Annotated in this window: 99 protein-coding genes (1 of these 99 running past the window's edge); 50 read left to right on the plus strand and 49 right to left on the minus strand. The window is 67.4% G+C overall.

All coding sequences use genetic code 11. The features are described 5' to 3' along the window. The first annotated feature begins 26 nt into the window (after positions 1-26). The 4 genes from ACWGRX_RS01060 to ACWGRX_RS01075 all read left to right on the plus strand — a co-directional run bounded on the left by ACWGRX_RS01060 (position 27) and on the right by ACWGRX_RS01075 (position 5,112). Entirely contained in the window at positions 27-2,477 is a 2,451-nt protein-coding gene (locus ACWGRX_RS01060; protein WP_452116070.1) for a penicillin-binding protein 1A, read from the plus strand. A gap of 25 nt (positions 2,478-2,502) precedes the next feature. Beyond that, positions 2,503-2,751, plus strand: coding sequence for a hypothetical protein (locus ACWGRX_RS01065; protein ID WP_291639659.1), 249 nt, complete (start codon positions 2,503-2,505; stop codon positions 2,749-2,751). Positions 2,752-2,856: 105 nt separating this feature from the next. Further along, a protein-coding gene (gene prfB, locus ACWGRX_RS01070) for a peptide chain release factor 2 (RefSeq protein ID WP_452116071.1) occupies positions 2,857-3,985 on the plus strand; the annotation gives its coding sequence in 2 pieces (ribosomal slippage) (positions 2,857-2,925 and positions 2,927-3,985; 1,128 coding nt in all). Next, a complete protein-coding gene (locus tag ACWGRX_RS01075) occupies positions 3,982-5,112 on the plus strand; it encodes an SGNH/GDSL hydrolase family protein (RefSeq protein WP_291639662.1) in 1,131 nt (376 codons plus the stop codon). The genes prfB and ACWGRX_RS01075 overlap by 4 nt, the downstream gene beginning before the upstream one ends. 255 nt (positions 5,113-5,367) lie before the next feature. Here the strand turns inward: ACWGRX_RS01075 and ACWGRX_RS01080 are convergent, their stop codons facing one another. Together ACWGRX_RS01080 and ACWGRX_RS01085 are read right to left on the minus strand one after the other, a co-directional pair. Next, positions 5,368-6,696, minus strand: coding sequence for a M23 family metallopeptidase (locus ACWGRX_RS01080; RefSeq protein ID WP_452116072.1), 1,329 nt, complete (start codon positions 6,694-6,696; stop codon positions 5,368-5,370). A gap of 98 nt (positions 6,697-6,794) precedes the next feature. Continuing rightward, the gene (locus tag ACWGRX_RS01085; RefSeq protein WP_452116073.1) at positions 6,795-7,259 is read right to left on the minus strand and encodes a peroxiredoxin; all 465 of its coding nucleotides are present in this window, start codon (positions 7,257-7,259) and stop codon (positions 6,795-6,797) included. Positions 7,260-7,552: 293 nt separating this feature from the next. Between ACWGRX_RS01085 and ACWGRX_RS01090 the strand changes: the two genes are divergently transcribed. Continuing rightward, the gene (locus ACWGRX_RS01090; RefSeq protein ID WP_452116074.1) at positions 7,553-10,936 is read left to right on the plus strand and encodes a hypothetical protein; all 3,384 of its coding nucleotides are present in this window, start codon (positions 7,553-7,555) and stop codon (positions 10,934-10,936) included. A 298-nt stretch (positions 10,937-11,234) separates the two neighbouring features. Here ACWGRX_RS01090 and tyrS read toward each other — a convergent pair whose 3' ends face one another. Together tyrS and ACWGRX_RS01100 are read right to left on the minus strand one after the other, a co-directional pair. Continuing rightward, on the minus strand, positions 11,235-12,476 hold the full coding sequence (gene tyrS, locus ACWGRX_RS01095; RefSeq protein WP_452116075.1) for a tyrosine--tRNA ligase: 1,242 nt from the start codon (positions 12,474-12,476) through the stop codon (positions 11,235-11,237). Positions 12,477-12,626: 150 nt separating this feature from the next. Next, complete coding sequence (locus tag ACWGRX_RS01100; protein WP_291639672.1) at positions 12,627-13,298, minus strand: alpha/beta hydrolase; 672 nt, start codon at positions 13,296-13,298, stop codon at positions 12,627-12,629. A gap of 290 nt (positions 13,299-13,588) precedes the next feature. On the opposite strand from ACWGRX_RS01100, the gene ACWGRX_RS01105 reads away from it, so the two are divergent. From ACWGRX_RS01105 to ACWGRX_RS01135, 7 genes are all read left to right on the plus strand, one after another. Beyond that, the gene (locus tag ACWGRX_RS01105; protein ID WP_452116076.1) at positions 13,589-14,794 is read left to right on the plus strand and encodes a cysteine desulfurase family protein; all 1,206 of its coding nucleotides are present in this window, start codon (positions 13,589-13,591) and stop codon (positions 14,792-14,794) included. Positions 14,795-14,872: 78 nt separating this feature from the next. Continuing rightward, entirely contained in the window at positions 14,873-16,345 is a 1,473-nt protein-coding gene (gene sufB / locus ACWGRX_RS01110; RefSeq protein WP_452116077.1) for a Fe-S cluster assembly protein SufB, read from the plus strand. A 109-nt stretch (positions 16,346-16,454) separates the two neighbouring features. Next, entirely contained in the window at positions 16,455-17,207 is a 753-nt protein-coding gene (sufC, locus tag ACWGRX_RS01115; RefSeq protein WP_452116078.1) for a Fe-S cluster assembly ATPase SufC, read from the plus strand. Further along, a complete protein-coding gene (gene sufD / locus ACWGRX_RS01120) occupies positions 17,207-18,556 on the plus strand; it encodes a Fe-S cluster assembly protein SufD (protein WP_452116079.1) in 1,350 nt (449 codons plus the stop codon). Before sufC ends, sufD begins: the two co-directional genes overlap by 1 nt. Continuing rightward, positions 18,556-18,762, plus strand: a complete 207-nt coding sequence (locus tag ACWGRX_RS01125; protein ID WP_291645567.1) for a tautomerase family protein — start codon at positions 18,556-18,558, stop codon at positions 18,760-18,762. Before sufD ends, ACWGRX_RS01125 begins: the two co-directional genes overlap by 1 nt. A gap of 3 nt (positions 18,763-18,765) precedes the next feature. Beyond that, positions 18,766-20,004 (plus strand): cysteine desulfurase, encoded by a 1,239-nt coding sequence (locus ACWGRX_RS01130; protein ID WP_452116080.1) that lies wholly within the window; start codon positions 18,766-18,768, stop codon positions 20,002-20,004. A 70-nt stretch (positions 20,005-20,074) separates the two neighbouring features. Beyond that, complete coding sequence (locus tag ACWGRX_RS01135; RefSeq protein ID WP_291633100.1) at positions 20,075-20,413, plus strand: SUF system Fe-S cluster assembly protein; 339 nt, start codon at positions 20,075-20,077, stop codon at positions 20,411-20,413. Between the two features lie 81 nt (positions 20,414-20,494). On the opposite strand, the gene ACWGRX_RS01140 is transcribed toward ACWGRX_RS01135, so the two are convergent. Genes ACWGRX_RS01140 through ACWGRX_RS01150 form a run of 3 tightly spaced genes read right to left on the minus strand, consistent with a single transcriptional unit; the run spans position 20,495 to position 24,064 of the window. Continuing rightward, positions 20,495-22,282 carry an SUMF1/EgtB/PvdO family nonheme iron enzyme gene (locus ACWGRX_RS01140; RefSeq protein ID WP_452116081.1) on the minus strand — a complete coding sequence of 596 codons (1,788 nt, stop codon included), beginning with the start codon at positions 22,280-22,282 and terminating at the stop codon, positions 20,495-20,497. A 49-nt stretch (positions 22,283-22,331) separates the two neighbouring features. After that, complete coding sequence (locus ACWGRX_RS01145) at positions 22,332-22,769, minus strand: DUF4399 domain-containing protein (RefSeq protein ID WP_452116082.1); 438 nt, start codon at positions 22,767-22,769, stop codon at positions 22,332-22,334. Between the two features lie 41 nt (positions 22,770-22,810). Continuing rightward, a complete protein-coding gene (locus tag ACWGRX_RS01150) occupies positions 22,811-24,064 on the minus strand; it encodes a DUF4399 domain-containing protein (RefSeq protein WP_452116083.1) in 1,254 nt (417 codons plus the stop codon). A gap of 142 nt (positions 24,065-24,206) precedes the next feature. Here ACWGRX_RS01150 and ACWGRX_RS01155 point away from each other — a divergent pair, with 142 nt between their 5' ends. The 4 genes from ACWGRX_RS01155 (at position 24,207) to ACWGRX_RS01170 (ending at position 30,381) form a co-directional block, all read left to right on the plus strand. Next, positions 24,207-25,745, plus strand: a complete 1,539-nt coding sequence (locus ACWGRX_RS01155; RefSeq protein ID WP_452116084.1) for a caspase family protein — start codon at positions 24,207-24,209, stop codon at positions 25,743-25,745. 143 nt (positions 25,746-25,888) lie between these two features. Then, positions 25,889-27,031 carry an OmpA family protein gene (locus ACWGRX_RS01160; RefSeq protein WP_452116085.1) on the plus strand — a complete coding sequence of 381 codons (1,143 nt, stop codon included), beginning with the start codon at positions 25,889-25,891 and terminating at the stop codon, positions 27,029-27,031. Between the two features lie 43 nt (positions 27,032-27,074). Beyond that, complete coding sequence (locus ACWGRX_RS01165) at positions 27,075-28,622, plus strand: methyltransferase domain-containing protein (RefSeq protein ID WP_452116086.1); 1,548 nt, start codon at positions 27,075-27,077, stop codon at positions 28,620-28,622. 109 nt (positions 28,623-28,731) lie between these two features. Continuing rightward, complete coding sequence (locus tag ACWGRX_RS01170) at positions 28,732-30,381, plus strand: transglycosylase SLT domain-containing protein (RefSeq protein WP_452116087.1); 1,650 nt, start codon at positions 28,732-28,734, stop codon at positions 30,379-30,381. 85 nt (positions 30,382-30,466) lie between these two features. Here the strand turns inward: ACWGRX_RS01170 and ACWGRX_RS01175 are convergent, their stop codons facing one another. Genes ACWGRX_RS01175 through tssK form a run of 6 tightly spaced genes read right to left on the minus strand, consistent with a single transcriptional unit; the run spans position 30,467 to position 40,504 of the window. Then, a complete protein-coding gene (locus tag ACWGRX_RS01175; RefSeq protein WP_452116088.1) occupies positions 30,467-32,500 on the minus strand; it encodes a serine/threonine-protein kinase in 2,034 nt (677 codons plus the stop codon). After that, complete coding sequence (locus ACWGRX_RS01180; protein ID WP_452116089.1) at positions 32,497-33,291, minus strand: PP2C family protein-serine/threonine phosphatase; 795 nt, start codon at positions 33,289-33,291, stop codon at positions 32,497-32,499. The genes ACWGRX_RS01175 and ACWGRX_RS01180 overlap by 4 nt, the downstream gene beginning before the upstream one ends. Next, entirely contained in the window at positions 33,288-33,992 is a 705-nt protein-coding gene (tagF, locus tag ACWGRX_RS01185; RefSeq protein ID WP_452116090.1) for a type VI secretion system-associated protein TagF, read from the minus strand. Before tagF ends, ACWGRX_RS01180 begins: the two co-directional genes overlap by 4 nt. A gap of 3 nt (positions 33,993-33,995) precedes the next feature. After that, the gene (tssM, locus tag ACWGRX_RS01190; RefSeq protein WP_452116091.1) at positions 33,996-37,643 is read right to left on the minus strand and encodes a type VI secretion system membrane subunit TssM; all 3,648 of its coding nucleotides are present in this window, start codon (positions 37,641-37,643) and stop codon (positions 33,996-33,998) included. 48 nt (positions 37,644-37,691) lie between these two features. Then, positions 37,692-39,170, minus strand: a complete 1,479-nt coding sequence (gene tssL, locus ACWGRX_RS01195) for a type VI secretion system protein TssL, long form (protein WP_452116092.1) — start codon at positions 39,168-39,170, stop codon at positions 37,692-37,694. After that, positions 39,167-40,504 (minus strand): type VI secretion system baseplate subunit TssK, encoded by a 1,338-nt coding sequence (gene tssK, locus ACWGRX_RS01200; protein ID WP_291642065.1) that lies wholly within the window; start codon positions 40,502-40,504, stop codon positions 39,167-39,169. The genes tssL and tssK overlap by 4 nt, the downstream gene beginning before the upstream one ends. A gap of 203 nt (positions 40,505-40,707) precedes the next feature. Here tssK and ACWGRX_RS01205 point away from each other — a divergent pair, with 203 nt between their 5' ends. Both ACWGRX_RS01205 and ACWGRX_RS01210 read left to right on the plus strand, forming a co-directional pair. Further along, positions 40,708-41,208, plus strand: coding sequence for a PAAR domain-containing protein (locus tag ACWGRX_RS01205; RefSeq protein ID WP_291645554.1), 501 nt, complete (start codon positions 40,708-40,710; stop codon positions 41,206-41,208). Between the two features lies 1 nt (position 41,209). After that, entirely contained in the window at positions 41,210-41,983 is a 774-nt protein-coding gene (locus ACWGRX_RS01210; protein ID WP_452116093.1) for a hypothetical protein, read from the plus strand. Positions 41,984-42,009: 26 nt separating this feature from the next. On the opposite strand, the gene tagH is transcribed toward ACWGRX_RS01210, so the two are convergent. The 3 genes from tagH to ACWGRX_RS01225 form a co-directional block, all read right to left on the minus strand. Further along, positions 42,010-43,389, minus strand: coding sequence for a type VI secretion system-associated FHA domain protein TagH (gene tagH, locus ACWGRX_RS01215; protein ID WP_452116094.1), 1,380 nt, complete (start codon positions 43,387-43,389; stop codon positions 42,010-42,012). A gap of 63 nt (positions 43,390-43,452) precedes the next feature. Then, positions 43,453-44,010, minus strand: a complete 558-nt coding sequence (locus ACWGRX_RS01220) for a DUF6931 family protein (protein WP_291645551.1) — start codon at positions 44,008-44,010, stop codon at positions 43,453-43,455. A 7-nt stretch (positions 44,011-44,017) separates the two neighbouring features. After that, on the minus strand, positions 44,018-45,916 hold the full coding sequence (locus ACWGRX_RS01225; RefSeq protein ID WP_452116095.1) for a type VI secretion system Vgr family protein: 1,899 nt from the start codon (positions 45,914-45,916) through the stop codon (positions 44,018-44,020). A gap of 79 nt (positions 45,917-45,995) precedes the next feature. On the opposite strand from ACWGRX_RS01225, the gene ACWGRX_RS01230 reads away from it, so the two are divergent. The 9 genes from ACWGRX_RS01230 to tssH all read left to right on the plus strand — a co-directional run bounded on the left by ACWGRX_RS01230 (position 45,996) and on the right by tssH (position 57,458). Next, positions 45,996-46,541, plus strand: coding sequence for an OmpA family protein (locus ACWGRX_RS01230; protein ID WP_291634817.1), 546 nt, complete (start codon positions 45,996-45,998; stop codon positions 46,539-46,541). Between the two features lie 53 nt (positions 46,542-46,594). Then, the gene (locus tag ACWGRX_RS01235) at positions 46,595-48,028 is read left to right on the plus strand and encodes a type VI secretion system protein TssA (RefSeq protein WP_452116096.1); all 1,434 of its coding nucleotides are present in this window, start codon (positions 46,595-46,597) and stop codon (positions 48,026-48,028) included. Positions 48,029-48,256: 228 nt separating this feature from the next. Beyond that, positions 48,257-48,793, plus strand: coding sequence for a type VI secretion system contractile sheath small subunit (gene tssB / locus ACWGRX_RS01240; protein ID WP_452116097.1), 537 nt, complete (start codon positions 48,257-48,259; stop codon positions 48,791-48,793). 17 nt (positions 48,794-48,810) lie between these two features. Then, positions 48,811-50,313, plus strand: coding sequence for a type VI secretion system contractile sheath large subunit (gene tssC, locus ACWGRX_RS01245; protein WP_291634812.1), 1,503 nt, complete (start codon positions 48,811-48,813; stop codon positions 50,311-50,313). A 156-nt stretch (positions 50,314-50,469) separates the two neighbouring features. Further along, positions 50,470-50,952, plus strand: a complete 483-nt coding sequence (locus ACWGRX_RS01250; RefSeq protein WP_291634810.1) for an Hcp family type VI secretion system effector — start codon at positions 50,470-50,472, stop codon at positions 50,950-50,952. Between the two features lie 183 nt (positions 50,953-51,135). Next, positions 51,136-51,681 carry a type VI secretion system baseplate subunit TssE gene (gene tssE, locus ACWGRX_RS01255; RefSeq protein ID WP_291634807.1) on the plus strand — a complete coding sequence of 182 codons (546 nt, stop codon included), beginning with the start codon at positions 51,136-51,138 and terminating at the stop codon, positions 51,679-51,681. Between the two features lie 6 nt (positions 51,682-51,687). Then, positions 51,688-53,649 carry a type VI secretion system baseplate subunit TssF gene (tssF, locus tag ACWGRX_RS01260; protein ID WP_452116098.1) on the plus strand — a complete coding sequence of 654 codons (1,962 nt, stop codon included), beginning with the start codon at positions 51,688-51,690 and terminating at the stop codon, positions 53,647-53,649. Continuing rightward, positions 53,646-54,758 carry a type VI secretion system baseplate subunit TssG gene (gene tssG / locus ACWGRX_RS01265; protein ID WP_452116099.1) on the plus strand — a complete coding sequence of 371 codons (1,113 nt, stop codon included), beginning with the start codon at positions 53,646-53,648 and terminating at the stop codon, positions 54,756-54,758. Before tssF ends, tssG begins: the two co-directional genes overlap by 4 nt. 12 nt (positions 54,759-54,770) lie before the next feature. Continuing rightward, on the plus strand, positions 54,771-57,458 hold the full coding sequence (gene tssH, locus ACWGRX_RS01270; RefSeq protein ID WP_452116100.1) for a type VI secretion system ATPase TssH: 2,688 nt from the start codon (positions 54,771-54,773) through the stop codon (positions 57,456-57,458). A 36-nt stretch (positions 57,459-57,494) separates the two neighbouring features. Here the strand turns inward: tssH and ACWGRX_RS01275 are convergent, their stop codons facing one another. Beyond that, complete coding sequence (locus ACWGRX_RS01275) at positions 57,495-58,298, minus strand: tetratricopeptide repeat protein (RefSeq protein ID WP_452116101.1); 804 nt, start codon at positions 58,296-58,298, stop codon at positions 57,495-57,497. Between the two features lie 271 nt (positions 58,299-58,569). Between ACWGRX_RS01275 and ACWGRX_RS01280 the strand changes: the two genes are divergently transcribed. Beyond that, positions 58,570-59,907 carry a M23 family metallopeptidase gene (locus ACWGRX_RS01280; protein WP_452116102.1) on the plus strand — a complete coding sequence of 446 codons (1,338 nt, stop codon included), beginning with the start codon at positions 58,570-58,572 and terminating at the stop codon, positions 59,905-59,907. A gap of 166 nt (positions 59,908-60,073) precedes the next feature. On the opposite strand, the gene ACWGRX_RS01285 is transcribed toward ACWGRX_RS01280, so the two are convergent. Continuing rightward, positions 60,074-60,259 carry a hypothetical protein gene (locus tag ACWGRX_RS01285; protein WP_452116103.1) on the minus strand — a complete coding sequence of 62 codons (186 nt, stop codon included), beginning with the start codon at positions 60,257-60,259 and terminating at the stop codon, positions 60,074-60,076. A gap of 239 nt (positions 60,260-60,498) precedes the next feature. On the opposite strand from ACWGRX_RS01285, the gene ACWGRX_RS01290 reads away from it, so the two are divergent. The 3 genes from ACWGRX_RS01290 to ACWGRX_RS01300 are packed head-to-tail and all read left to right on the plus strand — an operon-like array spanning position 60,499 to position 63,862. Next, positions 60,499-61,332, plus strand: a complete 834-nt coding sequence (locus ACWGRX_RS01290; RefSeq protein WP_452116104.1) for a phosphoadenylyl-sulfate reductase — start codon at positions 60,499-60,501, stop codon at positions 61,330-61,332. Next, complete coding sequence (gene cysD, locus ACWGRX_RS01295) at positions 61,329-62,231, plus strand: sulfate adenylyltransferase subunit CysD (protein WP_452116105.1); 903 nt, start codon at positions 61,329-61,331, stop codon at positions 62,229-62,231. The genes ACWGRX_RS01290 and cysD overlap by 4 nt, the downstream gene beginning before the upstream one ends. After that, entirely contained in the window at positions 62,231-63,862 is a 1,632-nt protein-coding gene (locus tag ACWGRX_RS01300; protein ID WP_452116106.1) for a GTP-binding protein, read from the plus strand. The genes cysD and ACWGRX_RS01300 overlap by 1 nt, the downstream gene beginning before the upstream one ends. A 95-nt stretch (positions 63,863-63,957) precedes the next feature. Here ACWGRX_RS01300 and ACWGRX_RS01305 read toward each other — a convergent pair whose 3' ends face one another. Continuing rightward, the gene (locus tag ACWGRX_RS01305) at positions 63,958-64,599 is read right to left on the minus strand and encodes a UbiX family flavin prenyltransferase (RefSeq protein ID WP_452116107.1); all 642 of its coding nucleotides are present in this window, start codon (positions 64,597-64,599) and stop codon (positions 63,958-63,960) included. Next, positions 64,596-66,116: a UbiD family decarboxylase gene (locus tag ACWGRX_RS01310; protein WP_452116108.1), complete on the minus strand. Its 1,521-nt coding sequence runs from the start codon at positions 66,114-66,116 to the stop codon at positions 64,596-64,598. The genes ACWGRX_RS01305 and ACWGRX_RS01310 overlap by 4 nt, the downstream gene beginning before the upstream one ends. A 111-nt stretch (positions 66,117-66,227) precedes the next feature. Here ACWGRX_RS01310 and ubiT point away from each other — a divergent pair, with 111 nt between their 5' ends. The 6 genes from ubiT to ACWGRX_RS01340 all read left to right on the plus strand — a co-directional run bounded on the left by ubiT (position 66,228) and on the right by ACWGRX_RS01340 (position 71,024). Next, a complete protein-coding gene (gene ubiT / locus ACWGRX_RS01315) occupies positions 66,228-66,791 on the plus strand; it encodes a ubiquinone anaerobic biosynthesis accessory factor UbiT (RefSeq protein ID WP_452116109.1) in 564 nt (187 codons plus the stop codon). Next, a complete protein-coding gene (ubiU, locus tag ACWGRX_RS01320; RefSeq protein WP_452116110.1) occupies positions 66,782-67,759 on the plus strand; it encodes a ubiquinone anaerobic biosynthesis protein UbiU in 978 nt (325 codons plus the stop codon). The genes ubiT and ubiU overlap by 10 nt, the downstream gene beginning before the upstream one ends. A 30-nt stretch (positions 67,760-67,789) precedes the next feature. Then, positions 67,790-68,686, plus strand: a complete 897-nt coding sequence (gene ubiV, locus ACWGRX_RS01325; protein WP_452116111.1) for a ubiquinone anaerobic biosynthesis protein UbiV — start codon at positions 67,790-67,792, stop codon at positions 68,684-68,686. 30 nt (positions 68,687-68,716) lie between these two features. Continuing rightward, positions 68,717-69,088: a hypothetical protein gene (locus ACWGRX_RS01330; protein WP_452116112.1), complete on the plus strand. Its 372-nt coding sequence runs from the start codon at positions 68,717-68,719 to the stop codon at positions 69,086-69,088. A gap of 208 nt (positions 69,089-69,296) precedes the next feature. Further along, complete coding sequence (locus tag ACWGRX_RS01335; protein WP_452116113.1) at positions 69,297-69,725, plus strand: pseudoazurin; 429 nt, start codon at positions 69,297-69,299, stop codon at positions 69,723-69,725. 93 nt (positions 69,726-69,818) lie between these two features. After that, a complete protein-coding gene (locus tag ACWGRX_RS01340) occupies positions 69,819-71,024 on the plus strand; it encodes an NnrS family protein (RefSeq protein ID WP_452116114.1) in 1,206 nt (401 codons plus the stop codon). A 42-nt stretch (positions 71,025-71,066) separates the two neighbouring features. Here ACWGRX_RS01340 and ACWGRX_RS01345 read toward each other — a convergent pair whose 3' ends face one another. The 14 genes from ACWGRX_RS01345 to ACWGRX_RS01410 all read right to left on the minus strand — a co-directional run bounded on the left by ACWGRX_RS01345 (position 71,067) and on the right by ACWGRX_RS01410 (position 82,410). Next, on the minus strand, positions 71,067-71,759 hold the full coding sequence (locus ACWGRX_RS01345; RefSeq protein ID WP_291634773.1) for a Crp/Fnr family transcriptional regulator: 693 nt from the start codon (positions 71,757-71,759) through the stop codon (positions 71,067-71,069). Between the two features lie 112 nt (positions 71,760-71,871). Then, positions 71,872-72,135, minus strand: coding sequence for a cytochrome C oxidase subunit IV family protein (locus ACWGRX_RS01350; protein WP_452116115.1), 264 nt, complete (start codon positions 72,133-72,135; stop codon positions 71,872-71,874). Position 72,136: 1 nt separating this feature from the next. Further along, positions 72,137-72,688 carry a cytochrome c oxidase subunit 3 family protein gene (locus tag ACWGRX_RS01355; protein ID WP_452116116.1) on the minus strand — a complete coding sequence of 184 codons (552 nt, stop codon included), beginning with the start codon at positions 72,686-72,688 and terminating at the stop codon, positions 72,137-72,139. After that, positions 72,685-73,572 (minus strand): SUMF1/EgtB/PvdO family nonheme iron enzyme, encoded by an 888-nt coding sequence (locus ACWGRX_RS01360; protein ID WP_291645533.1) that lies wholly within the window; start codon positions 73,570-73,572, stop codon positions 72,685-72,687. The genes ACWGRX_RS01355 and ACWGRX_RS01360 overlap by 4 nt, the downstream gene beginning before the upstream one ends. A 62-nt stretch (positions 73,573-73,634) precedes the next feature. Further along, a complete protein-coding gene (gene nirK, locus ACWGRX_RS01365) occupies positions 73,635-74,765 on the minus strand; it encodes a copper-containing nitrite reductase (protein WP_452116117.1) in 1,131 nt (376 codons plus the stop codon). A gap of 125 nt (positions 74,766-74,890) precedes the next feature. Continuing rightward, positions 74,891-75,175, minus strand: a complete 285-nt coding sequence (locus tag ACWGRX_RS01370; protein ID WP_452116118.1) for a metal-sulfur cluster assembly factor — start codon at positions 75,173-75,175, stop codon at positions 74,891-74,893. Beyond that, the gene (locus ACWGRX_RS01375) at positions 75,175-75,717 is read right to left on the minus strand and encodes a DUF2249 domain-containing protein (RefSeq protein WP_452116119.1); all 543 of its coding nucleotides are present in this window, start codon (positions 75,715-75,717) and stop codon (positions 75,175-75,177) included. Before ACWGRX_RS01375 ends, ACWGRX_RS01370 begins: the two co-directional genes overlap by 1 nt. Beyond that, complete coding sequence (locus tag ACWGRX_RS01380) at positions 75,680-77,077, minus strand: hypothetical protein (protein ID WP_452116120.1); 1,398 nt, start codon at positions 77,075-77,077, stop codon at positions 75,680-75,682. The genes ACWGRX_RS01375 and ACWGRX_RS01380 overlap by 38 nt, the downstream gene beginning before the upstream one ends. A 131-nt stretch (positions 77,078-77,208) precedes the next feature. After that, on the minus strand, positions 77,209-77,505 hold the full coding sequence (locus ACWGRX_RS01385) for a DUF2249 domain-containing protein (RefSeq protein WP_291634757.1): 297 nt from the start codon (positions 77,503-77,505) through the stop codon (positions 77,209-77,211). A 105-nt stretch (positions 77,506-77,610) separates the two neighbouring features. Continuing rightward, entirely contained in the window at positions 77,611-77,766 is a 156-nt protein-coding gene (locus tag ACWGRX_RS01390; protein ID WP_184231634.1) for a hypothetical protein, read from the minus strand. A gap of 11 nt (positions 77,767-77,777) precedes the next feature. Then, positions 77,778-79,673 (minus strand): nitric oxide reductase activation protein NorD, encoded by a 1,896-nt coding sequence (locus tag ACWGRX_RS01395; RefSeq protein WP_452116121.1) that lies wholly within the window; start codon positions 79,671-79,673, stop codon positions 77,778-77,780. 9 nt (positions 79,674-79,682) lie between these two features. Then, positions 79,683-80,501: a CbbQ/NirQ/NorQ/GpvN family protein gene (locus ACWGRX_RS01400; protein ID WP_452116500.1), complete on the minus strand. Its 819-nt coding sequence runs from the start codon at positions 80,499-80,501 to the stop codon at positions 79,683-79,685. Between the two features lie 69 nt (positions 80,502-80,570). Further along, the gene (locus ACWGRX_RS01405) at positions 80,571-81,935 is read right to left on the minus strand and encodes a cbb3-type cytochrome c oxidase subunit I (RefSeq protein ID WP_291634748.1); all 1,365 of its coding nucleotides are present in this window, start codon (positions 81,933-81,935) and stop codon (positions 80,571-80,573) included. Between the two features lie 22 nt (positions 81,936-81,957). Further along, positions 81,958-82,410, minus strand: a complete 453-nt coding sequence (locus ACWGRX_RS01410; RefSeq protein ID WP_291634747.1) for a c-type cytochrome — start codon at positions 82,408-82,410, stop codon at positions 81,958-81,960. Between the two features lie 250 nt (positions 82,411-82,660). Between ACWGRX_RS01410 and ACWGRX_RS01415 the strand changes: the two genes are divergently transcribed. Continuing rightward, positions 82,661-82,891, plus strand: coding sequence for a DUF2934 domain-containing protein (locus ACWGRX_RS01415; protein WP_452116122.1), 231 nt, complete (start codon positions 82,661-82,663; stop codon positions 82,889-82,891). A 116-nt stretch (positions 82,892-83,007) separates the two neighbouring features. Here ACWGRX_RS01415 and ACWGRX_RS01420 read toward each other — a convergent pair whose 3' ends face one another. From ACWGRX_RS01420 to ACWGRX_RS01455, 8 genes are all read right to left on the minus strand, one after another. Then, on the minus strand, positions 83,008-84,213 hold the full coding sequence (locus ACWGRX_RS01420) for an MFS transporter (RefSeq protein WP_452116123.1): 1,206 nt from the start codon (positions 84,211-84,213) through the stop codon (positions 83,008-83,010). A 104-nt stretch (positions 84,214-84,317) separates the two neighbouring features. Next, positions 84,318-86,033 carry a Na/Pi cotransporter family protein gene (locus ACWGRX_RS01425; RefSeq protein WP_291634741.1) on the minus strand — a complete coding sequence of 572 codons (1,716 nt, stop codon included), beginning with the start codon at positions 86,031-86,033 and terminating at the stop codon, positions 84,318-84,320. A gap of 158 nt (positions 86,034-86,191) precedes the next feature. Continuing rightward, positions 86,192-87,259 (minus strand): ABC transporter ATP-binding protein, encoded by a 1,068-nt coding sequence (locus ACWGRX_RS01430; protein ID WP_291634738.1) that lies wholly within the window; start codon positions 87,257-87,259, stop codon positions 86,192-86,194. A 15-nt stretch (positions 87,260-87,274) separates the two neighbouring features. Beyond that, on the minus strand, positions 87,275-89,476 hold the full coding sequence (locus tag ACWGRX_RS01435) for an ABC transporter permease (protein WP_452116124.1): 2,202 nt from the start codon (positions 89,474-89,476) through the stop codon (positions 87,275-87,277). 33 nt (positions 89,477-89,509) lie between these two features. Then, positions 89,510-90,550 (minus strand): ABC transporter substrate-binding protein, encoded by a 1,041-nt coding sequence (locus ACWGRX_RS01440; protein ID WP_291634734.1) that lies wholly within the window; start codon positions 90,548-90,550, stop codon positions 89,510-89,512. A gap of 70 nt (positions 90,551-90,620) precedes the next feature. Next, positions 90,621-91,421: an inositol monophosphatase family protein gene (locus ACWGRX_RS01445; protein WP_452116501.1), complete on the minus strand. Its 801-nt coding sequence runs from the start codon at positions 91,419-91,421 to the stop codon at positions 90,621-90,623. A gap of 2 nt (positions 91,422-91,423) precedes the next feature. Next, the gene (iolG, locus tag ACWGRX_RS01450; protein WP_291645520.1) at positions 91,424-92,422 is read right to left on the minus strand and encodes an inositol 2-dehydrogenase; all 999 of its coding nucleotides are present in this window, start codon (positions 92,420-92,422) and stop codon (positions 91,424-91,426) included. Positions 92,423-92,457: 35 nt separating this feature from the next. After that, complete coding sequence (locus ACWGRX_RS01455) at positions 92,458-93,258, minus strand: SDR family oxidoreductase (RefSeq protein ID WP_452116125.1); 801 nt, start codon at positions 93,256-93,258, stop codon at positions 92,458-92,460. A 131-nt stretch (positions 93,259-93,389) separates the two neighbouring features. Here ACWGRX_RS01455 and ACWGRX_RS01460 point away from each other — a divergent pair, with 131 nt between their 5' ends. From ACWGRX_RS01460 to iolB, 5 genes are read left to right on the plus strand one after another with little or no spacing between them, the layout of a single operon-like run. Continuing rightward, a complete protein-coding gene (locus tag ACWGRX_RS01460) occupies positions 93,390-94,238 on the plus strand; it encodes a MurR/RpiR family transcriptional regulator (RefSeq protein WP_452116126.1) in 849 nt (282 codons plus the stop codon). After that, positions 94,231-96,132 (plus strand): bifunctional 5-dehydro-2-deoxygluconokinase/5-dehydro-2-deoxyphosphogluconate aldolase, encoded by a 1,902-nt coding sequence (locus ACWGRX_RS01465; protein WP_452116127.1) that lies wholly within the window; start codon positions 94,231-94,233, stop codon positions 96,130-96,132. The genes ACWGRX_RS01460 and ACWGRX_RS01465 overlap by 8 nt, the downstream gene beginning before the upstream one ends. 11 nt (positions 96,133-96,143) lie before the next feature. Continuing rightward, complete coding sequence (gene iolD, locus ACWGRX_RS01470; protein ID WP_452116128.1) at positions 96,144-97,982, plus strand: 3D-(3,5/4)-trihydroxycyclohexane-1,2-dione acylhydrolase (decyclizing); 1,839 nt, start codon at positions 96,144-96,146, stop codon at positions 97,980-97,982. Between the two features lie 52 nt (positions 97,983-98,034). Further along, positions 98,035-98,934, plus strand: a complete 900-nt coding sequence (gene iolE, locus ACWGRX_RS01475) for a myo-inosose-2 dehydratase (RefSeq protein ID WP_452116129.1) — start codon at positions 98,035-98,037, stop codon at positions 98,932-98,934. A gap of 13 nt (positions 98,935-98,947) precedes the next feature. After that, a complete protein-coding gene (gene iolB, locus ACWGRX_RS01480) occupies positions 98,948-99,751 on the plus strand; it encodes a 5-deoxy-glucuronate isomerase (RefSeq protein WP_452116130.1) in 804 nt (267 codons plus the stop codon). Between the two features lie 96 nt (positions 99,752-99,847). On the opposite strand, the gene ACWGRX_RS01485 is transcribed toward iolB, so the two are convergent. The 6 genes from ACWGRX_RS01485 to ACWGRX_RS01510 form a co-directional block, all read right to left on the minus strand. Beyond that, positions 99,848-100,300, minus strand: coding sequence for a RidA family protein (locus ACWGRX_RS01485; protein ID WP_452116131.1), 453 nt, complete (start codon positions 100,298-100,300; stop codon positions 99,848-99,850). Positions 100,301-100,375: 75 nt separating this feature from the next. Then, on the minus strand, positions 100,376-102,022 hold the full coding sequence (locus tag ACWGRX_RS01490; protein ID WP_452116132.1) for a benzoate-CoA ligase family protein: 1,647 nt from the start codon (positions 102,020-102,022) through the stop codon (positions 100,376-100,378). Positions 102,023-102,178: 156 nt separating this feature from the next. After that, entirely contained in the window at positions 102,179-103,369 is a 1,191-nt protein-coding gene (locus tag ACWGRX_RS01495; RefSeq protein ID WP_452116133.1) for an acyl-CoA dehydrogenase family protein, read from the minus strand. Position 103,370: 1 nt separating this feature from the next. Further along, positions 103,371-104,204, minus strand: coding sequence for an enoyl-CoA hydratase family protein (locus ACWGRX_RS01500; protein WP_452116134.1), 834 nt, complete (start codon positions 104,202-104,204; stop codon positions 103,371-103,373). Beyond that, positions 104,201-104,746, minus strand: coding sequence for a MarR family winged helix-turn-helix transcriptional regulator (locus ACWGRX_RS01505; protein ID WP_452116135.1), 546 nt, complete (start codon positions 104,744-104,746; stop codon positions 104,201-104,203). Before ACWGRX_RS01505 ends, ACWGRX_RS01500 begins: the two co-directional genes overlap by 4 nt. 2 nt (positions 104,747-104,748) lie before the next feature. After that, positions 104,749-105,510 (minus strand): SDR family NAD(P)-dependent oxidoreductase, encoded by a 762-nt coding sequence (locus ACWGRX_RS01510; protein WP_452116136.1) that lies wholly within the window; start codon positions 105,508-105,510, stop codon positions 104,749-104,751. A 234-nt stretch (positions 105,511-105,744) separates the two neighbouring features. Here ACWGRX_RS01510 and ACWGRX_RS01515 point away from each other — a divergent pair, with 234 nt between their 5' ends. From ACWGRX_RS01515 to ACWGRX_RS01545, 7 genes are all read left to right on the plus strand, one after another. Beyond that, complete coding sequence (locus ACWGRX_RS01515; RefSeq protein WP_452116137.1) at positions 105,745-108,099, plus strand: bifunctional salicylyl-CoA 5-hydroxylase/oxidoreductase; 2,355 nt, start codon at positions 105,745-105,747, stop codon at positions 108,097-108,099. A gap of 70 nt (positions 108,100-108,169) precedes the next feature. Further along, positions 108,170-108,520, plus strand: a complete 351-nt coding sequence (locus ACWGRX_RS01520; protein ID WP_452116138.1) for a hypothetical protein — start codon at positions 108,170-108,172, stop codon at positions 108,518-108,520. Between the two features lie 136 nt (positions 108,521-108,656). Then, positions 108,657-109,604, plus strand: coding sequence for a ring-cleaving dioxygenase (locus ACWGRX_RS01525; protein ID WP_452116139.1), 948 nt, complete (start codon positions 108,657-108,659; stop codon positions 109,602-109,604). A 247-nt stretch (positions 109,605-109,851) separates the two neighbouring features. Next, a complete protein-coding gene (locus ACWGRX_RS01530) occupies positions 109,852-110,982 on the plus strand; it encodes a DUF2778 domain-containing protein (protein WP_452116140.1) in 1,131 nt (376 codons plus the stop codon). A gap of 108 nt (positions 110,983-111,090) precedes the next feature. Continuing rightward, a complete protein-coding gene (locus ACWGRX_RS01535) occupies positions 111,091-111,498 on the plus strand; it encodes a DUF6152 family protein (protein WP_291634699.1) in 408 nt (135 codons plus the stop codon). An 8-nt stretch (positions 111,499-111,506) separates the two neighbouring features. Continuing rightward, a complete protein-coding gene (locus ACWGRX_RS01540) occupies positions 111,507-111,974 on the plus strand; it encodes a DUF2214 domain-containing protein (protein WP_452116141.1) in 468 nt (155 codons plus the stop codon). Between the two features lie 53 nt (positions 111,975-112,027). Next, positions 112,028-112,258 carry a hypothetical protein gene (locus ACWGRX_RS01545; protein ID WP_452116142.1) on the plus strand — a complete coding sequence of 77 codons (231 nt, stop codon included), beginning with the start codon at positions 112,028-112,030 and terminating at the stop codon, positions 112,256-112,258. A gap of 92 nt (positions 112,259-112,350) precedes the next feature. Here ACWGRX_RS01545 and ACWGRX_RS01550 read toward each other — a convergent pair whose 3' ends face one another. Beyond that, positions 112,351-113,132 carry the 3' end of a methyl-accepting chemotaxis protein gene (locus ACWGRX_RS01550; RefSeq protein ID WP_452116143.1) on the minus strand. Its footprint extends 1,312 nt past the window's final position, so only the last 782 of its 2,094 coding nucleotides appear in the window; its start codon lies beyond the right edge, outside the window — the gene reads right to left on this strand; the stop codon is at positions 112,351-112,353.

Here is a 113,132-nt window from a genome sequence, read left to right on the forward strand (position 1 = left end):
GCCTTCAGACGAGGTCAAAGTTCTCGATGCGGTTCATTCTGCGCCTTTTCGGGTGGGCGTTCGCCGCCGGCACGATCCTTTTCGTCATCGGCGTGGCGGGGGCGGCCGCGCTGGTCTGGCACTACTCCAAGGACCTGCCCGATTCTGCTCAGCTGCGGAATTACGAGCCGCCGGTGATGAGCCGCGTCCATGCCGGTGACGGCAGCCTGATCGCAGAATTCGCCCGCGAGCGCCGGCTCTATCTGCCGATCCAGGCGGTGCCGAAGCTGATCATCGATGCTTTCCTCGCGGCCGAGGACAAGAATTTCTACAAGCATTTCGGCGTCGATCCCGAAGGTCTGGCGCGCGCTGCGATCTCGAACTTCCGCAATCGCGGCTCGGGGCGGCGTCCGCAGGGCGCCTCGACGATCACCCAGCAGGTCGCGAAAAACTTCCTCGTCGGTTCCGAGCAGAGCCTCGAGCGCAAGATTCGCGAGGCGCTGATCGCGCTGCGAATCGAATCGACCTATTCGAAGGACAAGATCCTCGAGCTCTATCTCAACGAGATCTATCTCGGGGCTCCCGCGCCAGGCCAGGGCAGCTATGGCGTCGCCGCCGCGGCGCTGAACTATTTCGGCAAGTCCGTGCACGAGCTGAACGTGCAGGAGGCGGCCTATCTGGCGGCGCTGCCGAAGGCGCCGACCGACCTGCACCCCTTCCGGAACCGCGAGCGGGCGATCGAGCGCCGCAACTATGTGCTCGACCGCATGGCCGAGAACGGCGTGATCAAGCGGGCCGAAGCCGACGCTGCCAAGAACCAGCCGCTCGGCGTCAATCCGCGCACGGTTTCGCCGAACAATATCGCTGCCGGCTTCTTCGCGGAGGAGATTCGCCGCGAGCTCCAGGACCGCTATGGCGAGAAGAAGCTGCTCGAGGGCGGGCTTTCGGTGCGCGCCACCGTCGATCCGAAGATGCAGCTGATGGCGCGCAAGGCCCTGGTCGACGGTCTCGTGCGCTTCGACGAGGCGCGCGGCTGGCGCGGCGCGATGCAGAAGCTCGATCTGGCGGGCCGCGAATGGGGTGTCGCGATCGGCGAATTGCCGGTGCTGGGTGACGTCAAGCCATGGCGCCTGGCCGTCGTGCTCGATGTCGCCGGCGACAGCGCTCGCGTCGGCCTGCAGCCGATCCGCGAGGCTTCCGGCCATCTCCGGCCGGAGCGCGAGACCGCGACCCTGGGTTCCGAAGGCATCCGCTGGACGAGGCGCACGCGCGTTTCGCAGGCGGTCTCGGTCGGCGATGTCGTCTATGTCGAGCCGATTGATGGCAAGCCCGGCCAGGTGCGCCTGCGCCAGATGCCGGAGGTGAACGGCGCGATCACCGTGATGGACCCGTTCTCCGGTCGTGTCCTCGCCATGGTCGGCGGATTCTCGCACGACCAGTCGGAGTTCAACCGCGCCACCCAGGCGCTGCGCCAGCCCGGTTCGTCCTTCAAGCCCTTCGTCTATGCGACCGCGCTCGACAATGGCTACACCCCGTCTAGCATCGTGCTCGACGCGCCGATCGAGGTCGATCAAGGCGGCGGGCTCGGCGTCTGGGCGCCGAGCAACTACGACGGCAAGTTCACCGGTCCGCGCACGCTGCGCTACGGCATCCAGTTCTCTAAGAACCTGATGACGGTGCGCCTCGCCAAGGATGTCGGCATGCCGTTGATCGCCGAATATGCGCGGCGCTTCGGCATCTATGACGACATGCTGCCGGTGCTCTCGATGTCGCTCGGCGCCGGCGAGACCACGGTGATGCGGATGACCGCGGCCTATTCGATGCTCGCCAATGGCGGCAAGCGCATCCGGCCGACCCTGATCGACCGCATCCAGGACCGTTTCGGCGCTACGATCTACCGGCACGACCAGCGTGTCTGCGAGGGCTGCAACGCCGAGAAATGGAGCAATCAGCGCGAGCCGCGGCTGGTCGACAATCGCGACCAGGTGCTCGATCCGCTGACCGCCTATCAGATGGTCTCTATGCTGGAAGGCGTCGTCAACGCCGGTACCGCGACGGTGGTCAAGGCCGTCGGCAAGCCGCTCGCCGGCAAGACCGGCACCACCAACGACGCCAAGGACGTCTGGTTCGTCGGCTTCTCGCCGGATCTAGCGGTCGGGGTCTATATGGGCTTCGACAAGCCGAAGTCGCTGGGTAACTCGGCGACGGCCGGCCAGTACGCCGCGCCGATCTTCCGCGACTTCATGATGCAGGCGCTGAAGGACAAGCCGGCGACGCCGTTCCGCGTTCCCGCCGGCATCAAGCTGATCCGCGTCGATCCGCGCACCGGCATGCGCGCCGGCGGCGAGGGCGGCATCCTCGAGGCCTTCAAGCCGGGAACGGCTCCGCCGGACAGCTATTCGGTAATCGGCGCGGCGGGCGACGGTTCGGGCGGGGCGCTGAGCGTCGCGCCGGCCGGCGGCCGCTCGGTCGGCTCCGGCACCGGCGGGCTGTACTAGCGGCTTGCGGGAGACGCTGGGCAGGTTGACGGCGCCGACCATGGCGCCGCCATTGCAGGCGATCCTGAAATCGGAGCTTGCCCGGGGCAACCGGATCGCCGAAATTGGCGACTGGCAACCGGGTTGTGATCTGCTGGTGATCCTGTCGCGCCCCTTCGCCCGGCACTATGTGCTCGCACCGGGCGTGAGCTATCGCGCTCTCGACGATCCCCACTACTGGAAGGCGGAATATCGTTGCGGACGCGAGTGCCTCGCCTGCCAGTTCGGCAAGTGAGGCGAGCTAGAGAGCCGGCCAGTCGCGGCTCGCCATTTACAGCGCCGCCCTTCGCCCCTATGCCAACGCCAAAGACTGAAGCCCAACGGAAGCCGACCATCGATCATGCGCCCAGAAATCCAGACGCAACTTGATAACGCCAAGCAGTCGATCGGACTGCTGAGGAGGCATCTTTGACTGGGATGTCGCGCAAAGACGTCTCGCAGAGCTGAACGCCCTCTCCGAAGGCCCCGATTTCTGGAACGATGCCGAAACCGCGCAGAAGCTGATGCGCGAACGGACTTCGCTCGAGGACCAGATCACCGGCATCACCAAGCTCGAGCGTGATCTCGACGACGCGTTGACGCTGATCGAACTCGGCGAAATGGAAGAGGACGAGGCCACCGTCTCCGAGGGCGAGGCGGCGATCAAGGCCGTCGAGGTCGAGGCGGCGCGCCGGCAGGTCGAAACCCTGCTGTCGGGCGAGGCCGACATGCTCGACACCTATGTCGAAATCCATCCCGGCGCCGGCGGCACCGAGAGCCAGGACTGGGCCGAGATGCTGCTGCGCATGTATCGGCGCTGGGGCGAGCGGCGGAAGTTCAAGGTCGATGTTCTCGACTATCAGGACGGCGAGCAGGCGGGCATCAAGTCGGCGACGCTCCAGTTCAAGGGGCACAACGCCTATGGCTGGCTGAAGACCGAGTCCGGAGTGCACCGGCTGGTACGCATTTCGCCGTTTGACTCCAACGCCCGCAGGCAGACCTCGTTCGCTTCGGTCTGGGTCTATCCGGTGGTCGACGACCGCATCCAGATCGACATCAAGGAGTCCGACTGCCGGATCGACACCTATCGCTCCTCCGGCGCCGGTGGCCAGCACGTCAACACGACCGACTCGGCGGTGCGCATCACCCATATCCCGACCGGGATCGCGGTGGCCTGCCAGCAGGAGCGTTCGCAGCACAAGAACCGGGCCAAGGCCTGGGACATGCTGCGCGCCCGTCTCTACGAGCTGGAGCTGAAGAAGCGCGAGGAGAAAGCGAATTCCGAGCAGGCCTCCAAGACCGATATCGGCTGGGGCCACCAGATCCGCTCCTATGTGCTGCAGCCCTACCAGCTGGTGAAGGACCTGCGCACCGGCGTCTCGTCGACGGCGCCGTCCGACGTGCTCGACGGTGAACTCGACCCGTTCATGGAGGCCTCGCTGGCGCAGCGCGTCTACGGCACCGAGGTCGAAGTCGAGGACATCGATTGAGCGCGAAGAAGCGTTCCCGAGGCCGCGAGATCCTGATCAATCTCGCGGTTTCGGCCGGCAGCATCCTGGTCTTCGCGCTGTTCTGCGAGCTGGTGCTGTTCCGCTTCGTGCTGCCCGGCAGCGACGTACCGCGCAACGCCTTCGTCAATAGCGTGGTGCGCTATCAGCCGGGCCAGACCGGCACCTGGCGCGTGCGCGACGAGATCGCCGCGCCATTCTCGATCAATGCGCAGGGCTGGAATTCGCCGCTGGCGGATTATCCGGTCGCGCGCCGGCCCGGCACATCCCGCATCGCCTTCGTCGGGGACAGCTTCGTCGAGGCCTTGCAGGTACCCTTCGACGCCAGCTTCGCTGAAAAGACGGTGGCGGCGCTCGGGCCTGCGGGCACGGTCGAAGCCTATCGCTTCGGCGTCGCGGGGGCGCCGCTCAGCCAGTATCTGCAGATGATCGAGCGCGAGGTCGAACAGCGTCGGCCGGACCAGATCGTGGTGATGCTGGTCCATAATGATTTCGACGAAAGCTTCGTCTTCAAGCCGGGGCGCTACACCTCGAGCTTCCTGAAACTGCGTATCGAGAATGGCCGCGTCACCGGCGAAGTGCCGCCCGAGCCCTGGCGGCCCGGGGCCTTCGAGCAGCTGCGGCAGACGGCGACGGCCGGTTTCCTTCTCTATCGCTGGCAGGTGCGCCCGCAGACCCTGGTCGACGCGATCCTCGGGCCGGCCCGGGCTCAGAGCGCGCCGCAAGGTACGGCGGCAGGCGAGGGCGGCTATGCCGCCAATATCGATCTTGCCGGGGTGCTGGCGCGGGAGAACGATATCCGCGTCGCCACCGATTACCTGTTCGGGCGGATCAAGGCTCGGGCCGAGGCGATCGGTGCCCGGCTGCAGCTCGTCATGGATGGCGAGCGCCAAGCAATCTATGCCGGGCGCGACAGTCAGGCGCTGCGGCTGAACCGCATTGCCGCCGAGATGGCTGGCCGGCACGGCATCCCCTTCCTCGACCTGCATCCGGTCTTCGCGGCGGACTGGGCGAAGAACCAGAGGCGCTTCGAGTACATTTCGGATGCCCACTGGAACCCGTACGGCCACGCCGTCGCCGCGGCCGCCATCGCCGAAGCGCTGCGCTAGATCGCCGCGCGTCCGTTCGGACGCGGTCACGGTGATCTATCTTATTGTTATCGCATTGGAACTTTCCAAGAAGTGGGTTCCATTTTTCGGTCCGAGGCTTATAGCGCGGCCTGCATCATCCGCCGGGGTGGCTGCGGCTTTCTCGAATTAAATCAGCCTCCTGAAAGGGGTTCCTTCAGGAGGCTGGGAAGATCTTGGCTTCTGATTGCTGCCGGCCTGTAGCAGCGGACGGCTGCGCGCTTGAGCGCGCGGTTCTCAGAGCTGCCCGGCGAGTTTGTCGCCGGCCTTGAGGAAGCGGATGGGATCGATTGCGTCGCCTTCGATGCGGGTCTCGTAATGCAGATGCGGTCCGGTCGAGCGGCCGGTCGAGCCGACGCGGCCGACCACGGTGCCCGGTACGACGCTCTGGCCGACGGAGACGAGTATGGCCGACATATGAGCATAGCGCGTGCTGATGCCGCCGGCATGCTCGACCTCGACCATATTGCCATAGCCGCCGGAATATTCGGCGGTGACGACCTTGCCGGGCGCCGTGGCCCGGATCGGCGAACCGGTTTCGGCGCGGAAATCGATCCCGGTATGCATGGCCGGGCCGCGGGTGAACGGATCGACGCGGTAACCGAAATTTGAGCTCATGTCGAAATCGCCCTGGATCGGGCGGCGCAGCGGCAACTGGCCCGCCAGTTCGCGCAGGCGTGAGACGGCGGCGATGCGCGGTTGCAGGCTGTGCAGCGTCGCTTCGAACGGGCCGGCGGCGGGGTCGATCTTGATCGGGACGAAGGGGCCGCCGACGCCCTTGGCGATGCTCGAGCCGGTGGCCAGGCGGTCGGTGTCGAGGCCGGTTTCGGACAGGGCCGAGCGCAGCGTCTTCTGGGCCTCGCCGAGGCTGCGGTCGATATGGCGAAGCAGGCCGAGCTGGGCCGATCCGCTCTTGTCCATGGCCTGGTCGAGCTGCACCAGAGCCTCGGCGACGCGCTGTGCCGGCGAGACCGGTTCGGCGAGCTCGCCGGATTGCCAGCCGTCGCCATTGCGCTCTTCCGCGCCGCGCAGCGCCGGCATGTCGGGGGCCGGTGTCGGCTTGGCCGGCCCGAGGGGCGCATAGCTGCTGACGCCGGAGGCCCGAACCGATGCCTCCGGCCGGATCAGACGCGGGCCAGAGGCTGATTTGACGGCCTGACTGACGCCGATGCCGTTGGCCTTCAGGGTTTCGGTTACGGCGTTGACCAGCGCCTGCTTCGATTCGAGCTCGGCCTGGCGCATGGCGATTTCGCCGACACGGGCCTCGACGCCGTCCTGATCGAGCAGCGCACGGCTGGCGAGCCGGTCGATGTCGGCGCGCAGGGCGGCGATGCGGTCCTCATAGGCATATTGCCGCGAGGTCTCCCGGCTGATCAGCCGGGCGGCGAGATCATCCTTGCGCAGGATGTACCATGTGGTCGCCCCGCTCCAGGCCGTGGTCAAGCCGAGCAATGTCAGGCCGAGCAGGGCCGTCGAGCGGCGAATGGCGAAGCTGCGGCGGGCGAGGATGCCGGTCACCGCAAGTGCCGGCGCACGGGGGTGATCCGTGTGATCGGGGAGTGTCATACGCAATACCGACTGTGACGCTGCGATGGTTCCGATTAGACCCCGTTAGGGTTAATCAATCGCAAAGCCGCCGGCAGAAACCTCGCCTGAACGGCGATTTACAACGTTTCAGCCGCCAAAAGCACCTCTTCGGCGTGGCCTTTCACCTTAACCTTGCGCCAGATCCGCGCGATCCTGCCCTCGGCATCGATCAGGAAGGTGGTGCGTTCGACGCCCATATAGGTGCGGCCATACATGCTCTTCTCGACCCAGAGCCCATAGGCCTCGATCATCCTGCGCTCCTCATCTGCGAGCAGGTCGATCTCCAGATCGTATTTCTGCTTGAAGCGGTCATGCTTGGCGACCGAGTCGGGCGAAACGCCGATGATCCGCGCGCCGGCGGCGGCAAAAGCCTTGCGCAGGCCGTTGAAGGCGGTCGCCTCGAGCGTGCAGCCCTGTGTATCGTCCTTGGGATAGGCGTAGAGCACGACCTTCCCGCCCCTGAGGGCCGACAGCGTCAAGGTGCCGCCACCATCCTTCGGCAAGGTGAAGTCCGGGGCGAAGCTGCCTTCGTTCAGGGCCATGTCTGCCTTCCTTTGGTCGATATCGCGCCGCATGGGCTGGCGAGCCATAGGGCGGTGAGCCGGCTTAGGCCAGAGAGCAGGAACATGCGCCCGGAGAATCGGTTACTTTGCCGCAGGCTGTACCCGGTGGTCGGCTCGGCGCAATGTTCCGGCAGGGCGCCAGGGCGGATGCCGCGTCCTTCACCCGCAAGACAAAGAGCGACACGGTCTTGACCGAAGACAAGGGGAACAGTCCGGCGCCGATGCCAGCGGCGCCCGCTCCGGCACCGGCGGAGTCTTGCGAGACGGCCGCGGTGGCGAAGCGCGCCTGGAAAGGGATGGTGACGATCGGCGTCGCCGTCCTGGTTGCGGTCGTGACGCTCTGCTTCGCCGCCGGCGCGCTGCTGGTCAGCGGCTTCATACCGCTCTCCGGGCTGGAGGGGCGGATCGCCACGGCGATCGAGGAGAGGCTCGGACCCAACTGGAAAGTCGAGGCGGAGCATGCCGGGCTCGACCGCGTCGACGGGCGCTCGCGCCTTCGCGTGCAGCAGGTCTCGTTCCGGCACTCGGGCGGCGCCTCGTTCCGGGCGCCGGAAGCGGTTCTGGGCTATGATCCGTTCGCGCTGCTGCGCGGGGAAATCAAGTTGGTCTCGCTGGAGCTGCGCGGGGTCAATATCCGGCTCGGCGTCACGCAGGATGGCGCTCTTCTTCTGGAGCAGGGCTCCCAGCCCGTGAACTTGCCCAATGTCCCGGTGGCCGGCGATCCCGCCGACTGGAACGCCTTCACTGGCGTGATGAACGCGATCGGCGCGCTCGCCGAGGGCGACGGGCTGCTGGGCGCGCTGGAGCAGGCGGGCATGGGTGGCGCGCGCGTCACCCTGATCGATCCGACGGGGCGCCAGAAGGCCGGGCTGGAAGATGTCGAGGTCCGGCTCGAGCGGCTGGGCGGCGGCCTGACGCGGCTGGCGGCACGCGGGCGCAGCGGCTCGCGCTGGAAGGAACTGTCGATCGACCTGTCGAGCAGCCCCGATGGCACGCGCCGCGCCAGCATCGATATCCGGCGCTTCGAACCTTCCGAGGCGGTGGCGCTCGCCTTCGGCAATGCCACCGTCGCCCTCGACGGGCTGGCGCTCAGCGGCAAGATCTCACTGACTCAGACGCCGGACGGGGCCCGCAAGATCGCTGCCGGCCTCAATGTCGCACCCGGCGTCGTCAATCTGCGCAGCGCAGCACTCGAGCCGCTGGAAATCCAGGGTGCGCGCCTGGATTTCGACAGCGATGACGGGCTCAAGACGGTGCGCATCGCCTCGGCCGAGATCCAGGCCGGGGCGACCAAGCTGCTCGGGCGTGGTCAGGCTCAGGAAGAGAGTGGGGTCTGGAAGGTCGCCTTCGAGGGCAGCGGGCAGATCGCCGGCGTCGACCAGGATGCGCCCGTGATGATCGACAAGCTGCGCTCTGTCTTCGAGGTCGAGCCGACGGCGGGCGAGGTGAGAATCCAGCAGCTCGTCGTCAAGGGGCCGCTGATCGATGCCGAGGGGACCGGCGCGGCAAGGCGGGTCGCCGAGCGTAATTCGCACGAGTTCAAGATCAAGGCGGTCGATTCCGACATGAGGGCGGCGCTCGCCGTCTGGCCGGCGGTGACCTCGCCCGATCTGCACGCGACCTTGAGCCGCCAGATCCTCGGCGGTCGCGTCGAAGAGATCACCGTCGATCTCTCAGTCTCGGCAGAGGCGAATGCCCGGCTGCATGCCGGCCAGGGCATGGATAATGACGCGGTGACCGTGGTGCTCAAGGGCTCGCAGGTCAGCTTCCTGCCCAGTCCCGGTTTGCCGGTCCTGTCCAATGCCCGTGTCGCCGGCACGATCACCGGCCGGACGGTGCAGCTCAGCATCCCGCAGGCGACGGCCGATCTTGGCAATGGCCGCAAGCTGATGCTGGACGAGGGCAGCTTCGCCATGGCCGAGAGTTGGGGCGACCGGCCGATCGCGCAGATCGGCTTTCGCTCGACGGGCTCGACCGAGGCGCTGCTCTCCCTGTTCGCCTTTCCAGCGCTCAAGGAATTCTCGCCACTGCAGATCGACCCGGCGTCGCTGCGCGGGACGAGCGAGCTGAAGAACCAGATCTCGCTGCCGCTGGTGAACGATCTGAGCTTTGCCGATGTGAACATCCAGAGCAACGGCACGCTGACCGGCGTCGCGTCGGATACGCTGCTGGGGAACGAGAAGCTGGACGGCGCCAATCTGACGCTGAGCTATGATCGCGGCCAGTTGCTGATCAAGGGCGAGGGCCGCATCGGCGGCGATCGCGGGCCGATCGAGCTGCGACAGAATGCAAAGGGCCAGGGCGAAGCGACGGTCTCGCTGACGCTCGACAACGCCGCCCGGCAGCGCCGCGGTATCGGCGCCGAGGCGGGGATCAACGGTCCGCTCCAGGTCAAGGTGATCAAGCCGCTCGGCAAGACGCCGGAGGCGCCGCCGCGCGTCGAGATCGACATGACGCGGGCCGCGATCGATACGCCGATCCCTGGCCTGAGCAAGCCGGCGGGGCGTGCCGGCCGGGCCGTCTTCACCTATGTCGCCGATGCCGACGGGCCGGATTTCGAGGACCTGACGATCGACAGCGCCCCGATCCTGGTGAAGGGCCGAATCTCGCTGAACAAGCAGAATGCGTTCGAGAGCGCCAGCCTGTCGCAGCTCAAGCTCTCGCCGGGGGACAATCTCAACAAGGTCGAGATCAGCCGTGACGGCGGCGTGACCAGGCTCTCCGTGCGCGGCGCCGTGCTCGATGCCCGGCCCTTCATTCGCGATCTCCTGAACGCGCCGGCAGCTCCCGTGCGTGGCGGCCGTGCCGCCGCGACCGGTCCGGACTATGATCTCGATCTCGAAGTGCCGATCCTGACCGGCTTCAACAACGAGGCGCTCGGCAACTCGCAGCTCAAGCTGTCGCGGCGTGGCGGTGCAGTCCGCTCGATCAGCTATGCCGGCAGGATCGGACGCGCCGACCTCTCGATCAAGCAGGCGCCGCAGGGGCAGGGGGCCGGGCCCCTGGTGCTGCAGTCGGAGAATGGCGGTGCGACGCTCCGCTTCTTCGATCTCTATCGCCGCGCCCATGGCGGGGATCTCGTCCTGCGGCTCGGGACGGGCGATGTCCGGCAGGATGGCGAGGTTCTGATGCGGAACTTCACCGTCCGGGACGAGCCGGCCTTGCGCCGCGTCGTCGGCGCGCAGAGCGCGACGGCGCCGAGCGCGCTCGACCGCAACGGCGGGCCGCTCCCGCAGCGCATCGATGTCAGCGAGGTCGCCTTCACCAAGATGCGGGCCGAGTTCATCCGCAGCGCCAGCCGCATCGACATCAGCGAAGCCGTGATCTGGGGCCAGCAGGTCGGCTTCACTCTGCAGGGCAACATTGATTACGGCCGCGATCGCGTCGATATCGGCGGCACTTTTGTGCCGGGCTACGCGCTCAACAATGCCTTCGCGCAGGTGCCGGTCGTCGGCATGATCCTCGGCGGCGGGCAATATGGCGGGCTGTTCGCGGTGAATTTCCGCGTCTCGGGCTCGGCGACGGCGCCGACCATGACGGTCAACCCGCTCTCGGCGATCGCGCCCGGCATCCTGCGCCGCTTCATCGATCCGCTCGGCGGCGGCCCGCTCGAGCAGCGGCCGCAAGGCAAGGTTCCCGATACGGCGGAGCGCTGAGCAGGGGGCGGCGCCGGTCTCGGCTGTCAGCTCATACCGCCTTCGGATTGATTGCGGGTCATCCCGGGCGACCGCAGGGAGGCCCGGGACCCATGCCGGAACCTTTGTCGGCTGAAGCTCAGGCACGGATCCCGGATCGGCGCCGCTGACGCGGCTCGTCCAGGATGACGGCTTTCGCTTCAGCCTGATGTATGGTGTTCCGCAGCCGCCGGAAGCGAAATGGCGGCAAGCGGTTGGCGCCGGCCGTCGAGATTTCGATTCCGTCCCGGCCGCAGCTGCGGCCGGGCTTACTATGCCGTCAGACGGCCCGCAGCAGGATGTGCTTCTTCTTGCCGAAGGAGAGCTTTGCGGCGCCGTCCGTCAGGTCGGAGAGCCCGAGGCTGGCGCGCTCGTCGGTGACGATCTGGTCGTTGACGCGCAGGCCGCCGGCCTTGATCTGGCGACGGGCTTCGCCGGTCGAGGGCACGAGGCCAGCACTGACGAAGGCGCTGAGCACGCCGAGCCCGGCCTCGAACTGCGCTTTCGGCAGATCGACGCTCGGCAGGTCCTGCGCGGTCTCGCCTTCCTCGAAGGTCTTGCGCGCCGTCTCCGCTGCGGCCTCGGCCGCCGTACGGCCGTGCAGCAGCGCCGTGACCTCGGTCGCCAGCACCTTCTTGGCCTCGTTGATCTCGGCGCCGCCGAGTGCGGCAAGCCGGGCGATCTCGGCCAGGGGCAGTTTGGTGAAGAGCTTCAGGAAGCGGCCGACATCGGCGTCCTCGGTGTTGCGCCAGTACTGCCAGAACTCGAAGACCGGCAGCAGCTTGGCATCGAGCCAGACGGCGCCGGAGGCGGTCTTGCCCATCTTGTTGCCCGAGGCGGTGGTCAGCAGCGGCGAGGTCAGGGCGTAGAGCTGCACATCGGACATGCGATGGCCGAGATCGATGCCGTTGACGATGTTGCCCCACTGGTCGGAGCCGCCCATCTGCAGGATGCAGCCGGTGCGCTTGTTCAGCTCGACGAAGTCGTAAGCCTGCAGGATCATGTAGTTGAATTCGAGGAAGGACAGCGACTGCTCGCGGTCGAGCCTGGTCTTGACGCTGTCGAAGGACAGCATCCGGTTGACCGAGAAATGCCGGCCGACATCGCGCAGGAATTCGAGATAGTTCAGCCCGAGCAGCCAGTCGGCGTTGTTCATCATCGTCGCCGGACCGGAGAAGTCGAGATAGTTCGAGAACACCGAACGGATGCCCGCAAGGTTCTGCTCGATCGTTTCCTGGGTCAGGAGCTTGCGCGCCTCGTCCTTGAAGGAGGGGTCGCCGACCATGGTGGTGCCGCCGCCCATCAGCGCGATCGGCTTGTGGCCGGTCTCCTGCATCCAGTGCAGCATCATGATCTGCATGAGGTGGCCGACATGCAGCGAGGTCGCTGTCGCGTCATAGCCGATATAGGCCGAGATCGGCCCCTTCAGCGCCGCCTGGTCGAGCCCTTCCGGGTCGGAGATCTGGTGGATGAAGCCGCGTTCGTCGAGCGTGCGCAGGAAGTCGGACTTGAAGGTGGTCATGGCGGACTCGATGTTTTGACGGTTTTCCCGTCATGGCCGGGCTTGTCCCGGCCATCCACGTCTTTGCGCCACTGATCGAGCGCCGTGTTCAAGACGTGGATGCTCGCCGCAAGGGCGAGCATGGCGGTTCGGAGTCGTTCGGCGACAGACTCAGGCCTGTTCCTGCTCGGTCTTGAGGATCTCGGGCCCGACCTTGCGGTCGAGATAGGCACCGACCTGCTCCATCAGCTGATCGACGCGGCCGTCGAAGAAGTGGTTCGCGCCCTCGACCACGGCGTGCTCGATCTGGATGCCCTTCTGGGTCTTCACCTTCTCGATCACGGCCATCACCTCCTTGACCGGCGCGACGCGGTCTTCCGAGCCGTGCACGAACAGGCCCGAGGACGGGCAGGGGGCGAGGAAGGAGAAGTCGTAGCGGTTCGCCATCGCGGCAATCGACAGGAAGCCCTCGATCTCGGGGCGGCGCATCAGCAGCTGCATGCCGATCCAGGCACCGAAGGAGACGCCGGTGATCCAGCAGCTCTTCGCTTCGGGGTTCAGCGCCTGCATCCAGTCGAGTGCCGCGGCGGCGTCCGACAGCTCGCCGGCGCCGTGATCGAAGCTGCCCTGGCTGCGGCCGACGCCCCGGAAATTGAAGCGCAGGGCGGAAAAGCCGCGATTCACGAAGGTGTAGAACAGGTTGTAGACGATCTGGTTGTTCATCGTCCCGCCGAATTGCGGGTGCGGATGCAGGATGATGGCCAGCGGCGCACCGCGCTTTTTGGCGGGCTGATAGCGGCCTTCGATCCGACCGGCCGGTCCGTTGAAAATAACCTCGGGCATCGTGTTTCGCCTCTTGCTGGGCAGGGCGCGCGAGCGAGCGCGCAAAAGCGGCAGGAATGCCACCGATGCGCGCGCTCGCCCTTGACGGCCCCGCTGCTCGCGCCCTACATCAGGCGCTTAGAATGGTTCTAACAGCCGTGAACAGGACGGGAACACGCAGGCGGGTGAGCGCTTGCCGCTCCAGTCTGCGCGGCTCGGACGAGGCGCCTATAGCACGGCGCAGGGGTGTAATTTCAAGCATTTCGTGCCGCGCCGCATGGCGCTCGGCAGAACATGGAGAAAATTCGCCGGTGAACGCGACTATCCGCAGTTATCTCGACCACAACGCCACCACGCCGGTCCGTCCGGCGGTGGCGGAGGCGATGTTGCGGGCGCTGCAGATGACCGGCAATCCGTCCTCCATCCATGGCGAGGGGCGGATGGCACGGGCTGCGGTCGAGGCGGCGCGGGAACAGGTTGCCGCACTCTGCCGGGCCAGGCCGGCCAATGTCGTTTTCACCAGCGGCGGCACCGAGGCGAATGCGACGGTGCTGGCGCCCGGACTAAGCGATTGCAGCGGCGGTCGCGATTGCGTGCGCGCGCCTGTGACGCTGCTGCTCCATGGTGCGACCGAGCATCCTTGCGTGCGCGACGGTCACCGCTTCCCCGCCGCTGCCGCCGAGGCGATTCCGGTCGACGCCGACGGGTTGGCTGATCTCGCCTGGCTCGAGACGCGGCTGGCGCGCCATGCCGCGGAGCGACCGGGCGAGCGGGCGCTGGTTTCGCTGCAATTCGCCAATAACGAGACCGGGGTGCTCCAGCCGGTCGCCGAGGCCGCCGTGATCGCCAGACGCCATGGGGCGCTGATGCACAGCGACGCGGTCCAGGCCGCCGGCAAGATCGCGATCGACATCGAGGCGCTCGGCGTCGACATCCTGACGCTGTCGGCGCACAAGCTCGGTGGTCCGCAGGGTGTTGGCGCGATCGTCTTCCGCACCGGGGCGCTCGAACTCGCCGACAAGCCGCTGCGTGGCGGCGGGCAGGAACGCGGCTGGCGTGCCGGGACCGAGAACGTGCCCGGCATCGTCGGCTTTGGCGTTGCCGCGGCCGAGGCCGATGCCGCTCTGGCAAGCGAGGCCGTGCGGCTCGCGGGGCTGCGCGATGCGCTCGAGGCAGGGCTGGTGGAACTGGCGCCGGAGACGGTTGTGTTCGGTGCCAAGGTGGCCCGGCTTCCGGGGACGAGCGCCTTCGCCACGCCCGGACTCAAGGCGGAAACAGCGCTGATCGTGCTCGATCTCGCAGGCGTTGCACTGTCGTCCGGCTCTGCCTGCTCCTCGGGCAAGGTCAAGCGCTCGCATGTGTTGGCCGCCATGGGCGTAGACCCAGCCATGAGCGCCGGGGCCTTGCGCGCCTCGCTCGGATGGACCACCACCCGGACGGATATCGATCGATTGCTCGCGGCCTATGCGAGGGCGGTGGCCGCAATACCGAACCGGCGGGAGCAGGCGGCGGCCTGAGCCTTCCGGAAAGACGCATACGACCAACAAGACGAAGACCAAACCGGCGGGCCTTGAACCCGCGACAGGAGAGTAGAAATGGCAGCGGTCCAGGAGACCATCGACCAGGTCAAGTCGATCGACGTGACCGAATATAAGTACGGCTTCGTGACGGAACTCGAAGTCGACAAGCCCGCCAAGGGCCTGACCGAGGACACGGTCCGCTACATCTCGGCGCGCAAGAACGAGCCGGAATGGATGCTGGAATGGCGGCTCGACGCCTTCCGTCGCTGGAAGACCATGACCGAGCCGAACTGGTCGCGCGTGCAGTACCCGCCGATCGACTATCAGGACCTGTATTATTACGCCGCGCCGAAGACGGGTGCTTCGCCGAAGTCGCTCGACGAGGTCGATCCGGCGATCCTGGAGACCTATAAGAAGCTCGGCATCCCGCTCAGCGAGCAGGAGATCCTGGCCGGCGTCGCGCCGGAGAACCGAGTCGCGGTCGACGCGGTGTTCGATTCCGTCTCGGTCGTCACCACCTTCAAGGAGGAGCTGGCCAAGGCCGGCGTGATCTTCTGCTCGATCTCCGAGGCGATCCGCGAGCATCCCGAGCTGGTGAAGAAGTACCTCGCCACCGTGGTGCCGGTGACCGACAACTACTTCGCGACGCTGAACAGCGCCGTCTTCACCGACGGCTCCTTCGTCTACATCCCCAAGGGCGTGCGCTGCCCGATGGAGCTCTCGACCTATTTCCGCATCAACGAGCAGAACACCGGCCAGTTCGAGCGGACGCTGATCATCGCCGACGAGGGCGCCTATGTCAGCTATCTCGAAGGCTGCACGGCGCCGAAGCGCGACGAGAACCAGCTGCATGCGGCGGTGGTCGAGCTGATCGCGCTCGACGATGCCGAGATCAAGTACTCGACCGTGCAGAACTGGTATCCCGGCGATGCCGAGGGCAAGGGCGGCATCTACAACTTCGTGACCAAGCGCGGCGATTGCCGCGGCAAGAACTCGAAGATCTCGTGGACGCAGGTCGAGACCGGCTCGGCGATCACCTGGAAGTATCCGTCCTGCATCCTGCGCGGCGACGGCTCGCGCGGCGAGTTCTACTCGATCGCGGTCTCCACCGGGGCCCAGCAGGTCGATAGCGGCACCAAGATGCTGCATCTCGGCAAGAACACGACGTCGAAGATCATCGCCAAGGGCATCGCGGCCGGAAAATCCGACTCGACCTATCGTGGCATGGTCTCGGCCCATCGCAAGGCGACGAATGCGCGCAATTTCACGAACTGCGACTCGCTGCTGATCGGCGACCAGTGCGGCGCGCACACCATCCCCTATATCGAGGCCAAGACCGCGACCGCGATCTTCGAGCATGAGGCGACCACGTCGAAGATCGGCGAGGATCAGATGTTCTACTGCCAGCAGCGCGGCCTCTCGGAAGAGGAAGCGGTGGCGCTGATCGTCAACGGCTTCGTCAAGGAGGTGCTGCAGCAGCTCCCGATGGAGTTCGCCGTCGAAGCGCAGAAGCTGATCACGATTTCTCTCGAAGGCTCCGTGGGCTGAGGCCCGATCGTTTCCGAGATGCCTGGGGCAAGCCCGGGCATGACGCTGCGATGAAGCGCGCCATGGTCGGGCTAGACCCGACCATCTCCAGCAGAATGGAACTCTGAAAATGCTCGAAATTCGCAATCTGGTCGTCAAGATCGCCGACGAGGACAAGCAGATCCTCAACGGCCTCAACCTCACCGTGAACGCCGGCGAGGTCGCCGCCATCATGGGGCCGAACGGCTCCGGCAAGTCGACCCTGTCCTATGTCATCGCCGGCAAGGAGGACTATGAGGTTCTCGACGGCGAGATCCTGCTCAATGGCGAGAACCTGCTGGAGATGGAGGCCGATGCCCGCGCCGCCGCCGGCATTTTCCTCGCCTTCCAGTACCCGCTGGAAATCCCCGGCGTCGCCACCATGACCTTCCTGAAGGCGGCGATGAACGCGCAGCGCAAGGCGCGCGGCGAGGCCGAGCTGCTGACTCCGGACTTCATCAAGCAGGTCAACGCCGCAGCCGATGGCCTTGGCATCGCTCGCGATATGTTGCGCCGCCCGCTCAATGTCGGTTTCTCCGGCGGCGAGAAGAAGCGGATGGAGATCCTGCAGATGGCGCTGCTGGCCCCGTCCATGTGCATCCTCGACGAGACCGATTCCGGCCTCGACATCGACGCGCTGAGGATCGTCGCCGACGGCGTCAACGCGCTGCGCGCCAAGAATCGCGGCTTCCTGGTCATCACCCACTATCAGCGCCTGCTCGACCATATCGTGCCCGACACGGTGCATGTGATGTCGAATGGCAGGATCGTGCGGACCGGCGGCAAGGAGCTGGCGCTCGAGCTCGAGAAGAGTGGCTATGCGTCCTATGGTGAGGCCGCGTAATGGCGATCATCACCCCGCTCAAGACCGCGGCCGAGCAGCAGCTCGCCGAGCAGTTCGCCAATGTGAAGGCGGAGCTGCCGGGTGCCGGCCCCGTGCGCAAGCTGCGCGAGGAGGCTTTTGCCGGCTTCGAGGCCAAGGGCCTGCCGCATCGCCGGCTTGAATCCTGGCGCTACACCGATCTGCGCTCGCTCGTGCGCGAGGCGATGCCGTTGGCGCGCCGCTCCGAGCGTCCTCAGGCGGTGGCTGACCGGCTCGCGATCCAGACCATCCCCGGCCCGCGTCTGGTCAGCATCGACGGCATCTTCAGCCCGGCCGATTCCGACCTCGACACGCTGCCCGAGGGCGTCACCGTCCGCAGCCTCGCCGAGGCCCTGACGGAGGCGCCGGAGGCGATGGCCGCAGCGCTGGCGCTGCCGGAGGTGGCGCGCGACGACAGCGCCCTGATGCTCAACGCCGCTTTCGCACGGGACGGCATGGTCATCGAGATCGCGCCTGGCGTGGAGCTCGCGCGGCCGATCCTGCTGCTCGGGATCAATTCCGGTGCAAAGGAAACCGCGCAGTACTCCCGCGTGCTGGTCACGGTCGGCGCCGGGGCGAAGGCTACGGTCGTCGAGCAATGCGAGAGCGTCGGCCCGGCCCCGAACCAGGTCAACAGCGCGCTGTCCTTCGTGGTCGGCGACAAGGCCGAGGTCGAACATGTCCGCCTCGTCACGCGCCAGCGGCCGGAGACGGTGCTGGTGCAGTCGCTGCTGGCGGAGGTCGGCGCGCATGCCAGCTTCGCTTCGGTCGCGCTCGCGACCTGCTGCGGCGTGCTGCGCCAGCAGAGCTTCGTGCGCTATGCCGGTGAGCACAGCCGGGCGGCGCTGCGCGGCATCAACCTGCTGCGCAAGCAGGAGCACTCTGACGTCACGCTGGTGATGGACCATGCGGCCGCCCATGGCGAAAGCCGCGAGCTGTTTAAGAACATCATCGAGGGCGAGGCCACCGGCGTCTTCCAGGGCAAGGTCATCGTCCGCCCGCATTCGCAGAAGACCGATGGCGGCATGAAGAGCAATGCGCTGCTGCTCAATGACGGCGCGACGATGTTCAACAAGCCCGAGCTCGAGATCTTCGCCGACGACGTGGTTTGCGGCCATGGCGCGACGGTCGCGCAGATGGACGGCGAGCAGCTCTTCTACCTGATGGCGCGCGGCCTGCCGCGGCCGCAGGCCGAGGCGCTGGTGCTCGCTGCCTTCGCCGGCGAGGTCACCGAGTTCGTCAGCGACGAGGCGGTGCGCGAGATCGTCATGCGCGAGATCGACCGCTGGCTCTCGCAGCGCGAGGCGGCACCGAAGCTGGAGACGGTCTGATGCCTTACGTCAACCTGCAGATCACCAAGGGCGCGAGCCGCGAGCAGAAGGCCGAGATCGTCAAGGAGTTCACGCAGACTCTTGTGCGCGTGCTCGGCAAGAACCCGCAGAACACCCATATCGTGATTCAGGAGATCGAGCGCGATGATTGGGGACATGCCGGCATGCTGGTGGCCGATCGGCAGCCCGAGCCCGGAAAGGCCTGAGCCATGAACGCGATCGCGAAGCCCTACGACGTCGAGGCGATCCGCAAGGATTTCGCGATCCTTTCGCGCGAGGTCTATGGCAAGAAGCTGGTCTATCTCGACAATGCCGCCTCGGCACAAAAGCCCGAGGCGGTGATCGAGGCGATGACCAGGCTGATGCGCGAGGATTATGCCAACGTCCATCGCGGCCTGCATTACCTCGCCAATGCCTCGACCGAGGCCTTCGAGGCGGCGCGTGAAAGCGCCCGGCGCTTCCTCAACGCCGCCCATCTCGAGGAGATCGTGTTCACGCGCTCCTCGACCGGGGCGCTGAACGCGATCGCGTCCTCGCTCGGCCAGCATCTCAAGATCCAGGAAGGCGACGAGATCATCCTCTCGATCCTGGAGCATCATTCCAACATCGTGCCCTGGCATTACTGGCGTGAGCGCCATGGCGCCGTGATCAAATGGGCGCCAGTCGACGAGGATGGCAATTTCCTCGTCGAGGAGTTCGAGAAGCTGATCTCGCCGCGCACCAAGGTGGTGGCGCTGACGCATATGTCGAATGCGATCGGCACTATCGTGCCGATCGCCGAGATCGCCAAGATCTGCCAGAGCTACCGGATCCCGCTGGTCGTCGACGGCAGCCAGAGCGCCGTGCATATGCCGGTCGACGTGCAGGCTCTGGGCTGCGACTTCTACGCCTTCACCGGCCACAAGACCTATGGGCCGACTGGTTCGGGCGTGCTCTGGGGCAAGCGGGAATGGCTCGCCAAGCTGCCGCCCTATGAGGGCGGCGGCGAGATGATCGCCACCGTCAGCGAGGACGCGATCACCTATAATGATCCGCCGCATCGCTTCGAAGCGGGCACGCCCGCGATCGTCGAAGCCGTCGGTCTCGGTGCCGCGCTCGACTACATGATGGCGCTCGGTCGCGAGAACATCGCCGCGCACGAGGCGAGACTGCACGACTATGCCATGCAGCGGCTCGGAGAGATGAATTCGGTCCGTATTTTCGGCAAGGCCCGGGAGAAGGGCGCGATCATCGCCTTCGAGATGAAGGGCGCCCATGCGCATGACGTCGCCACGGTGATCGACCGGGCCGGCGTCGCCGTCAGGGCGGGGACCCATTGCGCGATGCCGCTGCTCGCCCGATATGGGGTGACATCGACCTGCCGTGCGTCGTTCGGCCTCTACAACACGCTCGAAGAAGTCGATAAGCTGGTCGAGGCCCTGCGCAAGGCGGAAGATTTGTTCGCCTGAACCGCCGATTGCCTGAATTGGAAGCGCCATGAGCGACACTGCCGAGCAAATCAAGCCGAACGCGCCGACGATGGGCGCCAGCACCGGCCTGCCGCCGGAAGAGATCGACCGGCTGACCGACGATATCGTCGCAGCCCTGAAGACGGTCTACGATCCGGAAATCCCGTCCGACATTTACGAGCTCGGGCTGATCTATCGCGTCGACATCGCCGATGATCGCCAGGTCACCATCGACATGACGCTGACGGCTCCGGGTTGCCCGGTCGCCGGCGAGATGCCGGGCTGGGTCGAGAACGCGGTCGGTGCCGTGCCCGGCGTCGCCTCGGTCACGGTCAACATGACCTTCGATCCGCCCTGGGATCAGTCGCGCATGTCGGACGAGGCACGCGTCGCGCTCGATATGTGGTGAAGCCGGGCTTCGGCTCGGGACACGAAGAAGGCCGCTGCCGATGCGGCGGTCTTCCTCGTTTCCGGCCGGGACGCAGATGTGTCAGGGCTCGCGGACGACGCGGAATCCATTGGTATAGAAGCGCACATCGCTTTCGTATTTGAAGCGCGCGGCCGAGCGCAGATAGCGCGGATCATTGTTGAACGAGCCGCCGCGCAGCACCCGTTCGCGGCAGCCCGGCGGCGAGTAGGCGCTGCCGTCGCGCGGCGAGGAGCGGTAGCTCTCGCTCCAGCAATCGGCCACCCATTCGGCGGCGTTGCCGGCCATGTCGTAGAGGCCGAAGCCGTTGGGCGGGAACTGGCCGACCTCGATCGCCTGGCGGCGCGGCTGGGCGTTGCAGCCGACGCAATTGGCCTTTTCCTTGTCGATCGTGTTGCCCCAGGGATAGCTGGTGGTGGTGCCGGCACGGGCGGCGTATTCCCACTCGGCCTCGGTCGGCAGGCGGTATTTCCGCCCGGTCTTCAGCGAGAGCCAGACGACATAGGCGCCGGCATCATTCCAGTGGATGTCGGTGACCGGCCGTCGGCCGCGCCCGAGATTACGGTCGCTCGGGCGGTGGCTGCAGCCGCCCTCGGCGACGCAGGCGTCCCATTCCGCGAACGTCACTTCGCGGGTGCCGATATAGAAGGGACGGCCGATCGCGACCGAGCGCACCGGCTTCTCGAACTCGAACATCTCGTTTGAGCCCATTTCGAAGGTGCCGGCCGGGATCAGAGTCAGTTCCGGGCAATCCTCGCAATCGCGCAGGGGCCTGGCGGGTGCCGGCGTCGCGCCAGGCCGGGCTTGCGTGGCGCTCGCCATCTGGGCGGGAGCCGGGCTGGCGGGCCGCGCCTGGCCGCGAGTGCGGTAGAATTCCTCCCGCGTCCGGGCGAGGCTGGCGAAGCGGCCATTCGGGTAGGCGTCGAGATAGGCGCGGTACTCGGCCGGGTTCTCGCTGTTGCGGATGGTTTCCCAGAAAGAGAGCTCATAGGGGCCGAGCTGGTCGGATTGCGGGCCGGGCGGCGGCGGCGCCATGATGACGCCGCGGGTCGCCTGGGCGATGGCGGCCGGCTTGCCGTTCGGCGTCACGATCAGCCCGACCGCAGGCGGCGACGAGATCCAGACCTGCTGCTTGCGCCGGGTGGCGCGGGCAACCGCATCGCGGGTGCGGGTCAGCGCAGCAGCCATGTCGAGTCCGGGCGTGCGGATCGCCTTGAGCCATTCCGCAATCGCAGGGTCGGTGCGGCCGGGCGTCTCGGCCTGGGTGCGCCCCGGTGTGACCGGCGCCATCACGGCGATGTTCTCCAGCGGCTCTATCGGCGCCAGGCCCTTGCGATTGCCGAGGGCCGCCTGCCAGGGATTCTCGCGGGCGGCGTCGAGGACGACCACAGCGCTCGCCGGCCGGCTGACGATCAGCGCGTCGAGCAGACCGTCGAAATCGGAGGCATCGCGACCGAGATCGCCCGGCGAGCGAATGTTGGCGTCGACCGCGGCGAGGAAGTTGCGGCCGCGGTGCTGGACGGCATGCCCGGCATAGAAGACCACGACATGGGCGCCGCGGGTCAGTTTCTCCCGGAAGGCGGCCAACGCCCGCTCCAGCCCGGCCCGATCGGCGTTCTCGACCATGGTGACGTCGAAATCGCCCTGCCGCAGCGCCTCGGCGACGGCGCGGGAATCCGTGACGGGATTGGCCAGGGGCGCTTCGCGATAGGCGGCGTTACCGATGACCAGCGCCAGCCGGGCCGGGGTCGCTCCGGCTTGAGCGAGGGCCGGCGGGGAAAGCCACCATGTCTGAGCCAGCCAGGCGGCCAATGCCAGAAGCAGGGGAGTGAGCCGGCGGTACCAGGACATGCGGTTCAGCACTCCGACAGGCCGCCCGCGCCGTCACGGGCGCGAAGCTTCAGCGAACATAGACTGTGATCTTCTGAGACATTACCGGCGGCCGATGCGGCATGTGCAGATGGTCGCCGAGCAGCAATTGCAGCGTATGCGTGCCCTTGGGCAGGGTGACGACGACCTCGGTCTGGCCATTTCCGAGATGGATGTGGTTGTAGTCGGCCGGGATGGGCTGGTCCGCAGGCGGTGGCTCAACATCGATCAGCAGATGGTGATGACCGGTCAGGGGCTTGTCGATGCCAGCCGGCGCGATGCCCATTTCCTTCAGCCCCATCCGCACCGTGAAGCGCTCCGGCACGCGCAGGCCGTCGAGTGGATAATGGAAGTAGAGCAGCGCACCGCGCGGCGATGGCTGGCGTTGCGCCGTCTGCGCCGACGGGCTGCTGGCCGCGAGCAGCGGGCAGAGCAGGGCAAGGCCGAACAGTGCGGACAGCCGCCACATGCGAAAGGTGGCATCAGGGCCGGCGGTGCAGACAGGCGCCCTCATCGACGCGCACTCCGCTTCCGGGGATTGCCGACGAAGACCTCGATCCGCTCGGATAGGACCGGCGGATCGTGCGGCACGTGCTGATCGTCGCCGAGGATGAGCTGCAGGCTGTGCCGGCCGGGTGGCAAGGTGACCTTCCGCTCGGTCTGGCCGTTGCCGAAGTGGAGATGATTGAGATCGCTGGGGATGGCGACGTCGAGCGGCGGCGTCGGTACGTCGATCAGCAAATGGTGATGGCCGGTATTGGGCTTGGCGACACCGGCCGGAGCCACGCCCATATTGCGCAACCCGAAGCGGATGGTCGAGGTCGCGTAGATCGTCGCGCCATTGCGCGGGTAGATGAAGTAGACCGCGGCGTCGTTCGGAGCGGGCGTGCGCCCGGGCTTGCCCGGTGCAGCCTGTGCAGCGGAGAGAGGCTGTGCCGCCGCGGTCGCTTCGACACGCACCCGGATCTTTTGCGACATCACCGGCGGATCGTGCGGGACGTGCTCGTGGTCGGCGAAGAGGAGCTGCAGCGTGTGCTCGCCCGGCGATAGGCTGAGTTCGGTCTCGGTCTGGCCGCGGCCGAAATGCAGATGGTTGAAGTCGCTCGGTATCTCGCGGTCGAGCGACGGCAGCTCGGTGTCGACCAGGAGATGGTGGTGGCCGGCATTGTCCTGCTTCGTGCCGGCCGGCGCGAGCGCGATGTTCTCGCTGCCGAAGCGCACGATGGAGCGGGCCGGGATCGTCGCGCCATCCTGCAGGCCGACGAAGAACACCCGGGCGTTCGGCGCCGCGGCGGTGCGCGGTTTTTCCAGCGGCGCGGCCTCGACCTCGACGGTGATCTTCTCGGACATCACCGGTGGATCATGAGGCACGTGATCGTGATCGGCGAAGAGCAGCTGCAAGCTGTGGCGGCCGGGCGAAAGCAGGATCTCCGCTTCGGTCTGGCCGCCGCCGAAATGCAGATGGTTGAAATCGCTCGGGATCGGCTGGCCAAGCGGCGGCAGCTCCGTGTCGATCAGCAGGTGATGATGGCCGGCGTTGCGGCGCGGGCTGCCGGCGGGGGCGATCTCCATGCCGGTGACGGAAAAACGCACCAGGAGCTTGGCGGGAACCTTGGCCTTGTCGCGCAGATCGATGAAGGAAACCCTGGCCGCCGCCGGCGCAGGGCTGCGCGGCCGTGCTCGTTCCTGCGCCATGGCCGAACTCGCCAGCGCGGCGAGAACCGCTGAAATGCCGACAACAAGCCTGAGCCGAATACCCTGCATCGGCGCTCTTCCCGAGGGCGCGGCATGGAGGAAAAAGGCTATCAGGCCCCAGTCGCAGGGGCAAGCAGAGTGCGGGTGGCGACAAGGGGCAGGTCTGGATTTTTGACGCGTCTTTCTTTAGGTTGACGCAGGGAATGGTGCCATGAACATCGCGTTCAAGCTCTGTGCATTGGCCGCTCTTCTATTGCAGACGTTGGCCTTGCCAGCGCTGGCACAGGATCGCCGCGTCGCGCTGGTGATCGGCAACTCGACCTATAAGAACGCACCCGCTTTGCCGAACACGGTCAATGATGCGCGCGATACCGCCGAGGCCCTGCGCAAGCTCGGCTTCGAGGTCGTCGACGGGCTCGACCTCGACAAGCGCGGCATGGACCAGGCGCTGGCCCGCTTCGCCCGGCTGGCCCAGGATGCCGATGCGGTGATGTTCTACTATGCCGGCCACGGCTTCCAGTTTAACGGCGAGAACTTCCTGGTTCCGCTCGAGGCCAGGATCGATGACGAGGTCTCGGTCCAGTACGAGACGCTCAAGCTCAGCGAGGTGATCACTGCGCTCGGCTTCGCCAAGGGCGTCAAGATCATGGTGCTCGACGCCTGCCGCAACAATCCCTTCGTCGCTCAGCTCTCGAAGAAGCAGGCGACGCGCGGCTTTTCGGTCGGCTCGGGCCTCGCGCCGATCGCGCGGGCGCAAGGCATGGTCACGGCCTATGCGACGCAGGCCAATGACGTCGCGGCCGATGGGGCCGGACGCAACAGCCCGTTCACGGCGGCGCTGGTCCAGGAGATGAGGCAGCCGGGACTCGAGATTGCCACCATGTTCCGCCGGGTCCAGAAGGCGGTCTATGACGCGACCGGCGGCAGGCAGACGCCCGAATTGTCGCTCTCACTGCTCGGCGACTTCTACCTGAACCGGGAGGAGACCGACGCCGATATCTGGAAGCGGCTGCGCAGCAGCGACAATGCCGCCGAGATCAAGGCCTTCATTCAGCGCTTCCCCGCGAGCTTCTTCGCGGTCGACGCAAAGACGAGGCTCGATCTGCTCGAACGTCGCAATTTCGCGACGAGCGAGCGCGCGAAACTGGAGAGCGAATTCGCGGCGCGCGAGAAGGCGTTGCTGGAACGGGTCCAGCAGGCCGAGAAGAGCCGGCAGCAGGCCGCCACCGATCTCGCCGGCCGCGACGCGGGCAAGACCGATGCCGAGCGCTCGCTGCCGCGGCCGGCCGATAGGCCGACGCAGGCGCCGGCCTCCGCGAGCGTGCCGGCGGCAAAGCCTTCAGATGCAGGCGAGCGCGAGCGGCTCGCCAAGGAGCTCGCCAGGCGCGAGCAGGAACTCGCTTCGCTCGAGGCCGAGAAGGCCAGGCTGTCCCAGGAGCGCCAGGACCGCGAAAAGGCGGTCGCGGCACGGATCAGCGCCGGTGCTGCCGTCAAGGAGCTGCCGGTGCCCGAGAAGCCGCTCTTGCCGAGCGCTCGCCCGACCCAGCAGGAGGCGCGACCGGTGCCGCCGCAGGAGCGCACGGTCCTCGACCGCAGGTCGATGGATGTCCTGCTCGGCGGCGGCGAGCCTCCAGCTCCGGCACGCGCCAGCAAGAACCGGCGGCCGAGCGGCGCGCGTGACTGTACCGAGGATTTGATGCGGGCCCAGCTCGGCGATGGCGGCGGCAATGCGCTGAAGGGCTGCCGCTGAGCTGAGGCCCGCGACGCCCGCGGAGCGGTGATGGTGGAGCAAGCTGGATGAGCGCAGCCCCGGTGCCGGCGTCGGCTTATGGCGCAACGAGACGAACTGCCCTGGCGGGGTGCGGGCTCCTTGCCTTGCTCGGCGCCACAGTCATGGCCGTTGCCCAGGCACCCGCGCCAGTATCGCCTCCGCCCGCTGCGGCCGCGCCTGCACCGATCCCGTTCGCCGAAGCTCTGCAGCGGGCGGCTGCCGATCTGTTCGCCAAGGCCGATCTCTCCGGCGAGCGGGTCGATCTGGTGATCGACCCCTTGATCGACGGTATTTCCGGGGCGCAGTCGACCTCGACGCGTTCCATGCAGCAGACGCTTTCCGATATCGTCGGGGCATCCTATACACGCTTTCGCCTGCAGCCATTCACGACGGAGAGCCTGGCGCGCGAGCCGGTCGTCCTGATCGGGACCTTCACGGCAGTGAACAATGCCGGTGATGCCAAGGGCGCGCGCGATGCCTATCGGATCTGCCTGACGCTTGCCGATCTGAAGTCGAAGCGCGTCGTCTCGAAGGGCGTCGCCCGGGCGCGCCCCGAGGGCGTCGACGTGACGCCGACGACCTATTACCGCGACGCGCCGCTCTGGGCGAAGGACCCGGCGACCGAGGCCTATATCAAGGTCTGCCAGGGCACCAAGCTCGGCGAGCCGATCGACCCGGTCTATCTCGAGCGCCTGAGCGCCGCCGCTCTGATCAATGACGGCATCCTCGAATACGAGGCCAGGCGCTATCGCGAGGCGCTGGCCTTCTACCGTACGGCGCGGATGCTGCCGGGTGGCGACCAGCATCGCGTGCGGGTCGGCGCCTATCTCGCCGCCAGCAAGCTCGGGCGCAGCGAGGACGCGGTCGACGCCTTCGGCGACCTCGTCGATAGCGGCCTCGCCAGCAACCAGCTCATGGTTAAGCTGCTGTTCCAGCCGGGCTCGACGCAGTTCATCGCCAATCCGCAGATCACCGAACCCTATCCGATGTGGCTGAGCCAGATCGCGACGCGCGCCAGGCAGAAGGATGCCTGCCTCGAGATCGTCGGACACACCTCGCGTACCGGCACACAGCATCTCAACGAGCGGCTTTCGGTGCTGCGGGCGCAATATGTGATGGAGCTGCTCCAGGCGGGCGTTCCGGACAGCCGCAACCGCATGATCGCCACCGGAAAGGGCTTCAACGAGAACCTGATCGGGACCGGCAAGGACGATGCCAGCGACGCGCTCGACCGCAGGGTCGAGTTCAAGGTGATCGGCTGCTGAGCGTGACCAGGCGGGAGGCGAGCGTGGCGGATGGATTGCCTTGATGAGCGCGAGCAAGTCCAATCCCTATGACGCCGTCGCCTATCCCGGCCATGCCTTCTCGCAGACCCATCCCGGGCATCTGGCGACGATCGCGCATTTCCACGGCATGAGCCCGGCACCGACCGCGGCGATGCGCGTGCTGGAACTCGGCTGCGGTAGCGGCGGCAACCTGATCCCGATGGCGCTGCAATCGCCGGGCGCCAGCTTCATCGGCATCGACCTCAGCGCCAGCGCCATCGCGCGAGCCAAGGCCGAAGCTGACGAGCTCGGGCTGCGCAACATCGCGTTCCACCATCTCGACATCATGGCGGCGGATGCCGGGCTCGGCAGCTTCGACTATATCCTGGTCCACGGTGTCTATTCCTGGGTGCCGCCTTTCGTGCGCGAGCGCATCCTGACGCTGTTCGGCGAACTGCTGCGGCCGCAGGGCATTGCCTATGTCAGCTACAATGCCCTGCCGGGCTGTCGGCTGCGCGATCTCGCCCGAGACGTCATGCTCTACGAGACCCGCGACATCGAGGAGCCGCTGGAACGGGTCAGGGTGGCTCGGGCCGCGATCAAGCGCTTCGCCGAGGCGACCGACCCTGGCTCATTCTACGGCGCCGCCTTGCGCGAGCGCCTGCAACAGATCGACGGGATTCCGGACAACGTCCTCTATCATGACGATCTCAATCCCGGGGCGCGGGCGTTCGCCCTGCACGAGGTGCTGGACGCCGCGGCACCGCATGGGCTGCAATTCCTCGCCGAGGCCTCGTTCCCCAATAATTTCGGCGGGGCGCAGGGGCCGGCCCAGCAGATCCTGAACGCGATCCCGGTCGACGAGCCGCTGCGCCAGGAGCAATCGCTCGACCTTCTGATCGGGCGCTGCTTCCGCCAGACGCTGCTTTGTCGCTCGGATATCGTGCTCCGGCGCGGCTTCTCGTGCTTTACGCTCGCCCCTTATCATCTCGCCGCGAATGTCCGCGAGGCCGAGGAACAGGACGACAGGCCCGGCGTCGGCGGGTTCCTGTTCGGTAGCGACGTTCGGCTTACCGTCGACCTCGAAAGCGCAAAGGCGGCCTTGCGGGTGCTCGGCCAGGCCTGGCCCGGCAGCATCGGCCATGCCGAGCTCGTCGCGAGCGCTCTGGACGAAGCCAGGGACAGCCTCGGTCCCGATATCGGGTGCGAGACCAGCCGGCTCAACGAGGCGCTGACGGCGATCTACCGCGCCGGCCTGCTGGAGATCAGCCTGGAGCCGCACCGGCTCATCACGGCCGTCGGCGAGCGTCCGGTGGCGAGCCTGCTGGCACGGCGGCAGGCGCTGGCCGGAAATGAGGTCACCGATCTGCGCCACCGCGCTGTTGCGCTGGATGGCGTCGTGGTGCGCAAATTCGTCAGTCTGCTCGACGGCACGCGGACGGCGCCGATGCTGCTGGCCGAGATGAACGCCTTCCTGGCCGAGGCGCATGCTGCGGGGCGTGACGCCGCGGACCTCCCCCGGCGCGCGACGGCGGAGGAGGTCGAAATGCATCTGCGCGACGTCGCCCGGCTCGGCCTGCTGGCGGGCTGACATTGTCGCTGGCCCGTTCCACGCGTATCCTTCTGTGTCGTCCGAGCAGAGGGCAGCTGTCGGGCCGCAGGCTCGCGGGCGCGGCCGATATCGCCGGCGGTAGCGAGGCATGAGCCAGCGCTTCAAGCAGTTCCAGGCCGCGTTCCGGGAGGATGCCTGCCTCGAGGCGATGATGCAGGCGAGCCGGGGCGGCATCAATATCGCCTGTCCCGCCTGCGGCCGGGTTTCCGCCTTCGTGCCGCGACTCAAGCTGCGCGCCTATGCCTGCGGGCACTGCAATTTCCTGGTCTCGCCCTGTGCCGGGACGCCGCTGGAGAGCCGTAGGACCTCGCTGCAGCTCTGGTTCTTCGCGATAAGGCTGCTGGCGGAGCAGGGGCCCAAGGCGGCGGCGACGCTGGAACGCGAGGCGGGTATCTCGAACGAGCAAGCCCGCCGGATGGTCGGAGAGCTCGAAGCCGCCGCCAAGGACGGGGCCGGCTGGTTCACGGCCGCCCGCAAGGCAGTGGCGGGTGGCGCCGGCCTGGTCCCGGCGCCGGGCATTGCGGGCACCGCGCGGAGTGCCTTGCCGCGCAAAGCGTCGCAGGGCGCGGCGATTTCGGCGGATGGCGCAGGCCGGACCCGGCAGCTGGCGCTGGCGGGCGCGGGGAGCGTCGTCGTGGCGGTGATGGCGGGCGTGGCGGTTGCGACGCTGACACCAGCTCCAGCGCCGCTTCCCGATCCCGATTTCGCGCCCGCCGAGACGGTAGACGCGCCTTCGCTGCAGGCGCCGATGCGCCCCTCGCTGATCCTGTCCTCGGTCGAGGGCGATCTCGAAGCAGCGCGGCAGGCGACGCAGTTCGCGCTCAACAACGATCCCTCGCTGGCGGCTCTGACCGAACGCACGGCGGATGAGGCGTCCAGCGCTCAGCCGCAGGCGTCAGCCCTGCCGCTGCCGGTACTGCCGCCTTCGAACATCCTGCTGGTGCCGCCGAAACTGCCGGCGAAGCCCGGTGCCGTGTCGGCTCCGACAGCCTTGCCGCGCCAGCAATTGCCGCGAGCGCCGATCACCATTGGCGGCGATCCCGACCAGATCCTGACCTTCGGGCCGATTCGCATCCGTCGGCATCTGGTCGACATCATCGTGCGGGCGGGGCGGGTCGTCGGGGCGGACCCGACCCTGCTGATGGCGGTCGCCGACAAGGAATCCTCGTTCTCGACCACGGTCCAGGCGAAGACCTCCTCGGCGACCGGGCTCTACCAGTTCATCGAGCAGACCTGGCTCGGCGTCGTCTTCGAGTTCGGCCGCAAGCACGGCATGGTAGCCGAGGCTGCGCTGGTCACGCGCAATGGCCGGCAATTCGTGGTCGCCGACGCCAATGAGCGCCAGCGCATCCTCGATCTCAGGCGCGAGCCCTATCTCTCGGCCCTGCTCGCCGCCGAGATGCTGAAGCGTGATACGCTGCGACTGGAGAAGGCTATGAGGCGCCACCTCACCGGCGGCGAAATCTACCTGATCCACTTCCTCGGTCCGGATGCGGCGCAGACCTTCATCGAGACCATGGAGGAGACGCCCGGCGCCAGCGCGGCCGAGTTGCTGCCGCGTCCGGCGCAGGCCAACCGGCCGATCTTCTATGCCGAGGCCGGTGGCGAGACCAAGACGCTCTCGGTCTCGGAGGTGCACAAGAAGTTCAACGAGATGATCAAGGTGCGCCTCGACCGCTACAAGGTGGTGCGCGGCGGCGCCGCCCCGCCGATTCCGGCGCGGGGCCCATCACGCTAGGAACCGGCCCCGGCCGACCGGCCCGCGGAACCAGGGTTCCGGTCGTCGTCGCGGATCGCAGTGCCCGGGATCGATGCGCCTGCGTTCACTCGATCCTGAAATATTTGATACCGACGCCGATCCTGCCGCCGAGGCGCGAAACATCTTGCCGCAAGCTCGGGAAAACGTCACCGGCCGGCGCTGGATTGGGTCCAGCGAGCGAAGGCAGCGGCGTCTGGCTGACAAGGGCGATGACGGCTTGCGGACGGACCGGAGCGCCTGAGGCAGCCGTCGATTCGAGCTTGAGGGTGAAGCTCGCTTTGCCGCCCTCGCGGCGCGTGAAGCTGGCGAGGTTGTAGACAAGTCCGTCATCGCCGACGAGCAGGACAGCGAGGTTCTGCTTTGGATCGCTCTCGACCGTGCCGCTCAGCGTGTCGCCGCTCTTCATGGTGAAGGCGCCGATCTGCATGACAGGGCTGCGATCTATGCCGCGCCCGAGCTGACGCAGGAAATCGACCATCGGACATTGCGCCGTGGTGATCGACCGGAGGCTGATCTGCGCCTCGAAGCCCTGCGCCCGCTTGAAGGCGCCATCGAAGGCGATGAAGGGCGGCGCGGAGCTGCCGAAGCCCTCGATCGCGGCGCGCCTGTCGCCGACCGAGGTCGGCCAGAGGAAGAAGCAGGCGCCGCCATCGTAAGTCGCGATATAGCGCTCGATGCGTTCCGCCGGCGTGCGCGGCTCGCGTTCTGCCGGGGGCTGGTCGACCATATTGGTCGCCGTCTTGTTCTCCGCGGCCGGCGGGGTGACGGCAGGGGGGACGGTGAGCGGAGGAATGGCGACCGGCGGCAACTGGGCCGGAGGCGGGACCTGGATCTGGGCTGCCGGTGGCGGGCCTAGAGTCGGCGGAGCTTCCGCTCGCGCCGTAGTTTGAGACGGTGCCGTGGGCGCCGGGTTGGAGGCGGGGGCTGGCGGGCGCTGCGAGGGCGGTTGCTGCGGCTGCAGGCGCTCGGAGGCGAAGCTGCCGGCTGGCGGTTGTGGGGACGCTGCCGTTTCGTTCGGGCGGGCCTGTTGCGGCTCCGGAGCCACGCCTTGCAGGCTTGGCACGGGCGGCGCATCGCTGCGGCCGGCGAGCACGGGCGGGTCGGGGGCGGTCGCCGGGCTGCCGCCCTGTCCGAGCTGCTGCCAAGCGAGGAAGCCGCCAACGGCGAGCACGATGAAGGCGGCCGCACCGGCGAGCGCCTTCCAGGCAAGGCCGCCGCCTCCGACACCGCCGGCGGCATTCCGCTGCCCCTTCAGCTGCCAGGAAGCGATTTCCGCCATGTCGGCGGGCCGATCCTTGGGGTCGGGCGCCAGCATGCGGGCCAACAGCGGGCGCAGGCTCTTGTCGACCGCGGCAAGGTCCGGCACGCGCCGACGCTTCTCCAGGATCTGCATCTGGGTGCCGCCCATGTCGAGGGGCCGGCCGCCAAGTGCCTCGGCGAGGACGAGGCCTAGGCTGTAGATGTCCGATCTGCCGGTGACCTCGCCGCCGAACAGGCCGAGCTGCTCGGGCGAGACATAGTTGTATTTGCCGGCGAAACCGGTGCCGATGACGGTCTTTTCGCCCAGCAGGCTGGACTTGGCGATGCCGAAATCTATGATCTTGGCGCGCGCGACCTGGCCGCCGGGCAGGATGATGTTGTCGGGCGAGACGTCGCGATGGGTGATCCCCAGCATATGCGCGGCATGCAGGCCGCTGGCGATGCGCCGGCGCAGCAGGTCGACCTCCTCCGGAGGCAGTGCTCCCTGCTTGAGCCGCTCCGACAGCGACTGCCCGTCGACGAACTCCATGGCGAGATAGGTCGCCTGCGTCGCGGGATCGACGGTGAAGACGTAATAGCGGACGATCGCCTCGTTGTAGACATTGTGCAGCGCCGCCGCTTCCTTGCGGAATAGGGTGACGACCGCCTCGTCCTGCGCCATGTCGGGGCGGACCATCTTGATCGCCACCGCGTCGCCGGTCTGGATGGCGCGGCCCTTGTAGATCTCCCCCATGCCGCCGACCGCGATCAGGCGCTCGATCTCATAGATGCCGTTCAGCCGCGTGCCGACCGAAAGCCCGTTGCGCGGCATGATGATCGTGCGCTCGGAATCGGTCATGGGGCCTCGTTCTTCGGCTGACGCATGTTCGGCATCCAGCGCGTCTGTACGCGGCGATCCTGATGATAGCGGACAATCACGACGGTGACATTATCGGTCGCGCCGCGCTCCAGCGTCAGCGCGAGCAGTGCGTCGCAAGCGCCCTGGACATCAGCGCCGGATGCGGCGCGCAGGATCTCGTCATCCTCGACATGTCCGGTCAGGCCGTCGGAGCAGAGCACGAAGGTGTCGCCGCTTTCGAGCTCGCCATGGTCGATGTCGAGGGAGGGCAGATCGTGCACGCCGATGGCACGGGTGATCACATGCCGGCGCGGCCAGTTGCGCGCCTCCTCGGCGCTGAGCAGGCCGCGATCCATCATGTCCTGCGCCTCGGTATGGTCGCGCGAGATCTGGGTGATGTAGCCGTGGCGGACGAGGTAGATCCGGCTGTCACCCGACCAGAGGCAGGCGAAATGGCTGCCGTGAACCAGCAGAACGGCGAGGGTCGAGCCCATGGTCGCGCCCGCCTGTTCGTGGGCCCGGCGGCGCAGCTCGGCATTGGCGGCGAGCACGCTCCGTTCCAGCCGCGCCAGAAGGTCGGCGGCTGAGCTCGCGGCACCGATGCCGTCGAGCGCGGCGGCGACCGTCGCGCTCGCCATGGCGCCGTTCTCGTGTCCTCCCATGCCGTCGGCGACGGCCCAGAGCCCGAATTCGGGCCGCGTCACGAGATTGTCCTCGTTATGGCTGCGCACACGGCCGGGATGGCTGATCGCGCCGGTCTCGAAGGGAGGGGCTGGGCCGGCATGGTTCATGACGCTGCTCCCGCACCGAGAAAGGCGTCGAAGCGGCCGGTCAGCAGACCGCTGAACAGATAAGGGCTCGGCAGAGCCTGGCCGACCAAGGCAAGCGGCTCGAAGTTCTCGCCGCCGACGGTCCAGAGATAGCAGGCATGGGCATAGGAGCGCGTATGGTCCTCGACCCGCAGCGCCGCCAGCCGGGCCGGGAAGGTCGCCGGGTCGAGCGCGCTGACGATGGTGCCGTCGGACAGCCTGACCATGTCGGCCGGCGGGGCGGTCTTCAGCTCGTCGTTGGGAACCGGCAACTGGGCCAGCGCCTCGGCAACGGCTTCGAAGCTCGCTTCAGGCTCAAGCGCATTCAGCAGGAAATCCTCGGCGCGGCCGAACCAGGCATCCTGCGGGTCGGTCTCGGGCGGCGGGATCGCCGCGCCCGGACCCGCGACCGCGAAGACCGTGAGCGGGAAATAGCGGCCGATGCCGTCGACCGAGGGCATGAAGGCCCCGGCGACGGTGTTGCCGCCATAGGCCGAGCCGAGCCAGAAGCGCCAGATCGGCGCGTGCAGGAAGGCGTCCTGCCAACCGGCGCCGAGAGCGAGCCGGCTCGCGGTCAGCCCACCCTGGAGCCAGGGCTCGTAGACCGAGAGAAAGGCCGTGGGCACCCCCAGGGCGATGAAGTCGCGCTTGCCCGGCAGCTTTCCGAACAGCCCGCACGCCATGGCTCAAATCCCCGTCGGACAGCGGATTTCGCGCAGCGCCGGCAGCACCAGCGGGTTCTTCAGCGAGCCGACGCCGAACTGGTAGCCGACCTGTCGGCCGCCGGAGGCGAGCGTGAAGACGACATTGTCGCCCTGGCGCAGCGCCGAGCCGGCATCGAGCAGCCGGAAGAAAGACCAGACGCCGTCGCGCTCGAACAGCTTGACCTCGCTCGGCGCGGCCGGGGTCGGACTGTTCGAGAAGAAGCCGCCGCCGAAGATGCCGCCGGCATTGTTGCTGCCAGCGCCGCCACCGAGCGTCAGGGTGATCGAGGTTCGCGCCAGCCCGGCACCCGGCCACATCACCGGCGTCGGCGTGTTGACGCCCTGCTGGCTCGCCACCGTGAAGCCGTTGATCTCGAGCTTGGCGCCTGAGGCGTCGGAGGACAGGGCGGTCGGCACCGCCACCATCTGGAAGGAGGGCAGGTTGCCGCCGGTCGGGAAGAAGGCCTCGCGAATGTCGCTGGCGCGCTGGAACTCGCGCAAGGTCGTCGGCGAGAGCGAGCGGGCGACGCGGCTGTCGGCGCGCCAGATCCATTGCGCGCCGGACTTGTCGATATAGGGATCGAGGCGTTCCTTCAGGAACTTGTCCATGGCGCCGGTGCCGGGCGCGAAGAGCTGAGCGAAGTCGGAGAGGGCGATGTCGCGGGTGCTGCCCTTGGTGAAGGGGTAACGATTGGCGAGAAGATTGGTGCAGGTGCGGCTGACCTCGTCGCCGAGCGCCTGGCGCAGTAGCGAGATGGTGGCGCTGGTGGCGTCGCCCTCGAAATCATTGACCGCCGAGACGATCATTGCATCGAACGGGGCAGGGTAGCGGGAGGAATTGCCGCGCAGCGAGGCGATCAATGGCACCATCGCGACGTTCGCCGCCGCCGACTGGGCCGGGGTGGTCGCCGCCATGGCGAGGTTCTGGTTGATCTCGGCGAAGATCTGCAGCGCCTGGTCGACCGGCCGGCGGCCGAGATCGCCGTCGACCAGGACATGGTACTGCTTGAAGCCGGCCTCGATATTGGCGCCGAGCGCCTCGCTGCCGGCCGAGAGCACGCGGTCGACGCCCGGCGCGCTCAGCGGCAGGGAGGTGCCGAGTCGGCCCAGCGCCGCATTGGCCCGCTCCTCCAGCGTCTTGGCTGCGGCCTCCTTGCCGGCCTGCGCCGCCGCCTGCGCGGCGGTCGGTCGGCGGGCGGCGCGCTCCTTGGTCAGCTGCGTCTCGTCGCGAACCGATTCCAGCACTTGCTTGAAGGGCGAGGTCGGCGCGGCGATCGCCGAAAGCGCCACGTATTTCGGCTTGTCGGCATTGAGCGGGCGCAGCTTCAACCGGCGCAGCGCGCGCTGCCACGACGCTGTGAAATCGCGTGAATAAAGCTTCAGAAGATCCTGGAAAAGACTGGCATATTGCGAAGTGATTGCAGCTTGGTCGACATTCTCGCCGAGGACCCAGCGCTCCTTCTCGATGCGCTCGCCGATATCGCCGAGGCGGTCGACGAAGGCGTTCTGGAAGCCGTCATAGGTGTAGAAATAGGGCACCCGGATCGTATCGAGGTCCTCGCCGGAGACCCCCTCGAAGACGAGCCGGACATCCGAGCCGCCGCGCTGCGCCGCGACCCAGTCGCGGTTGGCGTTGCGCCCTTGCGTGCGCAGCAACTCATAGGCGCGCTCGGCGATGCTCATCCGCCGCAGTGTCTGCTGGCTGCTCTCGATCAGCGTCTGGTTGAGCTTGACCAGCGGCTCGGCGCCCTCGTCGAGATCGAGCAGCGCGGTGAGATGCTCTTCCAGCGCCTCGCGGCCCTTGGCGTTGGCGGCGCCCGGGAACAGGTTCTCGGCCCAGTCGAGCCGCATCCAGGCGAGGACGAGATCGCGGTCGAGCTTCGCCCGGCCGCCGATCATCAGATAGACCTTGAGCGCTTCGTAGAGGAAGCCTGGATTGTTGGCATTCGCCTCGAGCTGCTCTTCGAGCCGGAAGATGATGCGCGAGCGCAGCATCCGCTCCAGCGCCTCCTGATAGCTGATCTGTGTCGCCGATTGCAGGCGCTCGCGCTGGCTCAGACCGAAGGTCGCGGCGACGGGTGTCGGCTCGTCCTTGCTGGCATAGCCGGCCGGCATGTGCCGCAATTTGTGCAGCAACGGCAGGACAAGGCTGAAATTCCGTTCCGAGATCGTCGTTTCCTGCAGCACCGGGGCGGCGCTCGAACGGTAGTCGGCGAGGGCGTAATTGGTCTGGTTGATCAGCTCGCTGTTGCGCGCATAGCTCGTCCACCACAGTCCGGCGAGCGTTACCGCGACGAGCGCCACGGCGGTGAAGCCGGCGGCACGCAGCAGTGCAGAGCGCCGCGTGGCGCGCAGATCGGTCGAGACCCAGCCGGACTCGCCGATGATCACCTTCTGGATCAGATCGGTCAGGAAATAGCTCTTGCCTCGGCCCGAGAAGCTGCCGGTGCCGGCATGCTCGCTGCCGAAATTGCGCGAGAGCGCGCCGATCAGCTGGTCGATCGGCGTGCCTTCCTGTGTGCCCGAAGTGAAGTAGAAGCCGCGCAGCGTCGCGCTCTGCTGGTAGCGCGTCGGTTCGAAGACGCGGCCGAGGAAGTCGACCACGATCGGCTTCAGCGCCGCCATCTGGCTCGGCAGGCCGAAGAGCTGGGCGCGTGCGGTCGGATTGGGCTCGTCCTGCAGGCGGTCGGAGAGGCGCTGGTTCAGGCGCTCGATCAGCGCGTCGAACTCCGGTGGAACGTCGCCGATCATGTTGCGGGTCTTGTCGCGGGTCTGGAAGGTGTGGCCCCAGACCATGCGGCGCTGCGGCTCGGAGAGCCCGCCGAAGAACTCGTTGAAGCCGGCGATCAGATCGGCCTTGGTGAAGACCGCATAGACCGGGAAGTCGATCTTCAGGCGCTCGTTCAGCTCGAGCAGACGGGCGCGGATCGCCTCGGCATGGGCGGCAATCTGTTCGGGCGTCGAGGTCAGCAGATCCTCGACGCTGATCGCGACCATGACGCCGTTGATCGGCTGACGCGGGCGGTTGTGCTTCAACAGGTCGAGGAAGGCGAGCCAGCTCGCGCGTTCGGCCTTGGCGTCGGTGTCCTGGGTGGTGTAGCGCCCGGCGGTGTCGATCAGCACCGCTTCCTCGGCGAACCACCAGTCGCAATAGCGCGTACCGCCATTGCCGGCGACCGCCGCCGGGGCCTGGCCGCCGCGCGCCAGCGGGAATTTCAGGCCGGAATTGACTAGCGCCGTCGTCTTGCCGGCGCCGGGCGGGCCGATCATCACATACCAGGGCAGGTCGTAGAGATAGTCGCCGCCATCCTTGCCGCGAGCCCGCTTCAGCGTCGCCAGCGCATCGCGCATCGCCGAGCCGAGTGCCGCGCCGTCGCCGGTCGCGCTTTCCTCCTTGGCCAGCGCCTCGCTCAGCGCAGCCACTGCCTTGCGCCGCCGGATGAGGATCATGGCGATCCAGACGCCGGCGCCGATCGCGAGAAGCAGGACGAGCGGCAGGCGCACGAAGAGCGGCTCGAACGGACGCACTTCGCCGATCGCGACGAAGGGACCGCCGAACCAGATCAGCAGGGCGAGCGCCAGCGTGCCCACTGCGATTGCGACGATCCTGAGCCAGATCGCGACGCTCATTTCGTGTCGATCTCCCTCTTGGCAGGTCTCGCGGTGCTCGTTCGGTCTCTAGCTTTCGCGCTGGATCAGGATCTCGACCCGGCGGTTCTTGGCGCGTCCTTCAGGCGTGGCATTGCTGGCGATCGGCGCGTCGGGGCCCTTGCCCTCGATGCTGATCCGATCCTTCCGGTTCAGCCTGGTCTTGAGGAGCTCGCCGACCGCCTTGGCGCGCTCCAGCGACAATTGCTGGTTGGAGGGGAAGCGCGCGGTGCGGATCGGCTGGCTGTCGGTGTGGCCGACGACCTTGATCGCCCCGCCTTCCTCGTTCAGCACTGCGGCGATGCGCTCGATCAGCGGGCGGAACTCGTCGCGCACCACCGCCTGCCCGGGCTCGAACAGGGTGATGTCGACGAGCCGGACGATGATCAGGTTGGGCGTGACCTGGCAGGTGATCGGCGGGCGCACCGTGGTGCAGATCTTGGGCTGCTGCGCCGGCGGCGGTAATGGCGGCGGCGGTTTGGCGAAGACTTTCCGGACAATCGAAAGCTCGCCCTTGGGATGGACGGCGAGCAAGGCGGAGGCCGAGGCCTCGGCATTGCCGCCGAGCAGGGCCCGGAAGATGAAATAGAGGCCGAGCACCGCGACGGCGGCGACGGCGGCGACCGACCAGACCGGGGTCCTGAACCCGGCCAGACGCGAAACCAGCGCCTGCCCCTGCCAGCGCGGCGACAACTCCGGATCGGGTTGCTTCACCCGCCGCAGCGTCTCGAACAGGCTGCGCTGGATCATCTGCAGATTGGCGGCGCCGCCGGCCGAGGTGCGGTGGATGCCCTCGAAACCGAGCGCCAGGCAGGCATGCATCAATTCGAGCAGGTCGTAATTGACCGACGGATCCCGCTTGGCGCGCTCCAGCTCCTCGAAGAAGCGCACGCCGCCAGTGCGTTCGCCGAAGAAGCGCGAGAGCATGCTGTACTGCGTCCAGACATGGCGATCCTCGCCGGGGATGTTCTGGACGATGTCGTCGGCGAAGGCGCAGAGGATGTATTTGGCGGTGCGCGTCTGCTCGGGCGAGGCGCCGGCTGCCCGGACCTCGTGCTCGAAGGCCTCGATCGTCTCGCCGACCTGGCCGATCATCTGGGTGGCCGGGGCGCTGCTCAGCGAGGCGCGCAGGCGCCCGAGCAGCAGGAGAAGCGGGCCGGCCGCCTTGAGCATCGGATTGGCATTGGGCGTGAGCATCTGCTCGCGCCGCGGCAGAGCCTGCGGGACATGGCCGGGCGGCGATGCCGCGCTGGGCCGGGGCGGCGGCGCCGAGAGCCATTCCTCGCCGGTGCCGGGCACGCCCGGGGAGCCAGCCGCGCCCGATGGATATTGCGGCGCGGTCGACGGGCCGTAGCCATGGGGCGAGGCCGGGGGCGCGGGGTAGCCAGGACTGACGGGCTGCGGGTCGGGGCGCGAGGGCGGCGGCGCCCGCCTTCCCGCCGGGTTCGGTTTGATGATCGTCCGGTCCGAGCGTCCGAACGGATCGGAGGGCGAACCCTTGTCGCTCATCTTCTGCCCTCGAGCACGGCCCAGAGCTCCATTTCGAGATCCGGCCAGTCACCGGAGAAATGCATGCCGATCGAACTCGCCGTGCTGAACTCCGGCCAGAGCGGCGAGGTGCGGTCGAGATAGAAATAGACGTGGTCGGTCAGCGCCCGGATCTGCGGCGGCGGCGTCGGCAGATGGACGAGATTGATGCCCGGCAGATGGGCATGGACGATCTCGTTCATCTTGGTGTTGGGGCCGACCTTGAACAGATGCGGGAACTGCGCCTGGATCTCGGTCAGCGGCCGGCGCGCCGCGACTTCGAGGATCAGCGTCGCATTGCGCACCAGGGCGCGATCGCGGATCGTCGACATGAAGGCGTTGGGCGCGCGCTCGACGATTTCGAGGCGGATGGCACGGCGGCCGAGCTGGGCCGAGAGAAAATCCTGGATGTCGCGCACGACCGGGGTGAAGCAGCCCTCGAGATCGTCATGATCATAGGCGGGATAGTCGCGGGCGCGGCGCTCGGCGGTGGTGAAGGTGGCGAGCTCGCCGGCAATGGCGAGCAGCGTCACGAACAGCCGTTCCGGATGCACGAAGCGCGAGCCGCGCATGTGCTTCAGCACCGGGATGTGCCGGTTGAGCATCTGCAGGATGAAGTAGTCGGCGCTTTGCAGGCCGCCGCCCGCGGTCGGGTCGGCGGCGTAGCGGGCGAGTTCCTCCAGCTTGTTGTCGATCCAGCCGATGACCCGGTCCATCCAGCCGTCGACGACCGGGTGGGCCGAGCAGATCAGGAGCGGCGGCGCGAATTTCTCGTCGAACAGGACGGCGCGATCGCGCACTTCCAGGATGCGGCCGAGGGCGAGGCCGACATAGCCGGGCTTGGCGGTCTTGCGCAGTTCGAGCGAAAGGCGCGGATGGGCGATGTCGATCTCCTCCTCGATCCGCAGCGATGCGGTGGAGTCGATCAGCATCTCGGTCGCCGGGATGAAGCGGCTGGCGCTGCCGCTCAGGCTGTCCTCGACCTCGCGCGTGTTGGCGGAAGCGAGCGGCAGGGAGAGCCAGGCGATCTGTCCGGCCGCATTCTCCGGCACCTCGATCGCCGGCGGCAGCGGCGCGTTGTCCGGCACGGCGAAGGGGGTCCCGTCCGGCAGTACGCCGACGGCGCGGCGCAGGCCGATGCGGCTCTGCTGGGCGAGGTCGCGGTCGATCTCCAGCACCGAAAACCCCCATGGATAGGGCGTGGTGTGCCTGACGCGGCTTTCCAGCAGGTTTTCGAGGTAGCGGTCGCTCTGCTGCAGATGGTGCGGTCGCAGGAACAGGCCTTCGGACCAGACAACCTTGCTGTACCACGACATCCGGTTCTCGCTATCTCAAGGCTGGTTCAAGAGCATATACAGCTCGCTTCCCAGCGTCACCATGGCGTGCCATCGTATTCGCCGAACCTGTTTGCGTGCTTTGGCAAAGATTTCGCGGCGGCAGGTCTGCGGATCCCCCGCTAGATCAACTTGCGGGGGGGCCGTGGCCTGCGCGCCGTGGCGGTAGTCGAAGGGGATAGGCCATGCCGACCGGTCCTGCCGCGCGCATCCTCGATCCGGTGATCCATCCGCTCCCTGGCGTGCTTCAGCCCGGCCCCGGCAGTTTCAACGTGATCATCGGCGGCAAGCCCGCCTGGCGCGGCGTTTCGGCCGCCGCCGCGGCGGCGATCCAGGCGGCCAAGGCGATCTCGGACACCACAATCCAGGTGGCCGAGGCGGCGACGCTCGCCGCCGCCGGCACGCCGGGGGCGCCCGCGGCCAAGGCCGCCGAGGAGGCGACGAAGGCCGCTGCCGCCGCCAGCATGGGCTCGATGATCTCCGGCGCGGCCGGTGGCGCGGATATTCACATTTGCGCGACCCCTCTGCCGATCCCGCCGCACGGGCCCGGCGTCGTCGTCGACGGCTCGCAGACCGTGCTGATCAACAGCCTCAGCGCCTGCCGGGTCGGCGACACCATCATCGAGGCGGTGGGGCCGCCGAACAAGATCGCCTTCGGCGAGCCGACCGTGATCATCGGCGGCTGAGATGGGACGGCGAAGCTCCCCCGACCGGATCGTCTCGGGCTATGAGCGCTTCCGCCTGCTGCGTGTCGAGCGCAGCGTGCGGGATGCCGATCTGGCGGTCTGGCATGGGCGCTCGCGCAATTCACGCGTCGCCAAGGTGCTGGCCTTCATGCTGCTGATCCGCGCCGGAGGCGGGGGCGGCTTGCCGCTCTCGCGCCAGCCGAGCGTGATCTGCAAGGGGACCGAGCAGCAGTTCTTCAGCGCGCCCGGCGAGAACCAGGCAGCGCATCTCCTGCCGGGCCAGATCGTTATCGATGGCGCCATGCCCTGGCTCTATCTCCAGGGTGAGCCGGCCCGGCTGCTGCAGAACGAGTTCGCCTATGTCGAGCCGATCCACGCCAATTTCAACGCGGCCGACCGGATCGCCGAGCGCAACGGCATGACCAATGCCTTCGCCGATGCCTGCCGGCAGGTTCTGATGGCGCAGGGTGTGCCGGAGCGCGACGTCGCCGATGCCTACAACCGGATCTGGGCACCGCGAGCCCTGGCGGCGATCCTGGCGGCGGAGAGCGAGTTGCGTGCCGAGCCGCTGCCGCCAGCCCTGGTCTTCGGCGAGCCGGGGAGCGCCGATTACAACACGATTCTCAATCTCGAAGAGCGCGGCAGCGCCATGGGCGACGCGGAGGTCTGGAACAATTTCGAGCGGCTGAGCATGCTCGATTATTACCGGGCGAGCTTCGACGATCCGCCGCCCGAGCTCGAGCCGCGGGCGATCAGGGCGCTGCTGGGGCTGTGAGCGGCGCCGGACCTAGGGGGTGCCCCTCAGCGGCCGCCGCGGTCATAGCATTCGGCGAAGTAGAGCATGAAGGCGTCGACCAGCCCATCCTCGTAAGGGGCGGTCTTGGCCTCCCAGCGCGCGACATAGGCGTCCCAGAGCCGGCCCTTGCGCGACGAGAGCAGGCCTTCGAGGCCGCGCTCCGAGCCGAGGCTTTCGGAAACAGCCTGCGGATCGAGATCCTCGACCAGCATGCGCAACGCGTGCTGCATCGCCGAATAGGTCTTGATCTGGTGGGCCTTGAGATCCCTGAAGCTCTCCTCGAACGCCTTCTGGGCGTTGAGATAGCCGCTGGTCGGGCGGCCCAGGATCAGCCTGAGCGCATCCTCGATGGTCGGCGAGAATTTCAGCGGGTTGTTGTCCTGCGCCTGAATCATCGTCTGATTGGCGCTGCGGGCGATGCGCTTGCTCTCGGCCCGCGCCGCCAGCAACTGCTTCAGCTCGACGGCGACGAGACGCATCAGCGCGCCGGTCTGCTCGGCGAAAGCGCCGGGGTCCTGCCAGGACAGGGCTTCGACCGGCAGGCCGGCGCCGCGCGCAAAGCGGGCCATGAACTCGGCCGGGGAGATCTCGCCGGCGGTCGCGGCTGCCGAGGGTGGTGGCGGACGCGGCGGCGCAGGCGGCGGGAAGGGCGGCTCGAAGGCGGGCAGCGGCCCTGCCGGCGGCGCCTCGCTCCACGGATCGGCGGCCGGGAGCGGACCCGGCGGCCGGCGAGGCGTCGGGATCGGGGCGATGGGGTCGGCCGCCGGGACGGGCGGCGGCTGATAGGGCGCCCAGGCCATCTCGTCTTGGCGCGAAGGCGCGGGCGGAGCGGCAGTGGCCGGCGGCTCAGGCTGCGGCGCGAAGGCCTGCCGCCCGGTTTCCTCCGGCGTCGGGATATCGGCGGCCCAGTCGATGAAGCCGGCATGGACCGGCCGGTATTTCTGCGGCGGCATCAGGTCGCGGCGTGCGATCGGTGGCGCCTCGTCGCCATTGCCGTCCCAGAGCGATTCAGCCGGGGGCGGCGGGGCCGGCGGCCGCTCGGCCATGGCCGCCGGTTGCCGGCCGGCATCGTCGATCGCCACGGCGATGATGTAGTGGCCGATTTCGAGCCGGTCGCCATGCTGCAGGCGATAGGGCGACTGCACCCGATGGGCCGCGCCGTTGATGAAGGTGCCGTTGGTCGAGATGTCACGCAGCCAATAGGCGTTGTCGTGGAAGCGGATCTCGCAATGGCGGCCGGAGATGGTGCGCGTCGGATCGGGCAGGGCCCAGTCGAGATGCTGGTCACGCCCGATATCGAGGCCCCGTCCGCCACTGAGCGTCACGCTGAGCGGGCCGCCATCGGGCAGCGAGGTCTCGTTCTCGATCGTCAGCGTCAGCGCCATCTGGACATGTCCGTATCGCTGCCACGAGGCTTGTGCCGTTCAGGCGGCATCGCCACGCCAGCTCTACGTCCGCGCTCCGCCGCCTTCGTCATCGACCAGACGAAAGCACGCTTCGATGCAGTTTCGCAATGCGGCATCGCGCTCACGGGCCGGAAGGCGGCCCAATGCGGTTAACACGGCGATCCGGGCGGTCTTGGCGGTGAGGTCGGGCGGGCAGGGCACGGCATGGCTCGCCAGCATGCTGCCGCCGGAATAGCCGGCCGCCCAGGCGACCCAGGTGGCGGGTTCGGCCGGGTCCGCGGCTTCCGCGACCGACAGCGCTTCGCGCCGCCGGGCATCGCCGGGATCACGCACCCAAGCTTCGGCCGCGGCAAGCGCCGGCCCAGCCGGGGCGCCCGCCGGGCGCATGCGCTGGACGCTCTGGAGGGCCCACCAGACGGCTTCCCGCCGCGGCAGCAGAAAGGCGCAGAAGCCGATCGCATCTTTCGGCTCGGCGCCGGCGGCAAGCCGGGCGAGGAAGGCCAGCGGTGCCTCGTTCGCCGGTGCCGTGGCGACGAGCCGGCGCAGAGCGGGGAAGCTCTCGAAGACTTCGCCGGCCGTGCTGAAGCGGAGGCGGGTCATCGCGCGCTCAATTGATCTTGACGATGCCGCCGGTGACGATGGTGGTCGCGTCGGCGTGGACCTCGGTCTTGAGGGTGCTGGTGACCTTGATGGTCGGCGACGAGATGGTGATGTCGGTCGGCGTCATGGTGATGGTGCTCTCGCCGCAGACCAGCTTGATCTCGAGCGCCGCCTCGACATAGCGCTTTCCGTCTTTGACGTGCAGCTTGTCGCTGCCGCCCATGATCTGGGTGGTGCGGGTGAAGTCGGTCGGGCCGCCCTCGAACTCCTTGCCGACATCGCGGGTCTCGGTGTTGAAGACCACGGTCTTGTGGTCCTTCTGCGCCTGCAGGCTGAAGACCTCCTTGCCGGCGAGGTCCTCGAACTTGATTTCGTTGAATTTGCCAGCCTTGCCTGAGCCTTCGGTGGATTCCGATTTCAGCCCCGACTGGGTCTTGTTGGCCGGCAGGTCATAGGGCGGCATGTGCTGGTCGTTGACGACGGCGCCGGTGATCAGCGGGCGGTCGGGATCGCCCTCGATGAATTCGACGATGACCTCCTGGCCGATGCGCGGGATGATCTGTCCGCCCCAGTTCTTGCCGGACCAGAGCTGTCCGACGCGAACGCGGCAGGAGGTCGAGTCCTTTTCCCGGTCCCAGTGGAAGCGCAGCCAGACCCGGCCGTATTTGTCGACGTCGATATCGCCTTCCTCACCCTTGTTCTTCTCGCCGACCACCCTGGCGGTGTCCGGTCCGACGATCACCGGAGAAGGGGTGACGAGCGGCGCGCGGAAGCGCTTGTCGGCTTTCAGGAGTTCGTAGGAGCCGTGATAGATCGCGTCGTCGACGCGCTTCGCGGAGCGATAGCTCTGAACCCCGAAATTATGCGTGGCGCGCACCACCAGATATTCGGCGTTCTCGGAACCGACCGGGTGGTCGCCGAGGGTCATCACCGAGCCCGGATGCAGGCTCGGTGCCTCGCCCATGGCCTGGCGGCGATCATCCTGCGCCTGTTCGGCCTGCGCCAGCACCTTGGCGAAGCGCTCACCCTTGCCGCGATCCAGATAGGCACCGGGATAGTCGTAGCTCTCATAGGCCTTGCTGCGGGCGAAGCCTTCCTCGGCCTTGGCGGTCAGGTCGGCGGTGGATTTCTCGAAATCATAGTCCTGGAGCTCGATCTTGCCGGTGCGCAGGCGGCGCAGCGTCGACCATTGCGTGATGTGCTCGATCGGGCGGCGCTGCTGGCCATCCCTGGGCATGAACGGGTAGGCGCTGCCGGCGCCGGCGAAGGTGGGCTCGGCCGCCGCGGTGACGGAGTCGTGCGACGAGCGGGCATCGGAGAGGATCAGCTTGTGGTCGCCATCCGTATGCTTGAAGTAATAGTAGATCCCGTGCTTCTCGAGCAGCCTGAGCACGAAGTCGAGATCGGTCTCGCGATACTGCACGCAGTAATCGATCTCGCCCGGCTTGTCGCTGACGCGGTCGTCGAAGCTCGCCTTGTCCTCCTTGCCGAAGATCGTCTTGACGATGTCGAGCGGCGTCTTGTTCTTGAAGATCCGGCAATCTGCGCGCTGTGAGAGCAGCCAGAGCCAGGGCCGCAGGACGAAACGATAGCTGTCGATGTCGTTCTCGCGGCCGAGCCATTGCGCATCGACGAGAACACCGTTGAAGACGCGGTCCTGACCGTTCTTCAAGGTCATCTTGACCGAGCATTTCTCGCCTATGATGCTTTGCAGGTCGGCGTTCGCAGTCGTGCTCGTCGCCTCGACCTGATAGGCGAATAGTTCGCTCAGAGCTTCGTGCGCTTCAAACTTGATAAGTGAAAAAAAGTCTTTCCCCAATGGGGTTGTAAAGGAAGCAAGTCTTTTTGACTGTCGAAGTTCGCTTGGCATCAACGAAACCTCGTGGCTTGTGGCCGGGTACGACATTGACGCAGCGGATGCTGAGAGTCATAGTCTCAACCCTCAGTCTTCGACCGCCGACTTGAAGTTAATCGGGAGGAAGACCGTGCGCAAGCAGGCCCTTGTCAGTATCAGCGCCGCTTTCGCCGTCGGGTTATGCGCGGTTTCGGCCGTGCCGGCACAGGCCCAAAGCTACAAGGCAGATGACATCATCAAGCATTTCGGGGGTGGGAAGCCCAATCTCGGCGTGTCGCGCGGGCTCTGCGTCGGAACGGAGGCAGAATGCAGCAAGGCGGGTCATGTCGTGAAACCAGCGGCCGCCTTCGACCTGGTGGTCCGCTTCAAGTATAACTCGGACGTGCTCGAGCCCGATGCCAAGAGCAATCTCGACGAGTTCGCCAAGGCGCTGAAGGATCCGCAGCTCGCCGCCAGCAGCTTCTTGGTCGAAGGGCATACCGATGCGAGGGGCTCGGCCGACTACAATCTCAATCTGTCGGAGCGTCGCGCAAAGGCCGTGGTGAGCTATCTCAGCGAACGCGGTGTCGATACCGCCAAGCTGCTGCCGCGCGGCTTCGGCCAGACCAAGCCGATCGTGGCCGATCCCTATTCCGGCGATAATCGCCGGGTCGAGACGCGGATCCGTGTGGATTGACGCGCATTCCTGCCAGCGGCCGCTTGGCATCGGCCTGTTGACCGAGGGGCTCCATGGCGGCGCTGAACTTCGCTGATTTTTCCGGGCCGGTTTCCGCGGACGACCTCTGCGGGCCCGATCCCGAAGAAGATGCGGGCTTCACGAACATTATCGCGCATCTGGAAGTTGCGCTGCCGACATCCTATTTCGCGCCCCGGCCGGATGGCCGGCTGGTCGCCTTCGACCGGGCGACGATCGATTTCCCCGCCGCCTTCGGCGACCTCGCCAAGATACTCAAGCTCAGCCGCGACATCCGGGTACTGGTGCTGGCCGGGAAGCTCTGCCTGCTCAATCGCGACATACCGGGCTTTTCCGCCTGCCTGGGGCTGATCACCGGCCATCTCTCGGAGCATTGGGACGAGGTGCATCCGCGTGCCGAGCAGGGCGACTTCATCCTGCGCGAGGTGGCGCTGCAAAGTCTCGACGACCTGGCCACGGTCGTGCTGCCGTTGCAGCATGCGCCACTCCTGATCAGCCGGCGGATCGGCCCTCTGGTCTTCCGCAGCCAGCTCGTCGCCGCCGGCACGATCCAGCCCGAGGAGGAGGAGCAGCACCCGGATGCGGGCGCGATCCAGGCGGCGCTGGCCGAAACCGATGGCGCGGAGCTGCAGGCCGCCTTCGCTCATCTCGTGACGATCCGTGATGCGATCGCCCTGATCCGTGCGACCTGGAGCGAGCGCGCTGGCGGCGGAGCGGTGAGTTTTCCACGTCTCTCGGCGCTGGTCGGTCAGATCATCGGCTTTCTCGAGCCGGTCGTCGGTGCGCGGATGCCCGCCGCTCCGGCGGATCAGCCCATCGAGGCCGGTATGCCGGTCGCGGCTTCGGTAGGCCCGGCCGGCCTGCCGCCGGGCTCCTGCGCTTCTGTGGCGGAGGCGCGTGCGGCGCTGGCCGCCTGCCTGGGCTATTTTCGCCGCGCCGAGCCTTCGAGCCCGGCCGTGCTGCTGATCGGGCAGGCCCAGCGGCTGATCGGCAAGTCGCTGATCGAAGTGATCCAGATCATGTTTCCCGAACATGTCGACAAGGCGATGCTCGAAATCGGCACCGAGCCGCGTTTTCAGCTGCCGCTCGAGCGCCTGAACGCGTCGGATGGCTATGACCAGCCCGACGATGGCGCGGAGGAGGCGCCGAGCGAGGGCTGGGAGGAGGCGGAAGAGGGGCCGGACGATGCGGTGGCCGAGCTCGGGGCGGAGCCCGGGCAGGGGAGCGAGACCGGGCCGGCTGCGGTCGCTCCGGCGCCGGTCGGCGCGCCTTTGGTGGCGGGTGTCGCGACCCGCGCCGAGGCGGTCGGCCGGATGAAGGCGGTGGCGGGGTTCTACCGGCAGGTCGAGCCCTCCAACCCGATCCCGCTGCTGATGGACAAGGCCTGTGGGCTCGCGCAGCATGATTTCATGTCGCTGCTCAGCGATATCCTTCCTGAAGTCGGCATACGTCAGAGCAGGGACGAGTAGGTCGAGGTCTGGTGCCGGGCCGGCGCTCCCGCGGCGCTCCTCCCCAGGCCTGCGGCCCGCCGCGACTTCACAAGATCGCGACCGGTCGGCGATGACGACTTGCGGATGCCAAGCAGCGCGACGGGAACTGTCAAGCTGACTGCATTTGTGTATTGTATTGGGAGATTGGTGACTTGGCGTGGTGTCACGCTGCCTCTGCGTGATGCATCGAGAGGAAAGGCACTGACGATGGCCGGAGATTCTGGGCAAAGGTTCATTCGCCGCAACAGGCCACCACGGGTCCATATCACCTATGAGGACCCCTACAATGCCGACCAGAAGATCGAATTGCCCTTTGTGATGGGCGTCCTTGCCGATCTCTCGGGCAATGCCTCGGCCGTGGCGAAGCCCGATATCTCCGAGCGCAAATTCCTCGACATAGACATGGATAATTTCGATCAGCGCATGGCCGCGATCGAGCCGGGCGTCGCCTTCAACGTGCCCAACAAGCTGGGCAGCGACGGCAATGAGAAGCTCTCGGTCGCGCTGAAGTTCTCGCGGTTCGACGACCTCAACCCGGCGGCGATCGCCCGTCAGATCCCGGCGACGGCCAAGCTGCTCGAGGCACGCGAGCAGCTCGCCAACCTGCTGCGCTACATGGACGGCAAGATGGCGGCGAGCGACCAGATCAAGGCGCTGCTCGCCGACCCGCAGCTGATGACGGCGCTGAAGGACAGGCTCGGCGAGACATCGGCTGACGGCAACAAGCGTGACGGCAACGGGTGAGCGAGGCGGAGGCGACCATGGCGGAAGCACAAATCCAGCAACCCGGCGCAGCCATCGCCGAGACACGCGACGCCGACGAGTTCGCGAACGTTCTCAAGCAGAGCTTCAAGCCGAAGACCGAGCGGGCGGCGACCGAGGTCGAGAACGCGGTGGCGACCCTGGTCACCCAGGCGCTCGCCGACTCCACGCTGATCAAGGGCGACGTGCTCGACACGATCGAGGAGATGATCGCACGGCTCGACGCCAAGCTGACCGAGCAGATGAACGAGGTGCTGCACGCGCCCGAGTTCCAGAAGATCGAAAGCGCCTGGCGCGGCCTTAACTATCTCGTCTTCAACTCCGAGACGGACTCGCAGCTGAAGATCAAGATCATGAATGTCGGCAAGAGCGAGCTCTATCGCAATCTCAAGACCTATCCCGGCGCCCGCTGGGATCAGAGCCCGCTCTTCAAGCAGATCTATGAGCAGGAGTTCGGTCAGCTCGGCGGCCAGCCCTTCGGCTGCCTGATCGGCGACTATCATTTCAGCCATGTGGCGACCGATGTGCAGCTGCTGCGCGATCTTTCCAAGGTCGCGGCCTCGGCGCATGCACCTTTCTTCGCCGGTGCAGATCCGACGCTGATGGGCATGGACGCCTGGACGGAGCTGTCCAATCCGCGCGATCTCGGCAAGGTCTTCGATACGCCCGACTATGCCGCCTGGAAATCGCTGCGCGACGCGGCGGACTCCCGCTATATGGGGCTGTGCCTGCCGCGGGTGCTGTCGCGCGTGCCCTATGGCGCGAAATCCGAGCCGGTCGAGGAATTCGCCTTCGAGGAAGATACCGACGGGCACAAGGGCGAGAAATACGCCTGGATGAACGCGGCCTATGCGATGGCTGTCAACATCAACCGTGCCTACAAGGAATATGGCTGGTGCACCCGCATCCGCGGCGTGCAATCGGGCGGCGAGGTCCTGAACCTGCCGACCCACACCTTCCCGACGGATGATGGCGGCGTCGACCTGAAATGCCCGACCGAGATCGCGATCAGCGATCGCCGTGAGGCGGAGCTGGCGAAATCGGGGCTGATCCCGCTGATCCACCGCAAGAACACCGACAAGGCGGCGTTCATCGGGGCACAGTCGCTCTACAAGCCGAAGGCCTTCTTCGGTCCCGACGGCGTCGCGGCGACCGCCTCGGACAACCTGTCCTCGCGGCTGCCCTACATGTTCGCCGTCTCGCGCTTCGCGCACTATCTGAAATGCATGGTGCGCGACAAGGTCGGCTCCTACAAGGAGCGCGAACCCCTGCGTCGCTGGCTGCAGGAATGGATCACCGACTATATCGACGGCGATCCGGTCAATTCCAGCGAGGAGACGAAGGCGCGCCGTCCGCTTTCCGATGCGCGCATCGACGTCTTCGAAGACGAGGAGAACCCCGGATATTATTCGGCCAAGTTCTACCTCAGGCCGCATTTCCAGCTGGAGGGCATGGATATCGGCCTGAGCCTGGTCTCGCGCCTGCCCGCGCCCAAGAATTAAGGCGTCGCGCGCCTTCGGGCGCGCGGAGTCTCCAGGCCTGTGCCTACCCCGCGCGGATCGCGCCGGGGCTGAGCGGTCGCGCGCCGGTACCACCCCGCGGGCGAAGCGCAGTCGCAATCGACTTCGTCGGATGACGGTCAAACACTGGAGAGAACGATGGCCAGCGACTTCCTGCTCGAGATCGAGGGAATCAAGGGCGAGAGCCATGATTCCAAGCACAAGGAAACGATCGAGATCGAATCCTTCTCCTGGGGAGCGAGCAATTCGGGCACGCATTCCGCAGGGTCCGGCGGCGGCGCCGGCAAGGTCAGCTTCCAGGACCTGCATTGCACCGCCAATGTCAGCAAGGCGTCGCCGGTGCTGATGTTGTCCTGCGCGTCGGGCAAGCACATCAAGAAGGCGGTGCTGTTCGTGCGCAAGCAGGGCAAGGACCAGCAGGAATTCTACACCGTGACGCTGCAGGACCTGCTGGTATCGAGCTATCAGTCCGGCGACTCGACCGGTGGCAACCCGGTGCCGACCGACCAGTTCTCGCTGAACTTCGCCAAGATCAAGTTCGAGTACAAATTCCAGAAGGAGGACGGCACGCTCGGCGCGCCCTCGACCGGGACCTGGGACATCAAGGCCAACAAGGAGTGAGAGGACGGTCTGGCCGCCTGTGCGGCCAGACCTCGTCTTCGGTCGGCAGCGCTGCGGCCGCCTTTCGTCCGGCGCCGGGCGACTGTTCGAATGTCGCGCCTTGGGAGGGCCGACCGCTCCCTCGGGTGTCGTGGAGAAGGGCCGGGCGCCGGGCCGCCCGGCTGGCGGTTGGAGGGCGTGAGGATGGATGCCAGAGCGAAGAACCGGCTGCGTCCGCCGCTGATGTACGCGTTCCGGGAGGCGCATCGCAGCAAGGATGCGAAGACCGCGCTCGATCTGCGCGACGCCGGCGGCGAACGGATCATCGCCGGGCGCCGGGCCGCGCCGCGTGCTGCCATCACCGAGCAGAAGCTGAGGCAGGAAATTGCGGCCGATCTCGACGCGCTGGTGAACACCACCAATCTGGCTTCGTCGATCGATCTCTCGGGGTTCGAGCATGTCCGGCGCTCCGTGCTGAACCACGGCTTCCCCGATATCGTGAACCGCTCGATCGACGAGCATCGGGTGGGCTCGATCAAGGACGAGCTGCGCGAGGTGCTTATCGGCTACGAGCCGCGGCTGATCCGGCAGTCGATCAGCGTGCAGCGCGATGAAAGCATCGACCGGTCCGAGCTGACGATCCGCTTCCTGGTCCGTGCGGACCTGGATTGCGAGCCGGTCAATGTGCCGCTGCAATTCGTGGCTGATGTCGAGCTCGATACCGGCAAGATCGCGATCAAGAACCGATAGCGCCTCATGAACCAAGAATTCCTGGACTTCTACAATCGCGAGCTTCGGCTGTTCGAGGAGCATGCCAAGGAGTTCGCCGAGGAGTATCCGGGCATCGCCGAGCGGCTCGGCGGCCTGGTCGGTGAGCACATGGACCCGATGGTTCGTGGCTTGCTCGAGGGCGCGGCCTTTCTTGCGGCCCGTGTCCAACTCAAGCTCAAGCACGAGTTTCCCGAATTCACCAACAATCTGCTCGAGCAGTTGCTCCCGAACTATCTGGCGCCGACGCCGTCGGCACTCCTCGCTGGGGTCGCGCCGCCCTATGGCGATCCGGCCTTGCGCGAAGGGGTGAGGATTCCGCGCGGAGCCAATCTCGATGCGACCTATCTGGAGCGCGACCGGCGCGTCGCCTGCCGCTATCGGCTGGGAGCGGACATCGCGCTCTGGCCCTTCGATGTCTCCGCTGCCGAGTATATCGCCGCACCTGGCCCGCTCCAGGCGCTCGGCCTGCCGAGCGACGGGCGGGTTCTGTCGGGCCTCAGGTTTTCGCTGACCCACCGGATCGCGGGCGACCCTGCCGACGAGCCCAGCGCCGCCCAGGCGGCCAAGCTGCCGAGCAGCTGGTTTGCCGGCTGCAAATGCAGAGAGCTGACCATTCATCTGCTTGGCGGGGAGGCCGAGGCGATCGCCCTCTATGAGCAGCTGTTCTCCAATTGCCTCGGGGTCTATTTCCGTCATCTCGACGAGTTCGGCGACCCGGTGATCACCCCGGCGACGGAGTGCACGCTCGAGCAGCCGGGCTTCGACGAGGACGAGGCACTGCTGCCGGCCGACAGCCGGGTGTTCCGCGGCTTCGACCTTCTGCGCGAATATTTCTGGTTCCCGCGCAAATTCCTCGGCTTCCGGCTGCGCGGCCTGGAGCGGGTCATGGCGCGGCTCAAATCCAAGAATGTCGACGTGATTTTCGTCTTCGACGAGGTCGATGCGCGGCTTGCGGCGGCGGTGCGTCGCGAGATGTTCGCGCTCTATGCCGCACCGGCGGTCAACCTGTTCGAGAAGACCACCGACCGCATACCCGTGCGCATCAACGAGCACGAACACCATGTCGTCCCCGATCGTAGCCGGATGCTCGACTTCGAGCCGCACAGCATTCTCGACGTCCACGCCCATTATGTCGGCGGGCGCGAGAAGCAGAAGGTCGCTCCGCTCTACTCCTCGCCCGAAGGGGCGTCGCCGGCGTCTGGGCTGCTCTACACCCAGCGCCGGTTGCCGCGCCGACGTTCGGCGGCCGAGCGCCGGGAGGGCAGGGCTTCCGACTATACCGGCACCGAGATGTTCATCTCGCTGGTCGAGCCCGCAACGATCGCCGATGCCCATGCCGTGGCCGAGCTCAGCGTGCGGGCTCTGTGCTCGAACCGCCATCTTACGGAGCATCTGCCGACGGGGGCGGGTGGGGCGGACTTTCGCCTGATCGACAATGTCGCACTCGACATCGCCTGCCTCGCCGGGCCGACGCCGCCACGCGAGCCGATCGTCACACAACTCAGGCTGCGCTCCGAGACTGCGAGTACCGGTGTCGTCACCTGGCGGCTGATCAACCTGCTCAGCCTCAACCATCTCGGCCTCGTCCAGCACGGCGCCGGGCGCAATGGCGAGGCACTGCGCGAATTGCTGGCGCTCTTCGCCGATCTCAGCGATGGGGCGACGGAGCGCCGGATCAGGGGCATCAAGAGCGTCGACAGCCGGCCGGTGGTCAGGCGGTTTCCGCAACGCGCCGGCACCGGAGCGGCGCGGGGGCTCGAGATCACGGTGCTGTTCGACGAGAAGGCCTTCGAGGGCAGCGGCGTTTTTCTGCTTGGCGCAGTGCTCGACCGCTTCTTCGCCGAATATGCCGCGATGAACCATTTCACCCAGACCGTGATCCGCACCGTCGAACGCGGCGAGGTGATGCGCTGGCCGCCGCGCGCCGGCACGAGGCGGATCCTGTGAGCGCGGGCGCTGGCAGGCCTCCGGCCACCGCGTCCGAGGGCGAGCGTGTCGAGCCGCCTTTCGTCGAAAGCTTGCGAGCCGAGCCCTGGCGCCATGATTTCTACGCGGTGTTGCGGCGCATAGAGCGCAGCTTTCCCGAGCGCGAGCGCATCGGCGACGTCACGGCGCGGCGCGACGAATATCTGGCGCTGGGCGAGCAGGCCTATATGGATTTTCCGGCCTCGACCTTCGCCGAGGCGGGCAGGGACGGGCAGGGGCGGCTGCGGCTCTTCGTCAAGTTTCTCGGCCTGCTCGGGCCGCAGGGGGCTCTGCCGCTGGCGACCACCGAGGAGAGCTATCACTGGCAGCTCGCGCATGACGATGCCTTTCCGCGCTTTCTCGACATCTTCAACCACCGCTTCCTGCAGCTCTTCTTCCGGGCCTGGGCGGATTCCCGGCCGGCTGTGCAGCACGATCGGCCCGATCTCGACCGTTTCGTCGCCTATGTCGGCAGCGTGGCCGGGCTGGGCTCCAGGCCCTATCAAGATCTCGACAGCGTGCCGGATGCCGGAAAGCTCGCCCATGCCGGGCTGACCGGTGCGCAGGCCAAATCCGCCTCGCGCCTGCGCAGCCTGCTCGCCGGGCTGTTCGACATCGAGGTCGAGGTCGAACAGTTCGTCGGCATGTGGCTGGCCTTCGATCCGGCGGATCGCAGCCGGCTCGGCCGGGGCCATTGCGGGCTCGGGCGCGATGCCCTGGTCGGTGCCAGCGTCTACAGCGTCGAAGACAAGTTCAGGCTGTGCATCGTCGCGCGCGACATCGAGCAGTTCAGCCGTTTCCTGCCCGATGGCGATCGCTGCGAGCCTCTGGCCGATGCGGTGTTCTTCTATCTCGGCGAGCTGTTCGAATGGGATGTCGAGCTCGCCTTGCCGGTCGGACAGGTTCGTCCGCTACAGCTCGGCCGCTTCGGCGCGCTCGGCTGGTCGAGCTGGATGGCGCCGAACTGGAATGTGCCCGACGGGACGCTTCGGCGCGATGCTCGTTTCCACCCGGCCGAACGGATGCGCCAGAAGCGGAGCCGGCAAAACCAGGATTCGCGGCCCGAGAACATGCGTCCGAAGAACCGATGACAGGGGGCAGACATGGCCGACATCAGTCTCGAGGCCGTCACCGGCAAGCTCAACCGCGTCGGCTATGAAGCCTTCATCCAGGCCCTGCGCCAGGCCAAGGGGGCAGGCAACCGCAATGTCGAGCTGGCGCATTGGCTCGCCCAGATCCTGCAGCGCCGTTCGACCGATATCGGCCTGACCGCCCAGCATTACGGGCTCGACATGGCAAGGCTGGCTTCCGATATCGGCGGCGTCATCGAAGGCTTCCGCAAGAACGAGACGGAGATGCCGGGCGTCGCCAACAATGTCGTCGATGTGCTCGACCGCGGCTGGCACTACGCCACCCTGTTCTTCGGCGAGACGCAGATCCGCACCGGCCATGTCCTGGTCGCGGCCCTGAAATCGCTGGAGCTGCGCCGGGCGCTGACCGCGATTTCAAAGGAGTTCGGCAAGATCCCGGTCGAGGAATTGGCTGCCGGCCACGCCAGGATCTGGAAGGATTCGGAAGAAGAGAATCTGCGGCCGATGGATGGCTCGGGGCTGCGGGCCGCCGGGACGCCCGGCGCCGAGCAGGCGCAGGGGCCGATGGGCACGACGGCGCTCGACCGCTTCTCGCAAGACCTGACCGAGAAAGCGCGCTCGGGCACGATGGACCCGATCCTCGGGCGCGACGACGAGATCCGCCAGGTGATCGACGTGCTGATGCGGCGGCGCCAGAACAACCCGATCCTCACCGGGGAGGCCGGCGTCGGCAAGACGGCGATCGCCGAGGGCTTCGCCCAGCGCGTCGCTTCGGGCGAGGTGCCGCCGCCACTGCGCGGGGTCAAGGTCTGCGCGCTCGATATCGGCCTGATGCAGGCCGGTGCCTCGATGAAGGGCGAGTTCGAACAGCGCCTGCGCTCGGTGATCGACGAGGTGCAGTCCTCGCCGACACCGGTGATCCTGTTCATCGACGAGGCGCATACCCTGATCGGCGCCGGCGGCCAGGCCGGCACGGGCGATGCCGCCAATCTGCTCAAGCCCGCTCTGGCGCGCGGCACTTTGCGCACCATCGCGGCGACGACCTGGTCGGAATACCGCCAGTATTTCGAGAAGGATCCGGCCCTGACCCGTCGCTTCCAGCCGGTGCAGGTCGGCGAGCCGGATGTCGTGCGCTGCTGCACCATGCTGCGCGGGCTGATCGGGCCGATGGAGAAGCATCACAAGGTCCGCATCTCGGATGCGGCGATCGTCGCGGCGGTGCAGTTGTCAGCCCGCTATATCCCGGCGCGGCAATTGCCGGACAAGGCGGTGAGCCTGCTCGACACGGCCTGCGCCCGCGTCGCGATCAGCCAGACCGCGGTGCCGGCCGCGATCGAGGATGCCCGCGTCGGCCTTGCGGCGCTTGAGAAGGAGAAGGCGGCGCTGATCGCCGACCAGGATCTTGGCGACGTCTCGGATGAGCGCCTCGCCGAGATCGAGGAGGAGAGCGCTGCGCTGAAGGCGAAGCTCGAAATGCGCGAGGCCGACTGGGCCTCCGAGCTGGCGCTGGTCGAGGAGATCACGCTGCTGCGCGGCAAGCTCGGCGAGGCGGCCGCATCGGCACGAGGCGAGGGCACCACCGAGCCACCGCCGGGTGACGCCGCGGCCGATCCCGAAGCGACGCGCGCCAGCCTGAAGCAAAAATTCAACTCGCTCGGCGAGATCGATCCGGCCAGCCGGATGATTTACGCCCATGTCGACGAGCAGTCGGTCGCCTCCGTCGTTTCCGATTGGACCGGCATCCCGGTCGGCCGCATGGTCAAGGACGAGATCGAGACCGTGCTCAACCTCGCCGAGACGCTGAACAAGCGCGTGGTCGGGCAGGGGCACGGCATTGCGATGATCGCCAGGCGTATCGAGACCAGCCGGGCCAAGCTCGACAATCCCGGCAAGCCGATCGGTGTCTTCATGCTCTGCGGCCCGTCGGGCGTCGGCAAGACCGAGACGGCGCTGGCGCTGGCGGAATCGCTCTATGGCGGCGAGCAGAACGTCATCACCATCAATATGAGCGAGTTCCAGGAGGCGCACACCGTCTCGACCTTGAAAGGCGCGCCTCCCGGCTATGTCGGCTATGGCGAGGGCGGCAGGCTGACCGAGGCGGTGCGCCGCAAGCCCTATTCGGTCGTGCTGCTCGACGAGGTCGAGAAGGCGCATCCGGACGTGCACGAGCTGTTCTTCCAGGTCTTCGACAAGGGCCAGATGGAGGACGGCACCGGCAGGCGGATCGATTTCAAGAACACGTTGATCATCCTGACCTCGAATGTCGGCACCGACGAGATCATGCGCATGGCCGGGGACGCGGCGAGCCGGGTGGATCCCGAGGCACTCGCAGTGGCGCTGCGGCCGGCGCTGCTGAAAGTCTTCCCGCCGGCGCTGATCGGGCGCCTCGTCACGATCCCCTATTATCCGCTCTCCGGCGAGATGCTGGGCGGCATCGTGCGGCTCCAGCTCGGCCGCATCGGCAAGCGCCTGCGCGACAATCACAATGCCGCCTTCCGCTATGACGACGCCGTCGTCGCCCACATCGTCGCCCAGTGCAATGATCCGGACTCCGGCGGACGGATGATCGACAACATCATCACCAATTCGATGCTGCCGGCGCTGTCGCGCAGTATCCTCAACCTGCAATTGGAGAAGAGGCCACTGACCGAAGCAGTCGTCACGGTCGAGGACGGCGAGTTCCGCTATCTTTGCAGCTGAGCCTCGAGGCCGGGCCCCGAGCCGGCCTCGAGGCCTCTAGTCCGGCCGCATCGCGGCGTCGTCGATCTTCTTCATCGCCGCGACTGTCAGGTTGTTCTGGGCCCAGGCGGCCGTCTTGGTGTTCGGAAAGACCCTGATCAGATCGCGAAACTGCCTGACCGCCGCATCGTACTGCCCGCGATACACATAGCCCTGGATGATGCGGTTCTTGTAGGCCTCGGCCGAGCGCTCCTGGGCGGCGAAGTCCCAGGTCCGGGTGTTCTCGTCCTGGAGCAGGAATTTGCCGTTCGGCTGGACCGTGACGGTCCGGCCTTCATAGCCCCAGCCCGACATGCCGACGGCCTGCGCGTTGACCGCTGCCGTCGTCGGCACATTGAACAGCGAGGCGATGCGCCTCAGCAGCCAGAGCCCATAGCCGTCGGCATCGCCGGTGAAGGTCCCCGGAATGATGTCGGCGAGGCTGACGCTGGCGGGATCGGCTCCCGGCCGCAGCACGCTGGTTTCGCTGGCGAGCCCGCAGCCATGCAGTTCGAGCCGTGCCAGCGGAGCCCAGAGCTTGCCCTTCGGGATGTCGCCATAGGTTTGCGAGCAACTGTCGTAATTGCGCAGATGCGGAAAGTAGAAGGTGCCGCTGTTGCCGTGCGCGACGATGCGCATCACCTTGATCCGATCGCCGTCAGCCACCTTGCGAATGGCGCCGACGATCTGCGCTGCCGTGCTCGTCGCATAGGCGCCGACCGCACCCGTCGGCAGACGATCCGGTGATGGCGGGTTCTGCTTGTAGAGCTTGGCGAAGCCGACATCGGACATGTCGTAGAGATGGATCGCGACATCCGCCATGGACCGCTCCTTGCCGCCGCTCGCCGCAGCCTGCGAACGGCGAGACCCGCTTCGTTCGCGCCGACGTTCAGCCTCAAGACGGCGGATGCGGTCGTCGCCAGGGCGTCGAAGCTGCGCCAGGGCGGTCGATGCCGGATCCCCGGAACGGGCGATCGGGGGCGGAATGCCAGGCTACCGCCTCAGATTAGCGCAGGATTCGTCGCGGCCAAGCCCCATATGCGCTATCATCAGATCGGCAGGCTTGCTCCGGCCGCCGATCCGGACGGGGACGATGCAACCAGTTCGCCTGAAGCGGCGTGGCGAGGCGGCAGCTCCTGCCGCCACGGCGTCGAGCGAGACAGAGAGCGCACCGCAGCGGCGCCTGCGCGGCTCCGGGCGGACTGGTGCGCCGCGCGGCAGCAGCCCCTGGCCCTGGTGCATCGCCGCCGCGGCTTGTCTTACCGCCGGCGTGACCGGCTATCAGCTCTATCGGGAGAAGGGGCGCCTCGCCGTGCTGGAGCAGGAGCAGGCCCTGCTGCAAAGCAGCTATGACGAGAAACTGAAGGCGCTGCAGCGCCGTCTGGTCAGTGCGATCATTGCCCAGGGCGCGACGCCGGGCGCGCCGGCACAGCCGGGCCAGTCGCCCTCCGCCGGCGCGAGAGGGGCGCAGGATCATCTCGCCGATCTGATCACCCGGCAGATCGAGCTCGAGGCGCGCCAGGCGCTTTTGGGGGCACTGGCCGGGCAGGCCGTCGGGCCGGTTCTGCCCCAAGGCGGGGCGCAGGCCCCGGGCGGCAATCAATTTGCCGGTGCGGTCAACATTATCGACAAGATCAATCCGGCCGTATTGGCGCAGCAGCGGCGTCAGGTCTCGACGCAGGTCAAGGCGAGCGAACCTCTGCCGCTGGAGGAGCGCATCGCGCTGCTCGGCCAGTCACTCGATCGGGTCGAGACCGGCCAGTCGCAGCAGATCGCCGGGCTCGGGCGGCAATTTGTAGGCCGGGTGCAGGAGGTCAGGGCGGCGTTGGGCGAGGTCGGGCTCGATCCGGCCAAGGTCAAGCTGCCGGCGGTGCGCGCCGGCATGGGTGGTCCACTGGTGCCGCTCTCGGCCTCGATCAAGGCGGGCAGCTTCGAGCATGCGCTGATGCAGCTTAACCAGGCGCTTTCGGTTTATGGCCGCTGGCGCGACCTCGCCAGCATCGTTCCGTTCCAGCGGCCGCTCGAAGGCGACGACAGCACGACCAGCAATTTCGGCCCGCGCAGCGACCCGTTCACCGGGCAGACGGCGATGCATGCCGGGATGGATTTCCGCGGCGAGACCGGCACGCCGGTACGCGCCGGCGGTGCCGGCCAGGTGCTGCGCGCGGAGGTCTCCGGCGGCTACGGCAATCTCGTCGAACTCGATCACGGCAATGGCGTCACCACGCGCTATGCCCATCTCAGCGCCTTCGACGTGAAGGTCGGCCAACTCGTCGACGCCGGACAGGTGATCGGCCGTGTCGGCTCGACCGGCCGCTCGACCGGTCCACATCTGCATTACGAGACGCGGCTCTCCGATCAGGCTCAAAATCCGCTCAAATTCATCGAGACCGGCGACAAGCTCTCGGTCGGGCTCGGCGGCCTCCGCTAGCTCGCCGCGCGTCCGTTCGGGCGCGGTCACGGTGATCTATCGCATTGTTATCGCACCGGATCGATTGAATCCATCGCCGCCGCAGTGACTTCATTGAGAAGGGCGGCGGTCGGATCGGCAGGCCGTCAGGCGGTCCTGGTGCGGCCGTCTGAAGATTTGCGCGGTATCAGCCGCGCCGCTGCTTCGGGGAGCCGGGCGTGGTAGGCGAAACCGGGGCAGCCGGGTCGCTGGCCGGGAAGCTCTCGCGCAACGCTTCGTCGAGCCGTTTCTCGGCCGAACCGTTGCCTTCCCGCTTCTGCTCGCGCTGTTCCTTGCGCAGGCTCTCGACGGCTTTGCTGGCGGGCTTGTTCATGGCTTCCCCCTGTCGATCACTGTGATGTGCCGGCCGGCTTTCGGCCGGCTCGCTTCGTCTTTGAAAACGCCGTCCCCCTCTGGAAGGTTCCGACGCGCCTGCTCCGGGGCGCTGCGGGTTGGCGGAAGAAATTCTCCGTGGCCGGGAAAATATGAAATTTCACGCTATCATTCGTGAATTGAGCTTTGGGCGGCGTGCGGCTATTGAAGTGTTCGTTTTACAGAACGTTTGAGTGCCCGATGAAGCGATTAGCGGAGGCTGATGACGGTAGCGCGATCCCGGCTACTCGCCGCGTTCCGGCAAACGGGAGCGAGCCGGAAGTGCTGCGCGCGAAAGTGGAGGAGTTGGTCGCGGCGTTCGGAACGGCGGATGCGGCTGCAAGGCTCGCAGGGCTCTGCGCAAAGATCGATGGCCGGCTCGTCTTCACCACCAGCTTCGGCCTCGAGGACCAGATCGTCACCCATCTGATCGCGACGCAGGGGCTGCCAATCGAGATCGTCACGCTCGACACCGGCCGGCTCTTTGCCGAGGTCCACGCGCTCTGGGCGAAGACCGAGGCCCGCTACGGGCTCGCCATCAAGCCGTTCTATCCGCGCCATGACGAGGTCGAGGGCTTCGTAAGCGAGCATGGCATCAACGGTTTCTATGCCTCGATCGCGGCGCGCAAGGCCTGCTGCGGCGCGCGCAAGGTCGAGCCGCTCGCCCGTGCGCTGGAGGACGCTGCCGCCTGGATCACCGGATTGCGCGCCGATCAGTCGGCGGCGCGCGGCGGTGTTTCGCTTGCGGAGGCCTATGCCGGGCGCGGCCTCGTCAAGTTCAACCCGCTGCTCGACTGGTCACGCGAGCAGGCTCTGGCCTTTGCGCGGGCAAACGAAACCCCGCTCAACCCGCTGCATGAGCGGGGCTTTCTCTCGGTCGGCTGCCAGCCCTGCACGCGTGCTGTCCGTTCGGGTGAGCCGGAGCGGGCCGGCCGCTGGTGGTGGGAGGAGGAGGCTGCGAAGGAGTGCGGACTACATGTCGGCCCCGATGGGCGGCTCGTGCGGGCGAAGCCGGCTCTGGAGGTTTCGGCGTGATCCAGCTCAGCCATCTGCAGAAGCTCGAAGCCGAGGCGATCTTCATCATCCGCGAGGTCGCCGCGACCTGCGAGAAGCCGGCGCTGCTCTATTCGATCGGCAAGGATTCCGCCGTGCTGCTGCACCTTGCGATGAAGGCCTTCCATCCCGGCAAACCGCCTTTCCCGCTGCTCCATGTCGATACGACCTGGAAATTCCGCGAGATGATCGCCTTCCGCGACGAGACCGCGCGCCGGCTCGGGCTCGACCTCATCGTCCACATCAACGAGGAAGGCGTACGCGCCGGGGTGAACCCGTTCAGCTCCGGTTCGCGCCTGCACACCGACGTGATGAAGACGCAGGGGCTGAAGCAGGCCCTCGACAAGCATGGCTTCGATGCGGCCTTCGGCGGCGCCCGCCGTGACGAGGAGAAGAGCCGGGCCAAGGAACGGGTCTTCTCGCTGCGCTCGGCGCAGCATCGCTGGGACCCGAAGAACCAGCGGCCGGAACCCTGGCGGCTGTTCAACACGCGCAAGGCGGCAGGCGAGAGCTTTCGCGTCTTTCCGCTGTCCAACTGGACCGAAAAGGATGTCTGGGACTACATCGCGCTCGAGAATATTCCGGTCGTGCCGCTCTATTTCGCCGCCCCGCGCCCGGTCGTGCGCCGGAACGGCGCCTGGATCATGCGCAATGATGAGCGCATGGCGCTTTTGCCGGGCGAGGTGGTCGAAACCAGGCTGGTCCGCTTCCGCACGCTCGGCTGCTACCCGCTGACCGGGGCGGTCGAGAGCGAGGCGGCGAGCCTGACCGACATCATCGCCGAGATGCGCGCTTCCCGATCCTCGGAGCGGGAAGGCCGCGTCATCGACCATGACGGCTCCGGCTCGATGGAGCAGAAGAAGCAGGAAGGCTATTTCTGATGGGCGCGCTCGCCGAAACAAGAGGCGCGCCGGCGCCCGCGGGCGCATTCCGCCCGGCCAATGACGAGGGCCGGAATGCCGAGGGCAGCGCCCGTGCCCTGCTGCGCTTCATCACCTGCGGTTCGGTCGACGACGGCAAGTCGACGCTGATTGGCCGTATCCTCTACGAGGCCGGCGCGGTCTTCGACGACCAGTTGACCGCGCTCGATGCCGATTCCCGCAGGTTCGGCACGCAAGGGCAAGCGCCGGATTTCGCGCTGCTGGTTGACGGGCTGAGCGCCGAGCGCGAGCAGGGCATCACCATCGACGTCGCCTACCGCTATTTCTCGACGGCGCAGCGCAGCTTCATCGTCGCCGACACGCCCGGCCACGAGCAATACACCCGCAACATGGCGACTGGTGCCTCCACCGCCGATCTCGCCATCATCCTGGTCGACGCCCGCAAGGGCCTGCTGCCGCAGACAAGGCGCCACTCATTTATCGTCTCGCTGGTCGGCGTACGCCGGATCATCGTCGCGGTGAACAAGATGGACCTCGTCGGTTATGACGAGGCGGTCTTCCGCCGGATCGAGGCTGACTACCGTGTCATGGCCGCCGGGCTCAGCTTCACGACGATCGACTTCATCCCGGTCTCGGCCCGCGACGGGGAGAACGTCACGCAGGTCTTGCGCCTGACGCCCTGGTATCGCGGGCCGGCGCTGTTGCCTTTCCTCGAAGCCGTGACCCTGGCGGGCGAGGCGCCCGAGGCGCCGGGCTTCGCCTTGCCGGTGCAATGGGTCAACCGGCCCGATCTCGATTTCCGCGGCTATGCCGGCATGGTGGCGCAGGGGCGCCTGCGCGTCGGCGACGGCATCGCCGTGCTGCCCTCGGGCCGCCGCAGCAGCATTGTCCGCATCCTCGCGCCCTCAGGCGAGGTCTCCCAGGCGAGCGCCGGGCAGTCCGTCACCGTGACGCTGGCCGATGAGGTCGACGTTTCGCGCGGCGACGTCATCGCCTCGCTCGCCGATGGGCCGCTCATCCGGCAGGACTTGCGGGCACGGCTGCTCTGGACCGGCGAGGCGCCCTTGCGAGAGGGGGGCGAGTTCATCCTGAAGCTCGCCACCGCGACGGCGAATGCCAGCGTCACGCAGCTGCAGCACAGGCTCGATGTCGAGAGCTTTGCCGAAGTGCCGGCCGACGAGCTGCCGATGAACGCGATCGGCCTGGTGAGCTTGCGGCTCGACCGGCCGCTGGCGGTGCAGGATTACGCGCAGAGCCGCGAACTCGGTGGCTTCATCCTGATTGAACGGCTGAGCAACCAGACAGTAGCCTTTGGTTTCATTGATGAAGAGCTATCGACGCAGCGCGGGGCCGACAGGGCCGGACAGGTGCCGAGCCTGCGCCGGGCGCTGGTGCGCGAGCTCGGCCGGCCGGGCTCGGCTCGGCGCCGAGCCTTGGTCCGCGGGCTTAGCTGGCGCGCGGGGGCGAGCCTGATTCTGGCCGGGGCGACGATCGCGCTCGGCGCGTCCGAGGGCCTCGCAGCGACGCTCGCCATCGGGGATTTCGTGTTGCGGCCCCTGGCGCACAGGGTGCATGAGCGGCTCTGGCGCCGGGACGATGCCGGCGCCTTGCAGGATGGGGCGGGGATCTGAGTTCGGCCCGCTTCCGGGAGATTCCAGGCGATCGGAGCAGCATGGCGGCGGCGCGGCCGCGATGACGAGGCGATCTTCACAAGGGTCGGCGGGCGCTAGGCGTCGGTGGATATGCAGTTCTCCAGTGCCGGCTCGCCCTCCCAGGCAAGGGGGGCGATCTCGTCGAGGGCGAGGCCGAGCAGGCCGATGGCGCGCAGCGCAATCTGGTCGATGATCGCGGCGATGTCCGGCGGGCGCAGATAGAAGGCAGGCACCGGCGGCGCGACGATGGCGCCATATTCGGTGACCTGCGCCATGGCGCGCAGATGGCCGAGATGCAGTGGGCTCTCCCTTGCGATCAGGACGAGGCGGCGGCGCTCCTTGAGCTGCACATCGGCGGCGCGCACCAGCAAATTGTCGAGCTGGCCATAGGCGATGGCGCAGAGCGTGTGCATCGAGCAGGGTGCGACGATCATCCCAGTTACAGGGAAGGAGCCGCTGGCGATCGAGGCGCCGATATCGCAATGGTCGTGATGGACGTTTGCCAGGGCGAGCGCCCGCGCCAGCGCGTCGGGGCCGACCTCGGTGGCAAGCGTGCGCTCCGCCGCACGCGAGATCACGAGATGGGTCTCGACCCGGCCCGAGTCTGCGAGCCGCTCGAGCACGCGCAGCCCGATCGCTGCGCCGGATGCGCCGCTCAGCCCGACGATGACGCGGAGCGGTCGGCGCGAGGCGGCAGGGGGCGGAAGCGGGTTCATGGGGAGGCTCCAGGTGGCGTTGCGAGGCCGAGCGAGGGCCAGAGCGCGTCGATGCGGGCGCTGACTGCCGGATCCATCGCCATCGGCGCGCCCCATTCGCGCTCGGTCTCGGGGGGCAGCTTGTTGGTGGCATCGATACCGAGCTTGCCGCCGAGGCCCGGCTTGGGCGAGGCGAAGTCGAGATAGTCGATCGGGGTGTCGGTGATCTCCACCAGATCGCGGCTGGCGTCGGAGCGGGTCGCGACAGCCCACATCACTTGTGCCCAGTCGCGCGGGTCGATGTCGGCGTCGACGACGATGATCAGCTTGGTGTAGCTGAACTGCGGCAGCATCGACCACAGGCCGAGCATCAGCCGGCGCGCCTGGCCGGGATAGCGCTTGGCCATGGCGACAACCGCGATCCGGTAGGAGCAGGCTTCCGGCGGCAGCCAGAAATCCACCACTTCCGGAAACTGCCGCTGCAGCAGGGGCAGGAACAGTGTGTTCAGCGCCTCGCCGATGCGCGAGGGCTCGTCCGGCGCACGCCCCGTGAAGGTCGAGAGATAGAGCGGCGCCCGGCGCATCGTCACCGCCGTGACCCGCATCACCGGGAAGGGCTCGACCGCGTTGTAGTAGCCGGTATGGTCGCCGAACGGACCTTCCGGCGCGGTCTCGTCGGGCGAGACCAGCCCCTCGATGACGATCTCGGCCGCGGCCGGCACGGCGAGCGGCACGCTGACGCAATTCGCGAGGGCCGGCCGCTCGCCGCGCAGCAGGCCGGAAAAGCGCATTTCCGAAACGGTTTCCGGCAGCGGCAGCACGGCGGAAAGGATCGTCGCCGGGTCGGCGCCAATCACCACCGCGACCGGCATGTCACGGCCGAGCCTTCGCCATTGCGCATGATGGCGGGCGCCGCCGCGATGGGCGAGCCAGCGCAGGATGGCGCGGTCCTTGCCCAGCACCTGCATGCGATAGACGCCGAGATTGCATTCGTCCTCGGGCGTCGGCTCGGGCGGCGCGGTGATGACCAGCGGCCAGGTGATCAGCGGCGCGGGCTCGCCCGGCCAGCAGGTCTGTACGGGAAGAGCCGTCAGGTCGATGTCGTAGCCCCGGAACACCTGCTCCTGCACCGGTGCCCGGCTCTCGCCGCGCGGGCGCATGGACAGTGCCGCGCGCGCCAGCGGCAGGGCCTTCCAGGCTTCGGCGAGGCCGCGGGGTGGGCGCGGCTCGCGCAGCTCGGCGAGCGTTCGGCCGAGGGCAGGCAGTTGCTCGCGCGTGCGGCCGAGCCCCCAGGCGACCCGCTCGACCGTGCCGAACAGATTGGTCAGCAGCGGGATGGGCGAGACGGTGCCGTCGGGCCGTACCGGGCGCTCGAAGAGCAGGGCCGGCCCTTCCTGCGCGATGACGCGGCGATGGATCTCGGTGATCTCGTGCACGACGCTGACCGGCTCGGCGATCCGCCGCAACTGACCGGCGTCATCGAGATGGGCGAGGAAGGCGCTGAGGTCGCGGAAGCGGGGCAGTTCGCGGATCGGCAAGGGCAGGGGCTCCGGTTGCCGCACCTTGCTCCCTCGCATTCCTCGCCGTCTTTGCGATGGCGCAACGATCGGGAGCGTCTCTGCCGCGATCTTGCGGGCCGGAGGAGACCGATGCCGAACAGCGCGACGCCGAATGCAGCACAGCCTGGACCCCCCGTCCTGCCGCCCTGGCTCACCCACGCCATGGCACCGCTGCCGCTTGGGCCGCTGCAGCCGCTGCTGACGCTGACGCTGACGCGCATCGGTCGCCTCCACCCCGATCTCTATGGCCGCCTCGGCGAGCATGCCGAGAAGCGTTTCGGCATCGCACCGACCGATCTGCCTTTCGCCTTCGTGCTGGAGCCGCGGCCGGAACGCCCGCAGGCGCGCGTGGTGCGGCGGCTGCCGCCCGGGCTCGACGTCCGCATTCGCGGGCCGCTGGCCGGCCTGATCGGCATGGCCGAGGGCCGGCTCGACGGCGATGCGCTGTTCTTCTCGCGGACGCTGTCGATCGAGGGCGACATGGAGGCGACGCTCGCTTTGCGCAACGCGCTCGACGATGCCCGGCTCGATTTCGGCGTCATTCTGCTCGGCTGTCTCGGCCCGCTCGGCACCCGCGTCGCAGAGATACTGCGTCGTCAGAGCGGCCAGTCGCGCCCCGCGTCTGCCATATCCGGAGGTTCGTCTTGGAACTGATCTGCCCGGCCGGCACCCCGGCGAGCCTCGAGGCCGCTGTCGAGGCTGGCGCGGATGCGGTCTATTGCGGCTTTCGCGACGAGACCAATGCCCGCAATTTTCCCGGCCTGAATTTTTCGCGCGACGAGCTGCGAAGAGGCATCGCATTCGCGCATCGCCACGGCGTCAAGGTGCTGGTCGCGATCAACACTTTCGCGCGGGCCGGTGCCTTCCATCTCTGGCAATCGGCGATCGACGATGCCGTCGCGGCCGGCGCCGATGCCCTCATCCTCGCCGATCTCGCGACACTCGCTTATGCCGCACGTCGCCATCCCGGTCAGCGGCTGCATGTCTCGGTACAGGCAGCCGCGGCCAATCCCGACGCGATCCGCTTCTATACCGAGCGTTTCGGGGTGCAGCGCGTGGTGCTGCCGCGCGTGCTCGGCGTGATGGAGATCGCCTCGATCGTCCGCGAGACCGCCTGCGAGACCGAGGTCTTCGTCTTCGGCGGCCTCTGCGTGATGGAGGAGGGGCGCTGCTCGCTCTCCTCCTACGCCACCGGAAAATCGCCGAACATGCACGGCGTCTGCTCGCCCGCCGGCGATGTCGCCTATGCGGAGCAGGATGGCCGTATCGTTTCCAAGCTCGGTGGCTTCACCATCAACGCCTTCGAAAGGGGGGAGCCCGCCGGCTACCCGACCCTGTGCAAGGGCCGCTTCGTCACGCCCAGGAGCACCGGCTATATCTTCGAGGAGCCGGTCAGTCTCGATGCTGGCGTCCTGCTGCCGGCGCTGCGCGATGCCGGCGTGACGGCGTTCAAGATCGAGGGGCGCCAGCGCGGGCGGGCCTACATCGCCGGCGTGGTCCGCTCCTTCCGCGACATTCTCGCCGCCCTCGACCAGGGCCGCAGCGCGCCGATGACGGGGCTCGTCGCCATGTCGGAGGGCCAGGCCAACACGGTCGGGGCCTATCGCAAGGCCTGGCGTTAGCCAGTTCGTCCTCGATCAAGGAAATTGCCGATGCAACTCACTCTCGGCCCCGTGCTCTATCACTGGTCCCCGGAGCAATGGCGCGATTTCTATTATCGCATCGCCGACGAGGCGCCGGTCGAGACCGTCGTGGTCGGGGAGGTCGTCTGCTCCAAGCGGGCGCCGTTCAAGCAGGATCTTCTGCCCGACGTGATCGAGCGGCTCGAGGCGGCGGGCAAGCAGGTCCTGCCGGCCTCGCTGATCCTGGTCTCGCTGCCGCGCGAGCGCCGCCAGAGCCGCGAGCTGATGCAGGCCGAGGGCAGCATGGTCGAGATCAACGACCTGACCTGCCTCGCCTCGCTGAGCGGCCGGCCCTTCGCCGTCGGTCCGTACGTAAACGTCTACAATGAGGGCGCGGCGGGCTTCCTGGCGGAGTGCGGCGCGAGCCGGATCTGCCTGCCGCCGGAACTGCCGCTGCCGGCGGTCGCGACCATTGCCGCCTCCCTGCCGCAGCTGGCGATCGAGGTCTTCGCCTTCGGCAAGGTGCCGCTGGCGATATCGGCGCGCTGCTATCATGCCCGCGCCCACAAGCTGACCAAGGATAATTGTCGTTTCGTCTGCGAGCTCGATCCGGACGGCATGCCGGTCAAGACGCTCGACGGTGCCGGGTTCCTCTCGGTGAACGGGGTGCAGACGCTCTCGCATGGCTGCGCCAGCCTGCTGCGCGACATTCCGACGCTGCGCGAGGCCGGCGTCGCCTCCTTGCGTCTCTCGCCGCAGGCTTGCGACATGGTCGCGGTCGCCAGGCTGTTCCGCGATGTCGCCGATGGTCGCCTTGCTGGCGAGGAGGGCGAGCAGCGCCTCGCCGAGCTCTATCCCGCGGTGCCCTTGGCGAATGGGTTCCTTCATGCGGCCCCCGGACATTTGCGGATCGAGGCGGGCGTCTGAACCGCCATCATGGCGGAAAAGGAGGCTGTCATGGGCAGCGTGCAGAGCGGGGCGCCGCGCCCCGGCAGCGACAAGGGCGGCCGGGCGACGCCGGCGAGCGAGCTGATCGGCCGGCTGCGGCGGGTGCTGCGGCCGGAGGAGCTCGACTGCGCCTGTCGCGAGCGGCTGGATGGCGCCCTCGACCGTTTCGACCAGCTGGAGCGTCGGCGTGAGGCGCGCCGGCATCTTGCGGCAGCGCGCGACCACAAGGAGCGGATCGCCGCGCTGCTCGGCTTTCTCTCCGATCTCGATTCCCTGACCGAAGGCGAGGGCGACCGCAGCGTCTTCGAGGAGTTGGCCTTGCTCTTCCTCGAGATCGAGCGCAGCGCCCAGGCCGGGGCTATGGAGCTGCGCAAACTTTAGACCGCGCTTCAGGTTCTTGACTCAAGCATTTTGAACAACGGTCAATTTCATCTTTTTTGGGCGTACGGGCTGCGCCCGCGGCATTTCCCTGTGAGCTGCGGCCAATCTTCGCGATGTTTGCCATTTCGCAAAGTGCATCGCGCTGCCGCAGCTAATGTTGCGGTGCAGCGAGGGGCTGACGAACCCGCTGCGCTGAAGGAGAAAAAAGATGTTCAAGATGATTCTGGCCGGCGCGTTGATGACCCTGGCCGCAGCCGGCGCGAATGCGGCGGAAGTCGAGGTCAAGATGCTCAACAAGGGCGCGGCCGGAGCCATGGTGTTCGAGCCGGCGCTGATCAAGATCGCGCCCGGCGACACGGTGAAGTTCCTGCCGACCGACAAGAGCCACAATGCCGAGAGCATCCCCGAGATGTTGCCGGCCGGCGCGGCGCCCTTCATCGGCAAGCTGAACGAGCAGGTCGACATCACCTTCAAGGAGCCCGGCGTCTACGGCATCAAGTGCAAGCCGCATTACGGCATGGGCATGGTCGCGCTGGTCGTGGTCGGCGACCCGACCAATCTCGATGCGGCCGCGGCGGCCAAGCATCCGGGCAAAGCGAAGGCGATCTTCGCCGACCTGGTGGCCAAAGCGAAGTGAGCCGGCCGCGCAGATGCGCCGCCGACCATCATCAGGCTCGTGAAGTGAAGGCGCGGCCGGCCGGCCGCGCCTGTTGCCGCTGGGAGAACCATCATGGCGCCCATTCCGCGACTGCGCTCCTATGAGGGGCCCGCTCTGCTCTCTTATGGCTTTCGTCCGTTCTTCCTGCTCGCGGCGCTGCAAGCCGGGCTGACGATCCTCGTCTGGCTGCCCTTCGTCACCGGGCATCTCACCGTTCCGACGGCGTTCGGGCCGATCGACTGGCATATCCATGAAATGCTGTTCGGCTATCAGGCGGCTGCGATCGCCGGCTTCCTGCTGACCGCGATCCCGAACTGGACCGGCCGACTTCCGGTTCAGGGCACGCCCTTGCTCGTCCTCGTCCTCGCCTGGCTCGCCGGCCGCATCGCCGTCTCGGCCTCGGCCTGGATCGGCTGGCGCTTGGCCATGGCGGTCGACGCGCTTTTCCTGCTGCTGCTCGCCGCGGCGGCCGCGCGCGAGATTCTGGCCGGCCGCAACTGGCGCAATCTCAAGGTCGTCGTGCTGATCTGCCTGCTGCTCGCCGCCAATCTCGCCTTCCATCTCGAGGCCGGCCTGACCGGAGGCGCCGAAATCTCCCGGCGGTTCGCCATCGCCGTCGTCTTGATGCTGGTCCTGCTGATCGCCGGGCGGATCGTGCCCAGCTTCACGCGCAACTGGCTGGCGCAGCGCGGCGCGGGGCGCCTGCCCGTGCCCTTCGCCGGTTTCGACAAGCTCGTGCTGGCCGCCAGCGCTATCGCTCTGGTGCTATGGGTCGCGCTGCCGGATTCTCCGGCGAGCGGCCTCGTGCTCGGAATCGCCGCCTTGCTCAATCTCGTCAGATTGGCGCGCTGGGCCGGCGACCGCTGCTGGCGCAATCCGCTGCTGATCATCCTGCATGTCGGCTATCTCTTCGTGCCTGTCGGCTTCGCCCTGACGGCGGCCGCGAGTTTCGGCTTCGTCAGCACCGGCGCCGGCCTTCATGCCTGGACTGCCGGCGCCTTCGGCACCATGACCCTCGCGGTGATGTCGCGGGCCAGCCTCGGCCATACCGGCCGGCCGCTCGTCGCAACGGCCGCGACCCAGGCCTGTTACGTCCTTGTCGTCATCGGCACGGTCGCGCGGATCTGCTCGGCGCTCGGTCATGGACCGGCTGCGCTGCTGCATGTCGCGGCGTTGTCCTGGTCGCTGGCCTTCCTGGTGTTCGCGCTGGCCTATTGGCAGGTGCTGACCGGCTCCCGCCTCGGCGCGAAGGCGCCATCCGTCGCGCAGCAGGCCTGATTCTCAAGACGGCCGCGAATGGCGTACCGCTCCGGCGGTGCGCTATTCGGCGTTCTCGGCCAGCCGGGTGAGGGCGGCGGCATCGCAGACCACCAGCCGCTGGCGCCCACCCTCGACCAGCCCTTGCGTCTCCCAGGCGCTGAGAATGCGCGAGACGGTATGCAGCGTCGTGCCGGTCATTTCGGCGATGTCGCGGCGCGAGATCGGGAAGTCGACGCGCATCCCGGTCTCGACACGCATGCCGGCCTGCTCGACCAGTCGCAGCACCGCATGGGCGACGCGGCGCTCGACCTCCTCGGTCGACATTTCGCGGATGCGGGTATGGGCCTCGTCGAGGCGCTGGCCGATGGTGCGGATCGCGCTCATCGCGAGCTGTGGATTGTTCTCGACGAAACCGTCCCAGGACTCGGTCGGCCAGCTCGCGACCAGACTGTCGACCGCCGCCGTCGCCGTGCCGGGATAGTCGGGGCGGCCGAGGGCCCGGGTGAAGCCGAACAGGTCGCCGGGATGCACGACGCGCACGATGATCTGCTGGCCGTCGCGGGTGACTTGCGTGACCTTCAGCCGGCCGTGCAGCAGGAGGTAGAAGGCCTTGGCCGGGTCGCCCTGCTCGAAGACGGATTCGCCCTGAGGGACCCGGCGTGCATTCGCCTGCGCCGTCATGCGGTCGAGCTGTTCGTCGCCCATCGTCGCGAACAGCGGAATGCTGCGCAGGACGCTGCGGTCCATTCCCACGGTATCGTCTTTCCTTTTGGCGGGCCGGACATCTCGCCCGCGACAAAGCCGCCGGACCCGGCCGGCGGCGCCGGATTTGAGCGCAACCATTGCCAGCATTCAAGCCCGCGCGCTACGCGGAAAGGGCGATCCGCAGACCCGCCAGGGCGCAGAGCAGGGCCGCATAGCCGATGAGTGCTCCGGCGAGCGCCCGGCTTTCCTGCTGCAGCCGCATGAAGCCGATCACGAGGAGCGCCGCCTTGACCAGGCTCAATGCGGCGATGGCGAGCCCGCGCGGCAGCGGCGCAAGGTGCAGGCTGGCGAGCAGGCCGAGCCCGGTCGCCAGAAGCAGGGCGCCGAGCACGACGGGGAGCGGCAGATCGCGAAGGGAGGACATCTCACCCCAGATAGATGACGGGCAGGATCAGGAGCCAGACCAGGTCGATCGCGTGCCAGATGGCGGCAATGGTCCCGGTCCGGCGCGGCGTCGGCCGCCAGGCTATGGCGAGCATGATCAGCGCGACGAAGAGCACATGGGCGAGATGGAAGCCGGTGATCAGGAAATAGAGCTCGACGAGGCGGCTCTCCACGGCGGTGATGGCGGGGATCTCGTGGCTGTAGGCGACAAGCTTGAGCGCGACGAAGCCGAGCCCGCCGAGCGCGGCGGCGACCAGGTTCCAGCGCGGCTGACGGCCGAAGGCGGCGCGGGCGGCGAAGAAGCCGCTGGTGAGCAGCGTCGCCGTGGCGGCGCCGGCGAGCGGCAGGTCGAGGGCGCCATGCAGCTTTGCCAGCGCCGGCGGATCGATCAGCCCGAGGATCAGGAAGGCGACGAGAAACGCGCCGAAGACGGCGAACTCGCTCCAGATCAGGATCCAGAGCAGGAGCTCCATGCCGCCTTCGCTGGTCGGCTGGCCCACGGTGAGGCTGGCCGGCGGAGTGTGTGCGTTCATGCCGGCAGCAGCCTGCGCAGCCCGGCCGGAACCCGGTCCTGCCAGCGCTGCTCCTTGACCAGGCGGAAGCCGAGATTGTCCGGCGGGGTGCCGACCGAGCAGCCGCCGCTCTTGGGATTGCGGATGAACGAGGTCATCACGGCGCGGTGCTGGCCCTCGACCACATAGGCTCCGCAATTCGTGGTCTCGCCGGTCGTCTTGCCGGCGGCGTCGAGCGAGACGCGGCGCAGGCAGCTCTGGGTCCATTCCCAGACATTGCCGGCCATGTCGTGGACGCCGTGCTCATTGGCACCGAAGCTGCCGACCGGCCGCGGCGCAGGATCGCTCGCCTGCTTGCGAGCACTCTCGCGGTCATAGTCGGCGAGCCAGCGCAAGGCCGGGTTGGCATTGTCGCCGTCGAAGCCGCGCGCATCGTCGATGAAGCGCGTGCCGGCCGCGTGAGCCCATTCCCGATCTGTCGGCAGCCGCCATCTCAGCCCCGTCGAAGCCGACAGCCAGGCGGCATAGTCGCTGGCGTCGCCATGGCTGACGCCGGTCGCCGGCAGGTCGCCGCGCGCCGCCTTGCCGTCCAGTCGCTTGCAGGCTCCGGCCGCGACGCAGCGCGTATAGTCGGCGACGGTGACCTGGTAGCGCATGATCACCAGCGGCTTGTCGAGCGTGACAGCGACGCGCGGCGCATCGACCGGCCGCCCGACGCGCAGATATTCGCCGTCGAGCCTGTGCATCATCGTCATCGGCGGCACGATCGCCGTCTGGGGCAGCGGCACCAGCGGGACGGAGGGCCGTGGCTGCGCTGTCAGCAGCAGCGTGGCCGCTCCCGCCATGAACAGGAGCCCGAGCGAGGTCGTCAGCACCGGAAGTCCCATGCGCAGCGTCGTGGCCATCATCGCCTCCTGTCGCCGAAAGAAAGAGCGCCTCCCCGCACGAGGCGGGGAGGCATGGCCGGTCAGATGCCGGCGGGCGCGATGATCTGCTTCATCAGATCGTCATTCCACTCGCCCTCGACCTTGAAATGTCCGGCGGCGCCGAGCTCGAAGGCCTCGATCAGGTTGTGGTTGACATAGGCGTAGATGCCCGGCTGCAGGAAGGTGTAGAGCGCTGCTCCCGCGCAGCCGCCGGGGATGAACCAGGTCTCGAGGTCGCGCTCCGGCGGGTTGCGGAACTTGCCGGTCGCCCAGACATAGTCGCCATGGCCGCCGATCAGATGCGGGCGGGTGTCGCGATTGGCCTGCGAATGGACGATCAGCACGGTCTCGCCAACCTTGGCGGTCAGGGCCGCCTTGCCGGTCAGGGCGCCGACCTTGCCGTTGAAGACGACATGGGTCGGGGTCAGGGTGCGCATCGCCTTGACGACGTCGTCATGCGACTCGCCGACGCTGGCATAGCGCTTGAAGTTGCCCTTCTCGTCGCGAGGCACATAGAAGTCCTGCTCGCCGACATAGTAGACCTTGTCGTATTTCAGCGCCTTGCCCTGATGGTCCTTCAACCCGTCGCGCGGCAGCACCATGATGGCGCCGTTCATGCCGGCGGTGACGTGCCAGGGGACCATGCCCGGAGGGGCGCAGTGGTAGACGAAGACGCCCGGCCGGGTGGCCTTCCAGCGCAGCACGACCTTCTCGCCCGGGTTGACCTCGGTCAGTCCGCCGCCGCCGAGCGCACCTGTCGACGAATGGAAGTCGATATTGTGCATCAGCTCGTTGGTTTCGGCGTTGATCAGCGTCAGCTCGACATAGTCGCCTTCATGCACGACCATCAGCGGGCCGGGGACGGTACCGTTGAAGGTGAAGGCGAAGGTCTCGGTGCCGGCGTCGTCGAGGATGATCTTCTTCTCATGGATCGTCATCTCGAACTCGACGAGCTTCGGACCGCCGGTGGCGATCTGCTCATGCGCGTGGACGAACGGGGGATCGACCAGCTTCGGCTTGACGCGCGGCAGTTTGGCCACGTCGGTAGCGCTCGCCTTAGTCATCACGCCCTGGGCCTGCGCCGGAGCGGAAGTCGCAGCCTGGACGATCGCCCCGGTGGCCGCCGCTCCCGCCAGAATGCTGCGGCGGGTCAGTTTGAACTCTTCGCCCATGGCTTGTCTCCTTGCCAACGGCCGGACATCGACCGGTTGAGAAGACTTTAGGACCAGGGCTGAATCGCTCTTTGTCGCAGCGCAACATTTTTGACGATCATGCGTTCAGCGCATGATCGTCGGGGTCATTCGGCGGCGATCATCGCCGGTTCCCAGGCGGGCTCGTAGGTCAGCGCGACCTCGACCGAGGTGACCCCGCTTATGGCGCCGGCTGCCACTGCGACAGCCTCCTTGAGGAAGCCGGCGAGGGGACAGCCGCGCGTGGTCGTCGTCATGGTGATGGCGACCGCGCCTTCGGGCGTCGCGGCGATGTCATAGATCAGGCCGAGATCGACGACGCTGCGGCCCATCTCGGGGTCGAGCACGTCGCGCAGGGCGATCTCGACCAAACGTTCCAGCGGGGCGCTCATCAGTGCGCGCTTCCGCCGCCATGGCGGACCAGCAGGCGATAGGTCGCGCCCGATTCGTCGAAATTGCCGGCCCATTCATGCTGGCGCTTCGCCAGCTCCGGGAACAGGAACACCGGCTCGCGCACCAGCAGGGCGAACAGCACGTCGCCGGCCTGCAGATCTTCCAGCGCTTCCAGGATTCGGACCATCGGCTCCGGCGGATCGAGATCGCGCAGATCGAGCTCCTCGATCGGCGTTCCCCAGGATACGGCCGAGGGGCTGCTGCCGACGGCGAGGCCCGCCCTGTCGTCCTGCTCCGCCGCAACCGGCGAGAAGGTGACCTCCCAGTCTCCATTGCCGATGGCGCGGTCGCTCGCGGCGAAGCCGCGATTGGCCATCACCGAAAACAACGGCACTGGCCGGAACGGTGCGATCAGGCGCAGCGACTGGCCGGGCGCCAGCGTGCTGACGGCGTCCATGATCGCCTGGAACGGCTCCTCGCCGGCACGCAGCGCCGGCCTGACGTCAAGCTCGCGGATTTGCAGCGGTTCGGTCGTCGACATGAGGTTGTCTCCTTTCCTCGGCGCGTGCCAGCAGCAGCCGCGGGAATTCATGGAAGGGCGGCCGTTGCTCGGCCTTGATTTCGGACAAGCGCCGCACCCTCATCAGCTCGCAGGCGATGCCGGCGGTTCCGATCAGGGCCGGCAGCATGGCATATCTGAAGGCGGTGGCGAGCCCGGCGGCGAGTGCGACGGTCCCGAGCGCGACGCCGGCATAGTAGAGCATGAACCAGAGCCCGGAGCGGGGCATGGCGACGAGATCGCCGACCCGCGGCGCCGGTCCGCGCCCGAGTCGCGAGGCATAGGTTTCGAGCCAGGTCATGAAGGAGACGATCTTCATGAGCTGCGCCAGGGTCAGTCCGCCGAGCCAGCCGAAAACCAGGAGGAAGACCGATGCTGCGAGCCAGCTCTCCGGTGCGCCGGCTGCGGTCACGACGGGCAGAAGCGGCAGCCCGATGCCGAGCGCCGCGAAGGCCGGAATGCTCGCCAGCATGTTGATCTCGAGCGCTTTGCGCCGGCGCGCGTGATAGAGGACGAGAATATCGCGGCCATAGAAGGCACTTGCGAGCGCCAGCGCTCCGAGCGGCGCCACGGCGAAGCCGGCCCCGAGCCCTACATCCGCAAGCGGGGCGAGCAGCCCGGCGAGCGCGAGGCCGAGACCGAGGCTGCCGAAGATCAAAACGAGGCGAACCTGCCCGGCCGGCGGCTCCGGCGCCATCAGGAACATGACGAGGAGCCGGTAGCTGACGCCGAAGGCGATTAGTCCGAGCCAGCCGCCGAAGCCGAGCAGGGCATGGAAGGGCAGGCCGGCGGGCAGGAGGGCGATCTCTCCAAGCCAGTCGCCGCGGCCGGAGAGGATGGCGGCGAAGGTCGCACCGCTGATAACGGTGACGAGCAGGCAGCCGAGCCCGACCAGGACGAAGCGCGCGAACAGCGTCACCGGCCTCGCGCTCAGCAATGTCGCGACGAGCATCAGCCCGAGCAGCAGGAAACCGCCGAGCAGCGCCAGGGCGGCCAGCGGCATCAGCGCCACCGGCCAGTCGGTCCAGCCGGCGAGGCTGGCGAAACCGGTACAGAGCAAAAGAAGCCCGGATAGAAGCGAGAGCAGGGCCGGGAGGGCGAGCCCCGGAAAGGCGAGGGGGCGCGCGACCAGCACAGGAACGAACTGAAGCAGCGCGCCGGCCATGGCGAGGCTGAGCCAGCCGATCGCCACGACATGGACGACCACGAGAGTCGCGGGTTCGAGGAGCCCGGCGCCGGGATAGCCGATGCCGGCGATGACGAGAAGCTCGGCCGCCAGCAGGAAGCCGAGCGCGGCCGCGAAATAGCTCATCGTCCAGCGGGACAGCGACGCCATCGGCATGGCCGGGTCTCCCGAGCGAGGCAGGAGCATCGGACCGGAAAGTGGTTTCGGCTTTCCGGAGGGATCCGATGCTGCGGGACGGAAATGGATCGCCAGTCAGCGTCTGGTCCGGCGCGGCGACCGGGCGGGCATCAGTGGCCGCAGGTGCAGGCCTGGCCTTCGTCATGGCCGCCGCAATCGGCCTCATTGGCCCCGGCATGACCGATCTCGACCTGCCAGATCTCAGGCCCCTGCACGATGTAGGACCAGCTATAGGTGCCGGGATAGCGCGCCTCGATCTGCCGGCGCAGCGGCGCCGGATCGTGATCGTTGACGATACTGAAGCTCTCGCCGGGCGGCAGGCGTTCGAGGATCCCGAAGATCGTCGCATGGCGAACGACCGGCGGGATCATGCGGACGTCGAGGGGTTCGAGCGGCATTGTCGTCATGGTGTCGGCTCCGGTAGACCCCGAAAATGCGGGGAGCCTGACGAGCCTAGCGGCGCTGCGCCTGCGGCAATTTGTCGAATCTCAAAGAGCGCGCAGGCAACCGCCTCATTGTTCGAGAAACAGCATGGTCGCGATGGCGAGCGACATCAGTACCGCAGCAGTGACGCCGCCCTTCTGGAGCACGCCCATGCGATAGAGCAGCAGCGCCATCACGATGATGGCGGGCGTGGCGACGGCGAGACCCATCTGGGCATCGGTCATGACAGGGCTCCTCAGGCTGCCAGCGCGCGGTAGATCGCGGGCAGGGCGGTCGGCAGACGCTCCAGCTTCGAGACCACGGCATGGCCGTTGCGGCCGAACAGATAGGGGATGTAGGCGCGCGACTCGCGGTCGACCGTCACGGCAAAGACGCAGATGCCGGCGCGGCGTGCCTCGATCACCGCCATGCGGGTGTCCTCCATGGCGAAGCGGCCCTCGTAATGGTCGATGTCGTTGGGCTTGCCGTCGGTCAGCACCAGCAGCAGCTTGCGGCGGTCGGGGCGGGCCTTGAGCCCGGCCGCGGCATGGCGGATCGCCGCGCCGATGCGGGTGTAGTAGCCCGGCTTCAATGCGGCGATGCGCGCTTCGACCGCGGGTCCCATCGCCTCGTCGAAGCGCTTCAGTGTCTCGATCCTGACCCAGTCGCGCCGGCGCGAGGTGAAGGTCAGGATCTCGTGCCGGTCGCCGCAGGCGGCGAGGCCATGGGCGAAGACGGTGAGCGCCTGCTTCTCGACATCGAGCACGCGCAGATCGTCGAACCAGGAATCGGTCGAGAGCGAGACGTCCATCAAGGTCGTCACCGCGAGATCATGCGCCTGCGGGCGGCTCGCGATATGGATGCGGTCGCTGCCCGGCCCGCCGGCGGCGAGGTCGGCCTGGCGACGCACCACCGCGTCGAGATCGAGATCCGGCCCGTCGATCTGGCCGCGCTGCGGCTCGCGCAGGGGGCGCAAGGCCTCGAACTGGCGGCGCACCTGCCGGACCAGCGCCTGCGTCGCCGGATCGGGGGTGGGGGCAGCGAGTTCCTGCCCGGCGATGGCCGACAGGACGCGGCAATAGTCCTCGCGATAGCTGGCGCTGCGAAAATCCCATTCCGGATAGGTCAGAGGCCCGGCCAGCACCGTCTCGTCCATGGCTTCGGGCGGCAGGTCGAGGTCGAAGCGGAAGCGCGAGGCCGGACGGCCCTTGCGCTCGCTCAGCACCATGTCGTCGAGCTCGTCGGCCGCTTCGGGATCGTGTTCGTCGCTGTCGTCGGAGGGGCGGTCGACAGCAACCATCTCCGACATCGCCAGGATCTTCTCAAAGCGGTTCAGGATGAAGGGGCTGCGCTCGCTCCAGGCTTCCGCCGTCTCGTCGCGGCTGGCGGCATAGGTCTTCATCTCCTCGGCCGCAGCGGGCGGAGTGCCCGGAAGCGGCCTGTCCTCGTCATTGCGGCGCGAACGCGCCAGCTTGCTGGCGCTGGCGAGCGGCCAGAGCGCGACGTCGAGTGCCGGCAGGTAGCCAGGCGGTGCCTTCGCCGGCCAGTCCCCGGCCTCGATGGCAATGTCCTCGCCCCGCAGCAGAGCGCCGATCAGCGCTTCGACCCGGGCTTCGGTCGCCGGCAGGCCGGCGCGTCGGCGGGTTTCCAGCGTCGCCGTGGCGAGCCGTCGATAAATCGGAGCGAGCCCCGGGAAGGTCGTCAGCACATCGCCGACCAGTCGGCTCGCTGCGGCAATCAGGGCGAGGTCGCGCCGCAGCGGATCGGTCTCCGTGACGGCGCGCGGTGTCATCCGCGCCATGCAGGCGGTCAGCCAGACATAGAGATCGCGGTTCAGGGCAGCCTCGGGGAAGATGGCGATCTCGGCCGGCAGCTGCAGGCTGTCGGAGGCGCGCAGCGCCTGGGCCAGGCGTTCCTCGCCGAGGCCGACGCGCTGGCGCAGATTGAGCCGGTGGGTCGCGACGCGCTCGCGGGCGGGGACGATCCTGACCCCGGATTCGCCGCCGAAACCACGGAAGCAGACGGCGAGCGCCGGCGCCATCGCGGCCAGGCTCACCGCCGCCTGCGGGTGATGCGCCAGGCTGCCGGTGTCGCCGACCAGCTTGTGCCAGAAGCGCCCGACGGTTTCCTCGAGCTCGAGGAAGTCCAGCATGGCGCTCTCCTAGCCGAGAACCGCACGAGCGACCTCGACGAGGCCGGCGCGCACTTCGGGCTCATCGGTCAGCGGCTCGATGATCGCCGCCATCACCGCTTCCCGCCGCGGCAGGCCGGCTGCGATCAGGCTCGCGGCATAGACGATCAGGCGGGTCGAGACGCCTTCCTCGATATCCTGGCCCTTCAGGCTGCGCAGCCGCCGGGCGAGGTCGACGAGCGGCGCCACCGCGCTGTCGTCGAGCCCGCTCTCCTGCGCGACCACGGCGATCTCCTTGTCGCGCGGCAGGAAGTCGAAGCTGATCGAGACGAAGCGCTGCCGGGTCGAGGGCTTCAGGTTCTTCAGGAGATTCTGGTAGCCGGGGTTGTAGGAGACCGCGAGCATGAAGGCGGGCGGGGCCGTGAGCAGCTCGCCGGTGCGCTCCAGCGGCAGGATGCGCCGGTCGTCGGTCAGGGGATGCAGCACGACGGCGACGTCCTTGCGGGCTTCGACGATCTCGTCGAGATAGCACAGACCGCCTTCGCGCACGGCGCGGGTCAGCGGCCCGTCGACCCAGACGGTCTCGCCGCCCTTGAGCAGATGCCGTCCGGTCAGGTCGGCGGCCGAGAGATCGTCATGGCAGGCCACGGTGAAGAGCGGCAGGCCGAGGCTCGCCGCCATATGGCTGACGAAGCGGGTCTTGCCCGAGCCGGTCGGCCCCTTGAGCAGCAGCGGCAGCCGCTTCTCCCAGGCCTTCTCGAACAGGGCACGTTCATTGCCGGAGGCGCTGTAGGCGGGGATGTCGTAGCCGTCGGTGGGCGGTGCCGCGAGCGGCGGGGGCGAGATCATGTTCATCGGGCAAGTCCCTGGGAAAGCTGTGGGCGAGGGCCCGCCGGCCGGAGCCGGCGGGCCGGGGCGTCATTCCGCCGGCTGGGCGAGGCCGAAGGCTTCCGGCTCGCGCTCGCGGCCGGGCACGAGCACCGCCCAGGCGAACATCAGCGCGGCGATCACCACGACGATCCCGGAGCCGAGCCGGACCCAGTAGAACAGGCCGAGCTGGTCCTGGACCTCCATGTAGGACTGACCGAGCACGCGCTGGAGATGGGTCTGCACCACGCCGGCGAAGGTCAGGGCGAAGGTCATCACCATCATCGCCGGCACCATCAGCCAGAAGCTCACGATCGAGAGCCACTGGTTGTAAGGCGCCCGGTTCTTCAGCTCGGGAATGGCGTAGGCCATCACCGCGAGATTCAGCATCACATAGGCGCCGAAGAAGGCGAGGTGGCCATGGGCGGCGGTGAGCTGGGTGCCGTGGGTGTAGTAGTTGGTGAAGGACAGCGTGTTCAGGAAGCCCCAGATGCCGGCGCCGATGAAGGCCATCACCGAGCAGCCGATCGACCAGAGCAGCGCTGCGCGGTTGGGATGGTTACGGCCGGCCTTCCAGGTCATGTGGACGGTGAACAGCACCATGGTGAAGAAGGGCGCAACCTCGAGCGTCGAGAACAGCGAGCCGATCCACTGCCAGTATCCGGGCGCGCCGATCCAGTAATAGTGGTGGCCTGTGCCGAGGATGCCGGAGAACAAAGCGAGGCCGACGATGACATAGAGCCACTTCTCGACCACCTCGCGGTCGACGCCGTTGAGCTTGATCATCAGGAAGGCCAGGACCGAGGCCATGATCAGCTCCCAGACGCCTTCCACCCAGAGGTGGATGACGTACCACCAATACATCTTGTCGAGCGCGAGATTGATCGGGTTGTAGAAGGCGAACAGGAAGAAGATCGCCAGGCCCCACAGGCCGAAAAGCAGGATGTTGGTGACGGTGGTCTTGCGGCCCTTCAGCGAGGTCATGGTGATGTTGAACAGGAAGATCAGCACCACCACGACGATGCCGACCTTGATCGCGAAGGGCTGCTCGAGGAATTCGCGGCCCTCATGGATGCGGAAGAGATAGCCGACCACCGCCACCGCCGCCGCGATGAAGAACAGCCAGAACTGGATGACGGCGAGCTTCGTGCTGTAGAGTTCGGTCTGCGCTTCCTCGGGCAGCAGGTAATAGGTCGCGCCCATGAAGCCGAGCAGCAGCCAGACCACCAGCGCGTTGGTGTGGATCATGCGTACGATGCTGAAGGGCAGGAGCTCGGACAGCGTATTGGGCAGGACGTAGATCAGCCCGGCCAGGGTTCCGAACGCCACCTGCGCGACGAACAGCGCCAGCGCGCCGTAGAAGTAGAGCATCGCGACGCTTTGGGTCTTGTATCTCGTTGTATTGTAGCCACTCATGGCTCTCTCCTGTCGCGCTGTCTCAACCGGCATCGTTGGGCGGCCAGTTCTGGGTCTTGATCCGGCTCGTCCATTCCAGGAAATCGGCGAGATCGTTCAGCTCTTGATCGGTGAGGTTGAACTGCGGCATCTGCCGCCGGCCCTCGATCCCGCTCGGCTGCGCAGCCATCCAGGCCTTCAGGCTCTCGCGGGCGCCGGCATGGTCCTTGTCGCCGCCATAGCGCTTCCAGACATTGCCGAGCTCCGGCGCGAAATAGGCGCCCTCGCCGAGCAGCGTGTGGCAGTTGATGCAGGAGTTGCGCTCCCAGACATGCTTGCCGCGGGCGACCGCCGGGGTCAGCGTCGCTTCATCGGTCGACTGGGTCCGGATGAACCAGTGGCTATGGGCCGTGAGGCCGACGAAGATGGCGAAGAAGAAGATCGAGCCGCCATAGAAGACGTTTCGCGCCCCCGCCTTTGTCAGACGTTCGGCCATGCATTTCCCCTTCCGCTGAATAGCCGTTGCGGCGGCAGACCGACGAAGGCCGGTGCCGCACTCCCGTCCTGTCGCGAAAGGGAGCGGCCCAGCGATAGCGGGTCGCCCTCCGGCCTTGTTTGCGCATTGGCAAACAGGAACGCGGTGGCCGGCGGCTGACCGTTCTGGCACGGGCGGTGCTTCTGGCCGGGAACCATGCGGCCGGTCGGGCGTTGATGCAGACCTGCAGCAGCAAGCCAAGGAGGACGACATGGCCGATGTCGGCAATGCGCAGCGGGAGATCCGCAAGATCGCCTACCGGCTCTGGATGGAAGAAGGGCAACCCGAGGGCCGCGATCGCGAGCACTGGGAGAGAGCCAAGGAGATCTGGAACTTTCGCCATCGCAACGACGAGGCCGAAGTCTCGGATCGGCAGATGGAGGCTTCGGGCGGCCGGCACGCGGCGCCGAAAGACTCTACGCCCCGGCGTCAGACGCAGTAGCGGCTGGCCGTCAGGCGAGGCGAAGGCAAGTCCGGGAGCGAAAGTCCTGGAACGCAGGTAAGTCTTGGAGCGCAGGTAAGTCCTGGCGTTGCGCGCGCTCGCGCGCGGCGCTGAACTCAGGACGCGTTCGGCATGCGCGGCAGCAGGAAGGCCAGCAGGCCGACGGCCGGGAGCCAAGAGCAGAGCTTGAAGACCGCGATGATGCCGATCTGGTCGGCCAGCGCGCCGATGCCGGCTGCGGCGATGCCGCCGAGGCCGAAGGCGAGCCCGTAGAACAGGCCGCCGACCAGTCCGACCCGGTGCGGCACGAGATCGATCGCGTAGATCAGGATCGCCGAGAAGGCGCTGGCCATGATCAGGCTGATCAGGATGCTGAGCACGCCGGTCCAGAACAGATCGGCATAGGGCAGCATCAGGGCGAAGGGCAGCGAGCCCAGGATCGAGATCCAGATCACCCGGTCGCGGCCGATCCGGTCGCCGATCATGCCGCCGATGATCACCCCCACCGCACCGACCACGAGATAGAGGAACAGCATGATCTGCGAGAGCTGCAGGCTGATCCCGAAGCGCTCGATCAGGTAGAAGGTGTAGTAGGAGGTGAAGCCCGCCGTGTAGGCGTTCTTCGAGAACAGGATGATGATCAGCATGGTCATCGCCAGCGCGATATGGGCGCGCGGGAGCCGTGCGGCAGCCGGCTCGGGCGGCCTGTCCTTGCTCGCCGCCGCCTGGTCGCGCCGCATCGCGGCATAGCGCGCGCCGGTCCAGACCATCAGTACCATCGCGGCCAGTGCGACCACCGAGAACCAGGCGAGGCTCTGCTGCCCCCGGGGCACGACGATGACGGCGGCCAGCAACGGGCCGATCGCGTAGCCGGTATGGCCGCCGATCTGGAAGACGCCCTGGGCGAAGCCCTGGCGGCCGGCGGCGGCATGGCGGGCCATCCGCGTGGCTTCCGGGTGGAACACCGCCGAGCCGAGCCCGACCAGCCCCGCCGAGACCAGCACCATCTCGTAGCTGACCGCGAAGGAGAGCCCGAGCAGGCCGAGCAGGGTCGAGCCCATTCCCGCCACCATCGCATAGGGCCAAGGCCTGCGGTCGGTGATGTAGCCGAGCACCGGCTGGAGCAGCGACGAAGTCACCTGGAAGGCCAGCGTGATCAGGCCGATCCGCGCGAAGTCGAGCTGATACGCCTCCTTGATCAGAGGGTAGAGCGCCGGGATCATCGACTGGATCAAGTCGTTGAGCAGATGCGCCATGCTGAGCGCCGCCAGCATCGGCATCAGTGGGCGGGCGGCGCGAACATTCAGCGGGATCGAGGTCATGGCGCAGGCTTGGCGACGGGCGATCGTTACGTCAATTGGCGGGCGCTGCATCCGGCGCATGGCGACCATGGCGCCAAAGCCGAAATCGCGTCCGCAGGCCGATTTTAGCGGCCCGGTTGTGGCGCTGCCGCGAGCTTGACCTCCGACTTCGACTCTTCATCGGCCTTGAGCCGGCTCTCGCGCAGCGCATTGGCGCTTTCCAGGATCGGATAGCCGATCGCCACCGCGTGGCCATGGATGCGCTTGAGGTCGCGGATGATGTCGAGATGGATCGCGCTGGTCTCGATCGATTCCGGCCGGCCGCTGCGCAGGCGCTCGAAATGGCTCTCGGCGGCGTGGCGCTCGGCGTCGCGCATCGGCGCCTTCTCGGCGAAGAGCTGGCGCGCCAGCGCGACGTCGCGGGTCGCGAAGACGTTGAGCGCAAGGCGCAGCCCGGAGGCGACGCGCTGGTGGAAGTCGCGGATCTCCGCGAGGCCTTCCGGCGAGAAGGCGTAGCGCTTGCGGATCTTCTTCTCGCCGAGCTCGCGCAGATTCTTGTCGATGATGTCGCCGATATGCTCGAGATTGGTGATCAGCGTGATGATCTCGACCAGCCGACGGCTCTCGGCCTCGCTCAGCTCGTTGCGCGAGACCTTCACCAGATAGAGCTTGATCGATTCATGGATGGCGTCGACGCCGTCATCCGCCTGGGCGATGGCGCGCGAGAGCTTGAGCTCGTCCTTGCCGATCATCTCCATGGTGTCGTGCAGCATGGCCTCGACGCGGTCGCCGAGGCTGAGCGCCTCGCGCATCGCGCCGGCCAGCGCCTCGGTCGGACTGTCGAGCACGCTCGGGTCGAGATGACGCGGCTTGACGACCGCGTCGGTCGCCTTCTGGCCCGGCATGAACCGCGCGACGAGAGCCGAAATCGGTCCGACGAAGGGCAGGAAGATCAGCGCGCCGACCAGGTTGAGCGCGACATGGAACTCGATGGCGAGGCGCGGGTCCTGCCCGGGCAGGGCCTGCAGCCAGGCCGAGAGCGGCTTGGCGAAGGGCAGCAGGACGGCGACGAGGATCAGCCGCGTCAGGAGGTTGCCGATGGCGGCACGGCGCTGTGCGGCCGGCGCGCCGAGCTGGTTGAGCACCGGGATGAGCGCATTGCCGAGATTGGCGCCGAGCACGAGCGCGACCGCCGTCGCCGGCGGAAACAGGCCGGAGGCCGCGAATGTCGCGATCAGCAGGATGATCGCGATGCTCGAATGGGTCAGCCAGGTCGCGGCGACGGCGACCAGGATCGCCAGCAGCGGCTCGCCGGCGAGCGCGCCGAGCACGGTGCGGAAGGTCGGCGACTGGGCCAGCGGGGCGGCGGCGGCGTTGAGCTCGATCAGCGACAGCAGGATCAGTCCGATTCCGACGAGGACGCGCCCGATATTGCGGGCCCGATCCATCGCTTCATGGCCGAGATAGAGCGCGACGCCGAGCGCGACGCACACGCCCCAGACCCAGCCGAGATCCATCGAGATGACGAAGGCGGCGAGCGCCGTGCCGAGATTGGCGCCGAGCAATACCGCCAGTGCCATGGCCGGGACGATGAGGTCGCGGCCGGCGAAAGAGGAAACGAGGAGCGTCGTCGCCGTCGAACTCTGCAAGACCATGGTGACGGCGATGCCGCTGCCGAAGGCGGCGAAGCGATTGCGGGTGAAGCTCTGCAGCGCCTGCCGCAGCGAGACGCCGAAGGCGCGCATCGCCCCCGTTCGCACCAGCCGCACCGCCCAGATCAGCAGCGCGACGCCGCCGGCAAGGTGGATGAGAATGGTGGTGGCGTTGTCGCTTGGGTTCATCGTGCAGAGGGTCTTTCCGAGATTCTATCGACTCAGGGCCGCAGCATAGCCCGGATTCTTGAGATTTTCATTAGCCAGCTTACCGCCTATGCACGCCAAACATGCTGATATTGCGGCAGAAATCAGCGATCTGAGAATCGTGATTCTTCGTGCTCAGGTCAGGCGGGCGGGATCAGGGTGACGCCTGATCCGGCGAAACCGAGCGTCACTGGCGTGCCCGGCGCCAGCATGCCATGGGTACCGTGGCGAACGACGAAAAGCTCGCCGAGCTCGGTGGCGACCATGATGTCCTGATGGTTGCCGAGATAGGTGCACTTGCGCACCGTGCCGGGCAGCGAAGCGCCGGCCGCCGGGCCGTCGATGAGAAGGCTCTCGGGACGAATCGCGATCCGGGCGGGGCCGGGAGGCAGGCCGCGCGCCGGCAGCGACAGGATCGCAGGGCCGAGCGCCGTCTCCGCGGTGTCCCCGGCGACCGAGCGGATCGTGACGTCGAGCAGATTGGCGTCGCCGATGAAGTCGGCGACGAAGGCGTTGACCGGCTGTTCGTAGAGCTCCCGCGGTGCACCTTCCTGGGCGATCCTGGCGTTCGACATCACGATGATCCGGTCGGAGACGGCGAGCGCCTCCTCCTGGTCGTGGGTGACATAGGCGACGGTCAGGTTGAGGTTCTGCTGCAGCTCGCGGATTTCCTCGCGCACGCGCCGGCGCAGCTTGGCGTCGAGATTGGAGAGCGGCTCGTCGAAGAGCAGCACCTGGGGCTCCAGCACCAGCGCGCGGGCGACCGCGACGCGCTGCTGCTGCCCGCCCGACAATTCCGACGGAAGGCGCTTCTCGAAGCCCTTGAGGCCGACCAAGGCGAGCTTCTCCAGCGCCATCTCGCGCGCCGTTTCCTTCGGCAGGCCCTTCACGATCGGTCCATAGGCGGCGTTCTCCAGCACGTTCATATGCGGAAAGAGCGCATAGGACTGGAACACCATGCTGACGTCGCGGTCGGCCGCCGAGAGCTTGGTGACGTCCTTGCCGCCGATCAGGATCTGGCCTGCGCTGGCGATCTCGAGCCCGGCGATCATCCGCAGAGTCGTGGTCTTGCCGCAGCCGGAAGGGCCGAGCAGCGTCACCAGCTTGCCCGCCTCGATGTCGAAGCTGACATTGTCGACGGCCGTGACCGCGCCATAGCGCATGCTGACATTGCGGAATTCGACGGAGGCGGGGCCCTGCCTGGTCATCGCAGTACGGTATCCTTACTTGACTGGCTCGGCGGCCGAGGTCGCGAGGGCTGGCGCGCTGCGGCGGCCGAGCTTGCGCTCGCCGACGCCGAGCTGGATCAGGCTGATGCCGATGGCCATGACCACGATCAGCACCGAGGAATAGGCGATCGCCAGCCCGAACTCGCCGGCCTCGACCCGCCCGACGATATAGGCGGTGGCGAGATTGTACTCGGCCGAGACCAGGAAGATCACGGCGCTGACCGTCGTCATGCTGCGCACGAAGCTGTAGACCAAGGCCGCGACGAGGGCGGGGCGCAGCAGGGGCAGCACGACCCGCCAGAGCGTGGTGAAGCTGCGGGCCGAGAGCGTGGCCGAAGCCTCGTCCAGGCTCTTGTCGATCTGCGAGAGGCCGGCGATGCCGGAGCGAACGCCGACCGGCATGTTGCGGAAGACGAAGGCGATGACGAGGATCAGGCCGGTGCCGGTGATCTCGACCGGCGGCACGTTGAAGGCGAGGATATAGGCGACGCCGAGAACCGTGCCGGGAATGGCGAAGCTCAGCATGGTCGCGAATTCCAGCGCGCCGCGGCCGGCGAAGCGCTGGCGCGTCAGCAGATAGGCCGTCAGCAGGCCGACCAGCGCCGTCAGCGGCGCCGAGATCGCCGCCAGCTTCAGCGTGGTGAAGAAGGATGGCCAGGCCGAGCCGTCGAAATGCAGGCCGCGGCTGAGATCGACCGAGAAGCCGGTGATGTAGTGCTGCAGCGTCGGGGTGTAGTCGCGCCCCATCGTCTTCACGAAGCCGCCCATCAGGATGACGATGTAGATGATTGCGGTCAGTGCTACCCAGGGCACGATCACCAGCGCGGCGATCCAGGTGATGCGTCGCGGCAAGGGGGTCGGCAGGCCGGAATCGCCCTTGCCGGTGACGGTCGTGTAGGACTTGCTGCCGAGCCAGCGCTGCTGCGCCCAGAAGGCGGCGAGCGTGAAGCCGAGCAGCACGATGGCGAGTACCGCCGCCTGGCCCTGGTTATGCGCGGCGCCGACGACGGCGAAGAAGATCTTGGTCGAAAGCACCTCGAAATTGCCGCCGAGGACCAGCGGGTTGCCGAAATCGGCCATGCTCTCGACGAAGCCGAGCAGGAACGAGTTGGCGAGGCCGGGCCGTAGTAATGGCCAGGTCACTGTCCGGAACGTCGTCCAGCGCTTGGCGCCGAGCGTCTGCGAGGCCTCTTCCAGGCTGGGCGCGATGCCTTGCACCACGCCGATCAGGACCAGGAAGGCGATCGGTGCGAAGGCGAGAACCTGCGCCAGCAGCACCCCCGGCAGGCCGTAGATCCAGCGCGAGCGCGGGATGCCGAACCACTCGAACAGCACCGTCGAGACCAGGCCGGAGCGGCCGAAGAGCAGGATCAGCGCGAGACCGATGACGAAGGGCGGCGTGATGATCGGCAGCACGGTGAGCAGGCGCATGGCCCGCTTGCCGGGCATGCCGGTGCGCAGGATCAGGAGCGCGCAGGCGAGGCCGAGCAGGGTGGTGATGATGCCGGTCAGCACCGCCAGGATCAGCGTGTTCCAGGCGACGCCGCAATTGGTGTTGGCGGTGAGGCAGCCGAGCCCCCAGATGCTGGGGCTGAGGAAGCGCTCGCCGAAATCGGCGAGCGCCAGCGCCCCGTCGGAATCGACGAGCGCGCTCTGCAGGATCGTCGCCATCGGCAGGAAGATGAACAGGCTGATCAGCAGCACGACGATGCCGATCGAGGAGGTCGTGAACAGATCGCCGCGGCAGACCCCGCGATAGGCCAGGCCGTGGCAGAGCAGCAGCAGCAGCGACAGCACGGTCAGGAAGGCGCCGAAGCCCATCCCGGGCTGGGCGGCGCCGGCACCGCCCAGCAAGGCCGCGAGCCAGGGGATGCCCTGGCCTTTCAGCGTGACGGCGAAGCCCTGGGCGAAGAAGAGGACGAGACCGGCGAAACCGGCCCAGGCCAGGATCTTTCCCGTGGCGGGGGACGACTCCCTGCCGCTCAGCAGAGTCGCGACGAGCAGGACGAGGCCGATCGGCAGCAGCCAGGGTGCGGCGCCCGAAAGCGCCAGCGCCAGTGCGGTTCCGGCCTTGCCGAATGGGTAGCCTGCGAGCCAGCCGGATCCGGTCAGGCTCATCCCCTCGGCAAGATACCAGGGGATGAGCGCATAGCCGAGCCAGCCGACCAGCAGCGCGAGCCGGGTCGCGGAACGCATCGTCTTCAGTCCTCTCGTCTCGATCGTCGGCGCTTACTTCGGCAGGGACTTGACCTCCTTGTCCCATTTGCTGAGCAGCCGGACACGCTCGGCCGAGGAACCGTATTTGACGAAGTCGTAGTCGATCAGCTTCATCTCCGACATCTTCGGCGCCTGCGCGGGGACGGGCGCGTTCTTGTTGGAGGGAACCTGATAGGATTTCGCCGGCGCCGCCAGCGCCTGCGCCGCGGGCGTCAGGGCCCAGTCATAGAACTTCTTGGCGTTGTCGAGATTGCGCGCGCCCTTGACGATCGACATCGAGCCGATCTCGTAGCCGGTGCCCTCGCAGGGTGCGACCGGCTTGATCGGGTCGCCCTGGACCGCGAAGACCACCACGTCGTGGATGAAGACGATGCCGACGGCGGTTTCGCCGAGGCTTGCCGCCTTGGCCGGCGCGGCGCCGGACTTGGTGTACTGGCTGATGTTCTTGTGCAGGGCCTTGAGGTAGTCGAAGCCCTTCTCCTCGCCCATCAGCTGAACCACGGTGGCGAGCAGCGTATAGGCCGTGCCCGAGGAGTTGGGATCGGCGACCTGGACGTCGTCCTTCAGCTTGGCATCGAGCAGATCGGCCCAGCATTTCGGCTCAGCGAGACCCTTGGCCTTGATCTGCTGGGTGTTGTAGCCGAAGCCGAGCGCGCCGGCATAAATGCCGATCGAGCGCTTCTTGGCGGCGTTCCACTGCGAGGTCGCCCAAGGATGAAGATCCTTGTTCATCGGCGATTCGTATTCCAGCGTCAGCCCTTCCTCGGCCGCCTGCAGATGTGGGTCGCCGGTGCCGCCCCACCAGACGTCGCCGCGCGGATTCGAGGCTTCGGCCTTCACCTGGGCGTAAATCTCGCCCGATGATTTGCGGGTCATGGCGACCTTGATCCCGGTCTCCTTCTCGAAGGCCGAGCTCATCGCGCGGCACCACTCCTCCTGGACGGCGCAATAGAGCACGAGCGAGCCCTGCGCCTTTGCCGGCGTCCCGGCGAGCAGTGCACCGCCGGCGAGCGTCGCCAGGAGCCCTGCCCGGAGCCAGTTGGATTTCTGCATGTCGTCCTCCCCGATGGTTGATTTTTGTTCTTTTGTTCTTGGAGCGATACTGATCGTTCGCCCGAAAAGATCAATCACCCCTGCGCCGGCAAATGATGCCCGTGATCCGCTCCAGCTCGGCCGAGAGTTCCGGCGTGCAGCAGAGGATCGGGTTGCCGGAACGAATGCCGTCTCCGGCGAAGAAGTCGTTGAGGTCGGCGCCGGCTTCGGCCGCGATCGCCATGGCGGCCGCGACGTCCCAGGCATTGATATGGCGCTCGGCATAGCCGTCGGTCCGGCCGGCGGCGACATGGCAGATGCCGAGCGTACCCGAGCCGACGCGCCTGATCGATGCGCCGGCCGCCAGCGTCCCTTGCACGGTGGCGAGATAGTCCGCGTGCGAAATCCGCGTCGACCAGCCGATCTCGATGCAGGAGCGGGCGATGTCGGCCTGGCCGGAAACCCGAAGCGGTTCGCCGTTCAGGGTCGCGCCTCGGCCGCGTCTGCCGACATAGATCTCGTCGAGGGCCGGGGCGCAGACGATGCCGATCTCGGGCACGCCGTTCAGCAGGAGGCCGATCGAGATACACCAGTTGCGGTCGCCATGGGCGAAATTGGCGGTGCCGTCGATCGGATCGATGATCCAGACCGCATCGGCCGCTTCGCCGCCGCCTTCCTCGCCGATCACGGCGTCGTCGGGAAAGAGCACCGCCAGGCGCTCGCGCAGCAGGGCCTCGACGGCGCCATCGGCGACGGTGAGCCAGTCCTGCGCGCCCTTCATGGTGATGCCGAGGCTGTCGCTCTTGCGGAAATAGCCAAGCGCCAGGCGGCTGGCCTCCTGGACGAGGCCGAGAACGGCGAACTGGCGCAGGTCGAGATCGGCGGCAAGCATGGTCAAATCGTCTCCAGAGCGACGCCGACCGGCTTGCCGGTGCGGCGGGATTCCGTCGCGGCATCGGCCAGGATCTGGGCCTTGAGCCCGTCCTGCCCGGAAGGCGACGGCTGGCGCCGGTCGCGCACGGCGGCGATGAAGGCGTCGAGCTCGGCGCGGTAGGCGCCGGCATAGCGCTCGAGGAAGAAATTCTGCACCGGGTCGGCGCGGAAGCCAGCGCCGGTCGCGATCTCGACCGTGGTCTCGTGGATGTTGCCGGCGCGCAGCATGCCCTGCGAGCCATGCACCTCGATGCGCTGGTCGTAGCCGTAGGATGCGCGGCGCGAGTTCGAGATCTGGGCGATCCTGCCGCTCGCGGTGCGCATCAGCACGGCGGCGGTGTCGACGTCTCCGGCGGCGCCGATGGCCGGGTCGACCAGGGCCGAGCCGAGCGCGAAGACCTCGACCGGCTCCTCGGCGAGCAGGAAGCGCGCCATGTCGAAATCATGGATCATCATGTCGCGGAACAGGCCGCCCGAGCGCTTCACATAGTCCACCGGTGGCGGTGAGGGGTCGCGCGAGATCACGCTGACGATCTCGATCGCGCCGGCCTCGCCCATGCGCAGGCGCTTTTCCAGCGCGGCGAAATTCGGATCGAAGCGGCGGTTGAAGCCGATCATCAAGGGCTTGCCGGATTTCGCGACGACATCGAGGCAGCGGCGGATGCGAGCAGCGTCGAGATCGACCGGCTTCTCGCAGAACACCGCCTTGCCGGCCGAGACCGCAGCCTCGATCAGATCGGCATGGGTGTCGGTCGGCGTGCAGATCAGCACGGCGTCGATCGAGGAATCGGAGAGGATCGCCTCGGCGCTGGCGACCTTGGCGCCGGAGGCTGCGGCGAGCGAGGCTGCGGCGTCCTGCGCGGCATCGGCCAGCGCGACCAGGGTGGCATCGCCGCGCGCCGCGACGTTCAGCCCATGAATCCGGCCGATCCTGCCGGCGCCCAAAAGACCAAATCGCATCGTGATTCCGTTTCCCGTCATCGTGGTCCGGCGGCCTAGTCGTGCGCGCCGAGAATGGTCTGGTCGAAATCGATGTTGGCGCCGGTCATCAGCCCGGATTCGCCCGAAGCGAGATAGGCGACGGCCTTGGCGACCTCGCGCGGGTCGATCAGCCGCCCGAAGGGCTGGCCGCCGGCGGCCTTGTCGAGCCAGCCATCCTCGGCGCCATGGCGCAGGCGCATGATCGCATCCTCGCCCGGCGTCGCCATCCAGCCGATATTGAGGCCGTTGACGCGGATCTTGTCGGCGAGCAGCCCGTAGGCGGCATTTTTCGTCAGTGTCGCCAGCGCGCCCTTGGAGACGCTGTAGGCGGCGAGGAAGGGCTGGCCGCCATGGGCCGACATCGACTGGATGTTGACGATGCTGCCGGCGAGCTTCTCGCGCTGCATCAGCGTCGCCGCGTCCTGGATCAGGAAGAACGGCGCGGTCAGGTTGACCGCCATGATGCGCTCATAGAGCTCGGGCGAGGTGTCGAAGATCGTGCCGCGGTCGGTGTCGCCGGCGGCGTTGACCAGGATGTCGACCCGCCCGAAGGCCTTGTCGGCCGCCGGAACGATCGTCCTGACGCCGGTGAGGTCGGCGAGGTCGACGCTATGGAAGCGGGCATCGCAGCCGCCGGAGCGCAGGCTTCGGGCCACCGCTTCGCCGCGTTCGCGGTTGCGCCCGGTAACGATCAGGCCGGCGGCGCCGCGTTCGGCGAACTCGCGGGCGACGGCCTCTCCCAGGCCCTGGCTCGCACCGGTGACAATCGCGATCTTGCCGGCCAGACTGCGGCCGAAGCTCGGTGTTTCCGACAATTGACGCCTGCTCCCCGAGACCGCTTTCGGCACAGATTTTTTGTTCTGCTTGACTAGTGGAACAAATATTTCAATCTTCCCACCCGTAAGTCAAGGCTGCCGCAGAGCCGGCCGGACGCGAACGGGGCCCCATGTCCGCAGAGCTTCAGCAGGGAACGCCAAGGCCGGATTTCGAGGGCTTCGTCGCGCTGCTGCGCGAGCGTGCCCCGCTCCTGCCGCGGCGGCTGCGCCAGGTCGCCGACCATGCCCTGGCCCATCCCGACGATATGGCGTTGAACACCGCTTCGCAGATCGCGCAGAGGGCCGGCGTGCAGCCCTCGACGCTGGTCCGCTTCGCTCAGGCGCTCGGCTATTCCGGCTTCAGCGAATTGCAGCAGGTCTTCCGCACCAGGCTGCGCCAGCAATTGCCGGATCATCGCGAGCGCCTCGCGGCGCTCCGCAACGGGGGGGCCGCCGGAGCCGACATGGCTTCGGTTCTCCTCGACGGTTTCATCCATGCCAGCGAGGCCTCGCTGAAGCGGCTGCGCTCCGGTCTGCGCCCAGAGGACATCGAGACCGCGACGGACATGCTCGCCGCCGCGCGTACCATCGTGCTCGTCGGCGCGCGCCGCATGTTCCCGGTCGTCGCCTATCTCGCCTACGCCTTCGGCAAGGTCGGCATCCGCGCCGTGCTCGTCGACAACGTCGCCTCGCTGGGGGCCGAGCAGGCCGCGATGGCGCGTCCCGGCGATGTGATGATCGCGGTGAGTTGCGCGCCCTATACCCCGGCGACGATCGAGATGGCCGCCGCTGCAAAGGCTGCCGGCGTGCCGGTGATCGCCTTGACCGATAGCGCCCTCAGTCCGCTGGCGGCGCATTGCGATCTCTGCCTCGAAGTCAGCGAGGCCGATTATGGTGCCTTCCGCTCGATGGCTGCGACCTTCGCGCTCGCGATGACGCTCGCTGTCGGCACTGCCGAGAAAGTCCGCGACGATGTCTGACCCCGTGCTCGACCTGATCAGCATCGGCCGCTCCTCGGTCGACCTCTACGGCCAGCAGATCGGCGGCCGGCTCGAGGACATGGCGAGCTTCTCCAAGGCGGTCGGCGGCTGCCCGACCAATATCGCCATCGGCACGGCGAGACTCGGCCTGAAATCGGCGGTGATCACCCGCGTCGGCGACGAGCAGATGGGCCGCTTCATCCTGGAGCAATTGCAGCGCGAAGGCGTCGACACCGGGGGCGTCGTCGTCGATCCCAAGCGCCTGACCGCGCTGGTGATTCTCGGTGTGCGCGACGAGAAGACCTTCCCGCTGATCTTCTACCGTACCGACTGCGCCGATGCGGCGCTCGACGAGAGTGAGATCGACGAGGATTTCATCGCCTCGGCGAGGGCGGTGGTCGTCACCGGCACGCATTTCGCGATCCCGAATGCGGCGAAGGCGCAGAAGAAGGCGATCGCGCTTGCCCGCAAGCACGGCCGCAAGGTCGTTTTCGATGTCGACTACCGGCCCAATCTCTGGGGGCTCGCCGGCCATGCCGCGGGCGAGGAGCGCTATATCCGCTCGGACACCGTGACCCAGCATCTCCAGGCCATTCTGCCCGATTGCGACCTGATCGTCGGCACCGAGGAGGAATTGCACGCCGCCGGCGGCTCGGAGGACACGCTCGCCGCGATCCGCAATATCCGCGCGCTGAGCCGGGCGACCATCGTCTGCAAGCGCGGCCCGATGGGCTGCGTGGTTTTCCCTGGAGCCATCCCAGAATCAATCGAGGACGGCATCAAGGGCCCCGGCTTCCCGGTCGAGGTCTACAATGTGCTGGGAGCGGGCGACGCCTTCATGTCCGGTTTCCTGCGCGGCTGGCTCCGCGACGAGCCGTTCGAGACCTGCTGCAAATGGGCCAATGCCTGCGGCGCCTTCGCCGTCTCGCGCCTGCTCTGCTCGCCGGAGAGCCCGACCTTCGCCGAACTGCAGTTCTTCCTGCAGCATGGCTCGCCGCACCGGGCACTGCGCCATGACGTAGCGATCAACCATGTCCACTGGGCGACGACGCGCCGGCCACAGGCCGAAACGCTGATGGCGCTCGCCATCGATCACCGCGCCCAGGTCGAGGCGATGGCGGATGAGGCGGGAGTGCCGCGCGAGCGCATTCCCGCCTTCAAGCGGCTCGCCGTCGATGCAGCGGCGCGGGTCGCCAAGGGCGCGCCCGGCTTCGGCATGCTTCTCGATGGTCGCTATGGCCGCGAGGCGCTGTTCCGTGCCGGCGATCACGGCTTCTGGATCGCGCGGCCGCTTGAAGTGCCGGGCTCGCGGCCGCTGCGCCTCGAGACCGACGCCGACGGCTCGCTCGGGGCGACGCTGAACGAATGGCCAGTCGATCACATCGCCAAGGTGCTGGCCTTCTACCATCCCGACGATGATGCGGCGCTCAAGGCCGGGCAGGAGGCGACGCTGAAGCGTGCCGCTCTGGCCTGCCGGCAGGTCGGCCGCGAGCTCCTGGTCGAGATCATCTGCTCCAAGAACGGGCCGGTCGGCGACGACACCATGGCGAGTGTGATGCGCCGGCTCTACGAGATCGGCATCAAGCCGGACTGGTGGAAGCTCGAGGGCCAGCCGAGCGCCGCGGCCTGGGCCGCGGTCGATGCCGCGATTGCGCAGAACGATCCCTATTGCCGCGGCGTCGTGCTGCTCGGCCTCGATGCGCCGGCCGCCGAGCTGGAAGCCGCTTTCCGGCTGGCCAAGGGCGCGAGCACGGTGAAGGGTTTTGCCGTCGGCCGGACGATCTTCGGCGACGCGGCGCGCGGCTGGCTTGCCGGCAAGCTCGACGATGAGGCGGCGACCGCGATGATGGCCGAGCGCTTCGGCCAGTTGGTCGGCGCCTGGCAGCGCGGCTGAGGAGAACGGCAATGGCCACGATCAGGCTCACCATGGCGCAAGCGCTCGTCGCCGCGATGGCGGCGCAGAAGACACGCGTCGGCGGACGGACCCTGCCGCTCTTCGCCGGCGTCTGGGCGATCTTCGGCCATGGCAATGTCGCCGGGCTCGGCGAGGCGCTGCATGGCGCCCGCGACATCCTGCCGACATTGCGCGCCCATAACGAGCAGGCGATGGCGCACTCTGCGATCGCCTTCGCCAAGGCCTCGCGCCGGCGCCGGATGATGGCGGTGACGAGCTCGATCGGGCCGGGCGCGACCAATATGGTGACGGCGGCCGCGGTCGCACATGTCAACCGCCTGCCATTGCTGCTGCTGCCCGGCGACGTCTTCGCCGGACGCCGGCCCGACCCGGTACTGCAGCAGATCGAGGATTTCGGCGATGGCACTGTCTCCGCCAATGACTGTTTCCGCCCGGTCTCGCGCTATTTCGACAGGATTGCCCGGCCGGAGCAGCTGATCCCCGCCTTCGAGCGGGCGATGCAGGTGCTGACCGATCCGTCCGACTGCGGCCCGGTGACCTTGGCTCTCTGCCAGGATGTGCAGACGGAAGCCTTCGACTATCCGGAAAGCTTCTTCGCCGAGCGGATCTGGCAGCCGCGCCGGGCACGGCCCGACGAACTGGAGTTGGCGCAGGCTGTCGCGCTGCTGAAGGAGGCAAGGCGCCCGCTGGTCGTCGCCGGCGGCGGCGTGCTCTACAGTGAGGCCGAGGGCGAGGTCGCCCGCTTCTGCCTAGCGCACGGCGTTCCGAGTGCCGAGACGCAGGCCGGAAAGAGCGCTTTGCCGCATGATCACCCGCTCAATCTCGGCGCGATCGGCGTCACCGGCACCGGCGCCGCCAACGATGCCGCGAAGAGCGCAGATGTCGTGCTCGCGGTCGGCACGCGCCTGCAGGATTTCACCACGGGGTCGCGCGCGCTCTTCGCCGATCCGGACTGCCGGATCATCGGGCTGAACACCCAAGCCTTCGACGCCGGCAAGCATGGCGCGCAGCCGCTGGTCGCCGATGCCGGGGCGGGGCTCGCCGAGCTGGAGGAAGCGTTGGCGGGCTGGCGGGCACCGTCGGACTGGACGGAGCAGGCGCAGGCGTCGCGCGATACATGGCTCGCCACCGCTGCGCGCTACACGGCGGCCGGAAACCAGGCGCTGCCGAGCGATGCGCAGGTGATCGGCGCGGTACAGCGCCAGAGCCGGGCGAGCGACGTGGTGCTCTGCGCCGCTGGCGGTCTGCCTGGCGAATTGCACAAGCTCTGGCAGGCCGGCGCGCCGGGTGGCTACCACATGGAATACGGCTATTCCTGCATGGGCTACGAGATCGCTGGTGGCCTCGGGGCCAAGCTCGCCGACCCCGCCCGCGAGGTCTTCGTCATGGTCGGCGACGGCTCCTATCTGATGATGAACTCCGAGATCGCGACCTCGGTCATGCTCGGGATCAAGCTCACCATCATCGTGCTCGACAACCGGGGTTTTGGCTGCATCAACCGCCTGCAGAACGCGACCGGTGGCGCCTCGTTCAACAACCTGCTGCGCGATGCCCGCCATGAGGTGCTGCCGGAGGTCGATTTCGCCGCCCATGCCGGCGCGATGGGCGCGACCTCCCGCAAGGTCGCGAGCCTGGCTGAGCTGGAAACCGCACTCGCCGAGGCCCGCGGCCACGATCGCACCAGTGTGATCGTCATCGATACCGACCCGCTGATCTCGACCGATGCAGGCGGGCATTGGTGGGATGTCGCGGTGCCCGAGGTTTCGGTGCGCGATGAGGTCAAGGCGGCGCGCCAGCGCTATGAGCAGGCGCTCCAGACACGAGATTGATTGGCTTTCCTCAGGATGAGGGCTGAGGGCTTGATTTAGAAGGACGAAGGACATGCCCATCCGCATCGGCGCCAACCCCATCGGCTGGTCGAATGACGATCTCCAGGAGATCGGCGGCACGACCTCGCTGGAGACCTGCCTGGCCGAGGCCCGCGAGGCCGGCTTCGTCGGCATGGAGCTCGGCCACAAGTTTCCGCGCGAGCCCAAGGCGCTGAAAGCGGCGCTCGCGCCCTTCGACATGGCCTGCATCTCCGGCTGGTATTCGGCCGAATTGCTGAAGCGCGACGCGGACGAGGAGATGAAGCATCTGCGCCCGCATCTCGACCTGCTGAAGGCGATGGGCTCGAACGTGCTGGTCTTCGCCGAGACCTCGAATGCGATCCATGGCGACCGCAGCAAGCCCTTGTCGCAGCGCCCGGTGATGGCGCCGGGTGACTGGGCGCAGTTCGGCAGGCGGATCACCGACGTCGCCGAGCGCACGCTCGCCGAGGGTGTCCGGCTGGTCTACCACCATCATATGGGCACGATCGTCGAGAGCGAGGCCGATATCGACGCCTTCATGGCGGCGACCGGCGAGGCAGCGCATCTGCTGCTCGACACCGGCCATGCGACCTGGGGCGGAGCCGATCCGGTCAGGCTCGCCGGGCGCTATCGCGCCCGCATCAGCCATGTCCACGCCAAGGACGTCCGCAAGGCGGTGATGGAGCAGGCGAGGGCGGAAGACTGGAGCTTCCTCGATGCGATCCTCGGCAAGGGTACCGATCTCGGCGTCTACACCGTGCCGGGCGACGGCATGGTCGATTACCCGGCGGTGTTCAAGGCGCTGCCCGGCTATTCCGGCTGGGTCGTCGTCGAGGCCGAGCAGGACCCTGAAAAAGCCCATCCCCTGACCTATGCCAAGAAGGGCGTCGCCCATCTCGAAGCGAGCCTGAAGGAGGCCGGGCTCGTTTGAGCCCGGGATCGCCATGTCGAAATTGCTGGTCAAACCGCAGGCCGCCGATGCCGATGGCTGCGTCCATGCGATCACCCCGGAAACCGCTGGCTGGGGCCATGTCGGCTTTGCCGTCCACCGCCTCGCCGACGGTCAGACCCTGTCGCGCGAGACCGGCGAGCGCGAGCATTGCCTCGTCCTGCTCTCGGGCAAGCTCGCAGCCCGGGCCGACGGCCAGGATTTCGGTGTCATCGGTGGCCGCACCTCGCCCTTCGAGCCCGATCCCTGGTCGCTTTATGTCCCGGCCGGCTCGGCCTGGAGCGTGGCTGCGCGGGGACCGTGCGAGTTTGCGATCTGCTCGGCGCCTGGTATCGCGAACGTTCGGCCCGCAAGGGTCATCGCGCCGTCCGATGTCGGCTGCCTGACCCGTGGTGAGGGCAGCAATGTCCGCCATGTCCGCAACATCCTCCCCGAAACCGAGGCCGCCGATGGGCTCCTCGTGGTCGAGGTGATCACGCCGGCCGGAAACTGGTCGAGTTATCCGCCGCACAAGCATGACCAGGACCGGCTGCCTGACGAGTCGCAGCTGGAGGAGACCTATTACCACCGGCTGAATCCGCCGCAGGGTTTCGGCTTCCAGCGCGTCTACACCGACGATCGCTCGCTCGACGAGACCATGAGCTTCGAGAATGGCGATGTCGTGCTCGTGCCGAGGGGCTACCACCCCGTCGGCGCGCCGCATGGCTATGATCTCTATTACCTCAATGTGATGGCAGGGCCGAAGCGGATCTGGAAATTCGCCAACGATCCGGCGCATGACTGGCTGATGCCGCGCTGAGCGCACGGCGCGCTCACGCATGCCGGTCGATCCGGGAACGGCGCGGCTGCGCCGTTCGCACGCCGTGATCAGCTTGGAGAGGCCGGCTGAGCCCCCTCAGTCCGCCAGCACCGCCGTCGCCTCGATCTCGACCATCGCCTCGGGCTCGACCAGGGCCGAGACGGCGACGACCGCCATGGCCGGGAAATGCCGGCCGAGATGGGCGCGGTAGACCGGGCCGAGCTCGGCTAGGCAGCCACGATAGGCCTCGATGTCGGTGACGTACCAGGTCAGGCGCATGATGTCGCTGACCTCGCCGCCGCCGGCTTCGACGACCGCCCTGATATTGGCGAGCGTCTGGCCGACCTGGCCGAGGAAATCCTTGGCGAAGACGCCGTTCTCATCCCAGCCGACGAGGCCGCCCGTGGTCAGGACTTTCCCCTGGGCGATCATGCCGTTGGCGTAGCCGCGTGGGTGCGGCCAGCCATCCGGCAGGACGGGACGGGGCTTGCGCGTGGCGAGGTCGGAGGGCGGCAAGCCGCTGGTCATGGCGTGGTCCTGTCTGGTCATGGCGTCATCGCGGCTGGAGCTAAACACCGGAACGGCGGATGAAGCGACGGCAAAGGCTCTCATAATCAAGGCGCGCTACGAAGCGGCGGCGGCTTCGGCCCGCGCCATCTCGCGCAGCGCGAAACGCTGCAGCTTTCCGGTGGAGGTCTTCGGCAGGCTGGTCACGAAGGCGATGGCGCGCGGGTATTTGTAGGGCGCGATCATCGCCTTGACGTGGTCCTGCAGTGCTTTGGCCAGTGCCGCGTCGGCGGTGAAGCCGGGCCGCAGCAGGACATAGGCTTTGACGATCTGGCCGCGATCCGGGCAGGGCGCACCGACGACGCCGCATTCGGCCACCGCCTCATGCGCGATCAGGCAGGCCTCGACCTCGGGACCGGCGATGTTGTAGCCGGCCGAGACGATCATGTCGTCCGAGCGGGCCTGGTACCAAAAATAGCCGTCGGCATCGCGCAGATAGGTGTCGCCGGTGATGTTCCAGTCATTCTCGACATAGCGGGCCTGGCGGCTGTCGGCGAGATAGCGGCAACCGGTCGGCCCGCGCACGGCGAGGCGCCCAGGCGTGCCGTCCGGCACCTCCTTGCCCTCCTCGTCGACGATCCTGGCCTCGTAGCCCGGCACCGGCAACCCGGTCGCGCCAGGCCTGATCCTGTCGCGGGGCGCCCCGATGAAGATGTGCAGCATTTCGGTCGCGCCGATACCGTCCATCAGCGGCAGCCCGGTCTTGGCCTGCCAGGCCTCGAAGGTCGCCTTCGGCAGCGTCTCGCCGGCGGAGACGCAGACGCGCAGCGAGGAGAGGTCGCGCGCTCCGGCCTGGGCGAGCATGGCGCGATAGGCGGTCGGCGCGGTGAAGCAGACACTGGCGCGGTGTTGCTGGATCGCGGCCGCAAGATCGGCCGGCGCGGTCTTCTCCGGCAGGACGATGGCCGCGCCGATGCGCAGCGGAAACAGCACGATGCCGCCGAGGCCGAAGGTGAAGGCGAGCGGCGGCGAGCCGATGAAGCGGTCATCGGGCGAGGCCTGCAGCACCCGCGCGCCATAGCTGTCGCAAATCGCCAGCAGGTCGCGCTGGAAATGCATGGTGCCCTTGGGCTCACCGGTCGTGCCCGAGGTGAAGGCGATCAGGCAGACATCGTCCTGCGCCGTGTCGGCGGCGACGAATTCACCGTAGCCGGGCTTGGCCATCAGGGCTTCGAGCTCGCCGTCGCCCCATGACACGATGGTCGAGAGTTCAGGCGCAAGCAACTGTGCTGATTTAAGATCGTCGATTACGCGATGGTCACACAGTGCCAGCGCGATCCTGGCCTTGCGGATCGGATAGGCGAGCTCGCCGGCGCGCAGCATTGGCATGGTCGCGACGGCGACGCCGCCAGCCTTGAGCACCGCGAGATAGGTGGCGACCATCATCGGCGTGTTGGCGGCGCGCAATAGCACGCGATGACCGGGAACGAGGCCGAGATCGCGGGTGAGCGCATTGGCGATGCGGTTCACGGTCTCGGCGAGCTGCGCGTAGCTCCAGCTCTCGCTTGGCCCGATCACCGCCACGCGGTCGCCGCCCCCCTCCAGGACATGCCGGTCGACGAATTCGCTGACGACATTGAGCCGCTCGGGGTAGCTCAGCCCGGCGGCTGCGAGGTCGAGACGCGGCCAGCTCTCGCGCGGCGGCAGGTTGTCCCGCGCAAAGCTGTCCACATGTCCCGACCGCAAGAGATCTGCGGTACCCATCTCGTTCCCCTGGCGTTGTTTGTCTTGTCCGCAGCCCTCATCTTGAGGAGCGCCCCCCAGGAGCACGTCTCGTATGATGCTCCGGTTGGTTCCGGAGTCTCCCCGATCATCCTCCGGGACGCCGCTTTCGCGACTCCTCAGGATGAGGGCTGGCGCCTAAGTCTTGCCGTTGTTTGGTCCGTCGACGTTCTTCAGCAGGTCGCGCGCGATCACGACCTTCTGCACCTCGCTCGCGCCCTCATAGATCCGCAGCGCCCTGATCTCGCGGTAGAGTTCCTCGACCTTGACGCCGCGCGTGACGCCGAGCCCGCCATGGATCTGCACGGCGCGGTCGATGACGCGCTGGGCGTTCTCGGTGGCGACGAGCTTGGCGAGCGCTGCCTCGCGGGTGACACGGGCTGCACCGCGATCCTTGGTCCAGGCGGCGCGGTAGACCAGCAGCGCCGCCGCATCGACCTCCGCGGCGCTGTCGGCGATGGCGGCCTGGGAAAGCTGGAGATCGCCGAGCGTGCCGCCGAAGAGCTTGCGGCTACCGGCGTGGCTCACGGTCTCGTGCAGGGCACGCCGGGCGAAGCCGAGAGCCGCTGCGCCGACCGTCGAGCGGAAGATGTCGAGCGTTGCCATCGCGACCTTGAAGCCGTCGCCCGGCCCGCCGATACGGTTGTCCAGCGGGATGCGGCAGGCGTCGAAGCGCAAGGTCGCCAGCGGATGCGGCGCGATCACGTCGATGCGCTCGGCGATCGAGAGGCCTGGCGTATCGGCCTCGACCAGATAGGCCGAGAGGCCGCGGGCTCCCGGCGCCTCGCCGGAGCGGGCGAAGACAACATAATGGTCGGCGATGCCGCCATTCGAGATCCAGGTCTTCTCGCCATCGATGCGGATATGTGCGTTGCCGTCCGGGGTCGCTGTCGTCGCCATCGCGGCAACGTCGGAACCGGCCTTCTTCTCCGAGAGGGCAAAGGCGGCGATGCGCTTGCCATCGCGCACGCCGGGCAGGATGCGCAGTCGCATCACATCGCTGCCGGCGATCGAGATCGAGCCGGTGCCGAGGCCCTGCATGGCGAAGGCGAAGTCGGCGAGCCCGTCACGCGCGGCGAGAATTTCGCGGGCGAGGCAGAGCGTGCGGACATCGAGCGCGGCATGCAGGCCGCCATGGGCGGCCGGCACCGCGGCGCGCAGGAAGCCGGCCTCGCCCAGCGCCTTGACGCGGGCGCGGCAGGCGGCGTCGACATCGTCATGCGGCAGGCCGGGCAGGGTGGTGTCGGCCCAGGCCGCGAGCTTTTCGGCGAAGTCGCGGTGGTGCGCTTCGAAGAATGGCCAGTCCAGCGTATCCCCGAGCGAGACCATGTCAGTTGCCCTCGAAGACCGGCTTCTGCTTGGCGGCGAAGGCGTGGTAGGCGCGGGCGAAATCTTCGGTCTGCATGCACAATGCCTGCGCCACCGCTTCCGCCTCGATCGCGGACTCGACCGACATCGCCCATTCCATTTCCAGCATTCGCTTGGTCATGGCGTTGGCGAAAGTCGGGCCGTCGGCGAGCTCGGCGGCGAGCGCCTGCGCTTCCGCCAGAACGTTCTCGCGGGCGAGAAGCCGGTTGAGGAAGCCCCAGCGCTCGGCCTCGTCGCCACGCAGGACGCGGCCAGTGTAGAGCAGCTCGGCGGCGCGTCCCTGGCCGATGATGCGCGGCAGCATCGCGCAGGCGCCCATGTCGCAACCGGCGAGGCCGACGCGGTTGAACAGGAACGCGATCTTGGTCTCGGCCGTGCCGAGGCGCAGATCGGAGGCCATGGCGATGATCGCGCCGGCGCCGGCGCAGATGCCGTCGATCGCGGCGATGACCGGCTGCGGGCAGGCGCGCATCGTCTTGACCAGCTCGCCGGTCATGCGCGTGAACTTCAAGAGGTCCTTGGTCTCCATCGCGACCAGCGGCCCGATGATCTCGAAGACGTCGCCGCCCGAGGAGAAATTGCCGCCGGCGCCGGTAACGACGATGGCCTTGATCGCCTCCTCCTTCTGCGCCGCCAGGAAGAAGTCGGCGAGCTCGCGATAGCTCTCGAAGGTGAGGGGGTTCTTCTTCTCCGGCCGGTTCAGCGTCACGGTCGCGACCTTGCCGACGATCGAAAGCTGGAAATGCTGTGGCTTGAAGCTGGCGAGCGGCAGGGTGACGGGGTTGGCGCTGGTCATGTCTGGTCTCCCGCCGAATCCGGCGTGCCGCTCTGTCGGCGGGTGATGGCGTTGTGCAGCGAGGCCTTGGTGCGGCCGAGCAGGTGGAAGAGCTGCGCCGTCTCGGCCGGCTCCAGCCCGGCGAAGAGCTCGGCGATCCAGTCCTCGTGCCGCTCCGCCATCGCCTTGAAGGCGCGGCGGCCCTGGGCGGTCAGTGTCAGAACCTGCACGCGCCGGTCCTGGGCGGCCGGGCGCTTGTCGACCAGCCCATCGGCGAGGAGGCCGGCGACGACCGCGGTGACATTGCCGTTCGAGACCATCAGGCGCTGCGAGACCTCGCCGACCGTCATTCCGGTGGTCGATTTTTCGAGCTGGGCCATCAGGTCGAAGCGCGGCAGCGTCGTCTTGAACTCCTCGCGCAGCCTCGTGCGGATCTCGCTCTCGATCAGGGTCGAGCAAGTCAAAAGCCGCAGCCAGAGGCGCAGCTCGTCCTTGTGGTCTCCGGGGCGCTCGCTCGCCTTGGTCTCGCGGTCGAGCATCAGGGCGCTGACGGGAATTTCCATGGTCAGAACTCCCCGCCATTGATCAGGAGGGACTGGCCGGTGATGCCGCGGCTTTCGGGCCGGCAGAGATTGAGCACGCTCGCCGCGACTTCCTCGGGGGTGATCAGCCGGCCCTGCGGATTGTCCTTCACCAGCTGCGCCAGGGCATCCTGCGCCGTCGCGCCAGTCTTGCCGGTGATCGCGGCGATGCTGCCGGCGACCATGTCCGTATCGGTATAGCCGGGGCAGACCGCATTGACGGTGATGCCGCTGCGGGCGGTCTCCAAAGCGAGCGAGCGGACCAACCCGATCACGGCATGCTTCGCCGCGACATAGGCGGAGACATAAGGGTAGCCGCGATGGCCGGCGGTCGAGGCGATCGCGATCAGCCGGCCGGAGCCGCGCTCCAGCATCGCGGGCAGGGCCGGGCGGAAGCTGTTGACCGTGCCGACGAGGTTGATCTCGACCATGCGTCGGAACAGGGCGGCGTCACTCTTGCGGAAGGGCGCGGTCTCGACTGCGCCGGCATTGGCCACGACGATGTCGAAAGGCTGCTCGGCCGAGAGCTCCGCCAGGGTCCGGGCCATGGCGCCCTCGTCGCTGACGTCGACGCTCGCGGCTCGGTCGGCCTCGCCAGCGTCCAGAACCTGCTGCAGCATGGACCCGTTGCGACCGATGATCGAGACCCGGGCGCCGGCAAGGTGAAGGGCCGAGGCGATCGCGCGGCCGATGCCGCGTCCACCGCCGCTCACCAGGGCATGCTGTCCAGCCAGAGCTGATGCCATGAAGCTGCCACTCCCGTCTTGCGGATCAATATATTTTAGGTCTGAAGCATTTTGCAAGGGACCGTTCCGATGTCGGTGCGGCTGCGGTCAAAAATGAGAAATTATGCTGTTTGTCAGTATCTTATGTCGTTATAGGAGTGGCTTTACGTGCTGGAGGTCTTGACCTTCCGTATCTCTGTTGAAAGAAAATTATTTCAGACCTAAAATATCTGCGTCAGCTTGCGGAGAGACGTCATGCGCATTGCGGTGGTGGGCGGCGGACCGGCGGGGCTCTATTATGCGCTTCTGATGAAGCGCGACTGGCCGGCGCTCGACGTCACCGTGTTCGAACGCAACCACCATGACGACACGTTCGGCTTCGGCGTCGTCTTCTCCGACCAGACGCTTGACCTGTTCAAGGTGGCCGACCTGCCGAGCTATGAGGCGATCGTCTCGCGCTTCGCCTATTGGGACGACATCTCGATCCATTTCAAAGGCACGCAGCAGCGGATCTCCGGCAACGGCTTCTGCGGCTGCTCGCGCCGCACCCTGCTGATGCTGCTGCAGGAGCGGGCCCGTGAGGTCGGCGTCGCGCTGCGCTTCACCGAGGAGATCGTCGACATTGCCGCGCTGAAGCATGACTATGACCTCGTCGTCGGTGCGGACGGCATCAACAGCCGTATCCGGGAAGGCGACCGGGACCGTTTCGCGCCCGAGGTCGATCTGCGGCCGAACCGCTTCGTCTGGATGGGCTCGACCCGGCCCTTCGACGCCTTCACCTTCTTCTTCAAGGAGACGCAGCACGGCGTCTTCATCGCCCATTGCTATCAGTACGAGGTGGGGCAATCGACCTGGGTGCTGGAGACCGATCCGGAGACTTTTGCCCGGGCCGGGCTCGAGGGCATGGACGAGGCGCAATCGGCCGCCTTCCTCGAGACGGTTTTCGCCGAGGAGCTCCAGGGGCATCGGCTGATCACCAATCGCTCGCTCTGGCGCCAGTTCCCGATGATCCGCTGCCGGAACTGGGTGGTCGACAATGTCGTCCTGCTCGGCGATGCCAAGGCGACCGCGCATTTCTCGATCGGCTCCGGCACCAAGCTCGCCATGGAGGATGCGATCGCGCTGCATGGCGCCTTCCTTCGAGCCGGACTCGATGTCCGGGCCGCGCTCGCTTCCTTCGAGTCGGCTCGGCGCGAGGAGGTCGAGAAGACGCAGCACGCGGCCGATGTCTCGCTGGTCTGGTTCGAGCAGCTCGAGCGCTTCTGGGATTTCGAGCCGCTGCGCTTCGCCTTCGGGCTGATGACCCGCTCCAAGGCGATCACCTATGACAATCTCGCCCTGCGGGCTCCGGAGTTCGTCGCAGCCGTCGACAGGCTCGTCGCAGAGGATCTCGGCGCGGACCAGGCGGTGCGGCGGGACGGTTCGCCGGTGCCGCCGGCCTTCCAGCCTTTCCGGATGCGCGAGATGCGGGTCGCGAACCGCTTCACCGTCTCGCCGATGTGCCAGTATTCGGCGCAGGAGGGCATGCCGGGCGACTGGCACCTGATGCATTACGGCGCCCGCGCCATCGGTGGGGCGGGGCTGGTCTTCACCGAGATGACCTGCGTCTCGGCCGATGCCCGGATCACCCCCGGCTGCGCGGGGCTCTACAGCGACGAGCAGGAAGCGGCCTGGAAGCGGATCGTCGACTTCGTGCATGCCAATTCGGCGGCGAAGCTCTGCCTCCAGCTCGGCCATGCCGGACGCAAGGGCGCGAGCAAGCTGATGTGGGACGGCATGGACCGCCCGCTCGATGAGGGGGGCTGGCCGATCATCTCGGCGTCGCCGCTGCCCTATTATCCCGAGAGCCAGGTCCCGCGTGAGATGACGCGCGTCGAAATGGACCGGGTACTGGCGGACTTCGTGCTGGCGGCAGAGCGCGGTCTGCGCGCCGGCTTCGACATGCTGGAGCTGCATTGCGCCCATGGCTACCTGCTCGCCAGCTTCCTCTCGCCGCTGACCAACCGGCGCAACGACGCCTATGGCGGTTCGCTCGAAAACCGGATGCGCTATCCGCTCGAAGTCTTTGCCGCACTTCGCAAAACCTGGCCGTCTGGCAAGCCGATATCGGTCCGCATCTCGGCGACCGACTGGCAGGAGGGCGGCATCAACGCCGAGGATGCGGTAGCGATCTCGGAGGCGTTCGCAGCGGCCGGCTGCGATCTCGTCGACGTCTCGACCGGGCAGACCACGCCCAAGGCAAGGCCGCATTACGGGCGGATGTTCCAGACGCCGTTCTCCGATCGGATCCGCAACGAGGCCGGCGTCGCGACGATGTGCGTCGGGGCGATCACCTCGGCCGATCAGGCCAACACCATCGTCGCGGCCGGGCGGGCCGATCTCGTGGCGCTCGGGCGGCCGCATCTGGCCGACCCATCCTTCGTGCTGCGCGCCGCGGCCTGGTATGGGGCGGATGTCGCTCAGCCCGTGCAGTACCAGCCCGGCAAGGACCAGCTGATGCGCAACACGCCGCGCGAGCGCGAGGAGCTGCGCGAACTCAAGCTCAAAGCCAAGCCGAGCCGCCATGGCGAGGGGGCGGTTGCGACGCAGCAGGCCAGGGCCGCGGAATAGCGCGGGAACCTCGCGGCCTGCCGGCGGGTTGTCGTCCAAACCTCTTTTTTGGACGATGCGAGGCAACGCCATGGCACGAAGCCGCACAGGAACGCCCCTATTTGCACTGCTGATCAGCGTAGCGCTCGGCGCAGGCCAGGGCTTCGCCCAGACCGCGACGCCGCCCCAGCCTTCGCCGGAGCCGAGCCCGCCTACGCAGCCGGGCGTCGGGCCGCAGACGACGCATCCGGCGCAGGTCGACAAGGGCCAGAACATGATCCTGCCCTCCGCCGGACAGGCGGGGCAGTCGGCAGCGCCGACCATGGTGTATGATTGCGAGAAGAAGCCGCAGGACTGCACGACACCGGCGACGCCCGCCGATCAGGCCGGCAAGCCTGCCCTGTCGCCGCCTCCGGCCGGCACCTCGCCTGCGAAGCCTTAAGGTTCATTGCATTCTTGCAATGTATGATTGTCGTGGGTTTGGCTTTGTGGCGTGAAGGCAATGCCTATCTTGGTGGCGACCGATGCAACAGCGTGCGTCGCCGAAAGGTGGCGGCGCCAGGAAAGGGGCTCACGCCATGCAACTCACAGGCATCCACCACGTCACCGCGATCACCGCGCAGGCTGCGCAGAACCACCGCTTCTATGTCGAGACGCTCGGCCTGCGGCTGGTGAAGAAGACCGTGAACCAGGACGACACCTCGGCCTATCACCTGTTCTATGCTGATGGCGCCGGCTCGCCCGGCACTGATCTGACCTTCTTCGACTGGCCGACGGCGCCGGCGCGGCGCGGCACGCATTCGATCGTCCGCACAGCCCTGCGCGTCGCGAACGAAGCCTCGCTCGAATGGTGGCGGCAGCGGCTGTCGGCGGCTGGCGTCACCGTCTCGGACATCGTCGGAATCAATGGCCGTGCGGCACTCGATTTCGAGGATCCGGAGGGCCAGCGCCTGACACTCGTCGTCGACGGCGGCGCGATTCCGTTCGCGGTCTGGGAGAAGAGCCCGGTTCCGGCCGAGCACCAGATCCGCGGGCTGGGGCCGGTGACGATCTCTGTGCCGCAGATCGAGCGCACCGAGCTCGTCCTGACCAAGCTGCTCGGGCTGGAGCGGACCTCGAACTACCAGCATGCGGCGCATGCCTCGGGGGACATCCATGTCTTCAGGATCGGCGAGGGCGGCCCGGCGGCCGAGCTGCACGTCGCGGTCGAACCTGGACTGCCGCAGGCTCGCGAAGGGGCGGGCGGCGTGCATCATCTCGCGCTGCGGACGCCGAGCTTCGGCGAATACGATGCCTGGGCCGAGCGACTGCGCGAATCCGGTTATCCCAATAGCGGGCCGGTCGATCGCTTCTACTTCCGGTCGCTCTATCTGCGCGAGCCGAATGGCATCCTGATCGAGATCGCCAGCGACGGGCCGGGCTTCGCCACCGACGAGCCGGCCGAGACCATGGGCGAAGCCCTGTCGCTGCCGCCTTTCCTGGAGGCGAAGCGAGCGGCGATCGAGGCCGGGCTGAAGCCGCTCTAGCACTGTCCTGAACCGGCCGGGGCATCTGCCGCGAGGCAGGTGCCCCGGCGCATTTTTGCAGCGGGGTGTCGCGTCAAATTTCTTCGCCGCGATTCATCCAGGATTAACCAAGCGCGCGCTCAATGGACCCACGAGGTTGGGCGCTCCCACAACCAGGCACCGGCCGGGAAAGCCTGTTCGCTTAGCGCGGGCGGGCGATGGTCGGCGTCGGTTCAGTACGGCGTCCAGGTGTCCCGAGGCGTTGCGTATGCGTATTTCGAACAGGCCGTCCGGCTATGCCTATAGCCTCGGGCGCAAGCGTGGCCATGGGCCCATCATGCGCCTCGCCATCCTGGTCGGGCTCGGCGGCGCGGCCGCGGCCGGCTTCTCGGCCTGGTCGGGCAAGTCGGTCGAGACCGGCGACGCCGGAAGCCCGCCCGCCCAGATGGCGCGGGCGGTGCCGGCCAAGCTCGCCGCCCCTGTGAGTGCCACCTCCACGCCATTGCTCAGGCCCGGCTATGTCGCCGGCTATGTCGCGCGGCCGTTCGCCGAGACCAGGCCGCTCGCCGGAGTCTTCCAGTCGACCAAGGCGGCGGCAAAGCTCGTAGTGCTTGACCCGGAGACCACCGGGTCGATCGCGCCGTCTGCGCCGTCCAGCCCGGCGGTCGCGTCGGTTCTCCAGCCTGCACCGTCAGCAATCGAGCCGCAGCAGCAGATCGCGCTGATCAGCCCCTTGCCGGTGCCCCGCCCGTCCGATCTCAGGCTGCCTTCCGTGCCCGAACCGCGCGCCACGACTCGCGCTGCCTCGCGCCGGAGCAAGGACGTCGCCGCCGCGGCCGAGCCGCCGGTCGACAATCGCTCCTTCCTTGAGAAGATCTTCGGCGCACGCACGCCGAGCACGGGGACGCAGCTCGCCTATGCGGCGCCGCAGGACGACATCACGGGGCGTCGCGGCAGTGGCCTGACGGTGGCGCCCGAGCCGGTGCCGTCTCCGATGGCTTCGCCGATGAGTGTCGGCCCCAAGACTGCGGTCTATGATATCAGCGCCCGCACGGTCTATCTGCCGAATGGTGAGCGCCTCGTGGCGAATTCCGGCCTCGGCGAGAAGATGAACGATCTGCGCTATGTCCATGTCCGGATGCACGGGCCGACGCCGCCGCATGTCTACACGCTGACCGAGCGCGAGGCCCTGTTCCATGGCGTGCGGGCGATCCGGATGCATCCGGTCGGCGGCGCCGGCAAGATCTTCGGCCGCACCGGACTTCTGGTGCACAGCTACCTGCTCGGTCCGCGCGGCGATTCCAATGGCTGCGTCTCGGTCAAGGACTATGACCGCTTCCTGCAGGCCTTTCTGCGCGGCGAGATCACGCGGCTCGTCGTGGTCGCCGGTCGGGGCTGATCCGGCCGCTGATCGGATCGTGATTTGCGGTCGCGCGGGGCGCCATGGGCTTGGCGATGCCGGGGGCTATAGTCCCGGCATCTGCCAGAGCGCACAGGGAGCCGATCCATGACCCATCGCAGCTTTCGCTTTTCGCTTTTCCGCCGGAACCTTGTTTCATGGTCGCTCGCGGCGGGCGTTCTCGCTGCCGCGCCGGTGCTCGCTCATCACGGCTGGTCCTGGGCCGCGGGCGAGCAGATGGAGCTGAAGGGCACGATCCGCAGCATCTCCATGGCTCCGCCGCATCCGATGCTGATGGTCACCGCGGCCGACGGCAAGGTCTGGCAGGTCGACCTCGGCAATCCCAGCCAGACCGAGCGCTCGGGCTTCACCGGCACGACCGCCAAGGTGGGCGATGCGGTGACCGCGATCGGCAACCGGCATCTCGACAAGAGCAAGGCCCATATGAAAGCGGTACGGATCGTGCTGGCCGGCAAGAACTACGACATGTATCCGGAGCGGATCCGCACGAACTGACGCCGCCCATGGACATCTTGACCGGTCTTGCGGCCTGGCCGGGGGCCATGCTGATCCGGCAGTCCGGCACCGCCTATCTCCTCGTCAACGCCGCCCACATCCTCGGGATCGGACTACTGGTCGGCGCGATCCTGCCGCTCGACCTGCGGCTGCTCGGTTTCTTTCGCGCCGTGCCGCTGGCGGTGATCGCGGCCTTTCTGACGCGCGCCGCCGCCTTCGGGCTGGCGCTGGCGCTGTCGACGGGGTTTTGGCTGTTCACCGTCAAGCCGGACGAGTACCTCGCCAATGAGGCCTTCCTCTGGAAGCTTGGCTTGCTGGCGTTTGCCATCGCCAATATCGGGCTGCAGCATGCCGGCGGCTACCGCAGGGCGCTCGCGAACGGCACGGTGACGGGGGCGATGCGCTTCCGGGCGGCGGTCTCGGCGACGCTCTGGCTGGCGACGCTGCTGGCCGGGCGCTGGATCGGATTTCTGTAGGAGGCGGGATGACGAGGTTGCAGGCCGGGGCAGGAGGGCTCCCGATTGCGGGCATGTTCGCTCTGCTGCTCGTCTCGGCGATGCCGGCGAATGCCGAGGTGCGCTTCGGCAACAATGTCCGCATCGGCGGGCACGACGCTTCCAACCAGCGCTTCGACCGCCGGAATCGCGGCGTCTATCACCTCTACCGGGGCAAGCCGCGCAACCCGGGCTGCAGCTGGCGCTCGGACGGCCGCGGCGGGCGGGTCAAGATCTGCCATCTGCAACGCATCGAGCGGCGCTGACCGGGCAGTGTTGCGCAAGACTCATCGCCGAACTGGCGGGCTTTGGTGTTGGCCGGGCCGCAGTTTTTTGCGGCCCGGCCGGCGCTTCAGTTTCAGAACTCTTCCCAGCCGGCGTCGCCGCCGCGTGCATTGGCGACCTTGCGGGCCGGGGCGGCTGCGGGCCCCTGGGTCACGGCAAGGCGTTCGCGGCGTGGGGCCGGCTGGTGCTGCTGGAAGGCGGTTTCCGCCAGCTGCCGCAGCCGTTCCGGCTCGGAATCATTGGCTGGGCTGGAGGCGGCCGCCTGGTAAGATCCGGAGGCGGCGCTCTCACTGGTCCGGAAACCGGAGACCAGGGCGTTGAGTTCGCCGATCTTGCTCGACAGCGCGCTGGCGGAAGCGGCGCTCTGTTCGGCAAGCGCCGCGTTGGCCTGCGTCATCTCGTCCATATGGGCGACCGTCTGGCTCATCTCCTCGATGCCGTTGGCTTGTTCTGCCGAAGCCGCGGCGACGTCCGAGACCGTGCTCTGAACGTTCTGCGAAGCCGCGACGATGCGGGTCAGCGCGTCGCCGGCCTGCCGGACCAGCTTGACGCCGGCCTCGACCTCGATGTTCGAGGAGGAGATCAGGCCCGAAATATCCTTGGCCGCCTCGCCGGAGCGCTGCGCCAGGCTGCGGACCTCAGAGGCGACCACGGCGAAGCCCTTGCCGGCATCGCCCGCACGCGCTGCTTCCACGGCCGCGTTGAGGGCGAGCAGATTGGTCTGGAAGGCGATGTCGTCGATGACGCGGGTGATGTCGGAGATCTTCTTCGAGGCCTGCTCGATACGCGCCATGGCCGAGACGGCGTCGGTGACGATGTTGCCGCCTGCCTGGGCGACCTGCATGGCCTCGCCGG

This window comes from Allobosea sp. NPDC055594 (assembly GCF_053618995.1).

Bases quoted from the DNA above. Each gene is read 5' to 3' on its own strand.
- ACWGRX_RS01165 (WP_452116086.1), top strand. From the start codon at position 27,075: ATGAGCGCGAGCAAGTCCAATCCCTATGACGCCGTCGCCTATCCCGGC.
- ACWGRX_RS01340 (WP_452116114.1), top strand. From the start codon at position 69,819: ATGGCGCCCATTCCGCGACTGCGCTCCTATGAGGGGCCCGCTCTGCTC.
- ACWGRX_RS01545 (WP_452116142.1), top strand. From the start codon at position 112,028: ATGTTCGCTCTGCTGCTCGTCTCGGCGATGCCGGCGAATGCCGAGGTG.
- ACWGRX_RS01180 (WP_452116089.1), bottom strand. From the start codon at position 33,291: ATGAACCATGCCGGCCCAGCCCCTCCCTTCGAGACCGGCGCGATCAGC.
- ACWGRX_RS01145 (WP_452116082.1), bottom strand. From the start codon at position 22,769: ATGTGGCGGCTGTCCGCACTGTTCGGCCTTGCCCTGCTCTGCCCGCTG.
- ubiT (WP_452116109.1), top strand. From the start codon at position 66,228: ATGCCGAACAGCGCGACGCCGAATGCAGCACAGCCTGGACCCCCCGTC.
- tssM (WP_452116091.1), bottom strand. From the start codon at position 37,643: ATGAGCGTCGCGATCTGGCTCAGGATCGTCGCAATCGCAGTGGGCACG.
- ACWGRX_RS01395 (WP_452116121.1), bottom strand. From the start codon at position 79,673: ATGCTGGACTTCCTCGAGCTCGAGGAAACCGTCGGGCGCTTCTGGCAC.
- ACWGRX_RS01420 (WP_452116123.1), bottom strand. From the start codon at position 84,213: ATGACCTCGATCCCGCTGAATGTTCGCGCCGCCCGCCCACTGATGCCG.
- ACWGRX_RS01280 (WP_452116102.1), top strand. From the start codon at position 58,570: ATGCAACCAGTTCGCCTGAAGCGGCGTGGCGAGGCGGCAGCTCCTGCC.
- ACWGRX_RS01135 (WP_291633100.1), top strand. From the start codon at position 20,075: ATGGGCGCCAGCACCGGCCTGCCGCCGGAAGAGATCGACCGGCTGACC.
- ACWGRX_RS01460 (WP_452116126.1), top strand. From the start codon at position 93,390: ATGTCCGCAGAGCTTCAGCAGGGAACGCCAAGGCCGGATTTCGAGGGC.
- ACWGRX_RS01170 (WP_452116087.1), top strand. From the start codon at position 28,732: ATGAGCCAGCGCTTCAAGCAGTTCCAGGCCGCGTTCCGGGAGGATGCC.
- ACWGRX_RS01445 (WP_452116501.1), bottom strand. From the start codon at position 91,421: ATGCTTGCCGCCGATCTCGACCTGCGCCAGTTCGCCGTTCTCGGCCTC.
- sufD (WP_452116079.1), top strand. From the start codon at position 17,207: ATGGCGATCATCACCCCGCTCAAGACCGCGGCCGAGCAGCAGCTCGCC.
- tagF (WP_452116090.1), bottom strand. From the start codon at position 33,992: ATGGCGTGCGGGCTGTTCGGAAAGCTGCCGGGCAAGCGCGACTTCATC.
- sufB (WP_452116077.1), top strand. From the start codon at position 14,873: ATGGCAGCGGTCCAGGAGACCATCGACCAGGTCAAGTCGATCGACGTG.
- ACWGRX_RS01125 (WP_291645567.1), top strand. From the start codon at position 18,556: ATGCCTTACGTCAACCTGCAGATCACCAAGGGCGCGAGCCGCGAGCAG.
- ACWGRX_RS01435 (WP_452116124.1), bottom strand. From the start codon at position 89,476: ATGCGTTCCGCGACCCGGCTCGCGCTGCTGGTCGGCTGGCTCGGCTAT.
- ACWGRX_RS01535 (WP_291634699.1), top strand. From the start codon at position 111,091: ATGACCCATCGCAGCTTTCGCTTTTCGCTTTTCCGCCGGAACCTTGTT.
- tssK (WP_291642065.1), bottom strand. From the start codon at position 40,504: ATGTCGTGGTACAGCAAGGTTGTCTGGTCCGAAGGCCTGTTCCTGCGA.
- tssE (WP_291634807.1), top strand. From the start codon at position 51,136: ATGGATGCCAGAGCGAAGAACCGGCTGCGTCCGCCGCTGATGTACGCG.
- ACWGRX_RS01080 (WP_452116072.1), bottom strand. From the start codon at position 6,696: ATGACACTCCCCGATCACACGGATCACCCCCGTGCGCCGGCACTTGCG.
- ACWGRX_RS01220 (WP_291645551.1), bottom strand. From the start codon at position 44,010: ATGACCCGCCTCCGCTTCAGCACGGCCGGCGAAGTCTTCGAGAGCTTC.
- ACWGRX_RS01385 (WP_291634757.1), bottom strand. From the start codon at position 77,505: ATGACGACAATGCCGCTCGAACCCCTCGACGTCCGCATGATCCCGCCG.
- ACWGRX_RS01300 (WP_452116106.1), top strand. From the start codon at position 62,231: ATGGGCGCGCTCGCCGAAACAAGAGGCGCGCCGGCGCCCGCGGGCGCA.
- iolG (WP_291645520.1), bottom strand. From the start codon at position 92,422: ATGCGATTTGGTCTTTTGGGCGCCGGCAGGATCGGCCGGATTCATGGG.
- ACWGRX_RS01060 (WP_452116070.1), top strand. From the start codon at position 27: ATGCGGTTCATTCTGCGCCTTTTCGGGTGGGCGTTCGCCGCCGGCACG.
- ACWGRX_RS01430 (WP_291634738.1), bottom strand. From the start codon at position 87,259: ATGACCAGGCAGGGCCCCGCCTCCGTCGAATTCCGCAATGTCAGCATG.
- ACWGRX_RS01130 (WP_452116080.1), top strand. From the start codon at position 18,766: ATGAACGCGATCGCGAAGCCCTACGACGTCGAGGCGATCCGCAAGGAT.
- ACWGRX_RS01205 (WP_291645554.1), top strand. From the start codon at position 40,708: ATGCCGACCGGTCCTGCCGCGCGCATCCTCGATCCGGTGATCCATCCG.
- ACWGRX_RS01235 (WP_452116096.1), top strand. From the start codon at position 46,595: ATGGCGGCGCTGAACTTCGCTGATTTTTCCGGGCCGGTTTCCGCGGAC.
- ACWGRX_RS01335 (WP_452116113.1), top strand. From the start codon at position 69,297: ATGTTCAAGATGATTCTGGCCGGCGCGTTGATGACCCTGGCCGCAGCC.
- tagH (WP_452116094.1), bottom strand. From the start codon at position 43,389: ATGGCGCTGACGCTGACGATCGAGAACGAGACCTCGCTGCCCGATGGC.
- ACWGRX_RS01140 (WP_452116081.1), bottom strand. From the start codon at position 22,282: ATGTCCTGGTACCGCCGGCTCACTCCCCTGCTTCTGGCATTGGCCGCC.
- ACWGRX_RS01085 (WP_452116073.1), bottom strand. From the start codon at position 7,259: ATGGCCCTGAACGAAGGCAGCTTCGCCCCGGACTTCACCTTGCCGAAG.
- ACWGRX_RS01495 (WP_452116133.1), bottom strand. From the start codon at position 103,369: ATGGTCTCGCTCGGGGATACGCTGGACTGGCCATTCTTCGAAGCGCAC.
- tssH (WP_452116100.1), top strand. From the start codon at position 54,771: ATGGCCGACATCAGTCTCGAGGCCGTCACCGGCAAGCTCAACCGCGTC.
- tssL (WP_452116092.1), bottom strand. From the start codon at position 39,170: ATGAGCGACAAGGGTTCGCCCTCCGATCCGTTCGGACGCTCGGACCGG.
- iolE (WP_452116129.1), top strand. From the start codon at position 98,035: ATGCCCATCCGCATCGGCGCCAACCCCATCGGCTGGTCGAATGACGAT.
- ACWGRX_RS01150 (WP_452116083.1), bottom strand. From the start codon at position 24,064: ATGCAGGGTATTCGGCTCAGGCTTGTTGTCGGCATTTCAGCGGTTCTC.
- ACWGRX_RS01210 (WP_452116093.1), top strand. From the start codon at position 41,210: ATGGGACGGCGAAGCTCCCCCGACCGGATCGTCTCGGGCTATGAGCGC.
- ACWGRX_RS01360 (WP_291645533.1), bottom strand. From the start codon at position 73,572: ATGGCCACGACGCTGCGCATGGGACTTCCGGTGCTGACGACCTCGCTC.
- ACWGRX_RS01400 (WP_452116500.1), bottom strand. From the start codon at position 80,501: ATGATCTCGCCCCCGCCGCTCGCGGCACCGCCCACCGACGGCTACGAC.
- ACWGRX_RS01290 (WP_452116104.1), top strand. From the start codon at position 60,499: ATGAAGCGATTAGCGGAGGCTGATGACGGTAGCGCGATCCCGGCTACT.
- ACWGRX_RS01375 (WP_452116119.1), bottom strand. From the start codon at position 75,717: ATGTCGACGACCGAACCGCTGCAAATCCGCGAGCTTGACGTCAGGCCG.
- ACWGRX_RS01355 (WP_452116116.1), bottom strand. From the start codon at position 72,688: ATGAACGCACACACTCCGCCGGCCAGCCTCACCGTGGGCCAGCCGACC.
- tssC (WP_291634812.1), top strand. From the start codon at position 48,811: ATGGCGGAAGCACAAATCCAGCAACCCGGCGCAGCCATCGCCGAGACA.
- ACWGRX_RS01520 (WP_452116138.1), top strand. From the start codon at position 108,170: ATGGCACGAAGCCGCACAGGAACGCCCCTATTTGCACTGCTGATCAGC.
- ACWGRX_RS01305 (WP_452116107.1), bottom strand. From the start codon at position 64,599: ATGAACCCGCTTCCGCCCCCTGCCGCCTCGCGCCGACCGCTCCGCGTC.
- ACWGRX_RS01490 (WP_452116132.1), bottom strand. From the start codon at position 102,022: ATGGGTACCGCAGATCTCTTGCGGTCGGGACATGTGGACAGCTTTGCG.
- ACWGRX_RS01160 (WP_452116085.1), top strand. From the start codon at position 25,889: ATGGCCGTTGCCCAGGCACCCGCGCCAGTATCGCCTCCGCCCGCTGCG.
- ACWGRX_RS01370 (WP_452116118.1), bottom strand. From the start codon at position 75,175: ATGAGCGCCCCGCTGGAACGTTTGGTCGAGATCGCCCTGCGCGACGTG.
- ACWGRX_RS01505 (WP_452116135.1), bottom strand. From the start codon at position 104,746: ATGGAAATTCCCGTCAGCGCCCTGATGCTCGACCGCGAGACCAAGGCG.
- ACWGRX_RS01415 (WP_452116122.1), top strand. From the start codon at position 82,661: ATGGCCGATGTCGGCAATGCGCAGCGGGAGATCCGCAAGATCGCCTAC.
- ACWGRX_RS01225 (WP_452116095.1), bottom strand. From the start codon at position 45,916: ATGTCGTACCCGGCCACAAGCCACGAGGTTTCGTTGATGCCAAGCGAA.
- nirK (WP_452116117.1), bottom strand. From the start codon at position 74,765: ATGGGCGAAGAGTTCAAACTGACCCGCCGCAGCATTCTGGCGGGAGCG.
- ACWGRX_RS01350 (WP_452116115.1), bottom strand. From the start codon at position 72,135: ATGTCCTCCCTTCGCGATCTGCCGCTCCCCGTCGTGCTCGGCGCCCTG.
- iolB (WP_452116130.1), top strand. From the start codon at position 98,948: ATGTCGAAATTGCTGGTCAAACCGCAGGCCGCCGATGCCGATGGCTGC.
- ACWGRX_RS01285 (WP_452116103.1), bottom strand. From the start codon at position 60,259: ATGAACAAGCCCGCCAGCAAAGCCGTCGAGAGCCTGCGCAAGGAACAG.
- tyrS (WP_452116075.1), bottom strand. From the start codon at position 12,476: ATGACCACCTTCAAGTCCGACTTCCTGCGCACGCTCGACGAACGCGGC.
- ACWGRX_RS01525 (WP_452116139.1), top strand. From the start codon at position 108,657: ATGCAACTCACAGGCATCCACCACGTCACCGCGATCACCGCGCAGGCT.
- ubiV (WP_452116111.1), top strand. From the start codon at position 67,790: ATGCAACTCACTCTCGGCCCCGTGCTCTATCACTGGTCCCCGGAGCAA.
- ACWGRX_RS01530 (WP_452116140.1), top strand. From the start codon at position 109,852: ATGCGTATTTCGAACAGGCCGTCCGGCTATGCCTATAGCCTCGGGCGC.
- tssF (WP_452116098.1), top strand. From the start codon at position 51,688: ATGAACCAAGAATTCCTGGACTTCTACAATCGCGAGCTTCGGCTGTTC.
- ACWGRX_RS01405 (WP_291634748.1), bottom strand. From the start codon at position 81,935: ATGAGTGGCTACAATACAACGAGATACAAGACCCAAAGCGTCGCGATG.
- tssB (WP_452116097.1), top strand. From the start codon at position 48,257: ATGGCCGGAGATTCTGGGCAAAGGTTCATTCGCCGCAACAGGCCACCA.
- ACWGRX_RS01510 (WP_452116136.1), bottom strand. From the start codon at position 105,510: ATGGCATCAGCTCTGGCTGGACAGCATGCCCTGGTGAGCGGCGGTGGA.
- ACWGRX_RS01100 (WP_291639672.1), bottom strand. From the start codon at position 13,298: ATGCCCGAGGTTATTTTCAACGGACCGGCCGGTCGGATCGAAGGCCGC.
- ACWGRX_RS01515 (WP_452116137.1), top strand. From the start codon at position 105,745: ATGCGCATTGCGGTGGTGGGCGGCGGACCGGCGGGGCTCTATTATGCG.
- ACWGRX_RS01390 (WP_184231634.1), bottom strand. From the start codon at position 77,766: ATGACCGATGCCCAGATGGGTCTCGCCGTCGCCACGCCCGCCATCATC.
- ACWGRX_RS01540 (WP_452116141.1), top strand. From the start codon at position 111,507: ATGGACATCTTGACCGGTCTTGCGGCCTGGCCGGGGGCCATGCTGATC.
- ACWGRX_RS01330 (WP_452116112.1), top strand. From the start codon at position 68,717: ATGGGCAGCGTGCAGAGCGGGGCGCCGCGCCCCGGCAGCGACAAGGGC.
- ACWGRX_RS01250 (WP_291634810.1), top strand. From the start codon at position 50,470: ATGGCCAGCGACTTCCTGCTCGAGATCGAGGGAATCAAGGGCGAGAGC.
- ACWGRX_RS01175 (WP_452116088.1), bottom strand. From the start codon at position 32,500: ATGACCGATTCCGAGCGCACGATCATCATGCCGCGCAACGGGCTTTCG.
- ACWGRX_RS01440 (WP_291634734.1), bottom strand. From the start codon at position 90,550: ATGCAGAAATCCAACTGGCTCCGGGCAGGGCTCCTGGCGACGCTCGCC.
- ACWGRX_RS01485 (WP_452116131.1), bottom strand. From the start codon at position 100,300: ATGACCAGACAGGACCACGCCATGACCAGCGGCTTGCCGCCCTCCGAC.
- ACWGRX_RS01465 (WP_452116127.1), top strand. From the start codon at position 94,231: ATGTCTGACCCCGTGCTCGACCTGATCAGCATCGGCCGCTCCTCGGTC.
- ACWGRX_RS01500 (WP_452116134.1), bottom strand. From the start codon at position 104,204: ATGACCAGCGCCAACCCCGTCACCCTGCCGCTCGCCAGCTTCAAGCCA.
- ACWGRX_RS01410 (WP_291634747.1), bottom strand. From the start codon at position 82,410: ATGGCCGAACGTCTGACAAAGGCGGGGGCGCGAAACGTCTTCTATGGC.
- ACWGRX_RS01380 (WP_452116120.1), bottom strand. From the start codon at position 77,077: ATGCCGATGGCGTCGCTGTCCCGCTGGACGATGAGCTATTTCGCGGCC.
- ACWGRX_RS01425 (WP_291634741.1), bottom strand. From the start codon at position 86,033: ATGAACCCAAGCGACAACGCCACCACCATTCTCATCCACCTTGCCGGC.
- iolD (WP_452116128.1), top strand. From the start codon at position 96,144: ATGGCCACGATCAGGCTCACCATGGCGCAAGCGCTCGTCGCCGCGATG.
- sufC (WP_452116078.1), top strand. From the start codon at position 16,455: ATGCTCGAAATTCGCAATCTGGTCGTCAAGATCGCCGACGAGGACAAG.
- ACWGRX_RS01155 (WP_452116084.1), top strand. From the start codon at position 24,207: ATGAACATCGCGTTCAAGCTCTGTGCATTGGCCGCTCTTCTATTGCAG.
- ACWGRX_RS01275 (WP_452116101.1), bottom strand. From the start codon at position 58,298: ATGGCGGATGTCGCGATCCATCTCTACGACATGTCCGATGTCGGCTTC.